Annotated in this window: 98 protein-coding genes, 2 rRNA genes, 1 pseudogene and 1 riboswitch (1 of these 102 running past the window's edge); of the genes and pseudogenes, 63 read left to right on the top strand and 38 right to left on the bottom strand. The window is 54.2% G+C overall.

Translation table 11 applies throughout. The annotated features are described in order from the left end of the window. Both BTJ39_RS00005 and rrf read left to right on the top strand, forming a co-directional pair. A 23S ribosomal RNA gene (locus tag BTJ39_RS00005) occupies nucleotides 1-88 on the top strand; the annotation flags it as partial. Nucleotides 89-311: 223 nt separating this feature from the next. After that, a 5S ribosomal RNA gene (rrf, locus tag BTJ39_RS00010) occupies nucleotides 312-427 on the top strand. Nucleotides 428-536: 109 nt separating this feature from the next. Here the strand turns inward: rrf and BTJ39_RS00015 are convergent. The 3 genes from BTJ39_RS00015 to BTJ39_RS00025 are packed head-to-tail and all read right to left on the bottom strand — an operon-like array spanning nucleotide 537 to nucleotide 4,181. Then, complete coding sequence (locus BTJ39_RS00015) at nucleotides 537-2,189, bottom strand: M28 family peptidase (RefSeq protein ID WP_078000615.1); 1,653 nt, start codon at nucleotides 2,187-2,189, stop codon at nucleotides 537-539. Further along, nucleotides 2,176-2,979, bottom strand: a complete 804-nt coding sequence (locus BTJ39_RS00020) for a transporter substrate-binding domain-containing protein (RefSeq protein WP_078000616.1) — start codon at nucleotides 2,977-2,979, stop codon at nucleotides 2,176-2,178. Before BTJ39_RS00020 ends, BTJ39_RS00015 begins: the two co-directional genes overlap by 14 nt. Continuing rightward, entirely contained in the window at nucleotides 2,979-4,181 is a 1,203-nt protein-coding gene (locus BTJ39_RS00025; protein WP_078000617.1) for a M20 family metallopeptidase, read from the bottom strand. The genes BTJ39_RS00020 and BTJ39_RS00025 overlap by 1 nt, the downstream gene beginning before the upstream one ends. Nucleotides 4,182-4,332: 151 nt before the next feature. Here BTJ39_RS00025 and BTJ39_RS00030 point away from each other — a divergent pair, with 151 nt between their 5' ends. The 5 genes from BTJ39_RS00030 to aceK all read left to right on the top strand — a co-directional run bounded on the left by BTJ39_RS00030 (nucleotide 4,333) and on the right by aceK (nucleotide 11,210). Next, complete coding sequence (locus tag BTJ39_RS00030; protein WP_078000618.1) at nucleotides 4,333-5,208, top strand: LysR family transcriptional regulator; 876 nt, start codon at nucleotides 4,333-4,335, stop codon at nucleotides 5,206-5,208. 85 nt (nucleotides 5,209-5,293) lie between these two features. Then, the gene (gene metA / locus BTJ39_RS00035; RefSeq protein ID WP_078000619.1) at nucleotides 5,294-6,223 is read left to right on the top strand and encodes a homoserine O-acetyltransferase MetA; all 930 of its coding nucleotides are present in this window, start codon (nucleotides 5,294-5,296) and stop codon (nucleotides 6,221-6,223) included. A gap of 273 nt (nucleotides 6,224-6,496) precedes the next feature. Then, nucleotides 6,497-8,098 (top strand): malate synthase A, encoded by a 1,602-nt coding sequence (aceB, locus tag BTJ39_RS00040; RefSeq protein ID WP_078000620.1) that lies wholly within the window; start codon nucleotides 6,497-6,499, stop codon nucleotides 8,096-8,098. Between the two features lie 15 nt (nucleotides 8,099-8,113). Next, on the top strand, nucleotides 8,114-9,418 hold the full coding sequence (gene aceA, locus BTJ39_RS00045; protein WP_078000621.1) for an isocitrate lyase: 1,305 nt from the start codon (nucleotides 8,114-8,116) through the stop codon (nucleotides 9,416-9,418). A gap of 58 nt (nucleotides 9,419-9,476) precedes the next feature. After that, a complete protein-coding gene (gene aceK, locus BTJ39_RS00050) occupies nucleotides 9,477-11,210 on the top strand; it encodes a bifunctional isocitrate dehydrogenase kinase/phosphatase (RefSeq protein WP_078000622.1) in 1,734 nt (577 codons plus the stop codon). 393 nt (nucleotides 11,211-11,603) lie between these two features. On the opposite strand, the gene BTJ39_RS00055 is transcribed toward aceK, so the two are convergent. The 3 genes from BTJ39_RS00055 to iclR all read right to left on the bottom strand — a co-directional run bounded on the left by BTJ39_RS00055 (nucleotide 11,604) and on the right by iclR (nucleotide 14,589). Next, entirely contained in the window at nucleotides 11,604-12,959 is a 1,356-nt protein-coding gene (locus BTJ39_RS00055; RefSeq protein ID WP_078000623.1) for a hypothetical protein, read from the bottom strand. A 90-nt stretch (nucleotides 12,960-13,049) separates the two neighbouring features. Further along, nucleotides 13,050-13,577, bottom strand: coding sequence for a cytosine permease (locus BTJ39_RS00060; RefSeq protein WP_078000624.1), 528 nt, complete (start codon nucleotides 13,575-13,577; stop codon nucleotides 13,050-13,052). Nucleotides 13,578-13,767: 190 nt separating this feature from the next. Continuing rightward, nucleotides 13,768-14,589, bottom strand: a complete 822-nt coding sequence (gene iclR, locus BTJ39_RS00065; RefSeq protein ID WP_078000625.1) for a glyoxylate bypass operon transcriptional repressor IclR — start codon at nucleotides 14,587-14,589, stop codon at nucleotides 13,768-13,770. 209 nt (nucleotides 14,590-14,798) lie between these two features. Here iclR and metH point away from each other — a divergent pair, with 209 nt between their 5' ends. Continuing rightward, nucleotides 14,799-18,470 (top strand): methionine synthase, encoded by a 3,672-nt coding sequence (gene metH / locus BTJ39_RS00070; RefSeq protein WP_422385997.1) that lies wholly within the window; start codon nucleotides 14,799-14,801, stop codon nucleotides 18,468-18,470. A gap of 210 nt (nucleotides 18,471-18,680) precedes the next feature. On the opposite strand, the gene BTJ39_RS00075 is transcribed toward metH, so the two are convergent. The 3 genes from BTJ39_RS00075 to lysC form a co-directional block, all read right to left on the bottom strand. Then, a complete protein-coding gene (locus tag BTJ39_RS00075) occupies nucleotides 18,681-19,142 on the bottom strand; it encodes an acyltransferase (protein WP_078000627.1) in 462 nt (153 codons plus the stop codon). A 111-nt stretch (nucleotides 19,143-19,253) separates the two neighbouring features. Then, nucleotides 19,254-20,171 carry a ketopantoate/pantoate/pantothenate transporter PanS gene (panS, locus tag BTJ39_RS00080; RefSeq protein ID WP_078000628.1) on the bottom strand — a complete coding sequence of 306 codons (918 nt, stop codon included), beginning with the start codon at nucleotides 20,169-20,171 and terminating at the stop codon, nucleotides 19,254-19,256. Between the two features lie 264 nt (nucleotides 20,172-20,435). Continuing rightward, nucleotides 20,436-21,788, bottom strand: a complete 1,353-nt coding sequence (gene lysC, locus BTJ39_RS00085) for a lysine-sensitive aspartokinase 3 (RefSeq protein WP_078000629.1) — start codon at nucleotides 21,786-21,788, stop codon at nucleotides 20,436-20,438. 82 nt (nucleotides 21,789-21,870) lie between these two features. After that, a riboswitch (Lysine riboswitch) is annotated at nucleotides 21,871-22,064 on the bottom strand. 586 nt (nucleotides 22,065-22,650) lie between these two features. On the opposite strand from lysC, the gene pgi reads away from it, so the two are divergent. The 5 genes from pgi to BTJ39_RS00110 all read left to right on the top strand — a co-directional run bounded on the left by pgi (nucleotide 22,651) and on the right by BTJ39_RS00110 (nucleotide 27,368). Further along, nucleotides 22,651-24,297, top strand: a complete 1,647-nt coding sequence (gene pgi, locus BTJ39_RS00090) for a glucose-6-phosphate isomerase (RefSeq protein WP_078000630.1) — start codon at nucleotides 22,651-22,653, stop codon at nucleotides 24,295-24,297. A 145-nt stretch (nucleotides 24,298-24,442) separates the two neighbouring features. Continuing rightward, entirely contained in the window at nucleotides 24,443-24,850 is a 408-nt protein-coding gene (gene psiE, locus BTJ39_RS00095) for a phosphate-starvation-inducible protein PsiE (RefSeq protein ID WP_078000631.1), read from the top strand. A gap of 81 nt (nucleotides 24,851-24,931) precedes the next feature. Next, complete coding sequence (ubiC, locus tag BTJ39_RS00100) at nucleotides 24,932-25,447, top strand: chorismate lyase (RefSeq protein ID WP_078000632.1); 516 nt, start codon at nucleotides 24,932-24,934, stop codon at nucleotides 25,445-25,447. Between the two features lie 14 nt (nucleotides 25,448-25,461). Continuing rightward, nucleotides 25,462-26,337 carry a 4-hydroxybenzoate octaprenyltransferase gene (gene ubiA / locus BTJ39_RS00105; RefSeq protein ID WP_078000633.1) on the top strand — a complete coding sequence of 292 codons (876 nt, stop codon included), beginning with the start codon at nucleotides 25,462-25,464 and terminating at the stop codon, nucleotides 26,335-26,337. Nucleotides 26,338-26,504: 167 nt separating this feature from the next. Beyond that, complete coding sequence (locus BTJ39_RS00110; protein ID WP_078000634.1) at nucleotides 26,505-27,368, top strand: MurR/RpiR family transcriptional regulator; 864 nt, start codon at nucleotides 26,505-26,507, stop codon at nucleotides 27,366-27,368. 36 nt (nucleotides 27,369-27,404) lie between these two features. On the opposite strand, the gene BTJ39_RS00115 is transcribed toward BTJ39_RS00110, so the two are convergent. The 3 genes from BTJ39_RS00115 to BTJ39_RS00125 all read right to left on the bottom strand — a co-directional run bounded on the left by BTJ39_RS00115 (nucleotide 27,405) and on the right by BTJ39_RS00125 (nucleotide 30,932). After that, nucleotides 27,405-28,895: a sodium:solute symporter family protein gene (locus tag BTJ39_RS00115; protein ID WP_078000635.1), complete on the bottom strand. Its 1,491-nt coding sequence runs from the start codon at nucleotides 28,893-28,895 to the stop codon at nucleotides 27,405-27,407. Nucleotides 28,896-29,085: 190 nt separating this feature from the next. Further along, a complete protein-coding gene (locus BTJ39_RS00120) occupies nucleotides 29,086-29,481 on the bottom strand; it encodes a RidA family protein (protein WP_078000636.1) in 396 nt (131 codons plus the stop codon). After that, complete coding sequence (locus tag BTJ39_RS00125; protein WP_078000637.1) at nucleotides 29,478-30,932, bottom strand: N-acyl-D-amino-acid deacylase family protein; 1,455 nt, start codon at nucleotides 30,930-30,932, stop codon at nucleotides 29,478-29,480. Before BTJ39_RS00125 ends, BTJ39_RS00120 begins: the two co-directional genes overlap by 4 nt. 204 nt (nucleotides 30,933-31,136) lie before the next feature. Here BTJ39_RS00125 and BTJ39_RS00130 point away from each other — a divergent pair, with 204 nt between their 5' ends. Further along, nucleotides 31,137-32,357: an amino acid deaminase gene (locus BTJ39_RS00130; protein WP_078000638.1), complete on the top strand. Its 1,221-nt coding sequence runs from the start codon at nucleotides 31,137-31,139 to the stop codon at nucleotides 32,355-32,357. A 145-nt stretch (nucleotides 32,358-32,502) separates the two neighbouring features. Here the strand turns inward: BTJ39_RS00130 and plsB are convergent, their stop codons facing one another. Continuing rightward, nucleotides 32,503-34,977, bottom strand: a complete 2,475-nt coding sequence (plsB, locus tag BTJ39_RS00135) for a glycerol-3-phosphate 1-O-acyltransferase PlsB (RefSeq protein WP_078000639.1) — start codon at nucleotides 34,975-34,977, stop codon at nucleotides 32,503-32,505. Nucleotides 34,978-35,104: 127 nt separating this feature from the next. Between plsB and BTJ39_RS00140 the strand changes: the two genes are divergently transcribed. From BTJ39_RS00140 to BTJ39_RS00155, 4 genes are all read left to right on the top strand, one after another. Further along, entirely contained in the window at nucleotides 35,105-35,464 is a 360-nt protein-coding gene (locus BTJ39_RS00140; protein WP_078000640.1) for a diacylglycerol kinase, read from the top strand. 116 nt (nucleotides 35,465-35,580) lie between these two features. Further along, nucleotides 35,581-36,195 (top strand): transcriptional repressor LexA, encoded by a 615-nt coding sequence (lexA, locus tag BTJ39_RS00145; RefSeq protein ID WP_078000641.1) that lies wholly within the window; start codon nucleotides 35,581-35,583, stop codon nucleotides 36,193-36,195. Between the two features lie 90 nt (nucleotides 36,196-36,285). Next, nucleotides 36,286-37,611: an MATE family efflux transporter DinF gene (dinF, locus tag BTJ39_RS00150; RefSeq protein WP_078000642.1), complete on the top strand. Its 1,326-nt coding sequence runs from the start codon at nucleotides 36,286-36,288 to the stop codon at nucleotides 37,609-37,611. A gap of 147 nt (nucleotides 37,612-37,758) precedes the next feature. Beyond that, on the top strand, nucleotides 37,759-37,968 hold the full coding sequence (locus tag BTJ39_RS00155; RefSeq protein WP_078000643.1) for a CsbD family protein: 210 nt from the start codon (nucleotides 37,759-37,761) through the stop codon (nucleotides 37,966-37,968). A gap of 66 nt (nucleotides 37,969-38,034) precedes the next feature. Here BTJ39_RS00155 and zur read toward each other — a convergent pair whose 3' ends face one another. Then, the gene (gene zur / locus BTJ39_RS00160; protein WP_078000644.1) at nucleotides 38,035-38,550 is read right to left on the bottom strand and encodes a zinc uptake transcriptional repressor Zur; all 516 of its coding nucleotides are present in this window, start codon (nucleotides 38,548-38,550) and stop codon (nucleotides 38,035-38,037) included. 459 nt (nucleotides 38,551-39,009) lie between these two features. On the opposite strand from zur, the gene BTJ39_RS00165 reads away from it, so the two are divergent. Beyond that, on the top strand, nucleotides 39,010-40,257 hold the full coding sequence (locus BTJ39_RS00165) for a conjugal transfer protein TraF (RefSeq protein ID WP_078001225.1): 1,248 nt from the start codon (nucleotides 39,010-39,012) through the stop codon (nucleotides 40,255-40,257). A gap of 152 nt (nucleotides 40,258-40,409) precedes the next feature. On the opposite strand, the gene BTJ39_RS00170 is transcribed toward BTJ39_RS00165, so the two are convergent. The 4 genes from BTJ39_RS00170 to betI all read right to left on the bottom strand — a co-directional run bounded on the left by BTJ39_RS00170 (nucleotide 40,410) and on the right by betI (nucleotide 45,045). Next, entirely contained in the window at nucleotides 40,410-41,051 is a 642-nt protein-coding gene (locus BTJ39_RS00170; protein WP_078000645.1) for a ZinT/AdcA family metal-binding protein, read from the bottom strand. Between the two features lie 215 nt (nucleotides 41,052-41,266). Then, the gene (gene betA / locus BTJ39_RS00175; RefSeq protein WP_078000646.1) at nucleotides 41,267-42,940 is read right to left on the bottom strand and encodes a choline dehydrogenase; all 1,674 of its coding nucleotides are present in this window, start codon (nucleotides 42,938-42,940) and stop codon (nucleotides 41,267-41,269) included. Nucleotides 42,941-42,955: 15 nt separating this feature from the next. Next, nucleotides 42,956-44,428, bottom strand: coding sequence for a betaine-aldehyde dehydrogenase (gene betB, locus BTJ39_RS00180; RefSeq protein ID WP_078000647.1), 1,473 nt, complete (start codon nucleotides 44,426-44,428; stop codon nucleotides 42,956-42,958). A gap of 17 nt (nucleotides 44,429-44,445) precedes the next feature. Beyond that, nucleotides 44,446-45,045 carry a transcriptional regulator BetI gene (gene betI, locus BTJ39_RS00185; RefSeq protein ID WP_078000648.1) on the bottom strand — a complete coding sequence of 200 codons (600 nt, stop codon included), beginning with the start codon at nucleotides 45,043-45,045 and terminating at the stop codon, nucleotides 44,446-44,448. Between the two features lie 161 nt (nucleotides 45,046-45,206). Between betI and BTJ39_RS00190 the strand changes: the two are divergent. Together BTJ39_RS00190 and BTJ39_RS00195 are read left to right on the top strand one after the other, a co-directional pair. Further along, nucleotides 45,207-46,388 (top strand): annotated as a pseudogene (locus tag BTJ39_RS00190) (BCCT family transporter); the annotation flags it as partial. A 1,104-nt stretch (nucleotides 46,389-47,492) separates the two neighbouring features. Next, nucleotides 47,493-49,229, top strand: coding sequence for a tail fiber domain-containing protein (locus tag BTJ39_RS00195; RefSeq protein ID WP_078000649.1), 1,737 nt, complete (start codon nucleotides 47,493-47,495; stop codon nucleotides 49,227-49,229). A 20-nt stretch (nucleotides 49,230-49,249) separates the two neighbouring features. Here the strand turns inward: BTJ39_RS00195 and BTJ39_RS00200 are convergent, their stop codons facing one another. Beyond that, entirely contained in the window at nucleotides 49,250-50,338 is a 1,089-nt protein-coding gene (locus BTJ39_RS00200) for a tyrosine-type recombinase/integrase (protein ID WP_078000650.1), read from the bottom strand. Nucleotides 50,339-50,427: 89 nt separating this feature from the next. Here BTJ39_RS00200 and dusA point away from each other — a divergent pair, with 89 nt between their 5' ends. Next, nucleotides 50,428-51,483, top strand: coding sequence for a tRNA dihydrouridine(20/20a) synthase DusA (gene dusA, locus BTJ39_RS00205; RefSeq protein ID WP_078000651.1), 1,056 nt, complete (start codon nucleotides 50,428-50,430; stop codon nucleotides 51,481-51,483). A 141-nt stretch (nucleotides 51,484-51,624) separates the two neighbouring features. Then, on the top strand, nucleotides 51,625-51,858 hold the full coding sequence (gene pspG / locus BTJ39_RS00210; RefSeq protein WP_078000652.1) for an envelope stress response protein PspG: 234 nt from the start codon (nucleotides 51,625-51,627) through the stop codon (nucleotides 51,856-51,858). A gap of 215 nt (nucleotides 51,859-52,073) precedes the next feature. Here the strand turns inward: pspG and BTJ39_RS00215 are convergent, their stop codons facing one another. Next, nucleotides 52,074-53,054 carry a quinone oxidoreductase gene (locus BTJ39_RS00215; protein ID WP_078000653.1) on the bottom strand — a complete coding sequence of 327 codons (981 nt, stop codon included), beginning with the start codon at nucleotides 53,052-53,054 and terminating at the stop codon, nucleotides 52,074-52,076. A 100-nt stretch (nucleotides 53,055-53,154) separates the two neighbouring features. Between BTJ39_RS00215 and dnaB the strand changes: the two genes are divergently transcribed. The 8 genes from dnaB to BTJ39_RS00255 all read left to right on the top strand — a co-directional run bounded on the left by dnaB (nucleotide 53,155) and on the right by BTJ39_RS00255 (nucleotide 62,814). After that, complete coding sequence (gene dnaB, locus BTJ39_RS00220) at nucleotides 53,155-54,564, top strand: replicative DNA helicase (RefSeq protein ID WP_078000654.1); 1,410 nt, start codon at nucleotides 53,155-53,157, stop codon at nucleotides 54,562-54,564. Between the two features lie 329 nt (nucleotides 54,565-54,893). Then, nucleotides 54,894-56,087 carry an amino acid aminotransferase gene (locus BTJ39_RS00225; RefSeq protein WP_176110153.1) on the top strand — a complete coding sequence of 398 codons (1,194 nt, stop codon included), beginning with the start codon at nucleotides 54,894-54,896 and terminating at the stop codon, nucleotides 56,085-56,087. 101 nt (nucleotides 56,088-56,188) lie between these two features. Further along, nucleotides 56,189-56,605: a secondary thiamine-phosphate synthase enzyme YjbQ gene (locus BTJ39_RS00230; protein WP_078000656.1), complete on the top strand. Its 417-nt coding sequence runs from the start codon at nucleotides 56,189-56,191 to the stop codon at nucleotides 56,603-56,605. Nucleotides 56,606-56,780: 175 nt separating this feature from the next. Next, complete coding sequence (locus BTJ39_RS00235; protein ID WP_078000657.1) at nucleotides 56,781-57,800, top strand: iron-containing redox enzyme family protein; 1,020 nt, start codon at nucleotides 56,781-56,783, stop codon at nucleotides 57,798-57,800. Between the two features lie 43 nt (nucleotides 57,801-57,843). Further along, entirely contained in the window at nucleotides 57,844-58,746 is a 903-nt protein-coding gene (locus BTJ39_RS00240) for a DMT family transporter (RefSeq protein ID WP_078000658.1), read from the top strand. A 298-nt stretch (nucleotides 58,747-59,044) separates the two neighbouring features. Then, on the top strand, nucleotides 59,045-60,355 hold the full coding sequence (locus tag BTJ39_RS00245) for an MFS transporter (protein ID WP_078000659.1): 1,311 nt from the start codon (nucleotides 59,045-59,047) through the stop codon (nucleotides 60,353-60,355). Nucleotides 60,356-60,425: 70 nt separating this feature from the next. After that, entirely contained in the window at nucleotides 60,426-61,415 is a 990-nt protein-coding gene (locus BTJ39_RS00250) for a LysR family transcriptional regulator (RefSeq protein WP_078000660.1), read from the top strand. After that, nucleotides 61,402-62,814 (top strand): aspartate ammonia-lyase, encoded by a 1,413-nt coding sequence (locus BTJ39_RS00255; RefSeq protein WP_078000661.1) that lies wholly within the window; start codon nucleotides 61,402-61,404, stop codon nucleotides 62,812-62,814. The genes BTJ39_RS00250 and BTJ39_RS00255 overlap by 14 nt, the downstream gene beginning before the upstream one ends. 143 nt (nucleotides 62,815-62,957) lie before the next feature. Here the strand turns inward: BTJ39_RS00255 and BTJ39_RS00260 are convergent, their stop codons facing one another. Beyond that, nucleotides 62,958-64,262: an MFS transporter gene (locus BTJ39_RS00260; RefSeq protein ID WP_078000662.1), complete on the bottom strand. Its 1,305-nt coding sequence runs from the start codon at nucleotides 64,260-64,262 to the stop codon at nucleotides 62,958-62,960. A 125-nt stretch (nucleotides 64,263-64,387) separates the two neighbouring features. On the opposite strand from BTJ39_RS00260, the gene BTJ39_RS00265 reads away from it, so the two are divergent. From BTJ39_RS00265 to BTJ39_RS00300, 9 genes are all read left to right on the top strand, one after another. Next, nucleotides 64,388-65,044 (top strand): GntR family transcriptional regulator, encoded by a 657-nt coding sequence (locus tag BTJ39_RS00265; protein WP_078000663.1) that lies wholly within the window; start codon nucleotides 64,388-64,390, stop codon nucleotides 65,042-65,044. After that, nucleotides 65,045-66,181 carry a mandelate racemase/muconate lactonizing enzyme family protein gene (locus tag BTJ39_RS00270; protein WP_078000664.1) on the top strand — a complete coding sequence of 379 codons (1,137 nt, stop codon included), beginning with the start codon at nucleotides 65,045-65,047 and terminating at the stop codon, nucleotides 66,179-66,181. It abuts the gene before it with no gap. A gap of 300 nt (nucleotides 66,182-66,481) precedes the next feature. After that, a complete protein-coding gene (locus BTJ39_RS00275; RefSeq protein WP_078000665.1) occupies nucleotides 66,482-66,817 on the top strand; it encodes an MmcQ/YjbR family DNA-binding protein in 336 nt (111 codons plus the stop codon). Nucleotides 66,818-67,100: 283 nt separating this feature from the next. Then, entirely contained in the window at nucleotides 67,101-67,634 is a 534-nt protein-coding gene (locus BTJ39_RS25335; RefSeq protein ID WP_338418152.1) for a FimD/PapC N-terminal domain-containing protein, read from the top strand. Then, a complete protein-coding gene (locus tag BTJ39_RS00280; protein ID WP_338418153.1) occupies nucleotides 67,635-69,629 on the top strand; it encodes a fimbria/pilus outer membrane usher protein in 1,995 nt (664 codons plus the stop codon). It abuts the gene before it with no gap. Nucleotides 69,630-69,631: 2 nt separating this feature from the next. Beyond that, nucleotides 69,632-70,384 (top strand): fimbria/pilus periplasmic chaperone, encoded by a 753-nt coding sequence (locus tag BTJ39_RS00285; RefSeq protein WP_078000666.1) that lies wholly within the window; start codon nucleotides 69,632-69,634, stop codon nucleotides 70,382-70,384. 16 nt (nucleotides 70,385-70,400) lie between these two features. Then, nucleotides 70,401-71,060, top strand: a complete 660-nt coding sequence (locus BTJ39_RS00290; protein ID WP_241825841.1) for a fimbrial protein — start codon at nucleotides 70,401-70,403, stop codon at nucleotides 71,058-71,060. A gap of 54 nt (nucleotides 71,061-71,114) precedes the next feature. Further along, complete coding sequence (locus BTJ39_RS00295; RefSeq protein WP_176110156.1) at nucleotides 71,115-71,642, top strand: fimbrial protein; 528 nt, start codon at nucleotides 71,115-71,117, stop codon at nucleotides 71,640-71,642. Further along, entirely contained in the window at nucleotides 71,545-72,054 is a 510-nt protein-coding gene (locus BTJ39_RS00300) for a fimbrial protein (RefSeq protein WP_078000668.1), read from the top strand. The genes BTJ39_RS00295 and BTJ39_RS00300 overlap by 98 nt, the downstream gene beginning before the upstream one ends. 94 nt (nucleotides 72,055-72,148) lie before the next feature. Here the strand turns inward: BTJ39_RS00300 and BTJ39_RS00305 are convergent, their stop codons facing one another. The 6 genes from BTJ39_RS00305 to BTJ39_RS00330 all read right to left on the bottom strand — a co-directional run bounded on the left by BTJ39_RS00305 (nucleotide 72,149) and on the right by BTJ39_RS00330 (nucleotide 78,319). Continuing rightward, the gene (locus tag BTJ39_RS00305) at nucleotides 72,149-73,279 is read right to left on the bottom strand and encodes a M20 family metallopeptidase (protein WP_078000669.1); all 1,131 of its coding nucleotides are present in this window, start codon (nucleotides 73,277-73,279) and stop codon (nucleotides 72,149-72,151) included. Then, nucleotides 73,279-74,034, bottom strand: a complete 756-nt coding sequence (locus BTJ39_RS00310) for a glutamine amidotransferase (RefSeq protein WP_078000670.1) — start codon at nucleotides 74,032-74,034, stop codon at nucleotides 73,279-73,281. The genes BTJ39_RS00305 and BTJ39_RS00310 overlap by 1 nt, the downstream gene beginning before the upstream one ends. A 13-nt stretch (nucleotides 74,035-74,047) precedes the next feature. Beyond that, nucleotides 74,048-75,127, bottom strand: a complete 1,080-nt coding sequence (locus tag BTJ39_RS00315; RefSeq protein ID WP_078000671.1) for a phosphotriesterase family protein — start codon at nucleotides 75,125-75,127, stop codon at nucleotides 74,048-74,050. Nucleotides 75,128-75,130: 3 nt separating this feature from the next. Further along, nucleotides 75,131-76,132 (bottom strand): ABC transporter permease, encoded by a 1,002-nt coding sequence (locus BTJ39_RS00320; RefSeq protein WP_176110187.1) that lies wholly within the window; start codon nucleotides 76,130-76,132, stop codon nucleotides 75,131-75,133. A gap of 27 nt (nucleotides 76,133-76,159) precedes the next feature. Next, on the bottom strand, nucleotides 76,160-76,906 hold the full coding sequence (locus tag BTJ39_RS00325; protein WP_176110188.1) for an ATP-binding cassette domain-containing protein: 747 nt from the start codon (nucleotides 76,904-76,906) through the stop codon (nucleotides 76,160-76,162). A 384-nt stretch (nucleotides 76,907-77,290) separates the two neighbouring features. Continuing rightward, complete coding sequence (locus tag BTJ39_RS00330) at nucleotides 77,291-78,319, bottom strand: LacI family DNA-binding transcriptional regulator (protein WP_078001227.1); 1,029 nt, start codon at nucleotides 78,317-78,319, stop codon at nucleotides 77,291-77,293. A gap of 340 nt (nucleotides 78,320-78,659) precedes the next feature. Between BTJ39_RS00330 and BTJ39_RS00335 the strand changes: the two genes are divergently transcribed. Then, nucleotides 78,660-79,610: an ABC transporter substrate-binding protein gene (locus BTJ39_RS00335; protein WP_078000674.1), complete on the top strand. Its 951-nt coding sequence runs from the start codon at nucleotides 78,660-78,662 to the stop codon at nucleotides 79,608-79,610. Nucleotides 79,611-79,616: 6 nt separating this feature from the next. Here the strand turns inward: BTJ39_RS00335 and BTJ39_RS00340 are convergent, their stop codons facing one another. Beyond that, entirely contained in the window at nucleotides 79,617-80,486 is an 870-nt protein-coding gene (locus BTJ39_RS00340) for a ribokinase (RefSeq protein WP_078000675.1), read from the bottom strand. 25 nt (nucleotides 80,487-80,511) lie between these two features. Between BTJ39_RS00340 and BTJ39_RS00345 the strand changes: the two genes are divergently transcribed. Beyond that, complete coding sequence (locus BTJ39_RS00345) at nucleotides 80,512-81,357, top strand: BtpA family protein (protein WP_078000676.1); 846 nt, start codon at nucleotides 80,512-80,514, stop codon at nucleotides 81,355-81,357. Continuing rightward, the gene (locus BTJ39_RS00350; protein ID WP_078000677.1) at nucleotides 81,357-81,998 is read left to right on the top strand and encodes a TenA family protein; all 642 of its coding nucleotides are present in this window, start codon (nucleotides 81,357-81,359) and stop codon (nucleotides 81,996-81,998) included. The genes BTJ39_RS00345 and BTJ39_RS00350 overlap by 1 nt, the downstream gene beginning before the upstream one ends. A gap of 36 nt (nucleotides 81,999-82,034) precedes the next feature. On the opposite strand, the gene BTJ39_RS00355 is transcribed toward BTJ39_RS00350, so the two are convergent. Both BTJ39_RS00355 and uvrA read right to left on the bottom strand, forming a co-directional pair. Then, on the bottom strand, nucleotides 82,035-83,096 hold the full coding sequence (locus BTJ39_RS00355) for an NAD(P)-dependent alcohol dehydrogenase (RefSeq protein WP_078000678.1): 1,062 nt from the start codon (nucleotides 83,094-83,096) through the stop codon (nucleotides 82,035-82,037). A gap of 340 nt (nucleotides 83,097-83,436) precedes the next feature. Beyond that, a complete protein-coding gene (gene uvrA, locus BTJ39_RS00360; protein ID WP_078000679.1) occupies nucleotides 83,437-86,262 on the bottom strand; it encodes an excinuclease ABC subunit UvrA in 2,826 nt (941 codons plus the stop codon). 253 nt (nucleotides 86,263-86,515) lie between these two features. Here uvrA and ssb1 point away from each other — a divergent pair, with 253 nt between their 5' ends. Next, nucleotides 86,516-87,049 carry a single-stranded DNA-binding protein SSB1 gene (gene ssb1 / locus BTJ39_RS00365; RefSeq protein WP_078000680.1) on the top strand — a complete coding sequence of 178 codons (534 nt, stop codon included), beginning with the start codon at nucleotides 86,516-86,518 and terminating at the stop codon, nucleotides 87,047-87,049. Between the two features lie 193 nt (nucleotides 87,050-87,242). Here the strand turns inward: ssb1 and BTJ39_RS00370 are convergent, their stop codons facing one another. Next, nucleotides 87,243-87,704: a MarR family winged helix-turn-helix transcriptional regulator gene (locus tag BTJ39_RS00370; protein WP_078000681.1), complete on the bottom strand. Its 462-nt coding sequence runs from the start codon at nucleotides 87,702-87,704 to the stop codon at nucleotides 87,243-87,245. A 54-nt stretch (nucleotides 87,705-87,758) separates the two neighbouring features. Here BTJ39_RS00370 and BTJ39_RS00375 point away from each other — a divergent pair, with 54 nt between their 5' ends. Then, nucleotides 87,759-88,130, top strand: coding sequence for a VOC family protein (locus tag BTJ39_RS00375; RefSeq protein ID WP_078000682.1), 372 nt, complete (start codon nucleotides 87,759-87,761; stop codon nucleotides 88,128-88,130). A gap of 144 nt (nucleotides 88,131-88,274) precedes the next feature. Here BTJ39_RS00375 and BTJ39_RS00380 read toward each other — a convergent pair whose 3' ends face one another. From BTJ39_RS00380 to BTJ39_RS00390, 3 genes are read right to left on the bottom strand one after another with little or no spacing between them, the layout of a single operon-like run. Continuing rightward, nucleotides 88,275-89,654 (bottom strand): PTS ascorbate transporter subunit IIC, encoded by a 1,380-nt coding sequence (locus BTJ39_RS00380; protein WP_078000683.1) that lies wholly within the window; start codon nucleotides 89,652-89,654, stop codon nucleotides 88,275-88,277. A gap of 39 nt (nucleotides 89,655-89,693) precedes the next feature. Next, entirely contained in the window at nucleotides 89,694-89,966 is a 273-nt protein-coding gene (locus BTJ39_RS00385) for a PTS sugar transporter subunit IIB (RefSeq protein ID WP_078000684.1), read from the bottom strand. Between the two features lie 39 nt (nucleotides 89,967-90,005). Continuing rightward, nucleotides 90,006-90,467 (bottom strand): PTS sugar transporter subunit IIA, encoded by a 462-nt coding sequence (locus tag BTJ39_RS00390; RefSeq protein WP_078001228.1) that lies wholly within the window; start codon nucleotides 90,465-90,467, stop codon nucleotides 90,006-90,008. 499 nt (nucleotides 90,468-90,966) lie between these two features. Here BTJ39_RS00390 and BTJ39_RS00395 point away from each other — a divergent pair, with 499 nt between their 5' ends. The 12 genes from BTJ39_RS00395 to BTJ39_RS00450 all read left to right on the top strand — a co-directional run bounded on the left by BTJ39_RS00395 (nucleotide 90,967) and on the right by BTJ39_RS00450 (nucleotide 104,231). Then, nucleotides 90,967-91,701 carry a GntR family transcriptional regulator gene (locus BTJ39_RS00395; RefSeq protein WP_078000685.1) on the top strand — a complete coding sequence of 245 codons (735 nt, stop codon included), beginning with the start codon at nucleotides 90,967-90,969 and terminating at the stop codon, nucleotides 91,699-91,701. A 264-nt stretch (nucleotides 91,702-91,965) separates the two neighbouring features. After that, nucleotides 91,966-93,465: a PTS transporter subunit EIIC gene (locus tag BTJ39_RS00400; protein WP_078000686.1), complete on the top strand. Its 1,500-nt coding sequence runs from the start codon at nucleotides 91,966-91,968 to the stop codon at nucleotides 93,463-93,465. 78 nt (nucleotides 93,466-93,543) lie between these two features. After that, nucleotides 93,544-94,560, top strand: coding sequence for a substrate-binding domain-containing protein (locus tag BTJ39_RS00405; RefSeq protein ID WP_078000687.1), 1,017 nt, complete (start codon nucleotides 93,544-93,546; stop codon nucleotides 94,558-94,560). 267 nt (nucleotides 94,561-94,827) lie between these two features. Next, on the top strand, nucleotides 94,828-95,550 hold the full coding sequence (locus BTJ39_RS00410) for a GntR family transcriptional regulator (protein WP_198412923.1): 723 nt from the start codon (nucleotides 94,828-94,830) through the stop codon (nucleotides 95,548-95,550). A 268-nt stretch (nucleotides 95,551-95,818) separates the two neighbouring features. Further along, a complete protein-coding gene (locus BTJ39_RS00415; protein ID WP_078000688.1) occupies nucleotides 95,819-97,096 on the top strand; it encodes an MFS transporter in 1,278 nt (425 codons plus the stop codon). 151 nt (nucleotides 97,097-97,247) lie between these two features. After that, nucleotides 97,248-97,544 (top strand): putative quinol monooxygenase, encoded by a 297-nt coding sequence (locus BTJ39_RS00420; protein WP_078000689.1) that lies wholly within the window; start codon nucleotides 97,248-97,250, stop codon nucleotides 97,542-97,544. A gap of 14 nt (nucleotides 97,545-97,558) precedes the next feature. Next, complete coding sequence (locus tag BTJ39_RS00425) at nucleotides 97,559-98,641, top strand: isocitrate/isopropylmalate dehydrogenase family protein (RefSeq protein WP_078000690.1); 1,083 nt, start codon at nucleotides 97,559-97,561, stop codon at nucleotides 98,639-98,641. A 271-nt stretch (nucleotides 98,642-98,912) separates the two neighbouring features. Continuing rightward, entirely contained in the window at nucleotides 98,913-99,833 is a 921-nt protein-coding gene (locus tag BTJ39_RS00430) for a LysR family transcriptional regulator (RefSeq protein WP_078000691.1), read from the top strand. Nucleotides 99,834-99,987: 154 nt separating this feature from the next. Next, complete coding sequence (locus BTJ39_RS00435; protein WP_078000692.1) at nucleotides 99,988-101,280, top strand: flavin-containing monooxygenase; 1,293 nt, start codon at nucleotides 99,988-99,990, stop codon at nucleotides 101,278-101,280. A gap of 15 nt (nucleotides 101,281-101,295) precedes the next feature. Then, a complete protein-coding gene (locus tag BTJ39_RS00440; RefSeq protein WP_078000693.1) occupies nucleotides 101,296-101,997 on the top strand; it encodes an SDR family NAD(P)-dependent oxidoreductase in 702 nt (233 codons plus the stop codon). A 49-nt stretch (nucleotides 101,998-102,046) separates the two neighbouring features. Next, a complete protein-coding gene (locus BTJ39_RS00445) occupies nucleotides 102,047-103,414 on the top strand; it encodes an MFS transporter (RefSeq protein ID WP_078000694.1) in 1,368 nt (455 codons plus the stop codon). A 379-nt stretch (nucleotides 103,415-103,793) separates the two neighbouring features. After that, entirely contained in the window at nucleotides 103,794-104,231 is a 438-nt protein-coding gene (locus tag BTJ39_RS00450) for a DUF3828 domain-containing protein (RefSeq protein ID WP_078000695.1), read from the top strand. A 20-nt stretch (nucleotides 104,232-104,251) separates the two neighbouring features. On the opposite strand, the gene BTJ39_RS00455 is transcribed toward BTJ39_RS00450, so the two are convergent. Together BTJ39_RS00455 and BTJ39_RS00465 are read right to left on the bottom strand one after the other, a co-directional pair. Beyond that, the gene (locus BTJ39_RS00455) at nucleotides 104,252-105,190 is read right to left on the bottom strand and encodes a VirK/YbjX family protein (RefSeq protein WP_078000696.1); all 939 of its coding nucleotides are present in this window, start codon (nucleotides 105,188-105,190) and stop codon (nucleotides 104,252-104,254) included. 1,131 nt (nucleotides 105,191-106,321) lie between these two features. Beyond that, a complete protein-coding gene (locus BTJ39_RS00465; protein ID WP_078000698.1) occupies nucleotides 106,322-106,720 on the bottom strand; it encodes a transposase in 399 nt (132 codons plus the stop codon). A 542-nt stretch (nucleotides 106,721-107,262) separates the two neighbouring features. On the opposite strand from BTJ39_RS00465, the gene BTJ39_RS00470 reads away from it, so the two are divergent. Beyond that, nucleotides 107,263-108,519 (top strand): MATE family efflux transporter, encoded by a 1,257-nt coding sequence (locus BTJ39_RS00470; protein ID WP_078000699.1) that lies wholly within the window; start codon nucleotides 107,263-107,265, stop codon nucleotides 108,517-108,519. Between the two features lie 8 nt (nucleotides 108,520-108,527). Beyond that, complete coding sequence (locus BTJ39_RS00475; protein WP_078000700.1) at nucleotides 108,528-109,475, top strand: ATP-grasp fold amidoligase family protein; 948 nt, start codon at nucleotides 108,528-108,530, stop codon at nucleotides 109,473-109,475. Nucleotides 109,476-109,521: 46 nt separating this feature from the next. On the opposite strand, the gene BTJ39_RS00480 is transcribed toward BTJ39_RS00475, so the two are convergent. Both BTJ39_RS00480 and soxS read right to left on the bottom strand, forming a co-directional pair. Next, nucleotides 109,522-109,803 (bottom strand): YjcB family protein, encoded by a 282-nt coding sequence (locus BTJ39_RS00480; RefSeq protein ID WP_078000701.1) that lies wholly within the window; start codon nucleotides 109,801-109,803, stop codon nucleotides 109,522-109,524. A 416-nt stretch (nucleotides 109,804-110,219) separates the two neighbouring features. After that, entirely contained in the window at nucleotides 110,220-110,645 is a 426-nt protein-coding gene (gene soxS, locus BTJ39_RS00490) for a superoxide response transcriptional regulator SoxS (protein ID WP_078000703.1), read from the bottom strand. A gap of 155 nt (nucleotides 110,646-110,800) precedes the next feature. On the opposite strand from soxS, the gene soxR reads away from it, so the two are divergent. From soxR to BTJ39_RS00510, 4 genes are all read left to right on the top strand, one after another. Then, entirely contained in the window at nucleotides 110,801-111,268 is a 468-nt protein-coding gene (gene soxR / locus BTJ39_RS00495) for a redox-sensitive transcriptional activator SoxR (RefSeq protein ID WP_078000704.1), read from the top strand. 45 nt (nucleotides 111,269-111,313) lie between these two features. Continuing rightward, nucleotides 111,314-111,970 (top strand): glutathione S-transferase family protein, encoded by a 657-nt coding sequence (locus tag BTJ39_RS00500; RefSeq protein ID WP_078000705.1) that lies wholly within the window; start codon nucleotides 111,314-111,316, stop codon nucleotides 111,968-111,970. Nucleotides 111,971-112,180: 210 nt separating this feature from the next. Then, nucleotides 112,181-113,530, top strand: coding sequence for an NCS2 family permease (locus BTJ39_RS00505; protein ID WP_078000706.1), 1,350 nt, complete (start codon nucleotides 112,181-112,183; stop codon nucleotides 113,528-113,530). A gap of 163 nt (nucleotides 113,531-113,693) precedes the next feature. After that, nucleotides 113,694-115,343 carry the 5' portion of a Na+/H+ antiporter gene (locus BTJ39_RS00510; protein ID WP_078000707.1) on the top strand. It continues 6 nt past the right edge of the window, so the window shows 1,650 of its 1,656 coding nt (coding positions 1-1,650); the start codon lies at nucleotides 113,694-113,696; its stop codon lies off the right edge, out of view.

Below are 115,343 nucleotides of genomic sequence, written 5' to 3' on the forward strand. Positions count from 1 at the left end.
TTGAAGACGACGACGTTGATAGGCCGGATGTGTAAGCGCAGCGATGCGTTGAGCTGACCGGTACTAATGACCCGTGAGGCTTAACCTTACAACGCCAGAGGCGTTCTGCGAAAGCGGATGAGAGAATTTCAGCTTGTTAACGGATAAGTGCGGCCGGCGGGAGGAATCCTGCGGGCCGGAGTCCGGAGAGCTTTTGTGCTGAGGCAAGGCGGCACGTGAGAAGGAGCATACAGCGGTATGTGACTGAGCGACGCGCATGCAGCCAACGCAGCCGCAGTGCAAAAGGGACCGGACGGAGCACAAAGAATTTGCCTGGCGGCACTAGCGCGGTGGTCCCACCTGACCCCATGCCGAACTCAGAAGTGAAACGCCGTAGCGCCGATGGTAGTGTGGGGTCTCCCCATGCGAGAGTAGGGAACTGCCAGGCATCATATAAAGAAGAAGCCCCGTGCGAAAGCGCGGGGCTTTTTTGCGTCTGCGGCGGAGCCTCCCCGGCGCCGGCTGCGCCGGCTTTAAACCGGCGTCCCGCCGGAGCCTCAGCCGGCGTCCAGCGCCCGCAGCGCGGCGTTGAGCAGCGAAAGCGTTCTGTCACGCTGGCGATAAAACCGGGTCGTCAGCGCCAGAAAGAAAACCCGGGAGGTGGTAGCCCGCCGGTGACCTGCCAGCTGCCGTAATCCGGGAAATGCGCCGCCGTGCCAGCTGAGATCGTAGTGAAAATCATCGCAGGCGCTATAGCGGGCACGGTGCCAGAGTCCGGTTGCAGTTCGCAGCGCTTTTTCCTCCACGTCGCCCTGCTCAATGCGCTGCTGAGTCCGGGTTAACTTCGCGGCTATCGCCGTTAAATCAAATTCGCTATCGAGATCGTCCTGCAGCTGACTCAGCTCATTCTGTAACTGAGCCAGATAAGCCTGCGGCGCTAACGGCAGGCGCTCATCTTGCAGCAAGCGCGATAGCCAGCCCATATGAATACGCGTATCGCGCCAGAGGATCTCAGCATCTACTTTATCAAGCGTATCCTCCTCGGTATGCCACCACCAGCCGCCACCGCTGCCCGGAGATTGCGAGGTTTTCATTTCAGGCTGTTCACGAAAGGCAAAATGCAGGGGAATACCGCATCCCCAGAAGGATTGGTCCGCTCCCTTACCGGGAGGAATGACGCGGCTGATCGGCGATCCACTAATTTCCTGTACCGCCTGATTAAGAAAGTCGACCGACTCGGCGCCGCTGGCATTGACCAGGATCTGAATCGCATCGCGACAGCCGGGAGAGTCAACGTTGATATGCGCCACGCAGTGCTGCTGCAGCTCTTCCCGGTAACGGTCGGCATACCAGGTTGATCCGCCATAGCGAGCGTTAGAATGTCCTGGCCACCATGCAATGCGCAGCCCGCGGCGGAGTACTCCCTGTTGTGATGCTGCCCACAGAGCAATAGCCAGACAAAGCGCATTGCCGGTTGCGTTATCCGTGACGCCTTCATGCCAGGAGTCATAATGTGAAGATAACAACACAAACTCATCCTCGCTACCCGGAATATCGACCACCGGCAGTGAGCAAGGCGCAACGTGGTTGTGCAGCTGGGTGCTGAGATGGGCCTGCAGTTCAGGCTGCTGCTGATAGTACTTCAGCAGTTTTTGCCCGTCGGCCTGATTAACCGATACCACGGGTAATCGGGGATAGCGAATGAGATCGTCGGGCAGCGGCGAGCCCCAAATCGGGCCTACTGTCTCCTCATGCAGGGATAATTCTGCCGATCCCCAGATATGTATCAGGCCAGCTGCGCCAGCAGCATCCAACTGCTGGACGTAATCTTCAAAAGCCTGATCTGCGATGACAATACGTCCACGCACGCTTTCCCGCCAGAGAAAGCGCTCGTTTTCACTCAGGCGTTGCAGCGATCGGGTATCATGATACAGCGGCGCCAGAATGCCCTGCGGGCAATTTCCGGCAAAAGAGCGAGTTTTGACCGTCGGCTGCCATTCAGGAAAGTCACTCAGCCCCAGTGATGCGCGCCCTGGATCGCTTAAAAAAAGCTCACAGGTTAAGCGTTGTGGTTGCAGTCCGGCCTGCTGTAATTGTTCAATCAGCCAGTCGGCAGCCTGTTCCGCATCCCGGGAGCCGGAAAGGCGGTGAAGATGCTGATAGTGCGTCAGCATCCTCTGCATCTGGTTGCGTAACTCAGTGTGCTGCATTTGCAGGCTCCTGCGTTGCAACTTTCATTTCCAGATCGCCAAAGTAATGCTCCTTGATTTTTTGCCAGGTTCCATCGGCTATAATTTTTGCCAGGCCATCGTTCAGGCGCTTCTGTAATGCCGTATCACCTTTACGGACACCGTAAGCCGAGCCGATACTGAACAATTTATCATCGTGCACTTCCGGGCCGACCAGCGCAAAATCTTTGCCCTCAGGCTTACTAAGAAAGCCGAAGGTAACGGCAACGCCCGGGCTGAGTGCACCATCGAGACGCCCGGCTGCGAGGTCCTGGTAAATGGCATCGGCATCAGCGTAATGCATCACGTTAATGCCTTTCGGCGACCAGTACTGATTGGCGTACATTTCCTGTATAGAGCCCTGCTGCACGGCAATTTGCTTACCACGCAGCGATTCCACCGTTGGCAACAATCCACTTCCTTTGCGTGCTACCAGCTTGGTTGGAATGTGATAAATGAAGTCGGAGAAATCGATAGATTTCCGGCGCTTATCGGTGACACCCAGCGGAGAGATAAAGTCAACTTTGCGCGCCAGCAATGAAGGGACCTCGGCGTCGAAGCTGCTGACGATAAATTCACATTTTGCGTTAATCGCCTTACAAACGGCCTTGGTGATATCAATTTCAAAGCCGCCAGGCTGACCGCTGCTATCGCGTAGCTGAAAAGGTGGATAGGAGAGATCGGCGGCTACGCGCAGCGTATCTTCGGCCAGTGCCTGGGCGCTTCCTGCCATCAGCAGGGAGGCAAATAATAGGCGGGAAAGTTTCAACATCAGGCATCTCCAGATTTAGCGTGGGATTTCCACCGGGTAAATTCCTGCCGTACAGCCTCAAGCGCGCTGGCATCGTGGCAGAGATCAAAGGCGCTCATTGCCAACGCTTTCGCGGCAATCAGCATGGTATTAAGGCCATTTTCCGACCCGGCAGCGGCGGCGAACTCCGGGGTATGCGGATAAACATCGCCGATGCGCAAATAGGGATGAATCGCTGCGGTAATCTGGCTGACATTGCCAATATCGGATGAACCGACGCCGCCTTTCTCCGGTGGGGCCTCTACTTCTTCACCCAGCAGAAGCAGGTTCTGAGCAAAGATATCCGCCAGCGCCAGGTTATTGTTGCGCTCAGCGTAGGTCAGGCCTTCCTCTATTTCCAGCCGGGCGCCGCTCATATCGGCCGCCGCCTGCGTCGCCGCCAGTACCTTGCGGCGAACCTCCTGCAACCCGTTTACCGTCGCTGAGCGTAATAGAAACTTCGCTTCGGCGTAGGCCGGGACGATATTGGTTGCCTGGCCGCCGTTGGTGATGATGCCATGCACCCGAACATCGTCAGTAAAGAACTGACGCAGTGCGTTGACGCCGATAAACGTCTGGATGACGGCATCCAGCGCGCTGATACCCAGATGTGGGGCGGACGCTGCGTGTGCGGCCTTACCGTAAAATTTAAACAGCAAATCGACGCAAGCCAGTGCGCCGCGGGTCACCATATTTCGCTCTCGCGGATGAAACATCATCACCGCATCAACCCCGGTGAAAACGCCCTGTTCGGCCATAATTATTTTACCGCCGCCTTCTTCTTCCGCCGGCGTGCCTATCACCTCAATGGTGCCGTTAAAATCCGTCCCGGCCTGCTTTAGCGCGAGCGCGGCGGCCACTGACGCGGTGCCGATAAGATTATGCCCACAAGCGTGTCCCAGTTCAGCCAGCGCATCATACTCGGCTAAGAATGCGATAGTCGGGCCGCCGCTTCCCTGCTGCCAGCGCGCGCGAAAAGCTGTATCCAGTCCGGCTACCGATCTTTCAATGCTAAAACCAGCGGCTTCCAGCGGAGCAATCAATGCGGCGGCAGAGTGATGCTCCGCAAAGCTCAGCTCCGGCGCGGCGTGAATCTGCAATGCCAGAGTGCGCATTTCGGCGCTGAGATCTTCGGTGGCATAAATGATTTTTTGCTTCTGCTCGTTGATGGTGCGAACGGCCATGGATACTCCCCGTTGTAGTGCAAATAACTATCTGTTAATAAATATATTTATACAGGTATAGGCTTTTTCTTAATCAATGTTAAATTAAGCTTTTTTATGACCTACCCATGCAGCGCAAAAAAGATTTTATGAAGAAGCGGAGGGCGTTGTTATGAATGAAAAAGACTGGCTGATTATTCGCGCCGTCTGGCAGTACCAGAATATTACCCGGGCGGCGGAGCAGCTGTTTACCTCACAGCCCGCGCTTAGCTATCGGCTAAAACAAATTGAGCGCAAGCTGGGCGTACGCTTGTTTGAAGAGGGAGGGCGACCACTCATTTTCAGCGCCCAGGGGCGCTACCTGGCGCAGCAGGCGGAAAAGGTTCTGAATGATGCCCGTCAGCTACGGGAAACGCTCCAGCGTCTGAGCGGGCCGCAGCAGGGCGAATTACGGTTAGGGGTTTCCAGTAATTATGCTGCCTATCGCCTGCCTGATCTGCTGCTGCGTTTTAACGCACAAAACCCGGGTATAAGCCTGAATCTGGTAAGCGGATTAAGTGAAGAGATGTTCCTTAAGCTACAGCGCGATGAGGTGCATATTGCAGTGGTTAAAGACAGCTACAGCTGGAAAGAGGGAAGTGCGCTGATTGAAGAGGATGATTATTACCTGATAAGCCATCAGCCGGTAGATCTTAATTTGCTGCCGTGGCTGCCGCAAATTCGCCTCAACCACGGTGGTCACGTGACTCAGCTTATCGATCGGTGGTGGAACGTTAATTACACCCTGCCGCCACGTATTGCTATGAGCGTGGATAAGCTGGAAGTTTGTCTGGCAATGGTGGCGCGCGGGCTGGGGTATGCGATTGTTTCCAGCTATCAATCGCTGCCAGCGCAGCTGGTCAGAACCCCGGTTCGCGTGGGCGGCGAGACCATCAAAAGCCGCACCTGGCTGCTATGGCATCACGGCGGTAACGCGCTCACCCTGCCATTTATTGACCTGTTTACCTCGCAGTCTTTGTCAGGTGAAACATTTTCAACCAGCGAATGAACCCTCGACAATGAATAACGAAGTGGGTATCTTTGGCTGTCTGGATGTCTAAACGTATAAACGGTTGTAGTGAGGTCACCCTGAGATGCCGATAAGAGTCCCTGATGAATTACCCGCAGTAAACTTTTTGCGTAATGAGAATGTCTTCGTCATGACCTCCTCACGCGCGAGGATGCAGGAAATTCGTCCGCTAAAGGTGCTCTTGCTCAACCTGATGCCCAAAAAAATTGAAACGGAAAACCAGTTTCTACGCCTGCTATCAAACTCGCCGCTGCAGCTCGATATTCAGCTGCTGCGGATTGATAATCGTGAAACGCGTAATACGCCCGTTGAGCATCTGAATACCTTTTACTGTAACTTTGAAGACATTCAGGAAGAGAATTATGATGGCCTGATCGTTACCGGCGCGCCGCTTGGGCTGGTTGATTTTAGCGATGTTGCCTACTGGCCGCAGATTGCCAGGGTAATAAACTGGGCGAAACAGCACGTCACCTCAACGCTGTTTGTCTGTTGGGCGGTACAGGCGGCGCTAAATATTCTTTATGGCATTCCCAAACAAACTCGCCAGGACAAGCTTGCCGGAGTTTTCGAGCATCAGATTCTCCACCCGCATGCGCTGCTGACGCGCGGCTTTGATGATACTTTCCTTGCTCCGCATTCCCGCTATGCTGATTTTCCCACTCAGTTAATCCGCGATTATACTGACCTGGAGATCTTTGCCGAAGCGGAGCAGGTAGGAAGCTATCTGATGGGGACGAAAGATAAGCGCATGGCATTTGTTACCGGTCATCCGGAATACGATGCGCTGACGCTTTCCGGCGAATTCTATCGCGACTGCGAGGCCGGCCTCAATCCGCAGATTCCACATAATTATTTTCCGCAGAACAATCCGCAGCTTCCCCCCCGCGCCAGCTGGCGAAGCCATGGTAATTTGCTGTTCTCAAACTGGCTGAACTATTACGTCTACCAAATCACGCCTTATGATCTGCGCCGCATGAATCCCACGCTGGAGTAAACGGCGACCTGCTTATCTGACCCGGCCCCGGCCGGGTTTTTTTATGTTTAAAGATCCTGAGTCTATGTTTATAGAAACTTGTTATTGATGCTAGTAGAAAAAATAAATTCATATTTATCATTAAGATATTGTGTTTATAAAATAAAAATGGAAATAGTTTTTGATTTTAATATTTTGATCGTTATGCTTGAGATCCCGAAGGCCAGATGCCCGCTGCATCTGATCCTGAGACGAATCAGCACTTTTTCTTCCTGACTGGCAGAGGAGCGGGAGATGACGCAACAAGCAATCAGCAACGATGAACTGGTATTTCTGCAGGCCGCAGGGCGTGACGAGCGGCAAATTCTTACCGATAACGCCGTCCAGTTTTTACGTGAACTGGTCGAGCGTTTTGCTCCCGAACGCGAGGCGTTGCTGGCCTCGCGCCAGCAAACTCAACGGCGAATTGATGCCGGCGAGCTACCAAGTTTCAGTAAGGAAACCGCTTCCATAAGGATGGAAAACTGGCGCATCCGCGGTATCCCTGACGATCTACAAAAGCGTCGGGTAGAGATTACCGGCCCGGTGGAACGCAAGATGATTATCAATGCCCTGAATGCGGATGTTGACGTATTTATGGCGGACTTTGAGGATTCGCTGGCGCCCAGCTGGCAGAAAGTCATTGAAGGCCAGATTAACCTGCGTGATGCGGTTAACGGCACCATCAGCTATACCAGCGATGGCGGTAAGATCTACCAGCTTAAACCCGATCCGGCGGTGTTGATCTGCCGTGTGCGCGGGCTTCACCTGCCGGAAAAACACGTACTGTGGCGTGATAAGCCGGTGCCTGGCAGCCTGTTCGATTTTGCCCTCTACTTTTTCCACAACGTTGACCGCCTGCTGGAAAAAGGCAGCGGCCCTTACTTCTATCTGCCAAAAACCGAGTCATGGCAGGAGGCGGCCTGGTGGAGCAAAGTATTCAGCTATGCCGAAGATCGCTTTGCGTTGCTGCGCGGGACGATCAAAGCCACGTTGCTGATCGAAACGCTGCCTGCCGTCTTTCAGATGGATGAGATCCTGTGGAATCTACGCGATCACATTGTCGGCCTTAACTGCGGTCGCTGGGATTATATCTTCAGCTATATCAAAACACTGAAAAATCATCCCGATCGCATACTGCCCGATCGCCAGTCGGTGACTATGGATAAAGGCTTTCTGGATGCCTATTCGCGCTTGCTGATCCGCACCTGTCACCGGCGCGGCGCTTTTGCGATGGGCGGCATGTCGGCGCTGATCCCCAGCAAAGATTCTGAACATAACCGCGTGGTGCTGGAGCGTGTTACCGCTGATAAACAGCGCGAGGCGGATAACGGTCATGATGGTACCTGGGTCGCTCACCCGGGGCTGGCGCAAACCGCCATGGCGGTATTCGATCGCGCGCTTGGCGACAGGCAAAACCAGCTGGATATCAGCCGTGCGGACGATGCCACAATCACCGCTTCGATGCTGCTGGAGCCTTGTGAAGGAGAGCGCACGGAAGAAGGGATGCGCGCGAATATCCGCGTCGCCTTGCAGTACATTGAGGCCTGGCTCAACGGTAACGGCTGCGTGCCGATCTATGGCCTGATGGAGGACGCCGCTACGGCGGAGATCTCGCGGACTTCAATCTGGCAGTGGATCCATCACCGTAAGACGTTATCTAACGGCAAAACGGTAACCAGCGATCTTTTCCGCCAGATGCTGGCAGAAGAGCTGCAGGTGTTACAGCAGGAGCTTGGCGAATGTCGCTTCAGTCAGGGACGTTTTGAAGAAGCATCACGTTTGATGGAAACCATTACCACTGCGCCAGATCTGGTAAGTTTCTTAACCCTTCCTGGCTATCGCTTACTTGCCTGATAAAGGAGAACGTCCATGACTCCACGTACTCAACAAATCGCACAGCTTAACAATGAGTGGCAGCAGGCACGCTGGCAGGGGATCACCCGCCCTTACAGCGCTGAACAGGTTATCTCGCTGCGCGGCTCGTTAAATCCGGCCTGTACTTTGGCAGAACAGGGGGCGAACCGGCTCTGGCGACTGCTCAACGGCGGCGCCAGTAAGGGCTATATCAATAGCCTGGGCGCGTTAACGGGTGGTCAGGCTTTACAACAGGCAAAAGCGGGCATTGAAGCGATTTATCTTTCCGGCTGGCAGGTCGCGGCTGATGCTAATCTGGCGGGCAGCATGTATCCGGATCAGTCACTTTATCCGGCAAACTCCGTACCGGACGTGGTGGCGAGGATCAACAACAGCTTTCAGCGCGCCGATCAGATCCAGTGGGCAAATCAGATAGAGCCGGGCGATCCGCGCTACGTTGATTACTTTCTGCCGATCGTTGCGGATGCTGAAGCCGGCTTCGGCGGCGTGCTGAACGCCTTCGAACTGATGAAGGGGATGATCCGCGCCGGTGCGTCGGCGGTGCATTTTGAGGATCAGCTGGCCGCCGTTAAAAAATGCGGCCATATGGGGGGCAAGGTTCTGGTGCCGACTCAGGAAGCCATTCAGAAGCTGGTATCTGCCCGGCTGGCGGCGGATGTGATGGCGGTGCCGACGGTGCTGATTGCTCGTACCGATGCCGATGCCGCCGATCTGCTGACTTCAGATTGCGACCCGTGGGATGAAGAGTTTCTGACCGGAGAGCGCACCGCGGAAGGATTCTTCCGTACGCACGCAGGCATTGAGCAGGCGATCAGCCGCGGACTGGCCTACGCTCCCTATGCCGACGTGCTGTGGTGCGAAACCTCTAAACCCGACTTAGCTCAGGCGAAGCGCTTCGCTGACGCTATCCACGCGCGCTATCCTGGCAAGCTGCTGGCCTATAACTGCTCGCCTTCTTTTAACTGGAAGAAAAACCTGGACGATGCCGCTATCGCCAGTTTTCAGCAGAGCCTGGCGGACATGGGCTATGTTTTCCAGTTCATTACGCTGGCCGGTATCCACAGTATGTGGTTCAACATGTTCGACCTGGCCCACGCCTACGCCCAGGGCGAAGGCATGAAGCACTACGTCGAGAAGGTCCAGCAGCCGGAGTTCTCGGCGATCTCACAGGGATACACTTTCTCCTCCCATCAGCAGGAAGTCGGCACCGGCTATTTTGACCGCGTTACCAACATCATTCAGGGAGGACGCTCGTCGGTCACTGCATTAACCGGTTCAACAGAAGAGCAGCAGTTCTGAGTCGCCGTGCCTCCCCGCCCGCGTGGGAGGCTATTTTACCGCGTGATGAGGATTCCGGATGCCACCTTTTGATCTCCTTATCGCCCAAACTATCCTGCAAGGGTTTGATGCTCAGTATGGACGCTTTCTGGAAATAACCGCAGGCGCTCAGCAGCGCTTTGAGCAGGCAGACTGGCAGGGCATCCAGCAGGCGATGAAAGCCCGTATTCATTTGTATGACCATCACGTTGGGTTGGTTACGGCACAGCTACGCTGCATCGCCCGACAGCACGAATTAGATCAGGTCGTTATGCAGCGGGTAAAGCGCATTTACACCGACCTGCTGCCTGATTATCCGCGCTTTGAAATTGCCGAAAGCTTTTACAATTCGGTGTACTGCCGCCTGTTTGGCCATCAGGCTATGACCGACGATCGCCTGTTTATTTTTAGCTCTCAGCCGGAGCAGCGTTTTCACAGCCAGTCGAGACCATTGAGCAAATGCTGGCAGGTGCGAGACGACCTGCCCGCCATGTTAAGCCGTATGCTGGATGATTTACCGCTGCGCCTGCCCTGGCAAAATAAGACCCGGGATATTGCCAGCGTGAATGCCCATCTGCGGGAAAACTTTCCCGCCAGTGAGCTTCAGCAGGCGGAACTTGAAGTGTTCAACGAACTGTTTTACCGCAACAAGGCCGCCTGGCTGGTCGCGAAGCTGCACCTTGCCTCTGGCAGCTTCGTTTTCTTATTGCCGATCCATCGTACCGACCAGGGAGAGCTGTTTATTGATACCTGCCTGACGCGTCGCCGTGAGGCCAGTATCGTATTCGGCTTTGCCCGTGCCTATTTCATGGTATACGCCCCCGAACCCGCAGCGCTGGTAGACTGGCTGCGCGATATCCTGCCGGGTAAAACCACCGCTGAACTCTATATGGCGATTGGCTGCCAGAAACACGGTAAAACCGAAAGCTATCGCGAATACTTGCGCCATCTGACCGCCAGCGACGACGCTTTTATCCTCGCACCCGGCGTGCCGGGTATGGTGATGCTGGTATTTACCTTGCCAGGATTCGACCGGGTATTTAAGGTGATCAAAGACCGCTTCGCCCCGCAAAAAGAGGTCACCGAGGCGCAGGTGCGCCAATGCTATATGCGGGTCAAAGAGCACGATCGCGTCGGACGGATGGCCGATACCCAGGAGTTTGAATTTTTCGCTCTGGAGCGCGAGCGAATCAGCCCACAACTGATGGCCGCGATGCAGCGGGATATTGCCGACAAGCTAAGCGTTAGCGGCCGCTGGCTTATCATCCGCCATCTGTATATTGAACGTAAAATGATTCCGCTGAACCTGTGGCTGGAACAGGCCAACGACCAGCAGCGCCACGATGCCATTGAAGAGTACGGCAACGCGATTAAGCAACTGGCCGCCGCCGATATTTTCCCCGGAGATATGCTATTTAAAAACTTCGGCGTCACCCGCCATGGTCGGGTGGTGTTCTACGATTATGACGAAATCAGCACCATGACTGAGCTGCATTTTCGCCAGGTTCCCGCCGCTCGCTACCCGGAAGATGAGCTCAGTGCCGAACCCTGGTACAGCGTGGCGCCGGAAGATGTGTTCCCGGAAACGTTTCGCCACTACCTCTGTGCGGATAAGCGGCTGGGAAGTCTTTTAGAAAACCAGCATCCGGAGCTTTTCGACCCCGGCTGGTGGCAGCATATCCAGCAGCGGCTGCGTGACGGGCATATTGAGGATGTTTTTGCTTACCGGCGCCGTCAGCGGTTTTGCAACCGTTCTTCATCTAACGCACGCTGACGGCGCCCGTTCTTCATCTTTCGCGCGCTGACGGCGTTGGCAGCGTCAGGCCACCCCGGTCACATACTGGTGTATGCTCGCGGGGATGACCTTCCTTGCCGCCTTGTCAGCGCACGAAAGCTATTGAACGGGTTCTGCATCATTCACTGGTTGATTGCAGTCGCCGGGTCAGGCTACTCCGGTCTCATACGGGTGTATGCTCGCGGGGATGACCTTCCTTGCCGCCTTGCCAGCGCACGAAAGCGATTGAACGGGTTCTGCATCTTTCGCGCGCTGACAGCGTTGGCGGCGTCAGGCCACCCCGGTCACATACGGGTGTATGCTCGCGGGGATGGCCTTTCTTGCCGCCTTGCCAGCCCACGAAAGCGATTGAACGGGTTCTGCAGCTTTGATTCACGGGGTTGGTGAGGTATTCAAGGGTAATTGTTTAATGTACGCATTGATAAATTTCTCTCCTCGTACTCTGACGGTCGCTATTGTCTGGTCAAAGTCGGGGATATGATCGCTGAAAATGGTTCTCAATTTTTCGATAAAAAGAGAGTCCGTTGCTAAATGTTGCTGATAAATCTGCTGGCACGTTGCTGCTTCTGCGGAGAAATCATCATTGATGAGAGGAATAATCGCGCCAAACGGGAAAACCTTGCTTATATCAGTATTAAAGTTTTTGCTGTAGAAGTTTATAAAATGAGAGGAGTCGGTATTTTCCGGTAAATCGTGTTGAAATCCGGTAAATTTACGCATGGCTAAAAAACTCTCCGGTTGGGCAGCGATAGCCATTTGTGGAACCAGGCCGAGAGTTGAGCCATTATCAATGGTTATTATATGGGGCGTATCTTCTGTATCAAAAACAACCCCCAGATTTTCTGCCGCATAATTCCAGGGATCTACGTTTCCAACAATTGCGGAGACCAACAAATTCATTTTTATTTCGGACTGAAGTCGTTTTTTTAGCAGGGGACAGATCGCTTTCATCAGTCCGGTATAGTCTGCATCCAATGATTTGTAGGTCTCTTTATCCTCTTTATTAAGAAAAAAGGGATGGGGATATTTAAGGTTTTTTGTCGGGCAGAGGACGAGGTCGTTTTGCTTTTGTATTACGTCTTTGATTTTTCTTTGTAATGTTAAGAAATCCAAGGTCTTATCGCTTTGGATAAAATTTATAACACTATGCTGCTTTTTGATTTCTTCTCCGGTGAGAAAAGCTTTATCGTTATCGCATATAAAAACGCCCATATCCTGGTAGTTAACTATTTCTGAAGCGAATCGCGCTGAAGTGACTTTATCATCAATTTTTTCTGCGGGTGTAAAAAGCGTGTCAGGCGAATGGCTGAAAAATAACTTATATATGTAAGACGCCATGCACTCTTTAGCCGCCGCCGCAGTATTGGCGCACTTTTGGGTTTGGTTAATGGCTATCGGATCTACTGAGGCAATGATCTTCTTCACCCTGAAATCCCTCCCGCATATATTTGATCTGAATGCCGGAAAGCTGCCGCCGGCCAGACCTTCCTGACAGACTAAATCCTCTCTTTTTAATTGGACTTTTTCGGGGAAATTGATGTTGTATTCAACACTCCAGTTATCTTTTGCTAATTTTTCTCTACGTTTTTGGCTGGAACCCTGCTCATATTTACTGAGGCTTTCAGACGTGTTTCTGACTTTCTGAATATTGACTTCAGTCGGTGATACGGTAGATAAGGTCGTTGCTGACGCCGCAGCGTCAGACTTTGAGGGGATTGCCGTAATCATTTACTTATTCCTGTCACTCAAAATCATAAGTTATAAGTTAACGATGGCCGCTTCTTTCAATTTATGACTTTAAACAGGAAAATCATCAGGTTATAGTCGCTGGTATTTGGTCGTGCATTTCAATATGCCATAGAACAGGCTGCCGGTTAGTAACGAGGTTAACGCCGGCACGCCCTGAGTAATAATGTAACCGGCTACGCCGCCAGCGACAGATGCCGCAATAGCGCAGAGGCCAATTAGCGGCGTATCGGCGGGTAGTTCGCCTTGCTGACGCGATTTTTCCAGCACGGCGCGATGACTGCGAATAATAAAATAATCCGTCAGCATAACGCCAATAACCGGCGGAAAAAAGATGCCTAAAAGCGTCAAAAAATCGACGAATCGATCGAGAATGCCAAAAACCGACAGCAGCGTACTGAACAGGCCGATTATCAGCGTCAGAATAAGCCAGGACGATTTTTTACCACTGACGATTTCGATAAAGTTTGCCACGCCAAGCGAGGAGGAATAGAGGTTAAGGTCGTTAACCCGTAGTGAAGAAAAGACAACGACCAGCAGGCCAACGCCTGCGGAGGCCTGTGACATAATGGTGACAACATCGGGCGTATTCAGCTTCATTGCCAGAAATACCGCCAGGCCGTTTATGAGGCCGGAAGCACAGGGAATGAAGAGGGTAGATTATAAAGTCTGATTAAACCTAAAGGTTCGCAGATAAAGGCTCTTTCGGCGCTTTACCTGCGAGATTTTTAGCGCGCAATGCGCGTTTTCTTGATGCCGGTACTGTTTCATTCTGACCGGCTTTTCTTTATTAATGCGTCCCGCCATATTCTTTCGTAATTTCTTTCGCCGCCTTGATCACCAGCGCGCCAAGTTCGGTAATGCGGTCATCGGTAATGCGTGAAACCGGCCCGGAAATGGAAATCGCCGCATAGGGTTCGCTATGTTCATCATAGATACAAGCCGCCACGCAGCGCAGACCGAGGGCGTGCTCTTCATCATCCAGAGCGTAGCCGCTGCGGCGTGCCTGCGCCAGGTCGGCCTTCAGGTTCTGCGGCGAGGTCAGCGTGCGCGGCGTGTAGTGATGCAGCCCGCGCTTATGAAGCAGGGCGGAAACCTTCTCTTCGCTCAGATTAGCCAGAAAAGCTTTACCTGCGCCAGAGGCATGCATCGGCAATTTACCGCCAATCGGCGCCGACATGCGCATCAGCTGCGTACACTGGACCTGATCGATAATCACTGCCTGATGATCGCTGAAATCCAGCACCGCCAGATTGACCGTTTCGCCCGAGTCCTCCATCAGCTTACGCAGCATCGGATGCACCATTGCCAGCAGATTGCGGCTTTGTAAAAAGCTGCTGCCGATGACAAAAGCGTGGGCGCCGATGGTCCACAGGCCGAGGTCGCCAACCTGTCGGACAAACCCCATCTGCTGCATAGTCATCAGCAGGCGGTGTGTGGTCGAATTCGGCAGACCGGCCTGCTGCGCCAGTTCAGTCAGCGCGATGCTGCTCTGGGCTTCAGCAATATACTCCAGCAGCATCAAACCACGGGTCAGGGACTGAACCTGACCCGTCGGCTGCTGCGCAGAGCGTGGTTTTTTGCCGCGTTTGGCGGGAGTGGGTGATGCCATAACACACCTCCTGAATTTCATTACGTGGAAATCATTTTCGTTTAGTGGGAGGGAATTGCAATCAATGCGTAACTGGTCAGATGAGAATGCCGGAGTTAATGCCTTTATCAGCACTGTTTTCTTTGCCGCCGTATAAAGTTATGACAGTATGGACGGCTGGAAGTCTTTTAGATGAAAGCAGTGCAAGGGGCGTGGCAGTGAGTGACAAAATGCAGGCGTTAACGCAGCAGTTGACAAAGCGCATTATGGTGCTGGATGGCGGCATGGGAACCATGATCCAGAGCTATAAACTGGAGGAGCACGATTTCCGCGGCGAACGCTTCGCCGACTGGCAAAGTGACCTGAAGGGGAACAACGATCTGCTGGTATTGACCCGACCGGATATTATTAGCGCGATCCACAATGCTTATCTGGAAGCGGGGGCGGATATTCTCGAAACCAACACCTTCAACTCCACCACTATCGCCATGGCGGACTATCACATGGAGTCGCTGTCGGCGGAGATAAATTTTGCCGCGGCCAGGCTGGCGCGCGCCTGTGCCGATGAGTGGACGGCGCGCACGCCGGATCGCCCGCGCTTTGTTGCCGGCGTGCTGGGGCCGACCAACCGCACCTGCTCTATTTCACCAGACGTTAACGATCCTGCGTTTCGTAATGTTACTTTTAATCAGCTGGTTAGCGCCTATCGTGAATCAACCCGCGCGCTGATTGAAGGCGGCGCGGATATCATCCTGATTGAGACTATTTTCGATACCCTCAACGCCAAAGCGGCGATTTTTGCCGTAGAGAGTGAATTCGATGAGCTGGGCATCCGGCTGCCGCTGATGATCTCCGGGACCATTACCGATGCTTCCGGCCGCACGCTTTCCGGCCAGACCACCGAAGCATTTTACAATGCGCTACGCCACGCCGAACCGCTCTCCTTTGGCCTTAACTGCGCGCTTGGCCCGGACGAGCTGCGCCAGTACGTGGCAGAAATGTCGCGCATTGCCGAATGCTACGTTACCGCCCATCCCAACGCCGGCCTGCCGAACGCTTTCGGCGAGTACGATCTGGATGCGGATATCATGGCAGAGCAGATTGGCGAGTGGGCGCGCTCAGGCTTTCTCAATATCGTCGGCGGCTGCTGCGGTACCACGCCGGAGCATATCGCGGCGATGGTGAACGCTGTCGCCGGCGTCGCACCGCGCGCGCTGCCGGAAGTGCCGGTGGCCTGTCGTCTTTCCGGACTGGAGCCGCTTAATATTACTGCGGACTCGCTGTTTGTTAATATCGGCGAACGTACCAACGTTACCGGGTCGGCAAAGTTTAAACGGCTGATTAAAGAAGAAAAATATAACGAAGCGCTGGATGTGGCGCGTCAGCAGGTAGAAAGTGGTGCGCAGATCATCGACATCAACATGGATGAAGGAATGCTGGATGCGGAAGCGGCAATGGTGCGTTTCCTGAATCTGGTGGCCAGCGAACCGGATATCGCGCGCGTTCCGATAATGATCGACTCGTCAAAATGGGAAGTCATCGAGAAAGGGCTGCAGTGCATTCAGGGCAAAGGTATTGTTAACTCCATCTCGATGAAAGAAGGCGTGGACATCTTCCTGCATCATGCCCGGCTGGTCCGCCGCTATGGCGCTGCGGTGGTGGTGATGGCCTTTGATGAGGTCGGGCAGGCCGACACCCGCGAGCGCAAAATCGAGATTTGCCGTCGCGCCTATAACATTTTGACCGAAGAGGTCGGCTTTCCACCAGAAGATATTATCTTCGATCCGAATATCTTTGCCGTGGCGACCGGCATTGAAGAGCATAATAACTATGCGATGGACTTTATCGGCGCCTGCGAGGATATCAAGCGTGAACTGCCCCATGCGATGATTTCCGGCGGGGTTTCCAATGTCTCCTTCTCCTTTCGCGGCAACGATCCGGTCCGCGAAGCAATCCATGCGGTCTTCCTTTATTACGCCATCCGTAACGGTATGGATATGGGCATCGTCAATGCCGGTCAGCTGGCGATTTATGACGATTTATCCGCCGAGTTACGTGACGCGGTTGAGGATGTGATCCTTAATCGCCGCGATGACGCCACCGAGCGCATGCTGGAGCTGGCGGAGAAATATCGCGGCGCGAAAGGTGACGAGCAGGCGAGCCCTGCGCTGGCGGAGTGGCGCAGTTGGTCGGTGGAAAAGCGACTGGAATATTCGCTGGTGAAAGGTATTACCGAATTTATCGAGCAGGATACCGAAGCTGCCCGCCAGCAGGCCAGCCGCCCGATTGAAGTTATCGAAGGGCCGCTGATGGCGGGTATGAACGTGGTGGGCGATCTGTTTGGCGAAGGAAAAATGTTTTTGCCGCAGGTGGTGAAGTCAGCGCGCGTAATGAAGCAGGCGGTTGCCTGGCTGGAGCCTTACATTGAGGCCAGCAAGGAGAAGGGCAGTAGCAACGGTAAAATCGTGCTGGCGACGGTCAAGGGCGATGTTCACGATATCGGTAAGAACATCGTTGGCGTGGTGTTGCAATGTAACAATTACGAAATTATCGATCTCGGCGTGATGGTGCCCGGCGATAAAATTCTGCAAACGGCGATTGACGAAAAAGTCGATATTATCGGGCTTTCCGGGCTGATTACCCCTTCGCTGGATGAGATGGTTAACGTGGCGAAAGAGATGGAGCGACGTGGCTTCAGCCTGCCGCTGCTGATTGGCGGCGCTACCACCTCTAAGGCGCACACGGCGGTGAAAATCGAACAGAACTACAGCGGGCCGACGGTATACGTGCAGAACGCCTCACGTACCGTTGGCGTTGTTTCTGCGCTGCTCTCATCGACTCAGAAAGAGGACTTTGTGGCGCGCACCCGTAAGGAGTATGAAACGGTGCGCGTTCAGCACGCCCGCAAAAAGCCGCGCACGCCGCCGGTGACCTTGCAGGCAGCGCGTGACAATTGCCTGGATTTTGACTGGGATAGCTATACTCCTCCGCCAGCAAAATCAATCGGCGTGAGCGAAGTAAGTGCTAACATCGATATTTTGCGGCACTACATCGACTGGACGCCATTCTTTATGACCTGGTCGCTGGCCGGCAAGTATCCGCGCATTCTTGAAGATGAGGTTGTGGGTGAAGAAGCCCTGCGCCTGTTTCACGACGCGAATGCCATGCTGGATAAGCTGAGCGCGGAAAAAAGCCTTAATCCGCGTGGCGTAGTGGGTATATTCCCGGCAAACCGCGTGGGTGACGACATTGAAATATACCGCGATGAGTCTCGCAGTGACGTTATTGAAGTGAGTCATCACTTACGTCAGCAGACGGAGAAAAAGGGCTTTGCTAATTACTGTATGGCAGATTTCATTGCACCGAAATCCAGCGGCAAAGCTGATTATCTCGGCGCCTTTGCGGTGACCGGCGGGCTGGAAGAGGATGCGTTGGCCGAGGCCTATGATCGTCAGCATGATGATTATAATAAAATCATGGTGAAAGCCGTTGCCGACCGCCTGGCGGAGGCTTTTGCCGAATACCTGCATGAGCGCGTGCGCAGAGATATCTGGGGCTACGCCGCCGATGAGAACCTCAGTAACGAGGAGCTGATTCGGGAAAATTATCAGGGTATTCGTCCGGCTCCCGGCTATCCTGCCTGCCCGGAGCATACCGAAAAAGGCGCTATCTGGAGGCTGCTGGATGCGGAAAAACACACCGGTATGCAGCTAACCGAATCCTATGCAATGTGGCCTGGCGCTTCAGTTTCCGGCTGGTATTTCAGTCATCCGGAAAGCCGCTATTTTGCCGTGGCGCAGCTGCAACGCGATCAGATTGAAGACTATGCCACCCGTAAAAAGATGACCGTAAGCGAGGTGGAACGCTGGCTGGCGCCTAACCTGGGCTACGATGCCGATTAAAATGCGACAGGTGGCTTATTTCAGCGCCGGGCGGGCATCTCCTGCAGCTGTTTCCAGTGAAAGTAAGTGGGTACTCACTTTTATTTCTGCGGAAGAGGATGCTGCCTGAAAGGACTTAGTCTGGCCTGTCAGCTCATAAAGCCAGTCAGGCTGCCTGACGAGAATTCTGCGGCTGACTGCCGGGCTGGCGGATATGGTCGGGCTTTTTGCTCAGAGACGGCGCAGCTGCCGCGCCGGATTGCCGGCGTAAATACCTTTTTCCCGAATCGACCGGGTCACTACGCTGCCAGCGCCGATGACCGCGCCGGAGCAGATAAATTCCGCCAGAATAGTCGCGCCGCTGCCAACGGTGACGTTATCACCCAGGGTAATACGCCGCCAGTTAGCAGGGTCAGGGTCGGGCGCTCCCTGCTGAAACAGATCGTTGGCAAAGTTGACGCCGTGCCCGATAAAACAGCCGTTTCCCAGCACCACGTATTCACAAATAAAGCTGTGTGACTGCACCTTGCAGTCACTGCCAATCTGGCAGTTACGCTGTATCTCAACAAAAGGTCCGATAAAAACCCGATCGCCCAACGTGCAGCCATAAATATTGACAGGCTGGTAGATCACCACCTTTTCGCCGGCGATCACGTCACGTACGCCAGATTCACGCAACTCGATTTTATGCATGCCGCGCTCCCGGTTAAGCAAACAGGTTTTAAGGTAACCACAGATCGCGCGTTGCGAGCAATATCCGCGAGGAAGGCCCCGCTGCGCATTACCGCACAGCGGGGTGGAGGGCTATTTTTTTGCCGTCGGTTTGCCGGACCAATAGCCTGCCAGCAGCGAACCGGACAGGTTGTGCCAGACTGAGAAGAGCGCGCCGGGTAGTGCGGCCAGCGGCGAGAAGTAAATTTTGCCCAGCGTTGCCGCCAGTCCGGAATTTTGCATGCCGACTTCCAGCGCCAGGGTGCGGCAGGTTGATTCGTCGAAGCCGAATAGCTTGCCGCCCCAGTAGCCACCCAGCAGGCCGATGGCGTTATGCAGAATAACCGCGGCGATAACCATCAGTCCCACCGAGCCGATAAACTTCTGGCTACCGGCGACTACCGCACTGATAATCAGCAGAATACAGACCATGGAGAACGCCGGCAGGTAGGGCTCAACGCGTTTTACCAGGCGATTAAGGCTGTGATGAATGATCAGGCCGAGTCCGATAGGGATCACCACAATTTGCACGATGCTTAGCAGCATACCAACCACATCAACCTGGATATGGGTGTCAACATACAGCCGTGTAAGTAGCGGCGTAGCAAATACGCCGACCAGCGCGGAAACTGAAGAGATGGTTACCGACAGCGCAACGTCACCTTTCGCCAGGTAGATCATTACGTTGGAAGCGGTGCCGCTGGCAACGCTGCCGACCAGAATCATACCGGCGGCCAGGTCGGCGGGCATGCCAAACAGCTTTGCCAGCGCCCAGGCTGCTAAAGGCATTACCAGATAATGTAGAAAGGTGCCGGCAATGACCGGCGCCGGGCGCACCATAACCCGCTTGAAATCGTCCAGGCTCAGCGTGACGCCCATGCCAAACATAATTAGCATTAGCAGCCAGGTCACGTATGAACCGATTGGCGTGAAAGTGCCTGGTGAATAATATGCAGCAACGGAGAGTAAGACTGCCCACAGCGGGAACAGTCGGGTGATATTGGCGAGCATAGCCTGTCCTGTTTTCACTTTTGTTTATTGGTTTTTTATTGGCACCTTTCCGGAACGGGGAAAAGCGCGCGGGAAATCATAGCACTATTAGGTTTCATCACGCGCGGTGGCGTACGGCCAGAGGGTGATGACGGTCACAATAATCACCTGGCCTGACGGACAGGAAATGCGGGTTGAACAGGCGAGTAATCCTTTACCGGCGCAGAAAGAAATAGCGCTTTGCCCGCCAGATGCGATGACTGGCGGGCAAAAAGGGTCGTTATATTACTCGAAAAGGTGGCTGTGTAGCGCCTGTACCACCTGCTCGGCATCGTTGCCGGGAACCAGAAAGCAGAGGTTATAGCTGCTGGCGCCATAGCAGATTAGCCGCAGATTAAAAGGCTCCAGCGCGCCAAAAACCTGTTTACCGACGCCGCGTGCTTGCGACAGGTTATTGCCAATCAGGGCCACCAGCGCCAGATTATCTTCAACTTCCACCCGGCACAGCGATGACAGCTCGGTCAGCAGCGCCTGAGTTAGCAGATTGTCTTCCGTGGAGGTCGAGCCGGTGGTATCCAGCGTCAACGCAATGCTGACTTCAGAGGTGGTGATCAGATCCACTGAAATGTTATGTCGCGCGAGTATGCTGAATACCTCGGCGAGGAAGCCGCGTGCGTGCAGCATATTCAGACTGTGCAGCGTCAGCAGCGTCTGTTTACGACGCAGCGCCAGCGCGCGAAATAGCGGCGGGTTAGCGCTCTCCAGACAGACGCGGGTACCGCCAGCCTGCGGGTTTTTGCTGGAGCCAACAAAAACCGGGATGCCGTTGCGTACTGCCGGCAACAGGGTTGCCGGGTGCAGCACCTTGGCGCCGAAGGTTGCCATCTCCGCCGCCTCTTCAAAGGTGATTTCATCAATGCGCCTGGCGGCGGGCACGATGCGCGGATCGGTGGTGTAAATACCCGGCACGTCGGTCCAGATATCAATGCGGCTGGCGTGCAGCGCTTCGCCTAGCAGGGCGGCGGTATAATCGCTGCCGCCGCGCCCAAGGGTCGTCGTACGGCCTTTAGCTTCGCTGCCGATAAAGCCCTGAGTCACCACCAGCGCTTCTTCAAGGCGCGGTTTGAGCTGATTGCCTGCAAGTTCCGCCAGGGCGAGGGGATCCGGTTCGGCGCGGCCGAAGAGATCGTCGGTACGCATGATTTTGCGAACGTCAAACCACTGGGCGTTAACGCCCCGCTGGCGCAGAATTTCCACAAACAGCAGGGTAGACATCAGCTCGCCGTGGCTGACCAGCTCATCGGTCAGCGCGTTGGAGGTCGCTAAAGCCGCCGCTTCGGACAGCATGGTGATATTTTCCAGCATGCGGTCAATTTCATCACGAATAACCAGCGGCTGCGCCAGCCTGTCGATGATGGCATGATGAATGCGGCGCACTTCATCCAGCATAAAGACGCGCTGCGCCTGTTCAGGTCCCTTAGCCAGTGAAACCAACAAGTTAGTGACGCCAGCCGCAGCGGAAAGCACCACTAAACGAGAAGAAGGATCGGAAAGTACCACATCAGCACTGCGGTTCATGGCATCAAAATCAGCCACGCTGGTGCCGCCAAACTTGGCGACGGTTAAAGACTGGGACATAAACAAACTACCTCGTGTCAGATAAGCCTTGGCACAAGGGAAGAGCAGAAACGGGGTAGACAGTAGAACGGAGAACTACGAGTCTCCCAGAAGCGCCCCACCTTGTAGCGTATTCCGCCTGGAATACACCGGGTGACAACTCAGGGGATTCAGCCCCTGTAGCCGATACGAGCCACTCCGCGTGGCGCATATCTCGGCGTCGCATCCCCCTCAGATGTATTCACAGGTTGCGGAACCTCCGACATCCTACCTGGGCGACGCGCCTCTTCTGGCTTGCGCAGCTGCGCAAGTAATGATCTAGATTTATCGGGTAATCGCTTCGCTGTCAATCACGTCAGGGTGACTAATTTTCATTAATCGTTACGATTAGACACGAATGGCGCAGCGCACCAGAAAGAAAAACGACCAGCTGAACTGAGGCTAAGCTGTGTAGCTCAGCGATTGTGGTCAACAAACGCTGGTCGCCCCAGAAACACCTACAGCTATAGCTGGTAGATGGGACTATGCCGAAAAGGAATGGAACGCTGCGTGTGAGAAAAGCAGCCGATGCCGCATTGCTACAGGCTTTTCGGCTATTTTGGCGCATATCATGCAGCGTGACCTGGCGCAGATTTTTTTCCTTTCGTCATCAGGAGTCGTCATACTGAGGCAATATCGCGTCATGGTGTTTGCCTGCGGGCAATGGCGCAGCATCGACTTCGCGTGAGGATTATTGTCCCGCGAACAGGATTAGGTCAGAGGGGGGCTGAAGTCATCCAGCCCGACTTACTTCATCGCTTACGGTAAAGGGATTTTTCACTTCGCCCGGCGGAAACAGCCAGCTGACCAGTTTTCACGGTTTCTTAATAAGAAGAGTATCGTTATGAAGAATATCAACCCGACTAAAACCGCTGCCTGGCAGGCGCTGCAGCAGCATTATGAACAAATCAAAGATGTGCAAATTGCTGACCTTTTCGCCGAGGATAGCCAGCGCTTTGCCGATTTTTCCGCCACCTTCGACGATCAGATGCTGGTGGATTATTCAAAAAACCGCATCACCCGCGAGACGCTAACCAGGCTGCATGCACTGGCGCGGGAGACCGATTTGCAAGGTGCCATTAAGGCAATGTTCTCCGGCGAAAAAATTAACCGCACTGAAGATCGCGCCGTGCTGCACGTTGCGTTGCGTAACCGCAGCAATAAGCCGATCCTGGTGGATGGCAAAGACGTGATGCCGGAAGTTAACGCGGTGCTGGAAAAAATGAAAGCCTTTTCCGAAAGCATTATCAGCGGTGAATGGAAGGGCTATACCGGCAAGGCCATTACCGATGTGGTGAATATCGGCATTGGCGGCTCCGACCTTGGCCCGTTCATGGTGACCGAAGCGCTGCGTCCTTTTAAAAATCACCTGACGATGCATTTTGTTTCCAACGTTGACGGCACCCATATTGCTGAAACGCTGAAGAAAACCGATCCCGAAACAACGCTGTTCCTCGTTGCTTCCAAAACCTTCACCACCCAGGAAACGATGACCAACGCCCACAGCGCGCGTGACTGGTTCCTGAAAACCGCCGCTGATGAGAAACACGTGGCGAAACATTTTGCCGCGCTGTCTACTAACGCTAAAGCGGTGGGTGATTTTGGCATCGACACCAATAACATGTTCGAATTCTGGGACTGGGTTGGCGGGCGCTATTCGCTGTGGTCGGCGATCGGCCTGTCTATTATTCTGTCGATCGGCTTTGATAACTTTGCCAAACTGCTGTCAGGCGCCCACGCCATGGACAAGCACTTTTCAGAAACCGAACTGGAAAAGAACCTGCCGGTACAGCTGGCGCTGATCGGCATCTGGTACAACAATTTCTTTGGCGCTGAGACCGAAGCAATCCTGCCTTACGACCAGTATATGCACCGCTTTGCCGCTTATTTCCAGCAGGGCAACATGGAGTCGAACGGCAAACATGTTGATCGCGACGGCAACCTGGTCTCCTGGCAGACCGGTCCGATCATCTGGGGTGAACCTGGCACTAATGGCCAGCATGCTTTCTATCAGCTGATTCATCAGGGCACTAAGCTTATCCCCTGTGATTTTATCGCCCCGGCGATTACCCACAATAAGCTCGGCGACCACCATGAAAAGCTGCTGTCGAACTTCTTTGCCCAGACCGAGGCGCTGGCCTTTGGTAAGTCAAAGGATGCAGTAGAGAAAGAGTTTGCTGATGCCGGCAAAGATCCGGCGACGCTGACGCACGTGGTGCCGTTTAAAGTGTTCGAGGGTAACCGGCCAACCAACTCTATTTTGCTGCGGGAAATCACGCCTTACAGTCTGGGGGCGCTGATTGCGCTCTATGAGCATAAAATTTTCACCCAGGGGGCAATTCTCGATATCTTCAGCTTTGATCAGTGGGGCGTTGAATTAGGCAAGCAGTTGGCAAATCGCATCCTGCCGGAGCTGAAAGGCAGTGAGCAGGTCGGCAGCCATGATGGATCAACGAATGGGCTGATTAATCGCTTTAAATCCTGGCGCTAAGCTGGCGCCGGCTATAATGATTAAGGCTAATTTAAAGCCAGCATTGATTTGCTGGCTTTTTTTTGCCGTTTTAGTTGTGTTGTGAACAATCAGGCATAATGCAGCTTGAATTTAGTGAGAATAATTCTTGTGTGGAGTTGCATTTATGCATATTGGAAAGGCAGGCCTGAGGATTGCGTTTGCCGGCCAGATGATATTGAACCTTGGTCTGATCGTGCTTGCGCTGATTTTAATCGTTTTTCTGGGGAAAGAGACCCTTTCCCTGGGCAACGTATTATTTCGCGCCCCGGAAGACAGCTCTTCATATCTGCTGGTTGAAGGGATCGTCACCTATTTTCTTTATTTTGAATTTATTGCGCTGATTGTGAAGTATTTCCAGTCTGGCTATCATTTCCCGCTGCGCTATTTTGTCTATATCAGCATTACCGCTATTATCAGATTAATTATTGTCGATCATGATAGCCCGGCCGATACGCTGTGTTATTCCGTTGCCATTCTGATTCTGATTGTTGCGCTGTGGCTGCTCAACAGTTCGCGGCTGCAACGTGAATAATTAGCGCGCCCAGGCGCGCGGCGGCGTTACACCGCCCGGCGCTTCAGTTACACTATGGCTCCGTTTTGACCGGAGAGAACTATGTCTCATCCCGCCCTGAACCAACTTTATGCGCTGTGCTGGTCAGATGCCGATAGCGCCGCGCCGCCAGAGGCGATAAGCAGCTGGCTGATGGAAGAGGACTCGATGACCCGCCGCTTTGAGCGCCACTGCCAGCGGGTTAGCGTCCGTATTTTGCGCGAAGAGTTTATCACTGCGCTCCAGGCCGGTGAGGAGCGTGCGCTGCTGCCTGAAGCGGAGCAGCGCTACTGGCTGCGTGAGATTTTACTCTGTGGTGACGACCAACCCTGGCTGGTCGGGCGAACGTTGGTGCCAGAGTCGACCTTAAACGGGCCGGAAAAAATGTTGCAGAATCTCGGCACCCGGCCCCTTGGACGCTATCTGTTTGCCAGTTCGACGCTGACGCGTGATTTCATCGACATCGGCCGCAGTGATGAACTATGGGGGCGGCGTTCGCGGCTCCGGCTTTCGGGCAAACCGCTGTTATTAACTGAGCTTTTTCTTCCCGCGTCACCGCTTTATTCTGAAGCGCTTTAACGGAGTTGCAGGCAATGGAAAACAGTTTACAAATGAGCAAATGGCAAGCGTACTGCCGCCTGATGCGCATTGATAAACCGATCGGCACCCTGCTGTTATTATGGCCTACCGGCTGGGCGCTATGGCTCTCCGGCCGATCGCTGCCGCCGCTGGATGTACTGGTGGTTTTCGTACTGGGCGTTTTTGTTATGCGTGCCGCGGGCTGCGTCATTAATGATTTTGCCGACCGTCATATTGACGGCCACGTAAAGCGCACCCGCGAGCGCCCGCTGGCGAGCGGCGCGGTCAGCGTCAAAGAGGCCAAAATTCTGTTTGCCGCGCTGGTCATTAGCGCTTTCCTGCTGGTCCTGACGATGAATAGCCTGACCATCTGGCTCTCTTTTGGCGGGCTGGCGCTGGCATCGCTCTATCCTTTTATGAAGCGCTATACCCATTTGCCACAGGTGGTATTGGGGGCGGCTTTCGGTTGGGCGATCCCAATGGCCTGGGCGGCGGTGAGCGACACTTTGCCGCTGGTCTGCTGGCTGCTATTTTTTGCCAATATCTGCTGGACCGTGGCTTACGACACGCTGTATGCCATGGTAGACCGGGACGACGATTTAAAGATCGGGGTAAAATCCACCGCCATTCTCTTCGGACGCTATGACAAACTGATCGTCTGTTTGTTGCAAATCGCGACCCTGCTGCTGCTGGTTACGGTCGGCGTTAAAATGCAGCTTAATGCTTTTTATTATACCGGCCTGCTGGTTGCCGCCGCGCTGTTTATTTATCAGCAAAAGTGCATTGCCGGGCGCGATCGTCAGGCCTGCTTCCTGGCTTTTCTCAATAATAACTACGTTGGGTTGGCTATCTTTGCTGGCATCGTCGCGGCGCTCATCCCCTGGGCATGATCGTATGTGATGGCGATGGGCGGCCGGCGGCTTAGCTCACCGCTGCCGGCACCTGACCGGGCTATCAGCCTGGGCGACCATTCCTTAACCATCACCGTATTGTTACCTTAATGCTGGCGCGTGTGGTACAAAGTACCATTCATTTTATCTCCTTCAGGGGCCGCACCGTGGGCTATTCCATCGATATCATCTCCTGTATTACCGATCGCTTTGTCGAGCTGACCGTGACCGAAAAGCGCATCGCGCAGTTTATCCTGGATGACGTGCAGTCTGCCTCGACGCTGCCTATCGCTGAAATGGCGCGGCTGACTGCAACCAGTCAGGCGTCTGTAACCCGATTTGCCCGCGCTATCGGCTGTAAAGATGTGCGTGAACTGAAGGTCAAGCTGGCGCAGTCGCTGGCGGTAGGTCAGCGCTTTATTCTCGATGTGCCCGATCTGGAAGGGGTTCAGGGCATTTATGAAACCATTATTAACGTACTGGACATCAACCGGCGAGCGCTGGAGCCGGAGGCGCTGAAAAAGGCGGTTGGGTGGCTAAGCGGCGCGCGGCAGATTCTGGCTATTGGTATGGGGGGCGGTTCAACCATCTGCGCCCAGGAGTTGCAGTTTCGCCTGTTTCGCCTTGGCCTGCCGGTAGTCAGCCAGAGCGACGGCCTGCTGGTCAGGATGATGTCAGCGTCGGTGGCGGCAAATGATATTGTCGTTGCCCTGTCTCTCGGCGGTTACTCGCCGGAGGTGGTAGAAAGCGTGTCTATCGCCCGACAGTATGGCGCAAAGGTGATTGCTATTACCCCGGAAGGGACGCCGCTGGCGCAGCAGTCGGATATGGTATTGCCGCTTATCGTACGGGAAAACGACTACATCTTTAAGCCAACGACCTCACGCTATGCGATGCTGGCGATGGTGGATGTACTGGCAACCGAGCTGGCAATGGCGAATAAAAGCCAGGCGAAAGACCGCCTGCGGCGAATTAAACTGGCGCTCGATAGCCACCGCGGCGGCGTTGATCGCCAGCCGCTGGGGGATTAGCGTTTATTCCCAGCGGCTAATGGACCTAATGTTATCTTAGCGGACGCTATCGGTGGTGCTTTTACCCAGCGCAACCGGCACCGCTTCCGGGCGGCTCTCACGCTCGCGGGTGATCATTTCCAGCGCTTCCTCGCGGCTCATCCTGCTGGCCGGCGTCACCAGGGTGATTAACACCGCACATATCAGGCTGGCCAACACTGACGGCACGCAGGGGTTGCCCCAGTAGCTCATCCAGCTGTCATTCGCCAGCATGACCATTGAGGTCCCGGCGCCGCCGAGCAGCGCGGCCAAAGCGCCCTGCCAGTTAAAACGCGTCCAGAAGCGACCAAGCATTGAGCAGATAAACAAGCCGGACATGATCATTGAGATCATCTTGGTGATGTAGCTGATGATGTCGTTAGAGGTCAGGGCGAACAGCAGCGCCAGGCCGATGACCAGTACCAGAAACAGGCGCGACAGGCGGATTGCTTTCTCCGGCGCGGGCATGTGGCCGGTGATCAAGGTATAGAGATCGCGCAGCATAATTGAAACCGCCGCAATAGCATCTGAACTACCGGATGACATGTTCGCCGACATCCCGGCAATAAGCACGGCCATTGCCAGCACTGGCGGCAGTACCTGGGTTGCAAACAGGAAAGCGAAGCCGCTATTTTCCAGATGCGGGTCCATCGTCCAGGCGGCCATGCCGATAATTGCCGGCAGGAATGAGAAGCCGAGATAGAGCAGGCCGGTAACGGTAAACGATTTGCGCACCGTGGCAACGGATTTGGCTGAGTAAATACGCTGACGATACGACGGCGTCGCCAGCACTCCGACGCCAATCACCATCGCCAGTGAAAGGGCGGGCAGAACGCCAAGTTTATCTACCGCAAACAGGCTACGGGCGGCAGGGTCAACCGCCTGCTGAATATGGCTCCAGCCGCCGACGTGATGGACTGCCAGCACCGCCATCAGGATAAAGCCAACGAACAAAATTAACGATTGTACGGTGTCGATCCAGACCACGGCTGAATAGCCACCGATGCCGACATACACAATAAACGCTGCGGCGATAATGATTTTTGCCATATTAATATCGATACCGCTGGCCCAGGCAAGGTATAAGCCGCCGCCTAAAATATGGGCGCCGAGCCAGCCAATAGAGGCGATGAAAATTAATATCGCCACGATATTCTTAATTATTTTGCTGCCGCCGGTGTAATAGGATATTTCCTCGCTCATGGTCATAAAGCGCAGTTTACGTACCGGCGCGAAAAGCCAGGCTACCAGTAAAATACCAGCCGCGCCGCCCAGACCGTAAAGCATTCCCGCCCAGCCGTTGGTGTAACCGAAGCCAACCGCGCCGACGCTTGAGCCGGTGCCGACCATGGTGCCAACGGTGGAGCCCAGGGTTAGTATCAGCGGCAGAGAGCGGCCACCCAATAAAAAGTCATCACCGTTTTTTTGATGGCGCGAAACATACCAGCCGAGAAAAATCATCGCGCAAGCATATATTCCAAACCAGATAAGAAAAGAAATATTATTCATGGCTCGCTTCCAGACAATAATCAGTTAATTGAACGGCTCCTGAAAAATGGCACAGGAAGCCCACTGGCACGCGCAAATATCAGTGCCGAATTTTATGCCATCTATTCTGTTTAGTTATTGGCTGGAGCGTCGTCGGTTCGCTCCACCCTTGCGACAGGCGGGTTATGCTTTGTTAACCCGCCCGAAGCGCTTACTTGGTTCGCTCTGCGTTATAGCAGGTTACATCCACTTCTACTTTACAATCGACAACCAGGTCCGCCACGCAGCAAACCCGGGCCGGAGGATGCTCTCCGAAGAACTCGCGAAAAACCTTATTAAAAGATTGAAAGTAGCGGGCGTCGGTGAGGAAAACCTTCACGTGCACCACGTCTGCCAGGCCGTAACCTGCTGCGGTCATGATGTCCAGACAGTTCTGAATGGCGAGGCGGGACTGCTCAATAATACCGCCCTCTACCACCTCACCCTCTTTCATTGGCGTCTGGCCGGAAACATACAGCCAGCCGGCAGCTTCCACTGCTTTAGCGAACGGCAAATGTTGGCCCCCGGTGCCGGTGCTGCCATCGACGCCATAACGTTTAATGCTCATTTTTGCTCCTTATGTGTTTTCACCCGGCGTAAAAAACGTCCGGCGCGGCCAGTTACCGTCTGGCCCTGACCGTAACTTAATACGCCGTTTACCATCACCGCTTCAATGCCAGCCGCCGGCTGTTTCGGATCGCTGAAGCTTGCTACATCGCGCACGGTTGCCGGATCGAACAGAACCAAATCCGCATAGTAGCCGCATTTAAGCAGGCCGCGTTCGGGCAGCTGGAATCGCGCTGCCGACATGCCGGTCATTTTATGGATTGCCGTGGTCAACGGAAACAGCTTCTCATCTCGGCTGTAATGACCCAGTACCCGGGGAAAGGCGCCCCAAAGGCGGGGATGCGGCATCGGATCGTTCGGCAGGCCGTCGGAACCAATCATCGTCACCGGGTAGCGCATTACGCGCCTCACATCCTGCTCGTCCATGTTGTAGTAAATCGCCCCGGCGGGCATCAGTAATTCGCCGGCCTGGTGAAGTGACATCGACCAGCTTTGCGCAATTTGCTTCAGCGACTGGCCCGCCACCTCCGGATGCGGCTGCGACCAGGTGATGATGATGTCGAATTCATCGGTAATTTGCTTCATATCCAGCGTTGAGGAGCTGGCTGAATAGGGATAGCAGTCGCAGGATACATCCTGCTGCTCGCGCACTTTATCGAACAGCTTCAGCGTTTCTACGGTGCGGCCCCAGTTTTTTGCACCGGCGCACTTATGGTGCGAAACCACCACCGGCACTTTGCCGTGTCGGCCAATACGAAATGCCTCGTCCAGCGCATCGAGAATAGGCTCAAATTCGGAGCGCAGGTGCGTGGTATAAACGCCATTTTCCTCTGCCAGCTCTTCAGCCAGCGCCATCACCTCTTCGGTGGTTGACTGGAAGGCGCTGGCGTAGGCCAGACCGGTACTGAGTCCCAACGCGCCCTGCTGCAGCGCCAGCTTTAACTGCGCGCGCATCGCGCTGATTTCCTGTGGGCTGGCGGCACGAAACAGATCGTCCATATGATTGTTACGCAGCGCCGTGTGGCCGATCAGCGTGCCAACGTTGATTGCCGGACGGGCCTGCGCGACCGCATGGGCATAGTCTTCCACCGTCGGATAAGCAAAATGCTGCGCTTCGCCGAGCAGGTTCATCGGGTCCGGTACCTGGCCTTTAATGGTGGCGCACGCGGCACTGATGCCGCAGTTGCCGACGATCACCGTGGTTACGCCCTGACTGATTTTCGGCAGATACTCCGGTATGCGGATAACGTTAATGTCGTCATGGGTATGTACGTCGATAAAACCCGGCGCCAGTACGCGACCGCTGCCGTCGATTTCATGCTGTGCTTCACTGCTGATGGAGGGTGCGATTTGCGCAATACGATCGTCTTGTATCGCGACATCGGCACGGTACTCCGGGCCACCGGAACCGTCGATAACAGTGACGTTCCTGAACAGATAGTCAAACTTCATGTATCCGATACCCCCCATTGTGGTCTGGGTTAAAGTTAACCATTTACAGGAGGTGAAAACAGTGGAAAACTACACAAAGTTCATATGAAATTATGATACTTTTATTCATTGATATAATAATTTATAAATTAATGTTTTTATTTTCATGTTGTTATAAAAGATACTTGTTTTATTGTGTGGATAAAACTGTGGAGTAAATGTGTTATGAAATATCATGAAGATAACCTCGTACCCCATAAAGCCGCCCTGATTAATCCCGCTGCGAACGTGGTTAATGAAGACGTCTGCCTGCCGGCGGCGCTGATTAAAAAATCTGCGCTGGAGAATAATATTCGCTGGATGCAGCACTATGCGGATACGCGCGGCGTTTCTCTTGCGCCGCACGGCAAAACCACCATGACGCCCTGGATTTTCCAGCAGCAGCAGCAGGCGGGTGCCTGGGCGATCGGCGTCGGTAGCGCCTGGCAGGCCAGTATTGCGATGGCCAGCGGGATTAAGCGGGTGCTGATGGTGAATCAGCTGGTTGGCAAGGCGAACCTGACGCTTATCGCACGACTGAAACAAAAATATCCCGATATCGATTATCTCTGCTGCGTGGATAGTATCGCCAACGCCCAGGCGCTCTCGGCGTTTTTTAACGCGCAGGGACAAACGCTGGACGTGCTGATTGAGCTGGGCGTGACGGGCGGTCGTTGTGGCTGTCGCTCCGCTGCCCAGGCGCTGGAACTGGCGGAGAGCATTTCCGGACTGCCGGGTCTGCGGCTGCGCGGTCTGGAATTGTATGAAGGGGTGCTTCACGGCGACAATCCGCAACCGGCGGTAGAAGCATTGCTGCGCGATGCCGCGGCGCTGGCTTGCCAGCTTGAGCGGTTTGTTGACGGGGAGTTTTTGCTCACCGGTGCGGGTTCGGTATGGTACGACGTGGTATGTAACGTCTGGCTGGCGGCGCCGAAGCCGGCTAACTGCCGCATAGCGATTCGGCCTGGCTGCTACATCACGCACGACAAAGGTATTTATCAGCAAGCGCAGGACGCGCTGATGGCAAGAGATAGCAGTGCCTGTGATGCTGGCGGTGATTTGGTTTCTGCGCTGGAGCTGGCCGCGCTGGTGCAATCGGTGCCGGAAGCCGATCGCGCTATCGTTAATTTCGGTAAACGAGACAGCGCCTTTGATGCCGGCCTGCCACAGCCGATTGCTCACTATCGCCAGGGCAAAGCGTTGCCTGCGCCCACGGCGTTGATGGAAACCGTGGGTATTATGGACCAGCACGCGATGCTGAAGTTAAAACCCGGCGCGCAGCTGCAGGTAGGCGATGTTTTGCTGTTCAGTACCTCGCATCCCTGCCTGACCTTCGACAAGTGGCAGGCGCTGCTGCTGGTGGATGATAATTATAACGTGCTGGCTGAGTTAGCAACGGCGTTTTAACGGCCAGGCTGGCGCATGTAAGGCGAGGGTGGGCGCCGGTTTTTTCATCTCACTGGCAGCGGTGGGCGTGAGCGCAGAGATAACGTTTCCGCTCCGGCGCGCCCCGCTGCGGGGCGCGCCGGATTAGTCGGTTTCAACTGGCGCTTTACTCGTTCGGCTCGGCTGGCGGCTGTGACATATCGGTCAGTTGTAGCGGTTCGCCAGTGGAGGCGGCGCTTTCAATCGTCATACGCACATCCTGCAATATCAGGTCGGCCAGCATCAGATAAACCTGCTGGGTTTGATTGACCTGCGCATCACCCGAGTCGCTGATATAGCCTTCATCGCGCAGCTTCAGCACTAAAGAGCTGAACACTGCTTTATCAAAAAATTCCGGCGCGTTGATGCCATGTAGCACCGACAGGCGCTGCGCCAGCGTGCGACTCTCTTTTTCCAGCGTGCCACGATTAATGGCGGGGTTATCGCTGAGGATGGCGAAGGTGATGGCATAGCGCTGCAGCGTTTCACGCACTCCGGCGGCCAGCAGCTGAAGGGTACGCAGGCGCGCATTGCTGATTCGCACCTTGTCGCCTTCAATTCGCAGTAGCTCCTGGCGGCCCATTTCGTCGATTAACGCCGCCAGCAGCTCAGGCAGCGCCTCTTTTTCCCAGCGCAGGAACAGTTCGCTTTTCAGCATCGGATAAAGCACGCTGACCTGGCGCAACAATTCCTCGCGGCTGATCTGGCGATGCTGCATGACGATGGCTGCCAGCAGCGACGGAATGACCAGCATATGGTGAATATTGTTGCGGTAATAGGTCATCAACACCGCTTGCTCGCGCGGCAGAACAATAATCTCGCCGAAATTGTCCTGTTCGATGTCGAATTTATTCATGCCGATGGCGTGTTCCAGCATGGCTTCCGGCGTGGCATCCGGCACCGTGGAGTGCTCGGAGTAGGGCACGTTACGCAGTAATTCCTGGTAACAAGCAAGCTGCTCGGTAAGCTGTTCACGGGTTAGTGAACGCTGGCGTGAAGCCAGCAGCGCGGTCACGCAGAGGTTCATCGCGTTTGCGGCGCCGGCATTATTAATCCGCACCATGACTTTTTGCGCAATGTCATTCACCGCTGGCATCAGCCAGGCCGGTCGCTGCGCTTCTATCGGATCGATGGCTTCGCGCCATTCCGGTACCTGTTTGTTCAGGTAACTCACCAAAGGCAGAGGCTCGCCAAAGTTAACGTAGCCCTGGCCGAGGTTACGCAGCTTGCGCAAACCGCGCAGCATCTGCATAAAGCCTTCTTTCTCTTTGGCCGCACCGCGTAGCTCTTTGGCGTAGGTGCCTACTTCCATTACGTGCTCATAACCAATGAATATTGGCACCAGAGTAATCGGGCGATTGCCGCCGCGCAGCATCGCCTGAATAGTCATCGACAGCGTGCCGGTTTTAGGATCGAGCAGCCGTCCGGTGCGCGAGCGGCCGCCTTCCATAAAATATTCCACCGAGTAGCCGCGATTAAACAGCTCGCCTAAATATTCACGAAAGACCGTGGAGTAAAGCTTATTGCCTTTGAAGGTCCGGCGGATAAAAAAGGCGCCCAGATGGCGGAAAATGGGCCCGGCAGGCCAGAAGTTCAGGTTGATACCGGCAGCGATATGCGGGGGAACCAGTCCCTGATGATAAATAACGTATGAGAGCAGCAGGTAGTCCATATGGCTGCGGTGGCAGGGAACGTAGACCAGCTCATGGCCATCCTGCGCCAGCTGACGGATGCGCTCTGCGCCGCTGACGTTGATTCCTTTATAAAGGCGGCTCCAGGTCCAGCCCATGACCCGATCGGTGATGCGAATCGCTTCATAGGTAAAATCGGCGGCAATTTCTTCCATCATCTCGACGGCAGCCTGCTGCGCTTTATCGTGAGAGATTTTTTTACTGCGCGCCTCATCTTCCACCGCTTTGGCGATGGCTTTTGATTGCAGCAATCTGACAAATAGATCGTGGCGAACCGGCAGGCGCGGTCCTACCGCAGCCAGGCGCTGACGGGCAAAGTGCATGCGCGCTACGCGAGCCAGCTTTTGTGCGATGGTTTTGTCGGTGCCGTGCTCGGTCGCCATGTAGCGCAGCGAAACGATGGCGGAAAAGCGAACGAAGCTGTCGCGGCCAAGCCATAATACGGCGAAGAATTTTTGCACGCCGTTGAGCACGCGCAGGTGCGGCTGCGGCTGGCCCTGAATTTCCCGGCCTGGCGCACGGCCAAACATCACCGAAACCGGTATCATCTGGACATCCAGCTCGGGATTACTGCGGTGCAGGTCGAGATAATCGTGGAATAGCTTCACCGATTCCAGATTAGGGACGAAATAGGGAAAAACCCGCGGACCATCGTGAATAAAAACGTAGCGCGGCAGCTCGGCGCCGTCGGTTTCCAGCGGTTCCAGCGGATCGGGTAAATCGTGTTTGCGGCATTCGGCGCGCAGCGTCAGCAAATCGACCTTGGAATCGTACGGCAGTACGTACATGATGGGGCGAGAACGATCCAGCCCCAGTTCAGCAAGCGGATCTGCCGGAATCGCTTTACTTTTTACCAGGAATTTTAACGGAATATTCAGTAAGTTATAATATAGTTTACGCCAACCTGACATAGACAAAATAAAGCCTCTTGTTAGCAAAGCGTCGCAAGCATACCAGAAAGCGGCGAGTAAATCTGTTGGTGTGCATGATGTGCATCATCGAACATGGACGCTAAATTCTTCAAAGGGTTCCCTATTTATGGCAAATAACACGACAGGTCTGAGGCGCATTGTTAAAGCCGCAGGCTATTCATGGCAGGGTCTGCGGGCCGCGTGGCGCAACGAAGCGGCATTTCGCCAGGAGGCCATCGTCGCGGCCGCTGCAATCATCATCGCTTGCTGGCTGAACGTTGATGCGCTAACCCGGGTACTGCTGATAGGCTCGGTGGTGCTGATTATCATCGTTGAGATCCTCAATAGCGCGCTTGAAGCGGTAGTGGACCGCATTGGCAGCGAGATTCACCCGCTGGCCGGCAGAGCGAAAGATCTTGGCTCGGCTGCCGTACTGCTGACCATCTTACTCGCGCTTTTCGTCTGGCTGACATTACTCTGGCCATAGCTGAGAACCCGCTTCCAGATATTGAGGTCGCTCGACGATTAGTGCAATTTTAAGTTTTCATCCGCTAAATAGCTGTATATACTCACAGTCAACTGTATAAACAACCAGGGGGCAGGATGAAAGCGTTAACCGCAAGGCAGCAGCAGGTCTTTGACCTGATACGGGAACATATTAATCAGACAGGAATGCCCCCAACCCGCGCTGAAATTGCCCGGCAGCTGGGTTTCCGCTCGCCGAATGCGGCCGAAGAGCATCTCAAGGCGCTGGCCCGTAAAGGCGTCATCGAGATTGTATCCGGCGCGTCACGTGGCATCCGTCTGCTGCAAGAGGAAGAAGAAGATCCGGGCCTGCCGCTGATTGGCCGCGTCGCCGCTGGCGAACCTCTGCTGGCCGAGCAGCACATCGAAGGGCATTACCAGGTTGATGCCAGCCTGTTTAAACCCCACGCGGACTTTTTACTGCGCGTTAGCGGCATGTCGATGAAAGACATTGGCATTATGGATGGCGACCTGCTGGCGGTGCATAAAACCCAGGACGTGCGTAACGGTCAGGTGGTTGTGGCGCGTATTGATGATGAAGTCACGGTGAAGCGTTTGCAAAAGCAGGGGAATACCGTGCAGCTTCTGCCGGAAAACAGTGAGTTCAAACCGATTGTGGTTGACGTTCGCCAACAGGATTTAACCATCGAAGGGCTGGCCGTTGGCGTGATCCGTAACGGCAACTGGCTGTAGCGCATTGCCGACGCAGCGTCGCTTTTCTCTTCTTAATCTCACCACCACCCGTTCGGGCGGTGGTGGCTTTATTTAGCCAACTCTGCGCTCATGGGTTTTTTCTCTTCGGCGGATAAGCAGCTGTGGCTGCTGGCGCTGCCAATGATCCTCTCTAATATCACGGTACCCGTGCTGGGACTGGTGGATACGGCAGTCATCGGCCATCTCGACAGCGCTGTCTATCTTGGTGGCGTTGCGGTGGGAACAACGGCGACTAATCTGCTGTTTATGCTGCTGTTATTTTTACGCATGAGCACCACCGGGCTGACCGCGCAGGCATATGGCGCTGGCAACAAACCAGCTCTGGCGCGGGCGCTGGTGCAGCCGCTGTTAATGGCGATGATTGCCGGCACCGTTTTACTGGCGCTGAAAACGCCGCTGACGTGGCTGGCGGTTAACGTAGTCGGGGGTAACGATCAGGTATTACATCAGGCTGCCGCCTTCATGCATATTCGTTGGATAAGCGCCCCGGCGACGCTGGCAAATATGGTGCTATTAGGCTGGTTGCTCGGCGTACAGTATGCACGCGCGCCGGTGATTTTGCTGGTGATCGGCAACCTGGTTAATATTTTGCTCGACCTGTGGTTTGTTCCGGTACTCGGCTGGGGCGTGAGAGGCGCGGCGGCGGCTACGGTGATTGCTGAATACAGCACGCTCGGCATAGGGCTGGTGATGGTGTGGCATGTCCTGCGGCTGCGCGGCGTAGCCCGCCAGCTGCTGCGCCGGGCCTGGCGCGGCAGCTATGGCTATCTGCTACGGCTGAACCGCGACATTATGCTGCGTTCGCTGATGCTGCAGCTCTGTATGGCATCGTTGACGGTAATCGGCGCCCGGCTCGGCAGCGACATTGTGGCGGCCAACGCGGTGCTGCTGATGTTTCTGACGTTTACCGCTTATGCCCTCGACGGATTTGCCTATGCCGTCGAGGCCTGCTCCGGCGAGGCCGTGGGCGCCAGGGACCCCAGCAGGCTGTTGCATGTCTGGCACGCCGCCTGTCGCCAGGCCGGGCTGCTGGCCCTGCTTTTTTCGCTATTATACTTTGCCGCCGGATCTCACATCGTCGCATTGCTTACCTCGCTGCCAGCCGTCCAGCTACAGGCCGGGCACTTTCTCGGCTGGCAGGCTATTTTACCGCTGGCGGGCGTCTGGTGTTTTCTGCTGGATGGTATGTTTATTGGTGCGACCCGCGCCAGAGATATGCGTAATAGCATGGCGATCGCGATGCTGGGTTTTGCTTTGACGCTGCTGACCATTCCTCTGTGGGGCAATCACGGCCTTTGGCTGGCTGTTACGGTGTTTTTATTGCTCAGGGGCGCTGCGCTCTGGTGGGTCTGGCGCCGGGAATGGCACCACGGTCGCTGGTTTAACTACGCCTGACTGATGAGCGTCTTTCACCGGCGCGATCCTTATCCTCTGCTATAATTAACTTATTCCAGAAATTGGATTAGTGAATCGTATCATTTATTGGTTCATTACAAGACGATAGCACCATGATGTTCCCCTTAATAGCAAAGGAGATACGGAATGAATAAGGATGAAGCTCGCGGTAACTGGAAAGAATTCAAAGGTAAAGTGAAAGAGAAATGGGGCAAGCTAACCGATGATGATATGCAGGTCATCGAAGGTAAGCGCGATCAGCTGGTTGGTAAAATCCAATCGCGCTACGGTTATGAAAAAGATCGGGCCGAAAAAGAAGTCAGTGACTGGGAACGTAGCAACGGTCACCACTGGTAAATCTTACCCCGGCAATTCAGGACAACGCTCCTACCCCTGGCACAAGGAACGTGCCGCCCCAACTCGCTATTTACCGCGTTTTTTGGCCACTACGCTGTGATCGTGCTGGCAGCTGTCCTGCTGCACGCAGGCTTCAATCTCTGAGCAGTTGGCACACAGCCCGTGCGCCTCAATGACCATATGGCGTAAAGCAAATCCCTCTTTCAACGCCAGCGCGGCGATAATTGCTTCAAGGCCTTCCGCATGCTGCTCGGCGACGGTGCCGCAACGCTGGCAAATCAACATGGCTGAGGTGTGGGCTGGCCCTTCAAAGTGATGGCAGACCATATAGCTATTGGTGGATTCCACGCGATGGATGAAGCCCTGCTCCAGCAGAAAATCCAGCGCGCGGTAGATAGTCGGGGGTTTAGCCTGAGGTTCTGAGGCGCGAAGCAGATCCAGTAAATCATAGGCGCTGATAGCGCCGTTCTGCTGCGTCATTAAGCGGAGAACCTCCATACGCTGCGGCGTCATGCGTACGTTACGCTGCTGACAAAGCTTTTCCGCCTGTCCAAGAATGTGTTCAGCACTTAACGTAGCCATCATTTCTCCTGCCTTACGCTGATTACAGACGTTATTTTATCACAATTTTTCGCTAAGCACTGGGTAAAGCGCGGGCGCTGCTTTGAGCTTACATCTGGCGCTTTTTTACAGTTATAACTGGCATTATTGTGGATCGCATATGTTCAGATTAAATAACCTTAATAGTGATCTGCTCAGCGTTATAAAAATAATTTGTGAAGCATTGCTAATGCAATTTGCCGGAATGTGCCCCTGAGTCTAGGGTTAATTGGGGTTTAATGGTTTATGGCTTCTGATGTTTATTGTGAGCCTGTGATTTATTAGCCCGTGAATAAATTAATGAAATTATCAATCAATCGAATAACCGCTTTCTTACCCGCTTAATCAGAACAACGATCTGCCGCTTTTATGTTCAGATAGCGCATGGCTGACCAGGCCACCACATTGATGATAGCAACATATAAAACGGGTTCAGGTAAAATGGCTAAACACTTCAGGAAGTTAATCAAGACATCGCATCCGGTATTGCTTCCCGCGCTGCTTATGGCGCCGCTTAGCGCGCTGGCGGCGGGTAACTATTTTGATGCTCGTAATGACGCAATGGGTGGGACCGGTGTAGCCACCTCGACATACGGTACGGCACCGCTGGCTAACCCGGCTTTGCTTACTAAAGCGCAGCCTGACGATGATGTCAGCATTACGCTGCCCTCGGTAGGGGCTCAGCTCTCCGATGGCGATCATATGATTGATAAAATCGATCATCTGACTGACTCTGTCGACCGCTACCGCGATTTGGCCAACCAGAATCCGCTGGCATTGCTACGCGATCGGGCGCAAATTCAGTCTGCGGCAGGCGATCTTGCTAACCAGCTGGAAAATCTGCGGGGCAATAAAGCGTGGGGAAGTGCCGGCGCAGCGGTGGTTGTCGCGGTGCCGAATAAAGTATTGCCCTTTGCCTTTGTCACCAAAGCGTATGGTACAGCCCACGTTGCGACTGAGGTAGCGCAGAGTGATATTGATTACCTGCGCGGCATTGAAAAAGGCACCCGGATTCCGGTGTCGGGCGATCAAAATACCCTGCGTTCGGCCGGTTTAGGTCGCGGGGCCATTGTGTATGATTACGGCATTGCGGTGGCGCACGAGTTCTCCATCGGTGGTCATCCGGTCTCCGTCGGCGTCACGCCAAAAATCCAGCAGGTTTATCTGTATAACTACAGCGCCTCGATCTACAACTACGACAAATCAGACTTTAAACAGGGTCGTTATAAAAATCATGACAATGGTTTCAACCTTGATGCGGGCTTATCAACTGACGTCAATGATAACTGGACGCTAGGTCTGAGCGCGCAAAACCTGTTTTCCCGCGATATCGACACCCGCGAGATTAGCGGCTATAAAGATACCTATCAGATTCGCCCGTTAGTGACCGGCGGCGTGGCCTGGCATAATGAACGCCTGACCGTAGGCTTGGATGCCGATGCGACCTCAACCAAAAGATTTAAAACTCAGCAGGAAAGTCAGTATGCCGGCGTCGGTGCTGAATTCCGCGCCTTCAGCTGGCTACAGCTGCGCGCTGGCTATCGTGCTGATATGAAATCGAATGATGCCAACGTCGCCACCCTGGGTTTTGGCCTGTCGCCGTGGGGCAAAGTTCATCTTGACCTGGCCGGTATGGCCGGTGACGACCGAACGTATGGCGCGGTTGCTCAGCTCGGCTTCACGTTCTGATGCAACAAAGGGCGGCCAGCCGGTCGCCCTCCTACTACGCTGAAAGATGCCGTTCGCTCACCGTCGGCGAATGGCAATCAACCGTGCGGCATCAGGGTTCCTCAAACCCTGATGCTAACGCTCCTTTATCACTCAGCCTTCCTTTGTCGCACTTATTCCAGCATTAAATCCGCCGCGATCTGTTCGTTATTCATTTTCGCCGGGAAGAAGGTCGGCCAGTTCGTCAGCTCCTTCTCCAGCTGCCCGTGGCTATCGTTGCCAAAGAAAATGTGAAAGTGGGCGGCTTTAGTCGGTTCAATATCATGATCGCTGAATTGGACAAACTTTGCGGCCTGCGCATCGCCGCCGGTGCGGGTGAACAGATAGCGCACGCCTTTTTTACCGGAGGGGTAGTTTAAGATCTTGAATCCGCTGTAGGCATAGATGCCTTTCCAGGTTTTTCCTTGCTGGGTGAAGCTGATGCTATCAGGCGTAATGGCGATTGCCGTTACGTCGCTGGCGTAGCCTTTAGCGTAATAAGCTTGGTACTGCGCGGCGGTTTTGTCTTTTTTTATCGCCGCCTTGTGCTCAAAGACCTCATCCAGGCTGCCGTTTTGCAGCAGAGGATAGAGTGATTTCCAGCTACCTTGCCAATCCGTCAATGTGCGATCCCGCACGTCAGCATCATCAAATACGCCCTGGTGTATCTGCTTATGATCGTGGTGATGATCGTGCGCCTGCGTCGGGGTTATCAGGGCGGCATACGCCAGTCCGAGGGTAAGTGCCACGCATTTGAAAGGGGTAAAGATTGTCATTACAGCTCCCGGAGATAGATAAAATTAAAGGAAAAAAGCTGTGATAAGATATGTTATAACGTAACAATTAACAACCCTGACATTGCCATGTGAACCGGCAACGCAGTAAATCAAACCCACCAGCAGCAAGCTTACGGGCCACGGCTTAAACGGTGGAATAGCAACAGGATTGAGGTGGCAGAAAAGCTGGCAGGGCCGCTACGGCCCTGCGAAGATTAGCCTGGCTGGCGGCGTACCGGCGCGCCGTTGGCGATAAAATAAGGTATTTCATCCCGCGCTAGCGCTGGTCGACCACGGATCATATCGGCAATCTTTTCGGCAATCATGATGGTCGGCGCATTCAGGTTGCCGGTGGTAATCTGCGGCATTATGGAAGCGTCAACCACCCGTAGCCCCTCCATGCCGTGTACCCGGCCGTCGCTTCCCACCACTGCCATATTGTGATAGCCCATGGCGTTAGTACAGGAGGGATGGTAGGCCGTTTCAGCGTGCTGGCGCACAAATTCATCCAGCTCGGCATCGCTTTGTACGCTGGCGCCGGGGGAAATTTCCCGGCCGCGATAGGCATCCAGCGCCGGCTGCTGCATGATTTCACGCGTAATGCGGATCCCGGCGCGGAATTCGCGCCAGTCCTGATCGTGCGACATATAGTTAAACAGAATGCTCGGATGCTGGTGCGGATCTTTTGAGCGCAGATGCACCCGGCCGCGGCTGGGCGATCGCATTGAACCGACATGCGCCTGAAAACTATGGGATTTGATCGGATTACTGCCATTGTAGTTAATCGCCACCGGCAGAAAGTGGTACTGAATATTTGGCCATTCAAATTCGGCGTCGGAACGAATAAACCCACCGGCTTCAAATTGGTTGCTGGCACCGACGCCGCTGCCATTAAACAGCCATTCGGCGCCGATAGCCGGCTGATTATGCAGCTTCAGCGCCGGAGACAGGGAAACCGGCTGCTTGCATTCATACTGCAAATACATTTCCAGATGATCCTGCAAATTGGCACCTACGCCCGGCAGTTCCTGCACAATGTCGATATCCAGCTGGCGCAGCAGTTCGCCCGGTCCGACGCCGGAGCGTTGCAGGATCTGCGGCGACGCGATAGCACCGGCGCAGAGTAACACTTCACGACGCGCGTGGGCCTGGTGCGATTTATCATGCTGTAGCCAGCTAACGCCGCAGGCCCGCTTATTATCAAATAATATGCGATCGGTGGTGGCATGTATTTCAATGGTCAGGTTCGGTCGCGAACGCGCCTGATCCAGGTAGCCACGGGCGGTGCTGGCGCGGCGGCCCTTCGGCGTGACGGTACGATCCATCGGGCCGAAGCCTTCCTGCTGATAGCCGTTGAGATCGTCGGTGCGCGGGTAGCCCGCCTGTACGCCTGCTTCAACCATTGCGTGGAACAGCACATTGTTGTCCGCCCTGGGCGTGGCAACGCTGACCGGGCCGCTATCGCCGTGATAGTCATTGCCGCCAATATCGCGCGACTCGGCAAACTTAAAGTAGGGCAGGCAGTCAAGATAGCTCCAGTTTTCCAGTCCCTGCTGCCTTGCCCAGTTGTCGTAGTCCATCGCGTTACCACGGATGTAGCACATGCCGTTAATCAGCGATGAACCGCCCAGCCCCTTACCGCGCCCGCACTCCATGCGGCGGTTGTTCATCCAGGGTTCGGGATCGGTCAGATAGGCCCAGTTATAGCGGCGGCCCTGCAAGGGGTAGGCCAGCGCTGCGGGCATCTGGGTGCGAAAATCCAGCCGGTAATCCGGGCCGCCGGCCTCCAGCAGCAGCACGCTAACGTCCTTATCTTCGGTCAGACGGGTCGCCAGAACGTTGCCTGCCGAGCCCGCGCCGATAATGATGTAATCATATTCGGTACTCATAACGGATTCCTTCTTTTAAAACACAGAGGCGAAGGGCATCAGTTCTACCTGAACTGATTTGATACGGGTGTAGTGGGCCAGAGTTGAAAGGCCATTTTCCCGACCAACGCCGGACTGCTTATAGCCGCCAACCGGCATCTGGGCGGGTGATTCTCCCCAGCTGTTTATCCAGCAAATACCGGCTTCAAGTTGATGAATGATGCGATGAGCCCGAACCAGGTCCGGCGTCACTACGCCGGCCGCCAGGCCAAAGTGCGTGTCGTTGGCGCGACGGATAACCTCTTCCTCATCGTCCCAGGTCAGAATGCTCATTACCGGGCCGAAGATCTCCTCTTTGACGATGGTGTGATGATCCTCGCAGTCAGTGAAGATAGTCGGCTGGACAAATGCGCCGTCCGCGTATGCGCCTGCGCTTTCCCGCGCCCCACCGGTTAGCAGCGTGGCGCCTTCCTGTTTACCCAGCCCGATGTAGCGCAGTACGTTTTCCATATGAGCGAAGCTAACCAGCGGGCCGAAGTTGGTCGCGGCATCGGCCGGCTGGCCGAGGCGAATGCGCTTAGTACGCAGCAGCAGCGCCTGTTCGAAGGCGGCTTTTTGGCTGCGATGGACAAAAACGCGCGTACCGTTGGTGCATACCTGACCTGAGCTGTAAAAGTTGGCCATCATGGCGATGTCCGCCGCCTGGTCGATATCGGCATCCGGCAGGATGATCAGCGGTGATTTGCCGCCCAGCTCCATGGTGACCTCTTTCAGCGTGGAGCCGGCGGCGCTGGCCATGACTTTTTTGCCGGTATCGACGCCGCCGGTAAACGAAATTTTTTCAATACACGGATGCTCCGTCAGCCACTGTCCAACCTGGCGCCCGGCGCCCTGCACCACGTTAAATACGCCATCTGGCAGCCCCGCCTCGGTGTAAATCTCCGCCAGCTTCAGCGCTGAGAGCGGCGTGACTTCACTGGGTTTGAAAATCATGGCATTACCTGCGGCGAGCGCCGGCGCCGATTTCCACAAGGCAATCTGAATCGGGTAGTTCCAGGCGCCAATGCCTGCGGTAACGCCAAGCGGTTCGCGGCGGGTATAAAAGAAGCTGGTATCACGCAGCGGATACTGTTCACCTTCAATGGCGGTGGCCAAGCCGGCATAGTATTCCAGCACGTCGGTGCCGGTGACGATATCCACAGCTGAGGTTTCTGAGATGGGTTTGCCGGTATCCAGAGTTTCCAGCTGCGCCAGTTCGTCATTGCGTTCGCGCAAAATGGCGACGGCGCGCAGCAGAATGCGCGAACGTTCGGTGGCGGTCATTGCTGCCCAGACGCGCTGTCCTTGCTCAGCGCTGGATACGGCTCGTTCGACATCGGCCTCGCTGGCGCGCTGTACGTCGGCCAGCACCTCGCCGTTCGCCGGGTTAATGCTCTGGAAAGTCTCATTGCTGCTGGCATCGCTTAGCTTGCCGTGGATGTAGAGTTTTTGTAGAGGGAATCTAGTCATTATCTAATGTCCTTGCGTTAAGGCTTGGTCTGAGAAAGGGAGGACGACAGCTTCTGAACCACGTAGTCACGGGCGATCAGGCTGGCTTGCTGAGCATCAAAATCCTGACCGGTCAGGCTACCGCGCAGCCAGAGGCCGTCGATCAGCGCCGCCAGCCCCTGAGCGGCGGTGCGTGCGTCCTGCCTGGCCAATACGCGTTGAAATTGATGGCTGATGTTGGAATAGAGCCGACGATCGTTAGCACGCTGCAGGCGACGCAGGTAGGTGCTATGCATGCTGGCGGCCCAGAAGGCCAGCCAGGCACGCATCGAGTTCTGGCTGGTCTGACTGAGGTGAAAGTTACCTTCAACGATGGCAAGCAGCTGGGATTGGGTATCATCAGCGGCCTGCGCGCGCCGTTCGGCGACCGCATCGCGCAGATCGCGCAGGATCTTGCGCATCGTTGCATCTAATAAACCATCTTTATCGCCAAAGTAATGGCTGACAATGCCGGTCGACATGCCCGCTTGTTTGGCGACCTGCGACAGGGTAATGCCTGCCAGGCCTGCTTTGCCGATGGTTTCGAACGCGGCGTTAATCAACTGCTCTTTACGCCGTTCAGGAATATCTTTGCGCACCGTTTTGCTTCCCCAGTTTCGTTTTTACTTATTATTTTATTCATTGATTGAACGTTCAATCAATAGCGCATATGCTATAAAAATGTCAAATAAATGTGGCCTTGCGTTAACTAATTGTTATCGCTACGAGCCGCAGTCACCTGTACCGTGGAAAAAACGTCATGACCGTTATCAGTCAGCAATCTGAAGAAACGAATCTAGCCGTACGGGTTAACTACCCGGTGTTTATTGGTTCCGCCGCCGTGATCCTACTCCTCAGCTTACTCATTGTTTTCTACCCGCAAACCAGCCAACACTGGCTCAGCAGCGCCCAGGTCTGGGTCGCGAATGCTTTCGGCTGGTATTACATGTTGCTGATGGTGGTTTGCATGCTGTTCGTTTTCTGGCTGGCGCTGTCGCGCTTTGGTCAGCTAAAGCTTGGACGCGATGATGAACAGCCGACCTTCTCTTATGTTTCCTGGGTGGCAATGCTGTTTTCAGCCGGAATCGGCATTGCACTGGTTTATTACGGTGCCTATGAGCCGCTCGATCACTTCCTGCAGCCGCCCGAAGGGCAGGGAGGAACGGTTCAGGCTGCGCGCCAGGCAATGGCGATCACCTTCTTGCACTGGGGGCTGCACGGCTGGGCGCTGTATGCGCTAATTGCGACTGCGCTGTGCTGGTTTGCTTATCGTCGCGGCCAGCCGCTGGCGTTGCGCTCGGCGCTTTATCCGCTGTTTGGCGAGCGAATTCATGGCTGGCGCGGCCATCTGGTAGACAGCTTCGGCATTCTGGTGACGGTTATCTCGATGGTCACTAATTTGGGTATCGGCGCGCTGTTGGTTAATTCCGGCCTGCATTATCTGTTTAACGTTCCACAAAATACCTTCGTGCTGATGGTGCTGCTGGTGGTGATGATGATCGTGGCAACCCTTGCGGCGGTAACCGGGATTGAGAAAGGCATCGCCATGCTTTCTAACGTTAACGTCGGCTTGCTCTGCCTGATGCTGCTGTTTATCTTCGTGACCGGCCCGACCGTGAATATGCTCAATGGCCTGCTGCAGAATACCGGCGACTATCTGACCTCGCTGGTTGGCAAGAGCTTTGACGTTTATTTGTATGGTAAAGCTCGCCAGTGGCAGGGGACCTGGACGCTGTTTTACTGGGCGTGGTGGGTAGCCTGGGCGCCGTTCGTTGGCCTGTTCATCGCGCGTATTTCCCGCGGGCGCACGATTCGGGAGCTTATTTTCGGCGTACTGCTTATTCCTCTCGGTTTCACCCTTGCCTGGCTGTCGCTGTTTGGTAATACCGCGATCAGCCTGGTGCTGCAAAACGGCGATGCCATCCTCGGTAAAATCGCGGTACCCGGTGCCAAAAAGCTTTTCATCGGCACGCCGCACGCGTTTGATTCTATCTACGACGAAGAAGAGGCGAACGGCGCCGACTGCCTGACGATACCGCTGTTTACGGCAGATTACCGCATTGAGGAACCTAAAGGTAATACGGATTTCCCGATTGCCTTTGAGCCGGTCTACGTGTTCAGCGGCGTGGGGCGTGGGGCTAAGCTGCTGCGCGCCGGCGTTGATTACCGCTACGACAGCGGCGCTATTCGCTTTGCCAGCGTGCCGAAAACAGTCATCGACTGCTATGGCGAATCAAGCTGGCCGGAGCGTTTCGACCGTGACGAGCTGCTTAAACGTCGTAAGCAGACGCGCACGCTCAATGAGTGGGATTCGCAGTATCTGCTGCGTTCACGTCCGGTTCACAAGCTGCGTCTCGACCCTGAACGGCTGCGCGAATATAACTGCGAGCTGGTATTTAAGCGTGCTAACGGGGTTACTACTGCCTTTTTGGGCGGCGTGCAGATCACCGGATGTTCGTGCTACTGGGACGTCGCTACCGGTAAAAAAGACGGCGACGCCTCGCCGGTTACCCTGATGCTGCAGGATACGCGCGGGCATTACTACTGGCACGTCGGGCAGGCGCTTGACGGTGACCTTGCAGAGTTTGACGACAACGGGCAGATCAGCGGCGGGCAGGTGTGGCAGCTGCGTAAGCTGGTGGTTGATTTCAACATTCCCCGTGTCACCGTTGAAGTGAACGGCCCCGGCAGTTTCGCCGGTAAGTTATTGCGTCAGGCGCTGCGCGGTCTTAACTGCGCTGTCGTCGAGTACACAGTAAGTGGCAACAAACAAAAACGCATCCTTGACGGTCTGGAAGGCCCGTTAACGTCAGGTTTTCTCTGGGCGCATACGCGCGTACTTGATGGCCCGTTATATGAGCAGATGCGCGAATTTAACCCGGCGTTGACTGACCAGGACGATGACTTTCTCGACAGCGGCACCGGCGCGATCCTCGAACAACCCGTAAAAATCGGCAACGTACAGCGCGAAAACCCGGTTACCGGGCGTGATGACGGCTGGCGACAGATGCACGGCACCTATGAAATTGAAACGGAGTATTGATAAATGAGCGTACCAGAACAGACCCCGATTAGCGGGCCGTACATCGCTAACGGCAGCACCACGCAGTTTTCATATACGTTCTACCTGCTGTACGAAACAGATTTAAATGTTTACGTCGGTGGTGCGCTGAAAACGCTGGGCACCGACTATACAGTAACTGGTGTAGGCAACAGCCAGGGCGGCAACGTTGTATTCACGGTTGCGCCCGCCGCCGGTCTTGAGGTTATCATCCGGCGCGACACGCCGTATACGCGTCAGACTGATTACGCGGACAACGGCGACCTGCTGGCTGACGTTGTGAATGATGATTTTGACCGGCTGTGGCTGGCGTTGCAGGAAATCTTTGCAAACTTTTCCAGTTCTATCAGCAAACCGGTGGGGGGTAACTGGGATGCACAAGGGCTGCGTATAACTTCTGTGGCCGACGGCACACAGCCGCAGGATGCAGTAACCCTGAAGCAGCTGACGACCGTTAACGGCTCCGCCGGGCAGAGTGCGGCAGCAGCAGCTGCGAGTGCAGCAGCCAGCGCAGTCAGCGCAGCGGCGGCTAAGATCAGTGAAAACAACGCTAAAACCTCTGAGACTAATGCTAAAACTTCTGAGACTAACGCGGCGGTGAGCGCGACAAACGCCGGGGTTAGTGAGACCAACGCAGCGGCCAGCGCAGCAGCGGCTAAGACCAGCGAGACTAACGCTAAGACGTCAGAGACAAACGCGGCCAACAGCGCAGCAGCGGCTAAAACAGATGCGGACAGGGCAAAAACCGAAGCGGATAAACTGGCTGACGTAAACGCTTTTGCCACCACGATTAAAAGCGTGGATGTTGCTAACTCTGTCACTACGTTCAAAGGCGCTCAGTTGTTCGAAGCGGCGACAGCCGGCGCTGGGTCATCCAGCATTACAACCCCTAACGGCGCGCAGATAATCAGTATGACAGTGCCTGACGGTGCCCTGGCATCCGGCGGTACAATTACCGGCCCGTCATATAACACCCGAGTTTATGCGACCAACGGCGATTTCTGGCAGACATATGAAGGTTTCGTTTATACGCAAGCCGGGGATATCGGGGCACATCGGTGGAGTATCTCAAGAAAGACCGGCGCCGCTGTAGCTACCCCGGCATCAATGCAGCTTCAGTCAGACCACACGCTCAGAATCGACGCCGACGTAGTAACAAACGGGCAGCATCAGTCATGGGCGCAGGCACCAGTTAATCCCCCTGACGGGGCTTTTATTAACACGCCTATGATTTCTTCACAGTTGCGCGGCCGGGGGGCTACAGCAGATCCTCGCGGTGCGTACTGTGGTTTTTACTTGCAAGAATACGTAGGCCACATCCCCGCCGTCATAATTAATATTAACGGTTACGGCTCGGACCAGAATTGGGCATTCAGGTCTGACGGCGCGTTAACCGGGGCGCTGGGCGCCGCACAGTGGTCCGGCTCCGATGTACGTATTAAGGATGATATTGAACCTGCAGCAAATGGCGCAGGTGAACGCGTCGACAAAATCGGCGTTGTTGAGTACACGGAGATATCAACCGGGCGTCGCAGGCGGGGGTGGATAGCGCAGCAGGTTGACGAAATCGACCCGCACTATACGTTTCAGGCCGGGTATGCCATTGACGTTAATGGCGAGAAAATCGATATTCTTAACACCGATGACAGGGCGATGATTGCCGACCTGATAGCGGAAGTGCAAAGCCTGCGCCAGCGGGTGGCAGCGCTCGAAGCAAAATGAAAACAGCCCGGTTCGCCGGGCTAAACTTTTTTGCGTTGCAGTTCGTCGAATCGGGAGTGCAGCGCCCCGGGGTATAGCTCGGTGTAAACCTGCCATAAAACGTTCAGTGAACGATGCCCGGTGACCTGGGCTACTTCTTCAATACTGAACCCCGCCTCGAACAGACGGCTGGCTCCTTCACGGCGTAGATCGTGATAACGTAAGTCTTTAATGCCCAGGGCGTTTCTCACTCTCTGAAAGCCCACGCTGACAGAACGTGAGTTGTAAGGGAAAATTAGATCGCTGGTTTTTGGCTGGCGCTGCACTATGTCCCAGGCTTCGCCGAGCAGCGGCACAAACATATGGTTGCCCTCTTTTTTACGCGGGTCTTTCCGGTCTCTTACAAGCACGACCCTTTGCGTTTCCTCTATATCCTCCCATCGAATTTTGCACACTTCACCTATACGCATACAGCTGAGAATGGAAAAATTCAGGATATCAACAAAAGGGATTATGGATGACGCATGTCCGCTTCGTGCCTTCAGCCCTTCGATTAGCCTGTCGAGTTCGTCACTGACAGGGCGCCGATTTCGGCGCCGGGACTTACCGATCAGCCCCATACGGAGCAGTAACGGCCGTGCGTCGGTTGCAGGATTACTTGTGTAGTTAATGCCATAAATGGGTTTGGCGGACGCCAGAACGGACGACAGGTAACTCACGTCGTGGTTAACTGTGGAAGGGCCTGCACCTGCGCCGTTTCGCTGGCGGCAGTGCTCGATAACGTGGCTGGTTGAAAGGTCTGAAAGGAGCACTTCGGATATGTCGCAGTCCAGTAACATATCCAGTACGTAGCGTTTTGTACGCCCGGCTTTGCCGCCGAGATTGGGGTCATTGATGTAGCGTTTTAGCAAGTCGCCAACGGCCATATTGCCTACATCGTTGGGAGTCGGCACCCCCAGGGTTTCGAGTTCGGCAACCCTGGCGGCACCCCACGTTTTAGCATGGGCTTGTTTCCCGAAGGTTCTGTTCTCCCGGTAGACGTATTTACCGCCTTCTTTAACGCCCACGGTACAGCGGTAGCGTAAAGTTCCATCGGCGCGTTGACGTTTTTCTATGCTATAGTATGCCATGCTTTTCCCTTACCTTCGTTCAGCACCCCATGAATAAGGGGTGCTGTTGGGGGTGCTGATAAAGAAAAAATACGACATAAAGACCAAAAATGCACGAAAATAAAGAAACCGCCAACCCGCACCAATTCAGCGCTGGCAGCGACCTAACGCCAAAGTACAGCCCTTCACGGTTCAGCGTTGCCCCCATGTTGGACTGGACTGACCGCCACTGCCGCTATTTTCATCGTCAGCTGACGCGTCAGGCCTTGCTGTACACCGAAATGGTGACGACCGGCGCGATCATTCACGGAAAAGGCGACTATCTGGCGTGGAATGAGCAGGAGCAGCCGGTTGCTTTGCAGCTGGGCGGCAGCGATCCCGCCGCGCTGGCGCAGTGCGCCCAGCTTGCTGAGCAGCGTGGTTATAATCACATTAACCTTAACGTCGGCTGCCCTTCCGACCGCGTGCAAAACGGCCGCTTTGGCGCCTGCCTGATGGCGGAGGCCGCGCTGGTCGCCGACTGCATTAAAGCGATGCGCGATCGGGTATCGATTCCGGTAACGGTAAAAACCCGTATCGGCATTGATGAGCAGGACAGCTATGGGTTTCTCTGTGATTTTATCGGCACCGTCGCCGGGCGTGGCGAGTGCGATACGTTTATTATTCACGCGCGTAAAGCCTGGCTTTCCGGCCTTAGCCCAAAAGAAAATCGCGAGATCCCGCCGCTGGATTATCCGCGAGTATATCAACTTAAACGCGACTTCCCGCAGCTGACTATCGCCATCAACGGCGGGATCAAAACCTTGCAGGAAGCGCAGCTTCATCTGCAACATCTTGATGGCGTGATGATTGGACGCGAGGCCTACCAGAATCCGGGGTTATTGGCCGGCGTTGATAGCGCGCTGTTTGGCGCGGATTCTGCGCAGGCTAATCCGGTGGATGTGGTACGCGCAATGTATCCTTACATTGAGCGCGAGCTGAGTCAGGGCACCTGGCTTGGCCATATTACTCGCCATATGCTGGGCCTGTTTCAGGGGATCCCCGGCGCGCGTCAGTGGCGTCGGCACCTGAGTGAAAATGCGCATAAGCCCGGCGCCGATGTTGCCGTAGTGGAAAAGGCGCTGTCGCTGGTGGCCGATCGTCAGCCTCAGATGGATGTGGTGTGAAACTAACGATTATTGCGTTATTTTCACCATGCATTGCGATCGGCGCGTTGGCTTGTTAGTTTAAAAATCAGCGAGTTAACTGAATTACAGGTTGGCACGAATTATGTAATACCCTTTTCAGACCTACTCCGGAGAACTGAAATGGAAATACTCTTTGTGCTGGCCTTTTTTGGCGTGCTGCTGCTGACCGGCATATCACTGGCCGCCGTATTGTTCGCGCTGCTGGCAGCCACTTTTCTGATGTTTTTTAGCGGACTGCTGGCATTTGTTATCAAACTGTTGCCGTGGCTGCTGCTGGCGCTGGTCGCCGCCTGGCTATGGCGCGCCGTTAATAAACCCCAATCCAGAAAAGATTACCGAAGCTATCGTCGTTAAATCAATGAGTTATTAATAACTGACTGTGGTGGCATGCGCGCTGGATCACATCGTGGCAATTTGATTTCTGTTTTATTCATATAAACATATTTTTTACTTATGAAATCTGTCAGGATGTTTTTCGCCGCAGAATTAAGCTATTCATCGCGCTGTACCCTACATACGGCACGAACGATAAAAAAGAAGCAGGGCCTCCGTCAGGAGGCCCTTATTTTTTATGGGATAAGCAGGCAGGAACCCTGCGTCGCCCGGCTTTCCAGCGCGGTATGCGCTTTTTGTACGTCGCTGAGCGCAAACTTCTGATTCTCCGGCACGTCCACCTTGATGGCGCCGCTGGCGATCAGCGAAAATAGCTCGTTGCTGGCGGCAACCAGCTCATCATGGCGGGTGATATAGCCATTCAGCGAGGGCCGGGTAACGTACAGCGAGCCTTTTTGATTCAGGATTGCCAGGTTCACGCCGGTGACAGGGCCGGAACTGTTGCCGAAGCTGACCATTAACCCACGCGGCTGCAGGCAGTCCAGCGACGCCTCCCAGGTATCTTTGCCCACCGAGTCATAAACTACGCGTACCTTTTTATTGTCGGTGAGTTCGGCAAGCCGTTGCGCCACGTTCTGCTGGCGATAATTAATTGTTGCCCACGCGCCGGCTTGTTTCGCCCGCTGCGCTTTTTCTTCCGAACCGACGGTGCCGATTAAATGAGCGCCCAGCGCTTTTGCCCACTGGCAGGCAATCAGCCCCACGCCACCGGATGCCGCGTGGAACAGGAAGGTTTCATCGGGCTGGATTTCATAGGTCTGACGCAGCAAATAATGCACGGTCAGGCCTTTGAGGAAAGAGGCCGCAGCCTGTTCAAAGCTAATGGCGGCAGGCAGCTGCGCTACTTTTTCCGCCGCAACGTTATGTAGCGAGCTGTAGGCCCCCAGCGCGGACTGGGCGTATACCACCCGATCGCCGGGTTTGAATCCGCTAACGCCGGGGCCGGTCTTGACCACCACGCCGGCGGCTTCTGTTCCCAAGCCGGAGGGAAGCGGGGCAGGATAAAGTCCGCTGCGCACGTAGGTATCGATATAGTTAATACCAATTGCTTTGTTCTCGACCTGCAGTTCGCCGGCGCCAGGATCCTGCGGGGTAAATTCCTGTACGTCTAACACTTCCGGTCCGCCATTGCGGGAAAACTGAATACGTTTTGCCATGGTCACTCCTTTCGATTAGTCCGGTCTGGGGGGAGACGCCAGCCTGCTTACAGGGTAAACTTGCGCGTCACTCACCCGATTTTTTGGTAATGCATTCACTATGGCAGGAAATAAACCCACCAACAAATTCAACGACCAGCCGCGCGATCGGCAGGTTGAAGGACTAAAGCTGCCACCCCATTCGCTGGAGGCGGAGCAGTCGGTGCTCGGTGGGTTAATGCTCGATAATGAACGCTGGGACAGCGTGTCAGAGCGGGTAGTGACGGATGACTTTTTCAGCCGCCCGCACCGCTTGATTTTCAGTGAAATGCAGCGCCTGCTGGAAGCCAGCCAGCCTATCGATTTGATTACGCTTTCTGAATCCCTTGAAACCCGTGGCGATCTGGATATGGTTGGCGGCTTCGCTTATCTGGCCGAGCTGTCGAAAAACACCCCCAGCGCGGCGAACATTAACGCCTATGCCGACATTGTGCGCGAGCGCGCGGTGGTCCGGGAGATGATTTCGGTCGCTAATGAGATAGCCGATGCGGGGTACGATCCCCAGGGGCGCTCCAGCGAAGACCTGCTCGACTTCGCCGAATCCAACGTTTTCAAAATCGCTGAAAAGCGCGCCAATAAAGATGACGGTCCGAAAAGCGTCGATCAAATCCTCGAAGCCACCATCTCGCGCATAGAATCGCTGTACCAGACGCCCCATGACGGCGTAACCGGCGTGGATACCGGCTATCAGGATTTAAATAAAAAGACGGCGGGCTTGCAGGGTTCCGATTTGATTATCGTTGCGGCGCGTCCTTCAATGGGCAAAACCACCTTCGCGATGAACCTGTGCGAAAACGCCGCGATGCTGCAGGAAAAGCCGGTGCTTATTTTCAGCCTTGAGATGCCCGGCGAGCAGCTTATGATGCGTATGCTGGCCTCGCTATCGCGCGTCGACCAGACGCGTATTCGTACCGGTCAGCTCGACGACGAGGACTGGGCGCGCATCTCCAGCACCATGGGTATTCTGCTGGAAAAGAAAAATATGTACATCGATGACTCCTCCGGCCTGACGCCGACCGAGGTGCGTTCGCGCGCGCGCCGCATCTATCGCGAATGCGGCGGCCTGAGCATGATAATGATCGACTACCTGCAGCTAATGCGCGTCCCTTCGCTCTCCGATAACCGGACGCTGGAAATCGCGGAGATTTCACGTTCGCTGAAGGCGCTGGCGAAAGAGCTGAATATTCCGGTTGTCGCCCTGTCGCAGCTGAACCGATCGCTTGAGCAGCGCGCCGATAAACGTCCGGTCAACTCAGATTTGCGTGAATCGGGTTCTATCGAGCAGGATGCTGACCTTATCATGTTTATCTACCGCGATGAGGTGTACCACGAAAACAGCGATCTGAAGGGCATTGCTGAGATCATTATCGGTAAGCAGCGTAACGGGCCGATCGGCAGCGTGCGGCTCACCTTTAACGGTCAGTGGTCGCGGTTTGATAACTACGCCGGACCGGCCTACGACGAAGAATAATTTCCGTCTGCGGCAGGCCTGTCTCTGATGGCCTGCGGCGCTGCATCGCCAGTCCGCCTGCTCATCGCCGGTATCCTCCCCTGGCAGCATCAGAACATGGTGTTGGACGAGCAGATAACCAACAGGGCTATTCGGCCAGCAATGGCATCCCTCATTTGCGCTAGCTGACGGTTAAATTTTTCTCAGCCTGTCGATCTCTGCGCGTTTTATGCGACACTGTTTGCCTGCCGGTTTATTGTGCTCCCGTTTGCTGACGGGATATATATGCGCCGCTTTCTCTCTGCCTGCCCGACAGAGCCTGCAAACTGCTAAATATGGAGATCTGCACCGTGTTTCAAAACGTTGATGCCTACGCTGGCGATCCGATTCTCTCTTTAATGGAAACATTTACTCAGGATGCGCGCGCGCACAAGGTCAATTTGAGCATCGGTTTGTATTACAACGAGCAGGGCGTCATTCCCCAGCTGGAAGCGGTGGCAAAGGCGGAAGCGCGTCTTAACGCCCGCCCGCAAAGCGCCAGCGTTTACCTGCCGATGGAAGGTCTGGCCGCTTACCGCAGCGGGCTGGCGCCGCTGCTATTCGGCACTGACAGCAGCGCTTTAGCCGACGGGCGCATTGCTACCGTGCAGACGTTGGGCGGCTCCGGCGCGCTGAAAGTGGGTGCTGATTTTATCAAACGCTATTTCCCGGACTCACAGGTCTGGGTCAGCGATCCGACCTGGGAAAACCACGTGGCAATTTTTGCCGGGGCAGGTTTCCAGGTAAATACCTATCCCTGGTACGATGCTGAAACCAATGGCGTTAAATTTACCGCTTTTATTGAAACATTAAGCGCGCTGCCGGCGAAAAGCGTCGTGCTGCTACATCCATGCTGCCATAACCCGACCGGTGCTGATTTAAGCGACCAGCAATGGGATAAAACGGTTGCGGTGCTGAAAGAGCGCGATCTGATCCCGTTTCTGGATATCGCCTATCAGGGCTTTGGCGCCGGTATGGAGCAGGACGCCTATGCTATTCGGGCTATCACCGCCGCAGGCCTGCCGGCGCTGGTCAGCAACTCATTTTCTAAAATTTTCTCACTGTACGGTGAACGCGTTGGCGGGCTGTCTGTGGTATGCGAAAGCGCAGAAGAAGCGACGCGGGTACTGGGACAGCTCAAGGCAACGGTACGCCGTAATTACTCCAGCCCGCCGAACTTCGGCGCACAGGTGGTTTCCTGCGTGCTGAACGACGCTGAACTGAAAGCCAGCTGGCTGGCCGAGGTTGAGTCAATGCGTCTGCGTATCCTGGAAATGCGTCAGGCGCTGGTTTCGGTGCTGACGGCTGCCGTACCGGGCAAAAACTTTGACTATCTGCTCAAACAGCGCGGCATGTTCAGCTACACCGGCCTGAGCGCGCAGCAGGTTGCGCGTCTGCGCGAAGAGTTTGGCGTCTACCTTATCGCCAGCGGCAGAATTTGCGTCGCCGGTCTTAACAGCAAAAACGTCCATCAGGTAGCGGAAGCCTTTGCAGCCGTTATGTAATCGGTAGTGACGGAAACGTTTAACGGGGCGAACTGACGCCCCGTTTTTACTTTGTCGACGGCGGTGGCGTGCTTAACCAACATTCACGGGAGATATTGACTATGTGGCATCAGCAAACGTTCGCCCTGACGGAGAAATCACGCGGTTTTCATCTGGTAACCGATGAAATCGTCAGCCAGATTAGCCACCTGTCAAAGGTGAACACCGGCTTGCTTCATCTGCTGCTGCAACACACCTCGGCCTCGCTGACGCTCAATGAAAATTGCGACCCGACGGTGCGTAGCGATATGGAGCAGCATTTCATGCGCACGGTGCCGGAAAATGCGCCCTGGCAGCATGATTATGAGGGCGAGGATGACATGCCCGCCCACGTAAAATCCTCCACCCTTGGCGTATCGCTGCTGCTGCCGGTAAGCAAAGGGCGCCTGCTGCTGGGGACCTGGCAAGGCATCTGGCTGGGCGAACATCGCATTCACGGCGGCGCACGGCGCATTGTTGCTACGCTACAGGGCGAATGATATGTCAGCCGTTCTGGCGATCTCACCTCTTTGAACGCAACTAGCTGTCGGTAAAATAATTCACAGGCGTATCATTTGCGTGGCTATTTTATAATCTAAAATTTTTTTGAAGTTCGTCGCAAAAAGTACTGTGATAAAGGCCTAGCATTACTGTGGTTTATAGGGAGGTAGCATCATGTTTAACATAATGGAAATTAAACCCGCGTTTGCTGATGATATTTATGGTTTTACTGACAGCCTGCTGGCGTGGCTCAATGATAAACAACAGAAAGCCCCGGATGGTGAGATACTCAAAATCTTATTAAATAAGGCTTGGGAAAAAAACTTAGCTGAAGAGCAGAAAATAGTGCAGCATGCGCTTTTTATGATATACCAAATTAATCTTTCTCATCCACTTTCTGCACCAGCTCAGAGGCAATATGATCCTGATGTTTTGGCGCTAAAAAATAGACTTGAGCAAGCCTGGATTGAACATGAGTTCAATCATGTCGAAATACCAGATGAAGTTTTCTCTTCTGAGCATTTTGGCGACTATTTAAAAAAAGTATGGAAATCGCATAATGCATCACATCATTCTCTCTTCGATTTTTTAGAAAGACAGGCTACAAAACAACAGGTTGATATTTTTCTGAAAAGCGACAGCGCATTAAATCTCATTTTTTTTGATTTGGTTGCATGGACATTAATTGGCTCTCAGCCTGAAACCAGAGGAACCATTAGCGAAAATTTGTGGGATGAAATAGGAGAGGGTGATAATGTGTTTACGCATGTAAACCTTTATAAGGAGGTACTTAAGAAACAAAAAATAGAGTTAAAAGATAATCATTATATTGATATGTATGACAGCGCTGCATTAGCTGGACATAACGCCTTTATGCTGGGGGCAATTAACAGGGAACACTATTATAAATTGCTCGGAGTGATGGCAATGACTGAGGTGCTCGACCCTCCGCAATATGAAAAGCTGGTAAATGGCTGTTTGCGTCTTGGTTTGTCTGAGAGTGAAGTTAAATACTATACCGAACATATTACCATTGATATCAGGCATGGTGACGACTGGTTGTATAAAGTGATAGACGTAATTGCAGATAAATACCCTTTGTCACGGCAGGAATTTTATCTCGGTAGCCTGCTAAGGTTACAAACCGCAGAGCGCTATTATGATAGTTTGCTGGAAAGAATAAAAATATCCTGAGTATAAATATATTTATCGACAAGCCAAAATTAAGGAAGATCGAATGGCCTATATTCTGCTAGCTATGGCGGCAATCTTCTGGGGTGGGAATTATGTGGTCGGTCATATTCTGGTTATGTATGTCGACCCTTACAGCCTGAGCCTGATACGCTGGGCGGGAACCACGATTCTAATGTTTTCCGTGTACTGGAACATGGTGCGCCAACAGTTCAGCTTATATCGTGAGAATTTGCTAACTAATGTATTACTGGCGTTTTTTGGCCAGGTCTGTTTCCCGCTAACGTTATACATCGGCCTGCAATATACCAGCCCGCTTAATGCGGCTATTTATATCTCCAGTACTCCCTGCCTGGTGTTAGCGATTAACTATTTTTTCTTTCGTGAGCACATCACCGCCAGGAATATTTTCGGCGTACTGGCAAGCACCGCGGGCGTTCTGTATCTTGCCTTCGCTTCCGCCAGTGGCAACGATAAAATTGAAGCTTTTGGAAAGGGCGATATTCTGACGATTATCTCCGCTTTGAGCTGGGCATTTTACTGCGCGTTTCTGCGGATTAAAAATAAACAGATTAAGCATACTTCGTTTGTTGCCTTCAGTTCGCTGGTCGGCACTCTCATTATAATCCCGATAGTGCTTTTGCATGCCGGATTCAGCGATGGCGTTGCTACCCATCTTCATTTTCCCGGCTGGGGCGTTATTAGCGGCCTGCTCTATCTGATTGTCTTCCCGTCGTGGCTGTCTTACGTTTTCTGGAATAAAGGTGTGTCGCTGATCGGCACCACGCGCAGCGAGATATTTACTCACCTTATTCCCCTATCCGGCGGCATCATAGGTATTGTTTTTCTGCACAATCAGCTGCGTTATTACCACATCATTACGCTGGTGCTGATCGTGTTCGGCATTGCCTGCTGCTCCGGCGGTAAAAGCGGGGTGGTGAAGAAATAAGTCGAAAACTAACGCCTGAATTTTCCCTCAAAGTCGTCCGGTTTATTTTCGTGCGGCTTTGAATATCTGTCGGTCAATGCCGCAAGCGTGCGGCGCGCCTTTGTACGATGCTTGCCCGGATTACGTGATCCCGTTCGCATAACTGCCTGAGTAATCAGTGAATACGGGCATGACTATCATGAAAACTGATAGTAGAGGTCCATTTGCTGAATTAAGCAAACTATCACCCTAGACTGAATGCTCCCTACGGCATCACCTGCCGCTGTACTACTACAACTACAAAAGTCCGGAGCAGCACATGAACAGACAGGTACAATTCGAAGATCTTCCTCTGCAGCGCTTCCATATCCGTACCGTATTCAGCGGCACGGGCGGACAATTCAGCGATGGTTTTTTACTTGGCATTATCGGTATTGCCGTCAGCATGGCGGCGGTGCCGTTGCAGCTTGATGCTGTCTGGCTTGGTTTGCTCGGCGCCGCCTCGCTGGCCGGTTTATTTATCGGCAGTATTGTCGCCGGTCCCATCGCCGATAAATACGGACGCAGCAAAATATTCAACTATGACATGCTGATTTTCGCTGTCATCTCGGCGCTGCAATATTTCGTCACCGGGCCTGAACAGCTGCTGGCGCTGCGCTTACTGCTTGGCATCGTGCTGGGGTTTGATTACGTCGTCAGTAAATCGCTGGTAACCGAGTTTGCGCCGAAACGCTATCGTGGTCGCCTGTTGAGCATTCTTGCTGCTGCATGGGCGGCGGGCTACGTGGTGGCTTATCTTGCAGGGTTCCTGCTGCGTGATCTTGGTCCTGACTCGTGGCGCATTATGCTGGCTGTAAGCGGCTTGCCCGCCCTGCTTATCTTCCCTTTGCGTATCGGGGTTCCTGAATCACCCATCTGGCTGATTGCACGCGGCCATCACCAGCAGGCGCAGCGCATCGTTGAGGATAAGTTTGGTCCGGGCGTCGTGCTGCCTGCGGTTGACGCTACGGCCAGCAAAACGCGCGGGACGCTGAGCGACTTGTTCGCCCCGGCATGGCGTAAGAACACCTGGGTGGGCTGCGTATTTTATACCTGTCAGGTGATCCCTTTTTTCGCCTTAGGCACCTTTTCACCGCGGGTACTTGAGGCGCTAAACGTGCAGGATAAGTTTACCGGCGGTCTGGTCTATAACCTTTTACTGTTGGTTGGGGCGATTATTGGCCTGATGATCGTCGACAGAATATCGCGGCGTAAATTCCTTATCGGCTCCTTCTATCTCAGCGCCATTGGCCTGGCGGTTCTGGCCTTCGCCAGTCTTGGAACCACCGGCACCGTCCTGGCGTTCGGCTTTTTCGCCTGCGTTCTTGCCGCTGCAGTGAACCTTGAGTTTGTCTATCCGCCGGAGCTTTTTCCTACCCACCTGCGGGCATCCGGTATTGGCGTGGCGGTGGCCTGCAGCCGCTTTGGTTCAGCGTTTGGCACCTTCATGCTGCCAATAACCATGCAAAGTATGGGAATTCATACGGCGCTTGGCGTGTGCGTATTTTTTCTGTTGGTCGGCGGCGCGTTCTGTCATCGATTTGCGCCGGAAACCCGTTCACAGGCGCTGGCCGAGATTAAGTCGCTTTAGCCGCCGTTCGGTATCGTCCGGCCGCTATGGGATAGTGTGGTGATGATGTCGCCAGCCAACAGGAACCGCTATGCCTTTATCAAAACTGATTGATATGAACGCCGTTCAGATTTTTATCGTGGTCGCCGAAGAGGGCAGCATGTCGGGCGCAGCGGCCAGACTGGGGCTATCCCAGTCTGGCGTATCCCAGACCGTCCGGCAGCTGGAGGAGAAGCTGGGCGTGGTGCTGATTAATCGTACGACCCGACCAATGATGCTGACTCCCTTTGGCATCGCGCTGAAAAACCGCGGTGGCCTGCTTAATGAAGCCATTCTCAACTTAAAAGCGCAGGTTGTTGAGGCGGGAAACGGCATTAAGCCCGATTTGCGCATGGGGCTGGTGGACTCCTTTGCTGCCACCTGCGGCTCGCTATTTGCCCGGCAAATGCTCAGCCGCGTCTCTCAGCTTTCGGTCAGGGCTGGATTGAGCCCCTTGCAGGGCGAGCGCTTACTCAGGCGGGAACTGGACCTGATCATCACCAGCGATCCGCTTACCGATACCAATGAGGTGATGCGATATCAGCTGCTGTCGGAAAAGTATTTTGTTATCACGCCCGCCGAGAGACGCAGTGCGCCGCAGAATATCGCCGATCTGCGTACGCTCGCCAATATCCTGCCTATAGTGCGCTTTAACCGCTACTCGCAGGTTGGCATGCAAATCGATCGTCAGCTACGCGCGCTGGAAGTCAGGATGTCGAATCGGCTGGAGCTGGATACGGCGGATGCGCTGACGTCTATGGTCGCCGAGGGCATTGGCTGGGCCGTAACGACGCCGATGTGTTTTTTGCAGGCTGCGGCGACGGCGAAAAACGTCTCTGTTCACTTTATTCCTGAACTTGGACTGGAGCGATCGCTGTATCTGGTATGCCGGCGTGATGAATACGGTGCGCTGTTTCGCGATGCCTGTGCTATGGCGCGTTCTGTAATAAGTGATTCCCTGCTTCCGCGGCTAAAAGCCATGGGGGAAGGCGTTGAAAACATGGTGACTCTGAATAAGGAAAACCTCAGTGAATACAGATAAAACAGCGGGCTGCCGCTCAGAAGTGGACTATGTCGGTGAAGTGAATATCCCCGTCGACAAGCTGTATGGCGTTAACAGCGTGCGCGGGCAGGAGAATTTAACCGTCTCGCCGCTCACGCTGGCGCACTATCCCGCCTTCCGTGATGCCTTCGCCTGGATTAAGTGGGCGGCGGCGCTGGCAAACGCTGAAAATAAGGTTATTGAGCAGCAAAAGGCCGATGCGATAGCTGAAGCCTGCCGGCAGCTGCTGGCTGGCAATCTTGATGCGTCGCTGATTGTTGACCTAATGGAAGGTTCGGGCGGAACCTCCAGCAATATGAACGTCAATGAGGTGATCGCTAACCGGGCGCAGCAGGTACTTGGCTATGCTGCCGGGTCGTATCAGATCGTTCATCCTAACGACCATGTTAACTGCTCTCAGTCGACCAACGATGTTTATCCCGCTGCGCTGAAGATTGCCACCCACACCATGCTGGCAGCGCTTATCGAAGAGGTTACAGCCCTGGCGCGGGCGTTTGACGACAAGGCATTGGCCTTTGCCGATATTCTGCATCTTGGGCGCACCTGCTTGCAGGATGCGCAGCCGATGCGTCTTGGTCAGCTATTTTCCGGCTATGCCGCGTTGGCCTGGCGTCTGGCGGATTCGCTCGGCGAAGTTCAGAGCAAGCTCTGTACTCTGCCGCTTGGCGGTACGGCGATTGGTACTGGCTTTGGCTCGCCGGCCGGCTATCGGGCGGCGGTTTACCGACAGCTGTCTGCGCTGACGGGTATCGACTGGCAGGCACCGGCAAATCCCTTTGACGCCATGCAGAATATGGATGTGTTTTCACGGGTCTCTGGTGAGCTGAGAACCTGCTCGGCTTCGCTGGCTAAAATTGCCTCCGACCTCACCGTTCTGGCATCCGGCCCGGTTGGCGGTCTGGGTGAGTTAACGCTGCCGGAAGCCCAGGCCGGATCGTCAATCATGCCGGGTAAAGTGAATCCGGTTTTACCTATGTCAATGATTCAAATCAGCTTTGCCATTATTGGCAACGATGTCACCGTGGCGCAGGCCGTGCAGTATGGTGAGCTCGAAATCAACCACTTTGAGCCGGTAGTGGCATCCCGCGTTTTTGACAGCATTACGCTGCTGGTGAAGGGGATTAATCGCTTCCGAATCAAATGCGTTGAGGGCATTAGCGCCGATAGCGAGATGAATGAAACGCATCTTAAAGCGTCTATGGCGGTGGCGACTGCGTTGGTACCCAAACTCGGCTATGCCCAGGTCAGTAAACTGGCGCGCCAGTCGGTAATAGAAGGGCGCTCACTGCTGACAATTCTTGAGGAGTCCGGCATCCTTTCTCAGGATGAGGCGATGCAGGCTATCAATAAAGCGTCGCATCCGGTGTTTGATCAATAAACCCTTTGCCGGGGCTGGCCGCCCTGGCCCACGGCAACAGGCTTCAGCGGTTGAACTGTTTTTTATCGCAACGCGAGCGGCCCTGGGTTTTCAGTAAACTCAAGGGCCGAACGCTTGCTTTGTTCAATCGGCTGTGACGCTTTTTATTGCACCCTTTCGATTTTCCCCATAATCACTGTCCACGAAAAAATGCTCAGCAGCGCCATGCAGCCCACAAAGATCAATGCCGGGGAAAAATTGCCGTCCGATACCAGAAAACCGATCAGAATTGGCACCAGTATGCCCATGCTGGTGCCGACGAAGTTAAATATCCCGCCGGTGATCCCGGTCAGGTTTACCGGGGCGATAGAAGAAACCACTGACCATGAGATGGCCGCCAGACCGCTGCCAAAGAACGCAACGCTCATAAAGACGACGATAAGCGTCGGTGAGTCAACGTAGTTAGCGCCAATAATTGTTGTTGCCAGCAGCAGGCCGGTGATAATCGGCGCTTTGCGCGAGAAGGTGAGTGAGAATCCTTTTTTCAACAGTTTGTCGGAGATATAGCCGGAAAGCAGTACCCCGCACCAGGCTGCGGCAAAGGGCAGGGTTGCCATAAAGCCGACTTTAATAAACTCGATATGACGATATTTCACCAGATAAATCGGAAACCAAGTGAGAAAAAACCAGTTCGCGCAGGTCTCTCCCATGTGTGCGATGACCAGGCCCCATAGCTTTCTGCTTTTCGCCAGGCGCGAGAACGGCACGACGTCCGTTTGTGCTGACTGCGGGTCATGCTGTTTTTTAAGCCACTCCGGCCGGCCGCCGCCTTGACGTATATAGTCAATTTCTTCCGCGTTCGCGCGTGATTTCATCGGGTCTTTATACAAGATCCAAAAGCCCAGCGCCCAGAGTATGCTAATGCCGCCGGTGGTATAAAACATAAAGCGCCAGCCAAACTCTGACTGAAGCCACACCAGCACCGGGGCAAGGAAGGCCAGGCCAACATACTGGCCGGAGATATAAATCCCCACTGCCGTCGCCCGCTCCTTTTCCGGCAGCCAGGTGGTAATAATACGGTTATTCATCGGGTAAGAGGGCACTTCACTGGCCCCGACGCCAAGCCTGAATATGATAAGTTGCCACATGCTGCCAGCCGTGCCTTGCATAAAGGTAAACAGTGACCAGGCGCCGATAATAATCGGGTAAAGCACCTTTGGGGCGACCTTATCTACCAGAAACGAGCCGGGAATTTGCAGCGGGGAATAGGCCCAGGCAAAGGCCGAAAAAATAAATCCCATTTGCACTGAGCTAAGCCCCAGCTCGTCGACAATGTGCGGCGCCGCAATCGAAAGACTGCTTCTGTCGACGTAGTTAATCACCACGGTGATAAACAGCATAAAGACAATAAAGCGCCTGACGTTTGATTTTGCGCCGGCGGCAGATGAAGACGGCTTTGATTCGGCCATGGCATACCTCAGTAGTTGTAGTTTTCTGCGATGGAAATGATATTTGATCAAATTGAATGGAAAAAGAATATTTTTTATTATATTTTTTGCTTTAGTTATATAAAATTGTGAAGAAGGTAACACCGATGAAAGCGAACAGGCCGAGCCTGAAACAGCAGATCGTGCAGGATATGGTGCAGGGGTACTGGAATCCGGGAGACCGGCTGACGCTTAATGAAATGGCATTGCGCTATCAGTCAAGCCATACACCGGTACGTGAGGCGCTGCGCGAACTGTATGGCGAAGGTTTTCTGGTGATGGGCGCAGGAAAGACCTTTCAGCTACGTACCCTTGATAGCGACTTCATTGAAAACATCTTCGACATCCGCAGCAACCTTGAGGTGATGCTGGTAAGGAAAGCGGCCAGCAACTGCCGGGCGGCGGATTTGATCAAACTCGAAACCCTAAACCAGCAGCTGGCGGATGACGTCGAAGGGCGGGATTTTGCCGCCGCCATCCAGAAAAACGGTGAGTTTCACGACCACATCAACCATCTTGCCGGCAATCCTGAAGCTGTCAGGATCCTGCGAATGCACTGGATATTTATCGCTTCTCTGTGGAAAAAAATTGGCTACGGCGAAGAGCGTTATCGCGGTGTTATTCACGATCATCAGGCAATTATTCTAGCGTTCAGATTTAACGACAGCGAAGCGGCAGCTACGCTGATGGGCGCGCACGTTACCAAAGCAAAATATGAACTGCTGGCAAAGCTTCTGAAAAATAACAATCACGAGGAGATGTAGATGGCTGGTTTTGCGCTGCAAAAGGCGGAAATTCACGTCTGCCGGATAACTGAAAAAACCAAGTGGATCTTCATTAGCCTGCAGGATGAAGACGGGGTTACGGGCTATGGCGAAGCGACGCTAAGCGGTAAAGAGCAACAGGTCTGCGCGTTGTTTACCCGGCATGCCCGCGATTATCTGCAAGCCGGGGGAGCCACCCCCGAAGCCTGCTTTCCCCATCTGAACGACCTTGCCACAGCCGCGCTGGCATCGGGTCTCGATCAGGCGCTATGGGATCTGAAGGCTAAACGTCAGCAAAAGCCACTGTACGCGCTGATAGCTGAAAACTGCTCAGCGGAGATTAGCGTTTATGCCAACATCAACCGTAAAACGGCGGGACGCACTGCGCAGGAGTTCGCCTCTAACGCCGTCAGGGCGTTGAATGACGGCCACCGGGCGATAAAAATTGCGCCGTTCGATGAGGTCAACTGCCACGATGCAAACGGCCAACACTTTCGGCAAAGCGTCGCTGCGGGCCTGGATCGCATAGCCTGCGTGCGCGATGCCATCGGCCCGGATACCCGGCTGATGGTCGATTGCCACTGGCGCTTCGACTTTGCTGCTGCGGCTGAGCTGCTGCAGCTTACGCAAAAGTATCAGCTTTACTGGCTGGAATGCCCGATACCTGAAACGGCACAAAACAGCGCCGCGATTAACCGGCTGAGAACCCAGGCAAATGAGCAGGGCGTACTGCTGGCAGGGTGTGAGGAATATATCCGCCTGGAGAGTTTCCAACCCTACCTACAGGCTGATTGCTACGATATTTATATGCCGGATGCCAAATACGTTGGCGGTATTCAGGAAATGCTGAGGGTCGCCGCTGCCGTATCCGACGCCGGGGCTGTTTTTTCGCCTCATAATCCCTCTGGTCCGATATGCGACGCCGTCAGCAGTCATCTTTGTGCCGCGCAGCAAAACGCGGGCATGCTGGAAATGCAATATGATGAATCGCCCCTGTTCACTGCGTTAACTGACGCGCCGCCGAAAAAGATATTTAATGGCGTGATGGCACTGCCGACGCTGCCCGGACATGGCGTCAACCTCAATGATAGTCAGCTTAAACGCTACGCCATTCACGCCGATATTCAGCGCATTTAACCCGGAATCCTGGCTGATAGCCTTGTTGCAGGCAGCGGCGTTTGCTGCTGCTTTTAACCGAGTGACTGACGATAATATCGCCAGCGATAACCTATACTCAGCGTTAAGCTTACAGAAAATCAGTTTGAATCTGACCGGATAACGCGACTAACGTCAGGATTAGCGCCGTTCTGGCAGCAATGCTCAGTGCTGTGCTGCTTACCGGCAAAACAGGACGACACTGCGCAACGTGCCGCAAGAATGTAACCATTCAGGTGCCGTCCATCACATCGTCGCCACGACAGAAGGGGGAGTGACAACATGAAAGTTTCCGAGCTTCTTGCCTATTGTATGGATAAAGCGGGAGCGGAACAGTCGGAGCATAGTGACTGGAAAGCGACGCAGATCAAACGCGATGGCGTACTGTTTGCTATGTTCCACGAGGTTGACGGGCATCCGGCGGTGTCACTGAAAAGCAGTGAAGCGCTGGCTGAACTTCTGCGCGATGCTCATCAGGACGTGCGGCCAAGTGCGCACCTTAATAAAGCGCACTGGAATACCGTGCTGCTGGATGGCGCGCTAAAAGACTCGCAGCTGTATTATCTGGTTGATGCTTCCTGGCAGCAGGCGCTTGGCAGCCATGCTACGCAGCATTAGTGCTATGAGTGCAGGTCGATGATTTGAGCATAAAGTGCTCTTTTTCTGACGCCTCCTCAGGCGCTTGTAAACAGGCGCCTGAGGAGGCGTTAAATCAGCACTAAGATAATCCTTTTGCCGACAGTCGCGGCAACATCGCGCTCTCCGGTCAGAAAATGCCGGCCGGCATGCTGCAACCTTCTGATATGAGAATTGATTTCAATCTGCGGCTGGTGAAAAACCATCAGCCGCTGCGCGCTGGGTCATTCCGGGCAGCGATACGATTCAAATTAGATTATTACTGATGAACATACGTCCTGGATATGTTGCGCGCTGGTCGCTGATATTGCTGCTTCTGGCTCTGTGGCTACCGCAAAAAAATGCACAGGCCATTGAGTTCAATACGGATGTGCTGGACGTCAGCGATCGCAGCCGCGTTGATCTTAGTGAATTTTCGCAGGCGGGTTACCTGATGCCGGGAACCTATCTGATGACGATTAAAATTAATGACAGAAATGAGCTGCCGGAACAGAAGGTTACTTTTCTACCGCCTGCTGGCGAATCGCGCGGCAGCATTGCCTGTATTACGCCCGACATCGTGGCGCAAATGGGGCTGAAGGGATCAGTACGGCGCGGCCTGCGTTACTGGCAGCAAGGCAAGTGCCTTGATTTGCATTCTCTCAAAGGTGTAACCGCCCGTGGCGACCTTGGCAACGCATCGCTTTATCTCAGCATACCGCAAGCATGGCTTGAATATACCTCAGTGGATTGGGAGCCTCCCTCCGCCTGGGATAATGGTATTCCGGGTATTTTGCTGGATTATAACCTCAATGCTTAGATGTCGAAGCCGGCCAAAAGCAATAGCGCCCGTTCATTGAGCGGTAACGGCACCGGCGGCATCAATCTTGGCCCCTGGCGGCTGCGGGCAGACTGGCAGGGTAGCTATAACGTTAATGCCGGCTATGCCTCACGCGCCGAACGGCGCTTTGACTGGAGCCGTTTTTATGCTTTTCGCGCAATAGCCGCCCTGCATGCGCAGCTAATGCGAGGTGAAAACTTCTTTAGCGCCGACATTTTCGACAGCTTTCGTTATCTGGGCGCCCGCCTGCTATCTGATGACAATATGCTGCCGCCCAATCTGCGTGGCTATGCGCCTGAGGTTACCGGCGTTGCTAAAACCAATGCCAAAGTCACGATCAGCCAGCAGGGGCGGGTGCTATATCAGACCACCGTCGCCGCCGGGCCTTTTCGTATTCAGGATCTGAGTTCGGCTACCAACGGTACGCTGGATGTGAAAATTGAAGAGCAGGATGGTTCAGTGCGTACTTTCCAGGTGACCACGGCCAGCATTCCCTACCTGACACGTCCCGGCCAGGTGCGCTACAAGGTGGCGTTGGGAAAACCCACCGATTTTCAGCGCCGCAGCCAGGGGCCAGCGTTTGCGTCCGCTGAATTTTCATGGGGAGTGAATAACGGCTGGTCGTTGTATGGTGGTTCTATCCTGACAGGAGGCGATTATTACGCCCTGGCGTTAGGAATCGGCCGCGATCTACTGGCGCTCGGTGCATTGTCATTTGATATCACTCAGTCACGAGCCCAACTGCCGGGGCCAGGGTTCCTGATCCTTAACGGTCGCTCCTACCGGCTGAGTTATTCCAAGCGGTTTGATGAGTATAACAGCCAGGTAACTTTTGCTGGCTATCGCTTCTCGGAGCGTAACTTTATGAGCACGGCGCAGTATCTTGATGCGCGTTATGGCAGCGGCAATATCGGTAACAGTAAAGAGCTGTATACCATTTCACTTACCCGTCAGTTTATCAGTCTTGGGCTGTCAGCCTATCTGAACTACAGCCATCAGACCTGGTGGAACCGTCCGTCGAATGATAATTACAGCCTGTCGCTGTCGCGCTACTTCGACTTATGGCGCTTTAAAAATGCCAGCGTCAGCCTGTCGGCTTATCGCACCTTGAGCAATGGTTATCGTGATGATGGCTTCTATTTAAGCATGAGTATTCCCTGGGGTAACGGCATCACGCTGACTTACGATAATCAGACCAGCCGAACGGGTACCAGCAATATGGTGGGGTACTTTGACCGCCTTAGCGATGGCGACAGCTACAACCTGAAAGTTGGCAATGACGAGCACGGCCAGGCTAGCGGCAGTGCCTATTACACCCATGACGGCTCTCTGGCTCAGATGACGGCGAATGCCAGCTATCAGGATGCCACTTACCGCTCGATCGGTATGAGCCTGCAAGGCGGAATGACCGCGACCGCTCAGGGGGCCGCACTGCATCGAATCAATCTCCCCGGCGGCACGCGCATGATGGTGGATACCGACGGCGTGGGCGGCATCCCCATTCGCGGCTACGGCACCACCGTACGCACGAATTTATTTGGTAAGGCTGTGATAAGTGACGTCAACAGTTATTACCGCAACGCGATAAGCGTGGATGTCAATGATTTAGCTGACAATGTTGATGCTACCCGCTCGGTGGTGCAGGGCACGCTGACCGAGGGGGCCATCGGCTATCGGCGCTTTGGCATTATCGCCGGGGAAAAGGCGATGGCGACGATCCAGCTTACCGACGGGGGAACGCCGCCGTTTGGCGCGATTGTCAGCAATGACGCGGGAAATCAGACCGGGATTATCAGCGATAACGGCAGCGTCTGGCTAACCGGGATCGCTCCAGGCGCGCTGATGAACGTGCGCTGGGATGGTAAAACGCGCTGCGCTATCAGGTTGCCAGAGCCGCTTCCTGATTTAACCCATCCTTTGCCGTTGCAATGTCGCCCGCATCATGATCAAACCAACCATGAGGTTAAGCATTAACCATGAAGTACACCACTTTCCTGACAACAGCCGCCGTGGTACTGGCGGGCGCGTTAACGACTTATCAGGCTACGGCGGCGATAGCGTTGGACAGAACCCGCGTTATCTTTGATGGCGGTAGCAGATCGATGAGCCTTAACATCACGAATGAGAATCGGGAGCTGCCCTATCTGGCTCAGGGATGGATCGAAGATCAGCACGGTAAAAAGATTGATTCGCCGCTGGTGGTTTTGCCGCCGTTACAGCGCATTGAACCCGGCGCCCGCAGCCAGGTTCGCATCCAGGCGACCCCGGCTGTCAGCCAACTGCCGCAGGACCGGGAAACACTCTATTACTTCAACCTGCGTGAGATCCCCCCTAAAAGCAATAAGCCAAATACCCTGCAAATCGCGCTTCAGACCAGGGTAAAGCTGTTTTACCGCCCGGCAGCTTTAATGGCGAACGCCGATGACTATGCCCGGCCGTGGCAGAAAAAGCTGACCTTAACCCGTCAGGGCGCCAGCTATCGGGTCAGTAACCCAACGCCTTACTACGTCACTCTGGCCGGGGCGGCGCCGTCGGTGAAAGCACAGGACGTGGCCGGCTTTGAGCCTGTGATGATAGCGCCGCAGGAAACGGCACTGCTTAAGGTTAGCGCTACTGCGCTCGGCAGCCATCCGGTCATCACCTATATCAATGACTTCGGCGGGCGGCCAAAACTGGTATTGAGCTGCAATGACGGGCAGTGCCGGGTAACCGACCACATTGCGGGCTGAATGGTGCTCAGCGTGGATGAAAAATCGATGGCCGGTTAAGGAGAACACCGTGCGGTTGGGAATAACTCAGCGAAAGAGCCACTGCGGCCTGCAATACCGGCGGCGTGGAAAATGGCTTGCCGTCTGGCTGGTACTGATGCTGCCTGCGGCGGGCGTGCAGGCCAGTCCGGATGGCTGGATGATTGAAGGAGAGCATGGGGTGCTGCAGGTCAGTGGTCAGCTCACTGAAGGCGCCTGCCGGCTGGATATGCGTTCAGCCATGCAGCAGATCGCGCTGGGCAACAGTGATACCCGGCCATTAAGACGTGCTGGCGATCGGGGTACGCCGGTGCAGTTTCGCCTCTATCTGCGTGATTGCTTACAGCGCAGCGAGGTAAGCGATGACGACAATGCAAACTTACTGCAGCCGACCGTCTCAGTGATATTTGCCGGAGAAGCTGACAGCAATAATCCGCAGCTGCTGGCGCTAAAAGGCGCATCAGGTGTCGGACTACGGCTGCTGGATGCTGACAAAAATGATTTGCGTATTGGTACATCCGGCGGTTCGGCATCGCCAGCGTTTCTGACGCCGGATAGCAGCCAGCTTACCTACTACGTAGTGCTGGAGCGAACCCAGGCACAGCTTGTCGCCGGTGTCTGGCAGGCGGTAGTCAATTTCAGGTTGAGCTATGACTGACCATAATGATTTCAACAGGAGTGCAGGGTGAGGCGATATAACGTTTCCGGACTATTGATAGTCGCTTTATTTTTAGCGCTTTTTTCAACTCATGCCGCCGCCTATTTGTGCCGGAACAAGCAAACCGGTCAGGAACTACGCAACGGCAGTTCTCCGGTGACGGTGCCTCTGTCCCGGGAAATTACCGCTGGCGAAGAGGTTTTTATCAATATGACAAACTATTACGAATGTAAAAATGAAAACCCGGAGTTTTATGATGACTTTATGTATTTGCAAAGTGATGGTATCAGCACGGTACTTAGCCGCGATTTTGAGGTAGGGGTTTATCTTAACGGTGGGCGCTATCTCATTCCGGCACCCTATAGCCAAATATTTCATCTTCCCAGAGGGGCGGACGGCAACTGGCACGATCTGCCAATGGTCATATTTTATAAGGTGTCAGAAAGACCTGGCATTTTGACTCGTATCACGCGCGGACAGAAAATTGCGACCATCCGGCTATATAAATACGCCCATTACAAGGGGGGGGAGCGCACCCGACGATCCGCGTTACTTTACGTGGGATATTATCGCCGGCAATGACTCGATTTTTACTTCCGGAACCTGCGCCATTAATGACGGTAAAAATATTGATATTGACTTCGGGCAAATACCCGAGTGGCATCTGAGCGCTTCGGCAGCGGCAAGCCGCTATCAGCGGCGGGTAAACGTGCCCTATCGCTGTAAAAGTCCGGTTAGTATGCCGATCAAAATTACCTTATCTGCGGATGCTTCGCCTTTTTCTGACTCGGCGATTATGACTTCCAATCAAAATCTCGGCGTTGAGATGTACTATGAGAATCAGCAAATCAAGCCCGGTGACAGTATCCGGACGGAGTTGCAAAGCGGATTAGGCTCCAGCGATCTTAACTTTGTGCTGGTTAAAAAGAGCAGCGTGGCGGTAAGCAAAGGTCCGTTCAACGGCTCAGCGGTGCTGGTCATGAGCGCGGATTAAGCGCTAAAGCGAACGGGATTTTGGCATACTGACGGGCAACAGCTTTACGGCCCGGGCGCTATTTTCTTTATTGCTCTTTGCCGCAGCGCCATGCTCAAGAAACAGGTTGCTGCATCCAGTCGTTTAGCAGGGTGCCATATAGCTGCTGAGCCTGTGACAGCTTGCCCAGCTCGCAATACTCATCGGTTTGGTGCGCCATCGTCGGCTCTCCCGGACCCAGGATTACCGTTGGTGGCGATGCCAGCGCGTCGGTCAGCAGTGATGCATCAGTAAAATAAGGTACTACGCGCAGCTGTAGCGCCTCGTCGTGTAGCGGCTGGCAATAATGAAATACCCGTTGAATCCAGGCGTGGCCATCGTCAGTCAGGACGGCAGGCAAATCTATCAGGGTATCAATGCTCACGGTATCCCCCAGATAGCTGGCAAGATTATGGCGGATAGTGCCATGGTTGAGATTGGGGGCGGTGCGGATATCAACATCAAACCAGCTGCGGTCCGGCACCGAGTTGATATTTAGTCCGCCTTCAATACGTCCCACGTTAAGCGTTGGCTGTTTCATCAGCGGATGCGGCGCGCCGGGAATAAACTGGCGGATGCGGCCAATAGCATCCGCCGCCAGGTAGATGGCATTTACACCCAGCTCCGGCATCGCGCCATGTGCAGTTTTCCCTTGGGTTGCACAGCGTAGCCACAGTGCGCCTTTATGTCCTACCACCGGATAGTTGGCGGTGGATTCGCCGACGATAAGTGCCCCGATCTCGGGTAAATCAACGTTATCGATTAGCGCCCTGGCGCCGTCACAGCCGGTTTCCTCGCCGCCGGTAATCAGCATAACCGCGCCAGACCCGGCGCGGATACTTTCTTGCTGCGCCAGACAAGCGCAGGCAAACGCCGCCACTGCCGCTTTCATATCGCTGGCGCCCCGGCCATACAAGCGCCCATCGACAATCTGACTGCCAAAGGGATCATAGCGCCATGGCTGAGCGCCCAGTGGCACGGTGTCCAGATGGCCGGTAAACGCCAGCGGCTTGCCCGCGCCGGAGCCGGGGAGGCGGGCGATTAAGTTCAGCCGGCGCGGGCCAAACCGCTGTAGCTGAACGTCAAAACCGCGCGCCTGCAGCCAGTCGGCCAGATAGCGGGTGCAGGCCTCTTCATCGCCGGGCGGATTAATGGTATTAAACGCCAGCAGCCGCTGCGCCAGCGTCAGGGCAGCGCTTTGCGTCATCAGCGCGCTCCGGTTAGCCAGTCGAGGCAGTTAAGCCACAGCTGGCGATAGCCCGCCCAGCGGCTGAACTCTGGCGGCAGCCAGTGAGCGGACATATCGCTGGTCCATACCAGTGAGCGCCCGCGTTGATAGTTACGTACCGCCAGCAGCGGATGAGAGGTGCCAGAAACCGTGGCGATAAGCTGGCCTTCCGGGTGCATTTCCACTTCGTTATAACCGAGCAGCCACGGCATGCCCGCCGGCAGATTACTTAACAGCGGATGGTCGATTTCCTGTTGCAGTTCACAGCCTTCCGGACACTCAATGCGATCATCCCAGGCCAGGCAGCGAACCGGCAGTACCTGTTCCACCGCCGTATTGCGATAGCGTGCTGCGCCGTTAATCCCCTGGAAGCTGAAATAACCGCCAATCATCATCAGGCTGCCGCCGCCGGCGACGTAGTCATGCAGCAGGGTCAGTCGGTTAGCCGTTCGCTGGCTTTTAAGCCAGGTGTCAGGATGCAGCAGCAGAGTATTGGCGCCAATATCGGACAGGATAATGGCATCCCACGCCTGCAAACCCTCAGCCGTCAGAGGAAATTGCTCCGGCGCCTCGTGAACCGGCATATGGGTAATGGCGTAATCGCTGTCGCGTAGCGCCGCGAGAAAATCTACCGCGCCGTTATGCCAGGTGGCGGTAGCAAACTGATCGAAACCTTTAATATGGTTGGCGGTGCTGGTCCAGGATTCACCAACCAGGAGAATTTTTTTCGGCACGTGTTGCTCCTTTTTAGCTGCCAAATACCCGCTGTGGGTTGGCGATCATCAGGGTTTCCAGCTGCTCGCCGTTAAGGCCGTGGCGACGCAGTCGGGGAATAAAGTGTTTAAGGATGTAGCCATAGCCGTGGCCGCCATAGCGGGTCAGCATGGTTTTCAGAAAAACGTCCTGCGACAGCAGGATTTGATTGATATAGCCATCGTCAATCAGGCTGCAAATGGCGCTGGCATTCTCTTCATCTGATGGCGACTGGGCTGACTCATCGGCATAGTAGTAATGCATGCCGATCATGTCGTATTCGAGAAAGGCGCCACGATCTGCCAGCTCGCGCTGGTAGCGTTTATCGCTAAAGCTCGGGTTCATGTGGCAAAGCACCACGTGGCGCAGATTGGCCCCTTCCGATTGCAGGATATCCAGCACCTTATGACCGAGCCGTTCCCAGCCGGGGAGGTGAACTTCAATCGGCACGCCGGTTGCCGCACTCGCCTGACCGGCGGCGCGCAGCGACTTCTCTTCATCGGCGGTAAACTGACTGGAGATGCCGATTTCGCCGATTAGCCCGGCGAGCACTTCCGGCTTATCTTCCGCCGCGCCGAGATCGTAGATCAGCTTCTGTGTCAGCTGCTCAACGCTAATGGTTTTGACCCATTCCGGATGAGAAGGCTGCAGATAGAGCCCGGTTCCCATCACGATATTCAGCCCGGTAAGCCGTGAAATACGCTGTAGCGCTTTGGGGTCGCGCCCGATGCCGAGATTGGTGGGATCAACCACAGTCTCGCCGCCAAGCGCTTTGAATTTCATCAGCTCTTCAATCGCCAAATCGGCATCGAACAGCTGGCAGTTATCGCGACTCATCAGCGGATTAAGCGCCAGCTCGCCCAGGTTTTCCATTCGCACTGGCATTTCAGCTATATGACGATCGCTGCAGCAGCAGGGGGCGACCCATTTACCGGAGGCATCCAGCAGAATATGCTCATGCATCAGCGTAACGCCCATTTTTTCCAGAGCCATCGGTCCGAGTACGGTCATAATCTGGCCGCTTTCAACCCCGACCGGCAGCGGTTCGGGATGACGAAATATCGATCCTTTCATCGGCTATCCTTTGCCCCTTGGGCGCATAGGGTTGAGAATGCGGGTATTCAGCCAGATGGCCAGCAGAATGATGGTGCCGGTGGCGATTTGGGTATAAAACGGCGAGATATGAGACAAAATCAGGCCATTCTGGATAATGGCGATCGATAGCGCACCCAGCAGGGTACCGATAATAGTGCCAAACCCGCCGAACAGGCTGGTACCCCCCAGCACCACCGCCGCAATAACCTGTAATTCAAAACCCTCGCCCTGATTCGACGAACCGCTGCCAAGGCGGGCGGTAATGATCATGCCGGCCAGTGCCGCGGCCATGCCGCTGATAATATACACTTTCATGGTGACCGCTTTGGTGTTGATGCCGCTGCGACGCGCGCCCTCGCTGTTGGCGCCGATAGCGGTGACATAGCGGCCAAAACGCATATGATTCAGCACGATGTGACCGGCAATCAGAATAATGACGCCAATGAGCGCCGGCATGGGAACGCCCAGTACCCAGGCCCGTCCCATAAAGCTGAACAGGCTGTCGGCGGGGATCGGAATGGAGTACCCCTGGGTTATCAGCAGCGCGATACCGCGTACCACCGCCAGCGTCGCCAGGGTGACGATAAACGCCGGTATCCCTTCATAGGCGATAAAAAAGCCGTTAATCGCGCCGACCAGTCCCCCCAGCAGCAGGCCGCCTAATAAAACCACCGGCCACGGCAAGCCCCAGCTGTTGAGCGCCACGGCGGACAGCGCGCCAACCAGTGCCAGCGTTGAACCTACCGAGAGATCGATACCGCCAGTGGTAATCACCAGCGTCATCGCCGTCGCGACGATCAGCAGCGGCGCACTTTGGCGGATAATATTCATCCAGTTGGCGCTGCTGAGAAAATTACCGGTAATTGAGGAAAAAACTACGCAGCAGAGGATAAAAAACAGCGCGATACTGACCACCCCGGAGTGGTTATGCAGCAGGCGACGCGGCAGCGAGTGCCGAATCAAACGGGTTTGACTAAGATTAATCATGCTCATAGACCATTTCTCGCGAAGCTAGTGGGCGGCGGCGGATGGCGCAGAAAACTTATCACCGACAATGAGATTGACGATCTCGCCGAGGCTGGTTTCCGCAACCAGGCGGTCCGCCACGTTAGTGCCTTCAAACATCACCATGATGCGATCGCAGACCTGAAAAAGATCCTGTAAGCGGTGGGTGATCAGAATCACGCTAACGCCGCGCGCGCTAACCCGTCTGATGAGCTCCAGCACCGCCTCGACTTCGGCAACGGCAAGCGCCGCGGTGGGTTCGTCCATAATCAGAACTTTAGGTTCAAAGGCGGCGGCGCGGGCAATGGCGATCGCCTGTCGCTGGCCGCCGGATAAATTACGGACCAGCAGGTGGGTATCGGGGATGGAAATACCGAGTCCTTTCAGCATCTCACGCGCATCGGCGTGCATTTTCGTCTGGTCGAGAAATGGCACTCCCAGCACCGGCTTCATCGGCTCGCGTCCCATAAACAGATTGCCGGCGACGTCGACGGTGTCGCACAGCGACAGATCCTGATAGACCATTTCGATATGGCAACGGCGGGCATCTGCCGGGTTAGCAAAGTGCTGCCTCTCGCCGTCGATACGGATATCGCCGCTGGTGGGCACTACCGCACCGGATAGCACTTTGGTCAGGGTTGATTTTCCGGCGCCGTTATCGCCAACCAGCCCCAGAACTTCTCCGGGCGCCAGGCTGAGATTGACCCCGCAGAGAGAACGAATCGAACCGTAGGTCTTGGTGATATTCACCATTTCTACCCGGGACGGGGCAGTATGTTGCTGTTGCATCTGGTACTCCCATTTCGCTGGAACGGGTTTCACAGTCTGTTCTTAACGGGTTAACGATTCTGGCGTCACGATTTACAGCCTTGTAAACCGGTTTACCTGACGGAGACAGAGCGTCTTACCCACAAAGAACAGCACTCAACAGAGATATTTGTTCGCCACGGTTACTTTAGCAGCATTCGTGCCCGGTAAAAGATGGTGATTTATTGTTCAATGTTAACTAATTGAATTAAATGTTAAAAAAAATTAACTTTTTAGTAAATCGGTTTACTGGATCACAAAATTGCGTGCGGTAATCACCGTGATTTGCGCTAAAAAAGGGCAATTTGCACCCGCGGGGGGCACAGCTACTCAGCGCGAATATTGGCTATCCGGAGGACGGATTGAATCGCGGCCAATCCAGGTGACCGGTAAACGGGTCTCCGGCTGCGCCGGCGCCTTGCCATCCAGCAGATCTAACAGAATATTCACCGCGCGGTGGCCCATCTCGCGCGCTGGCTGGCGGATGGTGGAAATGCGCGGTTTGGTAAAATCGGCGTAGCTGGCATCGTCAAAGCCGACCAGCGACATCGCCTGCGGCGCTTCAAGTCCGCGTTCGCGCAGTCCGTCCAGCAGGCCCAGAACCAGATAATCGCTGGCGGCGAAAATAGCGGTAGGACGCGGCGTGGTGCTAAATAGCTGGTGCAGCGCGCGCTGGCCGAATTCGCGCTGATAGGCGCCGTACATTACCCATTCTGGCGGGCAGTGCAATCCAGCTTCCTGTAGCGCCTGGGAAAAACCCTGATAGCGTTCGCGCACGCTCATCAGCGCGTCCGGGCCGCCGACAAAGGCGATGTGGCGATGGCCGGCCTCAATCAGCTGGCGGGTGGCGATTCTGCCGCCCTGCACGTTATCGGCAAACACTTTCGGCACCTCGCTACCGGGAATATCCTCATCCAGCAGGACGATGCGCTGTTGGCGGACGATTTCCCGGCGCAGCAGGCCGTTATCCGGGCGGTTGGTGGTGAACAGCAGGCCGTCTACCTGGCAGGTATCCAGCCAGCGAATAAACTGGCACTCTTTGCCGGGGTCGTTGCGGGTAATGCACAATACCAGGCTGAAGCCGCGCGAAGAGGCGGCCTCTTCAGCGGCATCGGCCAGTTCGGCAAAGAAGGGGTTGGTAATATCGGGCAGCACCAGCCCAAGGGTTTCGCTGCCGCCTTTGCTTAAGCGACGCGCAAGGCTGTTGCCGCGATAATCCAGCGTAATAATCGCCTGCTCGATGCGTGCCACCGTTTCTTGCGGCAGCACGATGCTATGGTTGAGATAGCGCGATACCGTCGCTTTCGACAGCCCGGCATGGGCGGCAACATCGGACAGCAGCACGCGTTTTTTTATCATCTCTGGGTTAAATCCATCGCCGGTAGCAAAACAGCTTGCCTGGGAGTTATAGCACTTTCCGCTATCGGGCGTGAAAATAAAATTCCTGCTTGAAAAATTCTCATCAAAGGCCAATGGTAATAATCAGTTTACCCGTACCCTAAATCGGGATCTCTTCCCGTCACGTAAAATTCCGCTTCAGTTGCCGCGATCGGATTCGCTGCAGAACCGGATATCTTCGTGCAAGCCACGACGTATTTTCGTCGGGTTTGTTTATATCACAGATATTTGCCTCGCCGGACATCTGCTGCCCGTGGTTTTCATGGGTTACAGGCTCTATTTTTTGACGAGGACACCTGCAATGTTATTCAACACCAGACCATCATCGGTAGTGACAGCGGCTGCGCTGTTAATTTCCTCTCTGTTTACCTTTTCCGCCCTGGCAGAAAAGGCGCCCACTTATGCATTGGTGCAAATTAATCAACAGGCACTGTTTTTTAACCAGATGAATAAAGGTGCGCAGAGCGAGGCGAAGAAAACCAATAAAAACCTGGTGATATTCAACGCGAATGATAATCCCGTATCGCAAACCGATGCGATTGAAAACTATATTCAGCAAGGGGTAAAAGGCATTCTGGTTGATGCTATTGACGTTAATGGCATTATGCCTGCCGTTAAAGAAGCTGCGGCGGCGAAAATACCGGTTATCGCCATTGATTCAGTATTGCCAGATGGCCCGCAAGCCGCTCAGGTCGGGGTGGATAACGTTGAGGGCGGGAAAATAATCGGGAAATATTTCCTTGAATATGTGAATAAAAACATGGGAGGTAAAGTGCGGGTTGGCATTGTTGGCGCGCTCAATTCGGCGATTCAAAACGCCCGTCAGAAAGGTTTCGAAGATACCATTAAGACTAACGGCAAAATCAGCGTGGCTGATATCGTCGACGGCCGCAACATTCAGGACAGTGCGATGACGGCGGCGGAAAATCTGATCACCGGTAACCCTGACCTGACCGCCATCTACGCGACCGGTGAACCGGCGATGCTCGGGGCGATCGCCGCGGTAGAAAACCAGGGACGTCAGGGCGATATCAAAGTATTTGGCTGGGATCTGACGGGTCGCGCCATTAGCGGCATTGACCAGGGTTACGTGGCGGCCGTACTGCAACAGGATCCGGAGAAAATGGGCGCTGAGGCGCTGAAAGCGTTAAATGACATTAACGCCGGTAAAACCGTGCAGAAACACATTATGGTTCCCGCGACGGTGGTCACCAAAGCGAACGTCGATTCCTATCGTTCGCTGTTTAAATAAGGCGAATCAGGCGTTCTGCATCAGCAGCGATTGCAGAACGTCGGCATTGGGAAAAGCGTTCCACGTGCCGCGCTCTGTGATGGTGATCGCCGCGGCCCGGCTGGCGTGCTGTAGCGCCAGCAGGTCAGGATTGCCGCCCCGGCGCAGGGCGGAAGCGAGAGCGACGGCGAGAAAGGTATCGCCAGCGCCGGTTGTATCAACCACCTGGGCCATCACGGCCGGGCAGAAGTAATCCCGGCCGAAGCTGGTCATCTGAGTGCCGGCGGCGCCCTGCGTGGTGATCACGCAGGGAAGCTCAGCCGGCGGCTGCAACAGCTCGGCTTCCAGATGGTTGAGCACCACGATATCGACCAGCGGCCAGAGCGTGGTGAATTCGCGCCGCACCGGCGAAGGATTAAAGGCGGTGATTAGCCCTTTTTCACGGGCCAGTCTGAAAATAGCAGCGGTTTTTTCCAGCGAGAAATTACCCTGCTGCACCAGCAGATCGCCGGGTTTTGCCAACGTCAGCTGTTGGCTGATGACTTCCAGCGTCAGCGCGCTGGCCGCGTCGGTAGCGGTAATGATGGTGTTGTCACCATCCTGGCTATTTAAAATAATTGAGGTGTCAGTATGGCAGGGTTGTTGTAATAAAGGAAAGTACAAGTCTGGCTGTGAATTTAATAAGCGATGCAGCCATTCACCATAATGATCGTTTCCCGTGGCGGCAATTAATGTTGTGGGGATTTTACAGCGGGAGAAAATAACCGCCTGGTTTGCGCCTTTGCCGCCAGGCTGCTGAGAGGTTTTATTGCCGAATATCGAACTGCCTTTTTCTGGCAGGTCGTCAATGGTCCATGTTTCATCAACGGCGATATTACCAACGACAAATATGTGCATGGTTATTCCTCTAAGGAGAAAGAAGATGGCTCTTATATCAGCAGAAAAAGATAACGCAATACAAGCAATTTTTAATCGTACTAAGTCAGTGATCGGTGTTATTCATTGTGACGCCTTTCCCGGCGCGCCAAAATATAAAGATCGTCCAATAAAAGAAATTATCGAGAATGCCATTCGCGATGCGGATAATTATTTATCCGGTGGCGTTCATGGGCTTATTATTGAAAATCATGGTGACATTCCTTTTGCCAAGCCGGAAGATATCGGCCCGGAAACTTCTGCGATTATGGCGGTTATTACTGATAATATTCGCGCCCGTTTTGGCGCGCCGCTGGGAATTAATATTCTGGCGAATGCGGCGATCCCGGCGCTGGCTACCGCGCTGGCCAGCGGTGCAGACTTTGTACGCGTTAATCAATGGGCTAATGCCTACATCGCTAACGAAGGCTTTATTGAAGGTGCGGCGGCCAAAGCATTACGCTATCGCAATCAGCTGCGGGCTAACCATATTCGGGTATTTGCCGACAGCCACGTCAAACACGGCAGCCACGCTATCGTGGCCGATCGCTCGATTAAGGAGCTGACGCGCGACGTCGATTTCTTTGAAGCTGACGCGGTCATCGCTACCGGTCAGCGTACCGGCGACAGCGCCACCCTTGAGGAGATCGATGAAATCCGCAGCGCAACCACCCTGCCGCTGTTGGTGGGGTCGGGCGTCACGCCGGATAACGTCTGCGCTATCCTTGGGCGTACGCAAGGGGTTATCGTCGCCAGTACGCTAAAGCGCGACGGTGTGTGGTGGAATGAGGTTGAGCTGGCGCGGGTTAAACACTTTATCGCGGCGGCGCGTCCGGTGCTGGAGGAGAAATAATGCCATCTTTTAGCGAGCGATTACTGCAGGAGCATCAGGCAGCCTGGCAGGAGATGCAGCAGCATCGCTTTGTTTGCGATATTGAGCAGGATTGTCTGCCAGCGGATGTGTTTAACCGCTACCTGGTTTTCGAAGGTGATTTTGTCGAGACGGCCATCGCCATTTTTGCCTTCGGCGTGGCCAAAGCGCCGGGCATCCGCCAGCAGCGCTGGCTGATTGGCGTACTTAATGCGCTGGTTGATACCCAGATTGCCTGGTTTGATGAAGTTATCGCCAGGCGCAAGATTGACGTCAGTGCGACGCCCGGTGATTTACCCGGCGTGAAACGCTTTCGTGATGGCATGCTAAGCGTGGCGAAGCAGGGCAGCTACGATGACATCATCACGCTGATGTTCGGCGCGGAGTGGATGTATTACCACTGGTGCAAGCGCGTCAGCGCGCAAACTCAGCGCGATGGCGACGTGCGTCGCTGGGTGGATCTCCATGCGGAAGAGGCGTTTTATCAGCAGGCTAACTGGCTGAAAGAGGAGCTGGATAGCTGCGCGGCGCAGCTGAATGAGCAGCAAAAAAGCGAACTATCAGCGCTTTACGGTAAGGTTCTGCGCTGGGAAATCGACTTTCACAGCGCGGCTTATCCCTGAGGATACGGCGGACCGGTTGCCCGGTCCGCCTGGCTATCAGGCAACCTGCTTACGCAGCGACTTGATATCAATAACAAAGCGATACTTTACGTCGCTTTTCAGCATGCGTTCATAGGCTTCGTTAATGTAGTCCATATCGATCATCTCGATGTCCGAGGTGATGCCATGCTTACCGCAGAAGTCGAGCATTTCCTGGGTTTCGGCAATGCCGCCAATCAGCGAACCGGCGATGGAACGGCGCTTAAAGATCAGGTTGAATACCGCCGGTGATGGATGGCTGTGCTCCGGCACGCCGACCAGCGTCATCGTACCGTCTCGCTTCAGCAGGGTGGTGAACTGATCCAGGTCGTGCTGGGCGGCAACCGTATTCAGGATGAAGTCGAAGCTATTGGCATGCTGCGCCATCTGATCGGCATCTTTCGAAATCACCACTTCGTCAGCGCCAAGGCGCTTCCCATCTTCGATTTTCGACGGTGAAGTGGTAAACAGCACCACTTTTGCACCCATGGCGTGGGCCAGCTTGACGCCCATATGGCCAAGTCCGCCCAGGCCTACGATCCCGACTTTATGACCGGGGCCGACGTTCCAGTGGCGCAGCGGTGAGTAGGTGGTGATGCCGGCGCACAGTAGTGGCGCCACGCCGGCCAGCTCCAGATTTTCCGGTACGCGCAGGACAAAGTCTTCATGTACGACTATCTGGCTGGAATAGCCGCCGTAGGTATTGCTGCCGTCGAAGCGGTCGGTGCCGTTGTAAGTGCCGACGAAGCCGTTTTCACAGTACTGTTCCAGCCCTTCCTGACAGCTGGGACAGCTGCGGCAGGAGTCAACCAGGCAGCCAACGCCGACAATGTCGCCTTGCTTATATTTGCTGGCTTGTGTGCCAACGGCCGTAACGCGACCAACAATTTCATGGCCCGGCACCACCGGATAGATGGTATTACGCCATTCATTGCGTGCCTGGTGAAGATCGGAATGGCAGACGCCGCAGAACAAGATTTCGATCTGTACATCTTTCTCGCGCAGCTCACGCGGCTGAAACTCAAAGGGTGCCAGTTTGGCTTTTGCGTCCTGAGCGGCATAAGCATGGGTTATCTTCATGATTTCTCCAGATTAAACGATAAGAAGTGACGTTCAGAGATACCTCGCCAGTCGCAGATGTTGCCCTGGCGGCGGCGAGCGTGATGGGAAGCGGTGCAAAACGCACCTGAAAACACAGCGCCCATCGAAGAGCAATAAGCTTAGTCGTCAAAGCGCGAAGGGGGTATACCAGAATCTGTTTAAATCTTGCCTGATTCTGCAAGAATTTACCGAATTGCAATAATATGAGGGGTAAACGGCTTATTTTTCATGGCATTGGATAGTGCGAAAATCGCACATTTGTCCAAAGCTGTTTACTGCGGGCGGTGTCGCTACCACCGCCCGCAGTCGGTGCTTAATGCTATTTCAGCATCGCTTTCAAAAAGCGTGCGGTGTGTGACTTCTCGCAATCTGCTACCGTTTCCGGCGTACCAGAGATCAGAACTTCACCGCCGCCGCTGCCGCCTTCCGGACCAAGATCCACGATCCAGTCAGCGGTCTTAATTACGTCCAGATTGTGTTCAATCACCACGATGGTATTGCCCTGATCGCGCAGCTGGTGCAACACCGTCAGCAGCTGTTGAATATCGGCAAAATGCAGGCCGGTAGTCGGTTCATCGAGAATATACAGCGTTTGACCGGTACCGCGCTTCGACAGTTCACGCGCCAGCTTAACGCGCTGCGCCTCACCGCCGGAAAGGGTGGTGGCAGACTGCCCAAGGCGAATATAAGACAGGCCGACGTCCATCAGCGTTTGCAGCTTACGCGCCAGCGCCGGTACGGCATCAAAGAACTCACGCGCTTCTTCGATCGTCATTTCCAGCACCTGGTGAATGCTCTTACCTTTGTATTTGATCTCCAGGGTTTCGCGATTATAGCGTTTGCCCTTGCAGTGATCGCAGGGGACGTAGATATCCGGCAGAAAGTGCATTTCCACTTTAATCACCCCGTCGCCCTGGCAGGCTTCGCAGCGGCCGCCGCGGACGTTAAAGCTGAAGCGTCCCGGCGTATAGCCGCGCGAACGCGACTCGGGCACGCCAGCAAACAGCTCGCGCACCGGAGTGAAAATACCGGTATAGGTTGCCGGATTAGAACGGGGCGTACGGCCAATCGGACTCTGGTCGATATCGATCACTTTATCGAAGTGGTCGAGACCGCTGATTTCGCGATAGGGGGCCGACTCCGCCATCGTTGCGCCATTCAGCACGCGCTGGGCAACCGGAAACAGCGTGTCGTTAATCAGCGTCGATTTACCTGAGCCTGAAACCCCGGTAATGCAGGTAAACAGGCCAACCGGCAGCGTCAGCGTTACGTCTTTCAGGTTGTTGCCGCTGGCGCCGGTCAGTTTCAGCACCTTGCCCGGGTCGGCTTTTACGCGTTCTTTTGGCACCTCAATCGCCCGCTTGCCGCTCAGGTACTGCCCGGTCAGCGAATCTTCGACCGCCATGATATCGTCTACCGTGCCTTCTGCGACGATCTCGCCGCCGTGAACGCCGGCGCCCGGACCGATATCGATAACGTGGTCCGCCGCGCGGATTGCATCTTCATCGTGTTCGACCACGATCACCGTATTACCGAGGTTGCGCAGGTGAACCAGGGTATCAAGCAGCCGCTCATTGTCCCGCTGGTGCAGGCCGATGGAGGGTTCATCCAGCACGTACATTACGCCGACCAGGCCGGCGCCGATCTGGCTGGCGAGGCGAATACGCTGCGCCTCGCCGCCGGAGAGGGTTTCCGCCGAGCGTGACATCGACAGGTAATTCAGGCCGACGTTGACCAGAAAGCGCAGGCGATCGCCGATCTCCTTGAGCACCTTCTCTGCAATTTTTGCCCGCTGTCCGCTGAGCTTAATATTCTGAAAAAACGCCATCGCATGGCCGATGCTCATATCTGAGATTGTCGGTAGGGTGGTGTTTTCCACGAAAACGTGGCGCGCTTCACGCCGCAGGCGGGTGCCATGGCAGCTGGTGCAGGAGCGGTTGCTGATAAATTTCGCCAGCTCTTCGCGCACCGCAGTGGATTCGGTTTCTTTATAGCGGCGTTCCATGTTGTGCAGCACGCCTTCAAAGGCGTGGCGACGCACCGAGGTATCACCGCGATCGTTGATGTACTTAAACTCGATAGACTCTTTAGCGGAACCGTAAAGAATCACTTTTTTCACGTTCTCTTTCAGCGACTCGAACGGCGCTTCGACGTCAAAATGATAGTGGTCCGCCAGCGAGCGCAGCATCTGAAAATAGTAAAAGTTGCGGCGATCCCAGCCGCGAATGGCGCCGCCGGCCAGCGACAGCTCCTGGTTTTGCACGACGCGATCGGGATCGAAATATTGCTGTACGCCGAGGCCGTCACAGGTGGGGCAGGCGCCCGCCGGATTGTTAAATGAGAACAGGCGCGGCTCCAGCTCGTTCATACTGTAGCCGCAAACCGGGCAGGCGAAGTTTGCCGAAAACAGCAGCTCTTCCGCCTTTGGGTTGTCCATATCGGCCACCATGGCGGTGCCGCCGGAAAGCTCAAGGGCGGTTTCAAACGATTCCGCCAGCCGCTGCGCCAGATCGGCACGTACTTTAAAACGATCGACCACCACCTCGATGGTATGCTTTTTTTGCAGCTCCAGCTTCGGCGGATCGGACAGATCGCAGACTTCGCCATCGATGCGGGCGCGGATATAGCCCTGGGTTGCCAGGTTTTCCAGCGTCTTAGTGTGCTCACCCTTACGGTCGCGCACCACCGGCGCCAGCAGCATCAGGCGGGTGCCTTCCGGCTGGGAAAGCACGTTGTCCACCATCTGGCTGACGGTCTGCGCGGTCAGGGGGACATCGTGATCCGGGCAGCGCGGCTCGCCGACGCGGGCAAACAGCAGGCGCAGGTAGTCATGGATTTCGGTGATGGTGCCGACCGTCGAACGCGGGTTATGCGACGTAGACTTCTGTTCAATTGAAATCGCCGGGGATAGCCCTTCAATATGATCGACATCCGGCTTTTCCATCAGCGAAAGAAACTGGCGCGCATAGGCGGACAGCGATTCGACATAGCGGCGCTGGCCTTCAGCGTACAGGGTATCAAACGCCAGAGAGGATTTGCCTGAGCCGGAAAGGCCGGTTACGACAATGAGTTTATCCCGCGGGATGATCAGGTTGATATTCTTAAGGTTATGGGTGCGGGCACCACGAACTTCTATCTTATCCATTCACTTTTCCCGGTTAGCACAAATGCCGCCATGCCCCCCGGCACGGCCAGAACGAAACAGGTTATTATGGCATAAAAATAACTGGCTGAATATACAGTATAGCCGCCAATTGTTGCGGTTTTGTGCGGCGGAAAATTTTGCAGCCGGGGTCGTATAACCTGAAAGCATGTCGTTAACTCCGTATGCAGAGTTGCAATGTAATGGTAGACTTTCCTGGTAGAAAGTTGACTCAATTTCATCGGGAGAAACAAACATGGCCAGCAGAGGCATAAACAAAGTCATTCTGGTGGGGAATCTTGGCCAGGATCCGGAAGTACGCTATATGCCGAGCGGTGGCGCTGTTGCCAATATTACCGTCGCGACTTCTGAGAGCTGGCGTGATAAGCAGACCGGTGAACAAAAAGAAATTACCGAATGGCATCGCGTGGTGCTGTTCGGTAAGGTTGCTGAAGTCGCGGGCGAATACCTGCGCAAAGGCTCCCAGGTTTACATTGAAGGTCAGCTGCGCACCCGCAAATGGCAGGATCAGGGCGGTCAGGATCGCTACACCACCGAAATCGTGGTTAACGTTGGCGGCACCATGCAGATGCTGGGTGGACGTCAGGGTGGCGGCGCGCCGATGGGCGGCGGCGCTTCATCGGGCAACAACAACAACGGTTGGGGCCAGCCGCAGCAGCCGCAGGGTGGTAATCAGTTCAGCGGCGGCGGGCAGTCCCAGCCGCAGCAGAACAGCGCGCCGTCTAACAATGAGCCGCCGATGGATTTCGACGACGATATCCCTTTTTAAGCGCGCCGTTTTTTTATAATCTTTAGACTTAAAGCCCCTCTCCGGGGCTTTAAATTTAAATAAACTATCTTTTCATCAGGCATGAGCTGACGCATGCCAGCTCCGGTTCCGGCATACTCAAAAGACGTTAAGGCAATTCAGCTACGCCAGCCGCAGGGAATCGCTCAGAATCCCGAATTAGCAGATATATGCCTCAGCTAGCGGACGATTTATCATCAAGGGCAGCCGCACAGCGTTTGAGTAATTCGCAAAGGAGTCGGGCTTCTTCAGATGACAGCGAAGAAAGCATCTGCTTCTCTACGGCATCAGCGGCCTTCGCACCATCGGTAACGGCCTTCAGGCCCGCCTCCGTCAATTCAGTCATTATCACCCGTCCATGATCCGGGTGCGATTTGCGCGCAATCAGGCCGCTGCGTTGCAAATTGACAAGGATCGCTTGCATGGTCTGCGGCGTAACGAAAGCGGCGCGAGCCAACTCGGCATTAGAAATACGTGGATTACCAGCAACGGCGAGCAAAACCGCGTTCTGTGGGGCGGTAATGCCAAGCTGCGCCAATTCAGCATTCAGGCGCAGCCTCAATCTGTGTTGCGTTATTTTCAAGTTATAGCCTATCCAGTCAGCCGCATTTCGTGGCGCTGGTTTGCCTGTTGACATATCAGTGTCCTTATATTAATGTCAGTACCCTTATATGCATTTACAGGCGCTAACATGACAACTTTAATTGGCCCCGACTTCATTGCCTTACAAGTACGCGACCTTGCTGCATCCCGCAAATTTTACCTCGAAACTTACGGATTTACCGCTGCGACGCATTGCCCTCCAGGAGCGGTTATTTTTGACACTGAGCCGACTCCTCTGGCGTTGCGAGAGCCTCTGCATGTGCTTCCCGAGGCGGGACCGCTCGGTATCGGCATGGTGCTATGGGTTGCCTGCGCCGACGCCGATGCGCTGCACGATCTTATCATCAGTCGGGGCGGCGTTATCCTCAGCCCGCCAGCCGACGGCCCCTTTGGCCGCTTCTTCGTCGCCGCTGACCCTGATGGTTACCAGATAACCTTCCATACGGCGCAAAGTCGATAGTCGCCTTTGCTTTTTAAGTCAAAAGGTTTCTATCTGTGTGATGATCGGGACTATTGCAAAAGCGTAAGCTTTTATAGATAAGCCCCTGTCAGACAGGGGTTTTTTAAAGAGGCGTGCTTTTTTGCAAGAGACGTACTGACTATATCACCCTTCACTTTCCTCAGCCGCAGCCTTGTTCTTGCTGCCGGTCGCGAAGTTATAAATAACCAGCAGGGCAAAAATACCGGTAATAATGGCGGTAATGGTGCCTTTATCCATAAAGCGCGCCATGTTGCCGAGAATAATTCCCGCTACGCCAAAATCGGTATCTGAGAACATGGTATTGGTCAGCCCCAGCGCACCAAGCACTGGCAGCAAGGCAACGGGCAGGAAGGTAATTAATATCCCATGGGCGAAGGCCCCCAGGATTGCGCCGCGCTTGCCGCCGGTGGCGTTACCAAATACGCCTGCCGTGGCGCCGCAGAAAAAGTGCGGCACTACGCCGGGCAGAATCAGCACCCATTTCAGCTGCCCGAGGAAGAACAGGCCCACTAAGCCGCCGACAAAGCTGGAGATAAAGCCAACCAGCACCGCATTAGGCGCATAGGGAAAAACGATGGGGCAATCCAGCGCCGGGCGCGCGTTAGGCACCAGCTTTTCCGAAAAGCCGGTGAAGGCCGGGACGATTTCGGCCAGTATCAGCCTCACGCCTTGCAGGATGATAAACACGCCGGCAGCAAAGGTGATGGCCTGAACGAAAGAGTAAACCAGGTAATTTTGCCCCTGGCTGAAATGGCTTTCCACATACTGCTGGCCAGCGGATATCGACAGGATTAAATAAATTATCATCATCGTCAGGGAAATAGAGATGGTGCTGTCGCGCAAAAAACTGAGGTTTTTTGGCATATTCATCTCTTCAGTAGACTTAGATCCTTTGCCGACCAGCGATCCAATCCAGCCGGAAAGGATGTAGCCGATAGTGCCCGTATGGGCCAGCGCGACCTGATCGTTGCCGATGATTTTGCGCATATGCGGCTGAGCGAGGGCAGGGAACAGCGCCATCATTATGCCCAGCGCCAGAGAGCCGGTATAAATCATCTGAACGCCGGTAAAGCCCGCCACTGACAGGATGATCGCCACCATACATGCCATATAAAAGGTGACATGGCCTGATAAGTAGATGTATTTCAGCCGGGTGAAACGGGCGACGATGATATTCGCCACCATACCGAATGCCATGATCAGCGTGGTCGGCGCGCCGTATTTCGCCAGGGCGATCGAAACCATGGCCTCATTGTTGGGGATGATCCCCTGTACGTTAAACGCGTGTTTGAAAATATCGCCCAGCGGCGTGAGGGAACTAACCAGCACCGAGGCGCCGCCCGCCAGAACTAAAAAGCCAAGGATGGTTTTGACCGTTCCTTTAACGACGTCCGGGAACGGTTTTTTTTGTGCTATCAGGCCGAATAACGCAACCAGCCCTACCAGAATGGAAGGGACTTTCATCACGTCTACAACGAACTGTAAAAGGTTTTGGATAAACATATTAACCTCAGCGGTAAATGTTTCTGAGCAGTCTGGCGATCACGCTTTATCAAAGTAATCGCGAATTTTCTGCTCTAACTCTTTGATATCAATGATGCTGTTAACAATGATCATCTTGTTTTCTGGCAGGTTAGCGCTGTAGGCGATATCCCTCCCCATAACAAAAACATCGGCAATCTCCGGGGTTACAGAGCCTAAATCGGAGTGCTCAACCTCGGCGGAGATATCAAGGTTCTTCAGAACCTTTTTAATATTCATTTCCATCATGAAGCTGCTACCAAGACCTGCACCACATACCGCCATGATTTTCATGTCATACCTCGTTAGTTGCTATTCAGCGTTCGTCGGGGGTTAACCCGCACCATTTTCCGTCAGTAAAAGAGCAGCCAGCTGCTGCTGGCTGCGGGTATTAAAGATCTGGTTCATTTTCTCATCGTCAGAAAGCACTTCCGCCAGCTGCGAAATCATCTCAATGTGGCTGTTGCTGTCCGGAGCGGAGAACATAAAAATGATATCAACGGGATCGTTTTCGCCGGCATTAAAGCTGATGCCGCAGCCCAGCTTAACCACCGATAATCCGAGCTTTTTAGCGCCCTGTTCGGGCCTGGCATGGGGCATGGCAATGCGCGGCGCGATAACAAAGTAGGGACCGATTTGCTGCTTTTGCTCAATAATCGTCTCAATGTAACGCTGAGAAATGGCTTCCGTTTGTAACAGCGGTCGGCCCGCCAGCACGATGGCTTCCTGCCAGTCCGCTACGCTATCAATGTATTGAATAGTGTTTTTGTTCAACCAGTTAGACAGATTTGCCATGGTATTTTTCCCGCATAAGTCAGAGTAAAACAGGTTATGACGCTTAGCGCTTTCCACCGCCGGGGCGTTAACAGGCTTTATCGCTAAGCTATCCAGTCATGTTGTGTCTTTTAAACCTCTGCACCCATCGTGCTTTATGCGGTTTGTCACGGTTTTTTCGCGATGGCAACGTCGGTTTTTAAACTATTAATGTATTAAAATCAGAAAATTAATCCATATTTTCAGTATGGGTAGTCGCTTTGTGCATCAATTTTAATCCGCTGGTATCACCAGAGAATACCCTCAAGATGTCTAGTCATCTTGATAATGAACCTGGACGTGTACAGATACAATATGTAGGATTAGAATCTATACGGACATGTTGTTATCGAGTGCAAATTCGTTAACTCGATCACATTCTGATACGTCAGGCAAATTTGAAATAATTATCTTCTGACATATAAGGTTAGCGCCCGGCCGCGCCCGATATGTCCTTCTACACTGAGCAGGAAACATGCAGATGATCGATGGCATCACCGAAAAGCAAAAAGAAGTTGTCGATTACCTGCTGGGCAAAATTAAGCGGGAAGGGCTGCTGCCCGGCGACAGGCTTGATACTGAAATTGCCATTGCCAAAAACATCGGTATTACCCGCGCTACCGTGCGTGAAGCCACGAGGATCCTGATTGAACAGCAGCGAATTTATCGGGTAAAAGGGTCCGGACTTTTTGTCGGTTCGATCGGCAAGAGTAATCATGCAGGCCGCTTCCACGCGCTGTCACCGTTTGATTTTCAGGCGCAGAAGAAGGGCTATAAAGGCGTAAGAAAGGTGATTACCGCCAGCGTAATCAAGGTGCCTTCTGCGGAAATGGCACAGGCGCTGAGGATTAAAAACAGCGATAAGATCTACAAGATATTGCGCCTGATGTGCTTTAACGATATCCCGGTGGCGCTGGAGTACATCCATTTGCCGGTCAATATGTTCGAAAGTATGGAATTCAGTAAGCTGGAAATTTCCAAATATTCGTATATTGAGCAGATTACCGCAAAGAAGGTGCAGCGACGTGAGCAGAATCTTAACGCAATAAACGTCAGCGATCCGCAGCAGCTGACTTTGCTCAAATTGCAGCACAATGCCGCCGCTCTGGAAATTAATGAGACGGTTTATCTGGATGATGGAACGCCTTGTGAAGTGAATATCGCCATTATTAACACCCATCTGCTGCAGCTCAGGCAAAACACCGAAAGAACCTAGATTCTGCTGGTGGCTGGCGCCTTCGGCACCGACGTCCCTTCCAACTTATCGTCCGGTTAAGCCTCCCTCTCTGTTGCCATTAAGCCGCGTCCGGCGGTCAATTGTCGATCAACTTCAAAAATTCAACATTTCTGCTACGGCAATTTGATATTTCAATTGCGCCGGATTCCGGCGGGTTTCATTATAAGTAGAACGTTATACTAGAACGTTCTACTTAACGGCAAAAAACCAATACCTATAAAAAGTCGCACCGGGGGAATCAGCATGAGTCTGATATCAGGTTTTACTAAGTCATTGTCTAAACTATCAATGATTGGCCGCGCGCTGATGCTGCCAATCTCACTGCTGCCAGCCGCAGGCCTGCTGCTGGCATTTGGCAATAAATTTGATCTACCGCTAATGATGAATGCGGGCGGCGTTATCTTCGATAACCTGCCGATGCTGTTCGCCATTGGTTCGGCCGTCGGGTTGGCGTCAGAATCCGGCATCGCGGCGCTTTCTGCTGCCGTTTCGGTGTTTGTCACCAATATCACCATCGGTACGATGTTGCACATTACCCCGGAAATGGCCGCGCAGGGTGGTAAATACGCCATGGTTGTCGGCATTCCGACGCTGCAAATGGGGGTCTTTGGCGGACTGATTTGCGGTATTCTCGCCGCCTGGTGCTATAACCGTTTTCACGCCATGCAGCTGCCGGAATTTCTTGGCTTCTTTTCCGGCAAGCGTTTTGTCGCGATTGCCACCGCCTTCCTGTCATTTTTACTGGGCCTGGCGCTCCCCTATATCTGGCAGCATATTCAGGCCGGAATCGATGCGTTATCGGTGGTGGTGAATGGCGATAATCAGGCGGCCTCAACCTTTATATTCGGGCTGGTTGAGCGTGCGCTAATTCCGCTTGGGCTGCACCATATCTGGTATCCCTCATTCTGGTACTCATTTGGTGATTACACCACGCAAAGCGGCCAGGTTATTCACGGCGACCAGACGATATGGTTCAAAATGCTGGAAGAGGGCGTGAAGTCGTTTAGCAGCAATAGCTATCAAAATGCCGGTAAATTTATGCAGGGTGAATTCCCTCTGATGCTGTTTGCGCTGCCCGCAGCCTGCCTGGCGATGTATCATGAAGCTCACAGCAAAAATAAAAAGATCGCCTTCGGGATTCTGTTTTCTGCTGCCTTAACCTGCTTTCTGACCGGGATTACCGAGCCGGTTGAATTCACCTTTATCTTTGTCGCACCCATTTTGTACGTTTTCAACGCCATCATGGCCGGCCTGGCGTATATGACCATGTACCTGCTACATGCCCATATCGCAAAATCGTTCTCGGCAGGTTTTATCGACTATCTGTCGTTTGGCATCGTGCCGTCATTTAACGGCTTTGAAACTAACTACCTCAATGCGGTTATTGTTGGCGTGCCAATGGCGCTGATTTACTATTTCACCTTCCGCTTTGTTATCCGCCGTCTGGATGTCAAAACGCCGGGGCGCACCGAGGTGACCGCCGATGCCCGTGATAAAACCGACAGCGAGCTGGCAAAAGAGATCATCAGCCTGCTTGGCGGCGCGCAAAACATCGATTCCGTTGGCGCCTGTATTACCCGCCTGCGGCTGGAGGTGGTGAAGCGTGAGCTGGTCGACAAAGAGGGACTGGATGATTTGGGCGCCCGTGGCGTGGTGTTCGTCGGCGACAGAGGCATTCAGATTATTTTTGGCGCGCGAGCGCAATTTATTGCGCAAACCATGTCGACAATGATCGGTAAATAAACAGAAAATATTGCTGTTGCGTCTCCCGCCCCTTGCGGGAGACGCCCTTTATTGGCTTGCATTTTTCAGGGAGTGGATTTGAAAAAAGTCAGTATCATTGATGTCGCGAAACAGGCGGGCGTATCGGTGTCTACCGTCTCGCTGGTGCTACGCCAGAAAGGCAAAATTTCCGATGCGACTATTGCGAAAGTTCACTCCGTCATCAATGAGTTAGGCTACGTTCATAACGTTGCGGCCGCCAATTTACGCGCTAACACCTCCAATCTGATCGGCTTAATTCTGCGGGATTTCAGCGACAGCTTCTCTATCAAGGTCATGGCAAGCGTAGTACAGGAACTGGAAAAACAAGGGTATATGGTTTTTCTCGGCCAGCCGCTTGATGAGGGCGAGACGCTTGAACGCTGTCTGCTGTCGTTTAAACAGCAGGGCGTTGCCGGCGTTATCTATCTTTCTTCGGACGTTTCGCGCGCGACGTTACCGACGCGCATCCGTCAGTGCCTTCTACCGCTGGTGGTGGTGTCACAGCTGCAAATGGAACCGGGATGTAATCTGGTGATGCGCGATAACCGCCAGGCTGCCAGCCTTGCTACCCGCTATTTAATCGGTCGCGGCCATCGCAGCATCGGCTATATCGGTGGTCAGGAGAGCGATCTGATCCGCCAGCAGCGCCTGCTGGGTTTTCGCAGTGTGCTGAAGCAAAACGGCATGATTTATCGGGAGGAGTCTGCGCCTGCCTGCAGTGATAATACGCATGCGGTCAGCATCGCAACCCGCCAGCTGCTGGAAAAGAACAACACCATCACGGCATTACTGTGCCACTCGCCGGATGCGATGATTGGCTGCATCAGCGGCATTCATCAGGTGGGTCGAACTATCGGCAAAGACGTGTTTCTCACGCAGCAGGTCGCGCTGGTCGGGTTTGAGGACATGCTGCACGTTAACCTGACCTCGCCATCATTTACCTATATCTCTTCCGCCAGCGAGGAAGCCGGACGTCAGGCTGCCGCGCTGATGATCCGCAAGTTAAAACAGCCGGAGCTTGAAACCCAGACGGTTACCCTCTCCGGGCAGCTGATAGCCCGTGAATCTGCCTGATTAACCTTCGTGCTGACCGACGCTACCGGCAGCGCGACGAACGAAATGAGGGGCAGCCTGACGCCCATGATGACAAAATGATTTGAAGTAGCGTTAACTATCCCTTATTGATTGGCAGAGGATAACGCCTACCTTCCCGCCGCGTCGTGATGATAAAGTGATTAGCAGCGCGGCCCGGTTTTGGGCGCTATTTTGATCGCTGCCCGGCTAACGTTCTGCGGACAGCTTACTAATTTTTAACCTTCCAGGGGGCGAGAAGCCGTATTCATGAGCAAAAATGCCGGTATGTTCGTCACGCCATTCGCCAGCGGCTATTCCACTTCTGCCAACGGGAAAGAAACGCAGTCGGCGGTCGCCTATCGTCGGCTTAAAAAGCAGATCCTTGATGGCGCGCTGCCAGCGGGTACCCAACTGCTGGAACATGAGGCAGCGGATCTGCTGGGGATGAGCAGAACGCCGGTCAGAGAAGCGATGATCCGCCTGCATCAGGATGGCATGGTAGATATTCGTCCTCGCCATGGTATGCGCGTCCTGCCTATCTCCGCTGACGATATGCAGGAGATTTACGACGTTCTGACTGCCCTTGAGGGTAGCGCTTCCGCGATGCTGGCGGAAAGGGGCCTGACGGCAGAGCAGCTGCAAGAGTTGCACGCGGCGACCGCCGCGATGGACAACGCGCTGGAGCAGGATGACCTGCAGGCCTGGGCCGACGCTGACGAGCTGTTTCACGCCAAACTTATCCAGTTCAGCCAGAATAAGCGCATGATTAATATGGTGGCCCAGCTGTGGGAGCAATCCCACCGGGCGCGGATGCTGACGCTGAAAATGCGCCCACGGCCGACCAAATCTAACCGGGAACACCAGGCGCTGATTGAGGCTATTGCCGCCGGCAACGTCAGACAGGCCCGGCAAATACACGAATCTCACCGTAAAAAAGCCAGTCAGATGCTGGTGGCATTGCTGCGTGAACTCGGTGCAACCCAGATCTGAGATCCCCGACATTTCATCAGGCTGCAGCGGCTAAGGCCCGGACTGACTGCCCGTGGCGCTTTCCCTTGCGGCGTCATTTTACTGCTGTTGACCAGGATCACATATCCGTAATTTAGCGAATAATGGCGGATTGACTTAAAACAATGCGCTAATTAACGTATACGTTAACGAGTTTGTTACGTGCTTTTAATGTAACAGCTACAGGAAACAACAATTAACAACATCATGTTTCAAGCGCTTCTCGCTGACATAAACGGGAATAATTATTATGACTAAAGCACGCTATGTACTCGTCGGTGTAGCTTTCACCCTTACCGCCCTGCTGTTTGTCGATCGCATCGCTATATCCGTGGCTAAAGGCCATATTGAGTCGGATTTTGGCCTGACGGATACCCAGTTTGGCTGGATCCTTTCCATGTTCTCGCTGGGCTACGCCCTGTTCCAGTCTCCCACCGGCGCAATGGCCGATAAATGGGGTCCGCGCTCAATGCTGGCGCTGTTTGTTATTGCATGGTCTGCGCTAACCGGTCTGACCGGCCTGGCCATTGGCTTTACGTCTCTTCTGGTTGCCCGTTTTCTGTTTGGCATCGCCGAGGCGGGCGCATTTCCGACCTTTGCCCGCGCGATGTACAGCTGGCTACCGGCTGGCGAGCGCGCGCTTGCCCAGGGGATTAATCTCTCCGGCGCCCGCATTGGCGCCGCTTTCGCGCTGCCTTTCGTTGCCTGGATGCTGGATGCGGCGGGCTGGCGTGAATCTTTTTATATTCTCTGCGTTGCTGGCATTCTGTGGGCGCTGTGCTGGTATCTCTGGTTCCGCAACGATCCTGCCGACCATCGCTCAATCTCGAAAGAAGAGCTGAAGTTTATCGAAGAGGGACGTGAAACCAGGCTTGCCAGCGCCGATGAGCGCGTGGTTAACGCTGAACCGGTGGATATGTCGTTTCGTTCAAAAACCATGTGGCTGCTGATGCTGCAGTACTTTGCCCACAGCTTTACGTTCTATTTTGCGCTGACCTGGCTGTTCCCCTATTTGCAAAAGACCTATGGTCTGAGCGCGGTGACTACCGGCTTTCTGGCCGGCGCTCCGCTGATCGCCAGCGCGATCGGTAACTGGGTCGGCGGCGCGGTGGTCGATATGCTGTATCGTCGCGGCTACGGCCTGTGGTCGCGGCGTTTGCCTGCCATCATTGGTTTTATTCTCTCGGCTGGCGGCCTGGTGGGGGCGCTGATGAGCGACTCGGCCTATATGGCGGTCGCCTGGCTCTGCCTTGCCATGTTTGGCACCGACGTGACCGTACCGCCATCATGGGCGTACTGCATTGACGTTGGGGGTAAAAAGTCCGGTGCCGTTTCCGGGCGGATGAACATGTGCGGCAACCTGGGCGCATTTCTGACCAGCCTGGCGTTCCCCTACATGCTGGCGGTTTTTGGCAGCACGATGCCGTTTTTCGCCGCGGCTATCGTGCTCAACCTGATTGCCGCCTATTTCTGGTTCCTGATCGGCAGCAAGCGCAACAGCCAGAGCGTGCTGGTCAAAGCCAGCTAGCAGCGAAGCAGATTCAATACCGGCGATCGGACGGTCTGGTGCAGGGATTCTGTTCAGGGTAACAACAGGGTTTGACGCTGCATTTTTACCTCTGAAAGTCGGTATTTTTGTATACGTTAATATATTCATTAAGGTGGTTCAGGGTGGCAATATGCTGATGGTGGTAGTGAAAATGAAGGTTAGCAGCGCGGACTATGCTCGCTTTAAGCCGCTGCTGGTGGATAACGCCGCCGCGTCGCTGATGGAAGAAGGCTGTTTTTGCTTTGATATCGGCGAGTTGCAGGAGGCATCGCCGGGTAGCCACGCGTTTCTGCTCTATGAGGTCTATCAGGACAGAGAGGCGTTTGAGCGGCATCTGACTAGCGCGCATTTCCTCAGTTTCGATCGGCAAACGGCAGCGATGTTACAGCATAAAGCGATCGCATTTTACCAGCAGATTGGCAAATAACGGCGGGATATCCGATGAAAAAATTCAATATTGCAGTGATGCCGGGAGATGGCATCGGACGCGAAATTATGCAGCCAACCCTGGAGATTCTCGACCAGGCGACCCGTCATCTGGGAATTGAGCTTCATTACGATCATATCGATGCCGGCGCGCAATTTTACGCAGAAACCGGCGATGCTTTCCCGGAAAGCCATTTCCAGCGAGCAAAAAGCGCCCACGCTATATTGCTGGGCGCCATGGGCCACCCTGATATTCGCTATCCTGACGGAACGGAAATCGGCCCGCAGCACGACCTGAGAAAGCGCCTCGGCCTGTATGCGGGCGTGCGGCCCTGTAAGACCATCCCCTCATTACCGCTGCCGTTGGCCGATGAGCGCAGCCGTCATCTCGACTTTGTTATCGTGCGTGAATCCACGGAGGGACTGTTCGCTTTCCCGCGCGGATACACCACCGATGATGAAGAATATGTGCATAACCTGATGCGTATTTCGCGCACCGTGTCGAAAAAACTGTTTAATTTTTCCTTCAACCTGGCGCGTCGCCGTCAGGCGCAGGGGCGCGGTAAAAATCTGGTTACCCATATTGATAAAGCCAATGTGCTCTCTTCTCAGCACCGCGCGCGAGAATGGTTTTATCAGGTGGCGCAGCAAAATACGGATGTTAATGCCGGCCATAAATACGTCGATTTTGCCGCGCTGGATATGGTCAGACGCCCGTGGGAGTTCGACGTTATGCCGACGGAAAATCAGTATGGCGATATTCTGTCGGATCTGGCGGCGGCATTAATGGGCGGAATGGGGATGGCGCCAAGCGGTGAGATCGGCGATCAGCACGGGCTTTTCCAGCCCTGCCACGGTTCAGCGCCTGACATTGCCGGTATGGGGAAAGCCAATCCGACGGCGATGATCCTGTCGGCGGCGATGATGCTGGATTATCTGGCCGAAAAGCATCAGTGCGATGAGGCGGCGACAGCGGCGCAGAGCATTGAAGAGGCGGTTCTTCAGGCCTATGAAGCGGAAAAGCTGTTACCTTACGAGCTGAACGGAACCTCTGGACTGCATGAGATTTCCGGGGCGGTGAAAAAGCATCTCAGCTAAAGATATGACCCGACTGCGCTGAGGGGAATGTTCTGAAAACAACGTGGCCGTCTTCGGTTATAGAGCGACGGCTCGCTCCGACGGTTTCCGCTATTGAGGCGGTTACCGTCAGGTTACGCACTGCTGCCTGCCGTTTATACTTATACTCATTACCGCTGCCTTAAGGCAGCCGTCGATAATTAACCAGCCTGTTAACCCTGTTCAGCGCCCGTTTGCCGGCGCGCGGTGGTCACTGCCCGTTGGCAGGCGGTTTTCTGACCCGGAGCCTCCTATGACCTTGCAGCAGTTGCATTATTTTCTCACCGCGCTGGAATACGGCACCTTATCCAGAGCGGCGGAATATCTGCAAATTTCCCAGCCAAGCCTCTCTGAACAGATCCTGCGGCTGGAACAGTCGGTGGGTACGCATTTGTTTATCCGTACCAACCGACGCCTGCTGCTGACCGAGGCGGGGCTGCGACTGCTGCCCCACGCCAAAGCCACCACCATGGCGGCACAAAAGGGGCACGAAGCGGTACAGTCGGTGCGTGAACTGCGCGGCGGGGTGGCAAGTTTTGGTACTTTCGGCAGCGCCCATCACTATTTTCTGCCAGACCTTATTGAGGAGTGTCGCTACCTGCATCCTGAACTGCGCTTACGTATTGCTGGCACCAACTCTTCAGAGGTGGCTCAGGCGGTGATCGACGGTGAAATAGAAGCCGGGCTGGTGATGCTGCCGGTCAATGACAAAAATCTGCTGGTTAGCGAACCGGTCTGGTCAGCACAGGTCGGCTATATCAGCGCCGATCCGCAGCGCCTGATTGGCCGAAAAGATATTAATGCGCTGATGGAAGCGCCGCTGATCCTGACGGAGGCGCGCTGGTGCAATGGTGATCCGATTCGCAAAATTCTCAATCAGCTGGCGCAGCAGCTCGGCACGACCCTGGAGCCAGTGATTGAGGTTGAACACCAGAGCACCGGTTTTGAACTCGCGGCGCGCGGCCTCGGCGACGTGATTGCCACAAGGCCTATTTTGCATCATCTCGGCTATCAGGATCGGCTGGGCTGGGTAGCGCTGGAGCCACCGCTACTGGAGGTTTTCGCCTTTATTCATCGTGCCGACACCGCCCTTTCCGCCGCCGCCCGCGAGCTGATGCAACTGATGCGCAAACATCTCACTTTGATCCAGCAGCGATACAGCCATCTGGATTAGGTGAGCGATAAGAAAAAAGTTTGCTATAGGCTAAGCCTATATGACCTATTTTGCTTTGCTTATTCATCCCGCTTCTCAGGCCGACTATTAATGTAACGGTAAGGTTGCCGTTAGGTTTCTTATATGTTTCAGTTCGGATGGAGAGGGAAGTGTGATGAGCAAACGCTTTCGTTACTGCATTATAGGCGCCGGAGCTGCGGGTCTGGCTGCGCTGAAAACGCTGCGCGATCTTGGCATCGCCGCTGAATGCTTCGAAAAGGCTGCTAAGCCCGGCGGCCACTGGCACCATGATTATGATGCGCTGCACCTGATTACGCCGAAGAACAGCTCGTTTTTTGATGATTTCCCCATGCCGGCGGATTATCCCCTTTACCCCAGCCGTCAGCAGGTATGCGATTACATTCAGTCCTACGTCGATGCTTTCCAGCTGCATGAGCATATTCATTATCACTCAGCCATTGAGCAGATTGTCCCGCAGGGAGAACAGGGGGAGGGCGGATGGCAGGTATGGGTTAACGGCGAGGCGCGTCATTTCGATGGCGTGCTGGTAGCAAATGGTCATCTGTGGGATCCGGCGCTACCGCCGCAGGCCGCCGACTTTCAGGGCATCTCGCTGCACTCCGCGGCTTACCGTAATACCCGGCAAATCAAAGGCAAGGTTCTGGTGGTCGGTTTCGGTAACTCCGGCTGCGACCTGGCGGTAGACGCCGCCCAGCAGCGCTTTGATACCACCATCGTGATGCGACGCGGCCAGGTTTTCCAGCCCAAGGCGCTGTTTGGCATGCCGCGCGCCGAGCTGCCTTTTATTAACGAACTGCCGGCCGAGTTGCAAAACAGCCTGATGCAGGTGCTGATTATGGCGTCGCTGGGCAACTGGAAAAATTATCCGGGCATGCCGCAGCCGGACAGTTTTAACCTCGATGAGCAGCCGCCGGTGGTCAATAACCTGCTGCTTTACTGGATCCAACACGGGCGCATCGCCATTAAGCCCGCCATTACTGCCATTGAAAATAAAACCGTTACCTTCAGCGATGGCAGCCAGCAGCAATATGACACGATTCTGTGGGCTACCGGCTTTCATACCCGATTGCCTTTTCTTGCCGATGAGCTGCTGGAATGGCAGCTGGGGGTGCCGCTGCGAACCGCGGGTATGACGCTGCCAACGCGTCTGGAAAATCTGTGGTTTGTCGGCCTGGCGGCGCCGCGCGGCGCGCAGTGGCCGGTTTACTGCGCCCAGACCCGGCTGATTGCCCGCATGATTGAGCTTAAGCAGCAGGGAATGCGCAACCTCGCCGGGTTGTTCGCTCGTCAGCAGGTGGCGGAAACGCGTATTGATATCGTGCGTCGCATCTGGCAGCTGAACATGGATGAAACCCACCGTACCCTCGACATGCTGACCAGCCTGTCGCGGGATGATTATCAGCCCGTTGTCGCGCATTCATACTGACGCTGGAGCCTGCTTATGCAAACGCAAATCCCCCCCATTGCATTGGTTACCGGAGCCGCTTCCGGCATGGGCAAAGCGGTGGCTGATCGCATGCTGGCTGAAGGCTGGCAGGTTATCGCGCTAGATATTGTCCCTTGCCCGCCCCAGCCGGGGCTGCAAAGCGTGCAGGCCGATATTTGCAATCTGGAACAGCTGGAAGAAGGCGTTCGCGGCGCGCTGGCCGGGCGCACGTTGCAGGCCGCCGTTAACGCGGCGGGTATTTTTCCGGTCTCTTCGCTGGAAACCTACAGCGAGGCGCTTTATCGCCGCATTTTTGATGTCAACGTGCTGGGCACGCTGAACATCGCCAGGGTAGCGGCGGAGAATATGTCCCCAGCCGGCGGGGCGCTGCTGTTCTTCGCGTCGGTTGATGCGTTTGCCGTATCGCAGAACCAGCTGATTTACAGCGCTTCAAAGGCGGCCGTGGTCTCGCTGGCAAAATCACTGGCTCTTGAATTAGTCGATCGCGGCATTGTGGTTAACGCCATTGCGCCGGGCTGGGTGGAGACTGAGGGCACGCGACGCGGCGGCCGACTGGAAGAGGGGGTCAAAGCGGTGCCGATGAAGCGGGCCGCGAGCCTGACGGAAATTGCCGACTGGGTATGGATGCTAAGCCATCGCCCCTCCTATATCACCGGGGAAACGTTAGTTATCAGTGGAGGCGTCTATATGCGATGAACAGTGACAGCACGTGTTTTACCTAATCAATAACAGACAGGATAATACAATGAAAAACTCTACCTTTTCAGATGTGAGCAGACCTGCCGATTATCTGATGCAACGCCAACGTTCCGGGGAAAAACGCGTCAGTCATTACAAAGATTTAAACCGGGCGGTCAGCGGCGTTACCCTCGGCAATATGGTTGAATGGTTTGATTTCGCCATTTACTCCTCAATGGCGACGATCATGGCGCAGGTATTTTTTCCGCAAACCAGCGCTTACAGCCAGCTGATCGCCATCTACGCGGCCTTTGCCGCCGGATTCATTATCCGTCCGCTGGGCGGATTTGTATTTGGTCCGATAGGCGACCGTTTTGGCCGTCGTACGGCGCTGATCAGCAGCATCAGCCTGATGTCCGGCGCCACCCTGATTATCGCGCTTATTCCCTCCTATCAATCCATCGGCATTGCTGCGCCGTGCCTGCTGGTGTTGATGAGGATGCTGCAGGGGTTATCTACCGGCGGAGAATATGGCGGTTCATGCATTTTTATCGCCGAGCACTGCCCTGATAAGCGCCGTTCCTTTTTTACCAGCTGGCTGGAGTTCGGCAATATTTCCGGCTTTCTGATTGGTGGGCTGGTGGTAAGCCTGGTCAGTCATCTGGTCGGTGAAACCCAGATGGCGTCATGGGGCTGGCGTATTCCTTTCGCGCTGGCGGGGCTGATGGGGGTGGTCGCGATATTTATCCGCCTGAATCTGGATGAAACGCCGGTCTTTCGTCAAATGCAGAAAGAGAGCCGCGCGCGCGAGGCGAATACGTCGCAAAAAAGCCTGTGGCAAAACATGCTGGCTGAATGGCCGCAGATGCTGCGCGCCGCCGGACTGGTGGCAACGTTTAATGTTAGCTATTACATCATCCTGGGCTACGTTCCGGGCTATCTGACCAACGTACTGGGCTATAGCCAGAGCTTCAGCAGCAATCTGTCGCTGGTGGCCACGCTAGGCTTGTTGCTGTTTATCCCCCTGTTCGGCGCGCTGGGCGATCGCTTTGGACGTAAACGCATGCTGGTTGTCGGCTGCCTGTTAATGGTTGTTTTTGCGCTGCCGGCATTTCACTTGCTGCGCCATCATCACGCCGGCGTTATGGCGGCGGCGTTGGCGGTGCTGATTTTCGCCATGCTGTTTTTTGAAGGCACCATGCCCGGTACGCTGACCTCGCTGTTTCGTGCGCCGGTGCGCTACAGCTGCTTTGCCATTAGTTACAATATCTCGGTTTCTTTATTAGGCGGCACCGCACCGCTGATAAACACCTGGCTGATTGAGAAAACCGGCAACGTTATGATCCCGGCCTGGTACCTGATAGGCGGCGCTTTGCTTGGCCTGATGGCGCTGTGGGGCCTGCGCGATCGTACCGGCAAGCCGCTGCCCGGGTAATCCTCACTGCGGGAACATGGGATGCTGGCGGCCTTGCTGGCAATCGGTAATGCTGATGTCCCATGTTCCCGCGCCTTCCGCTGCTTCTCGCTGGTATTGCTTCCCGCCATGACGCTCTGTCATGCGCTGTAGCTGCGTCTGTTGCCGCAGCTATCCCTCAAGCCCGGTTAGTGGTAATTGACCCCCCCTGCAACAGCCCGTGGCGCTTTTCGGGTTGATTCGCGACGGGCTTAGCGCGCAGAAAATCAGATGAAAGCGGGTCAGCCGTCTGATGCGTGATTTGTCGGCTGAATTTTGCGCCGGTTTACCCTACAATCGGTGACGATAACGGTAGCTCGCAAACACAGGAAGTCGTTTCCGCTTTACAGAGATAGTATTAATGAAAACATGGTTAACAGGACTGCTGCTTGCGCTGGCAGCTTTTCATGTCGTTGCGCGGGAACCGGCATTATCACCGGAGATGGCCGGTCGGGCGTTTTACAGCTGGTATCTTGGCGCAATGAATAAAGATGAAAGTCCTATTGATGAGCACGATCCTAAGTTAAACCAGTACGTGACCCAGCGGCTGATTAACCGTATTCATGTGCTAATTAAGAATCCGAAAGAGATGGATAATGACTACTTTCTACAGAGCGCGGATTATGGCGACAGCTGGATAGACCATATTTCAATGCTACCGTTTGAAGTGCGTGGCGATAAGGCTCACGGCGAAGTGGTGCTGGGACTGCCCGATGACCAGCAGCGGCTTTTGCTGATGATGGAAGATGAAGGCGGCGTCTGGAAGATCGATGACGTGACGACCCTGACGCCGCATTGATAGCGGCGTCGGTCAACAAACTAAATCAGATGCTGGCGGAAACTCTCCTGCATACTGTCAAGTAGCGCGTAACGTTTGCGATATTCCGAACGCTTCTTACTGGCAATCTCCTCCATCGGCTTACGCGGGAAGCTCAGCGGCAGCGAGAACAGATCGCCGGAAATCCGCTCAGCATTGATGGAGGTCCAGAACTCGTCATAGCTGGCATGAAACAAACTTTTTTTGCTAAGACGATAGCGCAGGCTGCGAAAGACGTGGCCGCGATCGCTTACTGCCTCGATGCGCGCCACGCCGGTGGCGTTAGCGAACATCTGCACCGCCTCCAGTAATAATCTCTTCGGAAAAAGTCCGTAACAGGCTTTGGTGGCGTCACGAATAACGTCATGCGCGATGTCACGGTGAGCACCCTGCATTCCGCCAATCATTAATACTCGCTGCTGCTGTTGATTAATCACCGCGAAGGTCAGCATGGCGAGGCAGGTATTATCACAATCGATAAACATGTTTACCTCGCCTTCGCGCTCGCAGCGGCCGGTGCAAACCAGCTTAACGACAAAATGTTCGCCGTTCTTACCGATAAACTCAGTCAGAACCAGCGGCGTGCTGGATAGCAGTGCGGTGCGCAGCGTTGGCAACGCTAACCGACTGGCGAAATCATAATGGCTGATGATGGCCTCGGAACGCGCCAGCATCGGCATGGAGAGGTAGAGATAGGGACGATGAATTTTACTTGGCAGCGTGTCCTGCAGCGCCAGCATATCCCTCATCACCGAATCAGCGGCAATAGCGGACAGCAGCCGGGCGGTGGCGCGGGAGTAAATTAAGGAGCGAAAAAAGTACTTCACGCGATAGCGCGGCTTCTGCCACAGGCGGCCGGGCTGGAGTTTGCCTGAAATCAGTGCGTAAAAAAGCGCCAGTCCATTTTCCTGGTGAGATACGAGTGACGTATTTTCCGACATAAAACTTGTCCCTTTTTTAACTGGAAGCTATTTAACCATTTCAACTGGAGGCTATTTAACAAGCAGAAATTTAAACGATTGCTCAACGGGGGTTTGAGAATTTACCTAAATTTAAATCTCGTTTTTGTTTTGTTTAATATTGATGTGATTCATCATGCCCGGGCGGCGTTTTCAGGCTGCTGCAAACTTGCTCAGGCTGGACTTATCTTCTGTTACTTATTGATTAATATTGTTATTTTTACATTGGACGGCTGGCGGGATAAGATCCGGGGCCCCAGTGCGCTAACCGCGGGTTTGCCGGATAAGGCGATCGGCCATTTTGGGGCCGGACCGGGGTAATTTCTGCACTGAATCACGACGACTTAGGTCGCCGATGACCATCATGCTACTTAGCGCGTGACATTTTCAGATTTGTGAAAGAACTCTCATTAACCGCGACGGTGGGTAGGACTCATGTCGTGGTTTTTTTTACCCTTGGCTGATTTTTAAGAAAGCAAATGGACGTTTTTACCGTCAGAAAAAGTAACCGGATGCGCTAATTTTCCTCTGTTGTAAAGTTTCTACCGGCGCACAAATCGTCACAAAGTGAACCAGTAAAAATTAAAGCTACGCGGGTAAACTTTTTGTAATGCGAACTGGAAGCGCACTTAAAGGTTAAGGCAATAGACATAATACATTAACGTGACAGACGGTTAGTTGACCGCTTGTTAAGTAAGAATTTAGCTTAATTAATCATTCTGAATGGGTTAACCGCTGGCTGGCTGAAGCGAGGTTGAGGCTATGTGGCGATTAAATAAGGATATTTACTAAGATGCTCCGGTAATTAAATGCTGTTCAGTAAGATTTAAATGTAAGCTGCCGACGCAAGGGGTAATATTAAGCGGGTTAAACTAAAATTGGCCGCTGTAATACAAGGCTGGGAATTTACTTAAGTATTAAATGGCGCATTTCTCAGCGCTGAGCTGAGAAATGCCCGGGAAAGCTATTGAATACTAATGATTTTACTGGCGGTGTGTAATTGCAGAACAAGCGAAGCATACTAAAGATAGCGGCTACCAATCAGTTTATTGTCGTGTACGAGCCGTTGGTTGTTAAAACATCATAATGTAAAATGTTCCCCGTAACCGCTGACTAATGCTGGCTGTCCTGGCTGGCGGGGTAATGATAAACGCTGCGGCTTATATCCAGCAGGCGGCAGCTGCGGCGGGTGCCGATTTCAAACCTGGCCTGCAGGAAGTTGACTGCCTGCCGTTTGTCGCTGGTGGTAAAGAAGTTTTTAAGTACGCTTTGTAGCATTTCTTTGTCAGAACTTAGCGCTTGTAGCTCACGTTCCATGTTATGCACCAGATCTTCCAATTCTTTGATTTTTCTTCCTTCCTCGGAAGATAAACCGCCAAACTTCTTCTTCCAGCTGTAGAAGGTTGCTTCTGAAATCCCCAGCTCATTGCAAATCTCCCTCACTTTAACGCCACTTTCTGAAGCTTTAATAGCGCTGGTGATTTGCTCCTCAGTGAAACGTGACTTTCTCATAAATGCTATTACCTTTCTTAACTATATTATGACCAGCTGAACTAAGTTTATAAGTGGATCTACGCGATCGCATTATTAGCTTAGATGCCGGCAGCAATTATTCGTAATTACACGGATTAAGTTAAGTGATTATCAAAAAATAGTATCATGGGATTACTCTTATTTTATTTCAAAAGTCTGGTGACGGCTTTCGATAAAGCGTGATTTGTTATAGATTCTTAGCATCACTTGATGGCCGGATAACTGTTTAATAACTGGTTGCTCAATCTGGTTGATTGATAAGTGATTAGAGAGTTACGAGAGGGAATTTTTTTGAGACGGTTAGTGGCACTTTGATACCACATTTAAATATATTCCTAAATTCCTAAAACCCTCTCATTGATTAGTATTTAAGACTTTTCTCTAATTATAAATATCAAATATGGCGCTTTAATCCTTTAGTGCCACTCCTGCCTTTGGTTTCAGACCCTGAGCGGCGGGTTTAAGTTGTGGACATGGAAGTGATTTTTGTCCGTTGGTTTGAGGAGTTATAGGACACCTAGATGAAATACAGCGAAATGTCAAACGCAGCCTGGATGATGTCCGAGAAGCTGGTGTCAGTGTTCGGCGTGATATTTGTCACATCGTATGTGGCTAAATCGTTTGGGCCTTCTATTTTCGGACAAATGGCATTTTCAACTTCGCTATTTTCTATTATTCAAACAATAGCGATATTTGGAACGGAAACCATTCTTTTCAAAAGTATTAGTAAAAGCGAGCAAAAAGGAACGCGGTTGATGGCAGTTGCCCGCCGTTTTCGTCTGGCTTTATTACTCCTTTTGTCCGCCCCGACTTTAATTTACGTCTGGCTGACAATGCGTGAAAACTTTGCTGTTTTTGCCTTCGCTTCGTTTTTGTCGGCAATCTTTGTCACTCAGGACATTTTTAGCGTTTATAACAATGCGCGTTTGAAATCGCGTATGAATACTATCGCCAACGGCGCCGGAATGTTGCTGAGCTTTGCCATTAGCTTCACGGTTGCCTGGCTGAAGCTCAGCCCCTTGCTGCTGTCATTATCAATTGTGGCCGTAACGCTGGTGCCTTACCTGATTAAACGCGGGCAGTTTTTTCGCTCCAGCGAAATGAGTGCGCCGCCGCGCCGCCGGCAGCGCAACTATACGCGTTATCTGATGTATGCCGGACTGCCGCTGGCGATTTCCAGCGTGTTTATCTCTATTCAGGTCAAGATGGCGCAGTTTTTTCTGGTTGGCGTTGGCTCCGAACATGAGCTGGGCGTCTTTGCTGCGGCAAATACCATTTCCGCCTCGTGGATATTTATCCCGGTGGCGATCATTACATCCTGCTTTTCGGCGATCTTCCGGGAGCGCGATGAAGTGGCAGTCAGGCTGGCTGCCCGGCTGTATGGCTACGTAATGGCTGTTTCGATTTTGATGTTGCTTATCGTCTCGCTGTTTGGCGACAAGCTAATCATCACTTTGTATGGGAACGATTACACACAGGCGGGAAGTATCATCACGCTGTTGTCATGGGCAACCTGTTTTTCAGCAATGGGAACAGTGGCTTATCGCTTTATGGTGAAAGAGGGCGGATTCAACTATCTGCTGGTAAAAATCCTCTTCCAAATGCTGGTAAGCCTGGTAACTTCGTGGCTTTTCATTCGCACCTGGGGCCTGACCGGCGCAGCGTGGAGTGTATTTGTTACAGAGTTATTGTCACTGACGGTGATGAATTACTTCTTCAAAAACGGGGTCATTCTGAGAATTCAACTCTCCTCACTCAAAATCAAAACCTACAAATGAGGTTGAAAATGATAAAGCTGAAAAAAGGATTGCGCAGAGGTATGTCCTGGCTAATACGCAAAATGCCGTGGTCGTACCAGGATCGCATTTACTATTTCAACACCTTCAGGAAGTTACCAAACATCCGGGAGCCCCGGTTGTTCAACGAAAAAATCCTGTATCGTAAAATCATCATGGGGGATTACGTGCGCTATGGACACCTGTCGGATAAGCTTCTGGTCAGGGATTACATTGCCCAACAAATCGGCAGTGACTACCTGATTCCTTTACTGCATGAAACTGACGATCCGACCACGCTTTTAGGCCTGAAATCGCTAAAAAACACCGTTATCAAACCGAATCACGGTTCGGGGATGGTCGAGGTTATACTGCAGGAGCCGGACTGTATCCAGAAGCAGCAGCTGATTGAGCGCTGTAAAGACTGGCTTAAACGCGATTTTTCCATTCATTCGCGAGAAATTCATTATCGCTTTATCAAGCCGCGTATTCTGGTTGAACAGTATATCGGCGACGGCAAGTTCGGTGCTATCGACTATAAATTCCACATGTTCAATAAAAAAGACGGCAAATTTGAATATGTCCTCCAGGTTATCTATAACCGCTCGGAGCAGGGACCGCTGTCGATGAAATTTTACGTCAATAATCTACAGCACTGCTTCCATAAAATTCGCGATACCGGCCTTGATATCAGTCAGGACCTGCCCTCGCTGGAGAAAGCGCTGCAGCTAAGTAAGGTGCTGGCAAGCGACTTTGATTATGTCCGGGTTGACTGGTATATCCACGAAGGGGTGATTTACTTCGGCGAGCTGACGTTTACGCCGGGCGCCGGTCTGGTAACGGGGCTCGATCGCGGTCTGGATCAGATGATGGGAGATATGTGGCAGCAGGATCGCAAGCAGCTTGCCCTCGCGCCGCAGCAGGATATAGGGATACCTGTCGTACTAAAAAAGGTGTAAAAAAAGCGGGCCGTTGAGGCCCGTTTTCATCTCTGGCGCCGCCAGATTACGGCATTGGCCAGTCAGACGGCGTGCGGCTCATCACCTCAACAAAGGCATCTTTAGTCATATGCCAGAAGTTGAGCAGATTAACGGTGCTGATGGTGATACCCAACAGGCCGGTGACAAACCAGCAGGACATTCCGATGCCGATGCCGGTGAATACGAAGGCCAGCGCGTTATGGCTGGTCTGCCGGCACCTCACGTTGAAGGTACTGGCAAAAAACATCATTACCGCGCTTAACAATTCCCATCTCATTAACGCCAAACTTGCGGTCAGGGTGCCCATGATTTTTCAACTCCGGATGATTCTGCCCTGACAATGACCAAGGATGCACGACGAGCGAGGCTTGTCAGGGAGGCCACGCCAATCGCCAGCGCTAAGGCTTAAATGTGATATGCGTCACATTATATCATTGGATTTTAAATTTTGAACAAATTTTAGCCCCGGCATGGCCGCTTTTTGCCCGGTTAATCGATAACTTTTTTTCATGTGAGAAATAGCTTTTTGGCATAGCTGAGGATATTCAATAGCTTTTGCCGCAGAGGCGTTTTTAACGCAAATCGCGGCGAGCAGGGCGTTAGCGCGATGAGTGATGTCATGGCTGGTTACATACAAAGAGGGGGAATCGTCATTGCGCCAGCCTGGCGGCTGCGCAGGGGGGGATAAAAGCCCGGATCGTTTCCGATCCAGACTTCACGAACTTAGCAGGCCTGCTGCAAGCCTGAAGCGCTATCCACACGGCAATAAGGCGCGCGATAGTCACCGTAATCATAGGTGGATTCACGCTGAGTTTGCTGCGGCTGACGGCGCATCGCATGACGATAGGCGGTCGGCGTCTGAGAGAACTGGCGACGGAACACGCGCGAGAACGTCTGCTGAGAGTCATAACCATACTGCATGGCAATATCAAATACCGGACGCTGAGTCTGGCACAGCGCCTGAGCCGCCAGCGTCAGACGGCGCTCGCGTATGTAATTGCCCAGCGTCTGGCTGGTGACGTTGCGGAACATGCGTTGGAGGTGCCACTTTGAGTAGCCTGATTTCGCGGCCACTTCATCAATGGACAGCGTTTTATCAAGGTTTCTTTCAATCCATGCGGTCAGCGTCTGAATGATGTCATCATGCATAAAGTTGGTCTCCCTGGTGGTCAAACCGGAGTCACGGCCCGCTGCAATCTATGCCTGACAGCCGTCACCTCGTCGAAGTAGTGAGTAAATTTGATATCGATCATCTGATGGTGGGGAAGTATAATTCCTCAAGTTAACTTGAGGTAAAGCGCTAAATGAAAAAAAATGTGAATCTTTCAAATAAAAGGGAGCTGACCCCAGGCGAGGTGGCTAAACGCTGCGGCGTGGCGGTTTCTGCGCTGCACTTTTATGAAGAAAAAGGGCTTATCAGCAGTACCCGCAATGGGGGAAATCAGCGCCGCTACCATCGGGACGTCTTGCGGCGGGTCGCGGTGATTAAGGTTGCTCAGCGCATCGGCATTCCTCTGGCGACGATCGGCGAAAGCCTGATGCAAATTCCGGCGGGAAAGCGCATGTCGGCGAAAGAATGGCGCCAGCTGACCACCCAGTGGCGGGCTGAGCTCGATCGCCGTATCGGCACCTTAATCCGCCTGCGTGACGAGCTGGATGGCTGCATTGGCTGCGGCTGCCTGTCAATGGCCCAGTGCCCGCTGCGTAACCCTGACGATCGGCTCAGCACCCAGGGCACCGGTGCGGTATTGCTGCTGGGCGATGCCGATTGACTTGTGCGGCTATACTGAAAGGTCTCAGATTAGCGAAGGCCTGCCATGATAACTGTTCATCACCTCAATCAGTCCCGCTCACAGCGTATCCTCTGGATGCTGGAGGAGCTGGAGATTCCCTATCAGATAGTGCATTACCAGCGCGAAGCAACCATGTTAGCGCCCGCGTCGCTGAAAAAAGTACATCCGCTCGGCAAATCGCCGGTGATAACCGACGGCGACCTCACCCTGGCGGAATCTGGCGCCATTCTGGAATATCTGGTTGAACAATATGATACGCAGCAGCGTTTCATGTCGCTTCAGCCCCATGAACGCCAGCAGGCGCGCTACTGGCTCCACTATGCCGAAGGGTCATTAATGCCGCTGCTGGTAATGCGCCTGGTGTTCAGCCGCCTTGGCAAGGCGCCGGTCCCCTGGCTGTTTCGGCCATTTGGTCGGCTGGTGGAGCAGGGCGTGCGGCGAAACTACCTCGATCGACAGCTGACCACGCATCATCAGTTTATTGAACATCATCTTGGCAGGCATCCCTGGTTTGCCGGCGATAGTTTTAGCATTGCCGATGTCCAGATGAGTTTTCCGCTGCAGGCGCTTATGGCACGCGGTGATAAATCGGCGAATATTCAGGCCTGGCTGGATAAAATTGCCAGCCGGGAGGCCTGGCAGCGCGCGACCCGGCAGGGGGGAGAAATCGACTTCAGTTAATAAATTTTCGCCGGGTGTTGAAAAGCGCGTAAGCACGCCTGATAATCGCCGCGCTAACAATAAGTCTTAACGACAGCCGTGCTGTACCCAGAGACGTAAACGTTTGCTGTTATCGATTGCGTCCTTGTGGTTTTAGGCCGCGAAATGCGAGAGAAGGCGATTTATCGCCGTTGCCTTGCTGCACACAACTCATTCAGGGGAAATCTTTATATGTCATCGCCTTCTTCTCAGTCCGGCAGCAAGCTGGACGCCTGGTTTAAAATTTCCACGCGCGGCAGCAGCGTTCGTCAGGAGCTGATTGCCGGTGTGACCACCTTTCTGGCGATGGTTTATTCCGTCATTGTGGTGCCGGGAATGCTCGGTAAAGCAGGCTTTCCGCCGTCGGCGGTTTTTGTTGCTACCTGTCTGGTGGCCGGCGTTGGTTCGCTGGTGATGGGACTGTGGGCCAATCTGCCGCTGGCAATTGGTTGCGCTATCTCGCTGACCGCTTTTACCGCTTTCAGCCTGGTACTGGGCCAGCACATCAGCGTTCCGGTTGCGCTGGGTGCGGTATTCCTGATGGGCGTGCTGTTCACCATTATTTCGGCAACCGGCATTCGCACCTGGATATTGCGTAATTTGCCGCAGGGCGTCGCGCACGGCACCGGTATTGGTATCGGCCTCTTTTTGCTGCTGATCGCCGCCGATGGCGTCAATCTGGTGGTGAAAAATCCTGGTCCCGGCCTGCCGGTGTTACTCGGCCAGTTCACCAGTTTCCCGGTCATCATGTCGCTACTGGGTCTGGCGGCGATTATCGGCCTGGAAAAGCTGCGCGTGCCGGGCGGTATCCTGCTGACGATTGTCGTTATCTCGGTGCTGGGCCTGATTTTCGATCCGGCGGTTCACTATCAGGGGCTGTTTGCCATGCCCAGCTTAAGTGATGCTCATGGCAACTCTTTGTTATTCAGCCTCGATATTAAAGGCGCGCTGAATGCGGCGGTGCTGCCAAGCGTACTGGCGCTGGTGATGACGGCGGTTTTTGATGCCACCGGCACCATTCGCGCGGTGGCGGGTCATGCAAACCTGCTGGATAAAGATGGTCAGATTATTAACGGCGGCAAGGCGCTGACTTCTGACTCGCTGAGCAGCGTGCTGTCAGCCCTGGTCGGCGCCTCGCCGGCCGCAGTGTATATCGAATCCGCAGCGGGTACTGCCGCTGGCGGTAAAACCGGCCTGACGGCGATAACCGTCGGCGTGCTGTTTTTACTGATCCTGTTTTTATCGCCGCTGGCTTATCTGGTGCCCAGCTATGCGACGGCTCCGGCGCTGATGTATGTTGGCCTGCTAATGCTGAGCAATGTCACCAAGCTGGATTTTGATGACTTTGTCGATGCGATGGCAGGTCTGGTAACCGCCGTATTTATCGTGCTGACCAGCAATATTGTGACCGGCATTATGCTGGGCTTTGGCGTGCTGGTTATCGGGCGTATCATTTCTGGTGAATGGCGTAAGCTCAATCTGGGCACGGTGATCATCGCACTTGCGCTGGTGGCCTTTTACGCCGGTGGCTGGGCTATCTGACGGCGCGGGTTTTAACTGCGGGAGGCCGTACGCTCCCGCAGCTGACGATGGATGTTTTCAGCACAGTTTACGGTTTTTTATTACTATGCTTTTGTTTTACTATCCGAACAGGGCAGCGCAGGACGCTGTATTCACGCCTGTCGGAAGAGGCTAAACGCAACGCATGGAAATCTTTTTTACCATACTGATTATGACGCTCGCCGTGTCGCTGTCTGGCGTCGCAGCGCGAATTATCCCTTTTCAAATCCCTTTGCCGCTGGTTCAGATTGCACTTGGCGCGCTGCTGGCCTGGCCCACCTTCGGTCTGCATGTTGATTTCGATCCGGCCTTATTTCTGGTGCTGTTTATTCCGCCACTGCTGTTTGCCGATGGCTGGAAAACCCCAACCAGCGAATTTTTCCACCACGGGCGCGAAATTATAGGGCTGGCGCTGGTTCTGGTGCTTATCACGGTGGTGGGCATTGGCTATCTGATTTACTGGGCGGTGCCCGGTATTCCGCTGATCCCCGCCTTCGCGCTGGCCGCCGTGCTGTCTCCTACTGACGCTGTCGCGCTTTCCGGCATTGTTGGCGAAGGGCGCATTCCGAAAAAAATCATGTCGATACTGCAAGGCGAAGCGCTGATGAATGACGCTTCCGGTCTGGTATCTCTGAAGTTTGCCGTTGCGGTCGCGCTGGGAACCATGGTTTTTACCGTTTCTGGTGCCACCATCGAATTTTTGAAGGTCGCGCTGGGTGGCCTGCTGGCCGGTATCGTCATCAGTTTGCTATACGGACGTTCGCTGCGCCTGTTCAGCCGCTGGAGCGGTGACGATCCGGCAACCCAGACGGTGCTGCTGCTGCTGCTGCCGTTTGCCTCTTATCTGATAGCAGAACACCTCGGCGTTTCTGGCATCCTTGCTTCAGTGGCGTCGGGGATGACCGTTACCCGTTCCGGCATCATGCGCCAGGCGCCGTTGGCAATGCGCCTGCGCGCCAACAGCGTCTGGCAGATGCTGGAGTTTGTTTTTAACGGCATGGTGTTTTTGATGCTGGGGCTACAGCTGCCCGGCATTCTGGAAATCTCCTTACAGCAGGCGGACGCTGACCCGAACGTTGATATCTGGATGCTGATTGCCAGCATCGCAATGGTGTACGTCGCGCTAATGGTTGTGCGTTTTGGCTGGCTGTGGATCATGCAGCGCATCAGCCAGCGGCTATTGAAAAAGAAGCCGATGGAGTTTGGCAACTATACGCTACGTGAATTGCTGATCGCCTCTTTCGCCGGCGTGCGCGGCGCTATCACCCTGGCCGGCGTCCTCTCGGTCCCGCTGTACCTGGCCGATGGCGAGCCTTTCCCGGCGCGCTATGAGCTGGTGTTTATCGCCACCGGCGTCATTCTGTTTTCGCTGCTGGTCGGCGTGGTGGTGTTGCCGCTGCTGCTGCGCAGCGTCGAAACCATCGATAAGTCGAAGCAGCGACGGGAAATGCAGGAAGCGCGGGCGATTATGGCCGGAACCGCCATTGACAGTCTGTACAAAATGGAAGCGCGTCTGGCGGAAGACACCACGGAGAATCTCGACCCTGAGCTGGTAAAAGAGGTTAGCTCCCGGGTAATCGGTCTGATGCGGCGACGAGTAGATGGCAAGAACGATCTGGAGGCGGCGCTGCTGGCCGAGAATCTGGAACGGCGCTTTCGGCTTACCGCGCTGCGCGCCGAGCGCGGCGAGGTTTACCACCTGCGGGCCACTCAGCAGATCAGCAGCGAAACCATGAATATGCTGCTGCGCGATCTCGACCTGCTGGAAACGCTGCTGATGGAAAAAGAGGGCGCC

Origin of the sequence: Izhakiella australiensis, assembly GCF_002006995.1 — a bacterium.
Classification (GTDB): Bacteria; Pseudomonadota; Gammaproteobacteria; order Enterobacterales; family Enterobacteriaceae; genus Izhakiella; species Izhakiella australiensis.

Coding starts and splice junctions, on each gene's coding strand:
- BTJ39_RS00450 (WP_078000695.1), top strand. CDS start 103,794: ATGAAAACATGGTTAACAGGACTGCTGCTTGCGCTGGCAGCTTTTCAT.
- pgi (WP_078000630.1), top strand. CDS start 22,651: ATGAAGAATATCAACCCGACTAAAACCGCTGCCTGGCAGGCGCTGCAG.
- BTJ39_RS00335 (WP_078000674.1), top strand. CDS start 78,660: ATGTTATTCAACACCAGACCATCATCGGTAGTGACAGCGGCTGCGCTG.
- BTJ39_RS00305 (WP_078000669.1), bottom strand. CDS start 73,279: ATGACGCAAAGCGCTGCCCTGACGCTGGCGCAGCGGCTGCTGGCGTTT.
- aceB (WP_078000620.1), top strand. CDS start 6,497: ATGACGCAACAAGCAATCAGCAACGATGAACTGGTATTTCTGCAGGCC.
- BTJ39_RS00280 (WP_338418153.1), top strand. CDS start 67,635: ATGTCGAAGCCGGCCAAAAGCAATAGCGCCCGTTCATTGAGCGGTAAC.
- BTJ39_RS00415 (WP_078000688.1), top strand. CDS start 95,819: ATGACTAAAGCACGCTATGTACTCGTCGGTGTAGCTTTCACCCTTACC.
- BTJ39_RS00165 (WP_078001225.1), top strand. CDS start 39,010: ATGGCTAAACACTTCAGGAAGTTAATCAAGACATCGCATCCGGTATTG.
- betB (WP_078000647.1), bottom strand. CDS start 44,428: ATGACTAGATTCCCTCTACAAAAACTCTACATCCACGGCAAGCTAAGC.
- BTJ39_RS00060 (WP_078000624.1), bottom strand. CDS start 13,577: ATGAAGCTGAATACGCCCGATGTTGTCACCATTATGTCACAGGCCTCC.
- dnaB (WP_078000654.1), top strand. CDS start 53,155: ATGGCAGGAAATAAACCCACCAACAAATTCAACGACCAGCCGCGCGAT.
- BTJ39_RS00115 (WP_078000635.1), bottom strand. CDS start 28,895: ATGAATAATATTTCTTTTCTTATCTGGTTTGGAATATATGCTTGCGCG.
- BTJ39_RS00140 (WP_078000640.1), top strand. CDS start 35,105: ATGGCAAATAACACGACAGGTCTGAGGCGCATTGTTAAAGCCGCAGGC.
- dinF (WP_078000642.1), top strand. CDS start 36,286: ATGGGTTTTTTCTCTTCGGCGGATAAGCAGCTGTGGCTGCTGGCGCTG.
- BTJ39_RS00215 (WP_078000653.1), bottom strand. CDS start 53,054: ATGGCAAAACGTATTCAGTTTTCCCGCAATGGCGGACCGGAAGTGTTA.
- BTJ39_RS00275 (WP_078000665.1), top strand. CDS start 66,482: ATGAAAGTTTCCGAGCTTCTTGCCTATTGTATGGATAAAGCGGGAGCG.
- betA (WP_078000646.1), bottom strand. CDS start 42,940: ATGAGTACCGAATATGATTACATCATTATCGGCGCGGGCTCGGCAGGC.
- BTJ39_RS00130 (WP_078000638.1), top strand. CDS start 31,137: ATGAAATATCATGAAGATAACCTCGTACCCCATAAAGCCGCCCTGATT.
- BTJ39_RS00350 (WP_078000677.1), top strand. CDS start 81,357: ATGCCATCTTTTAGCGAGCGATTACTGCAGGAGCATCAGGCAGCCTGG.
- BTJ39_RS00030 (WP_078000618.1), top strand. CDS start 4,333: ATGAATGAAAAAGACTGGCTGATTATTCGCGCCGTCTGGCAGTACCAG.
- BTJ39_RS25335 (WP_338418152.1), top strand. CDS start 67,101: ATGAACATACGTCCTGGATATGTTGCGCGCTGGTCGCTGATATTGCTG.
- uvrA (WP_078000679.1), bottom strand. CDS start 86,262: ATGGATAAGATAGAAGTTCGTGGTGCCCGCACCCATAACCTTAAGAAT.
- BTJ39_RS00315 (WP_078000671.1), bottom strand. CDS start 75,127: ATGAAAGGATCGATATTTCGTCATCCCGAACCGCTGCCGGTCGGGGTT.
- BTJ39_RS00120 (WP_078000636.1), bottom strand. CDS start 29,481: ATGAGCATTAAACGTTATGGCGTCGATGGCAGCACCGGCACCGGGGGC.
- BTJ39_RS00390 (WP_078001228.1), bottom strand. CDS start 90,467: ATGGCAAATCTGTCTAACTGGTTGAACAAAAACACTATTCAATACATT.
- metA (WP_078000619.1), top strand. CDS start 5,294: ATGCCGATAAGAGTCCCTGATGAATTACCCGCAGTAAACTTTTTGCGT.
- BTJ39_RS00345 (WP_078000676.1), top strand. CDS start 80,512: ATGGCTCTTATATCAGCAGAAAAAGATAACGCAATACAAGCAATTTTT.
- BTJ39_RS00285 (WP_078000666.1), top strand. CDS start 69,632: ATGAAGTACACCACTTTCCTGACAACAGCCGCCGTGGTACTGGCGGGC.
- BTJ39_RS00250 (WP_078000660.1), top strand. CDS start 60,426: ATGCCTTTATCAAAACTGATTGATATGAACGCCGTTCAGATTTTTATC.
- soxR (WP_078000704.1), top strand. CDS start 110,801: ATGAAAAAAAATGTGAATCTTTCAAATAAAAGGGAGCTGACCCCAGGC.
- BTJ39_RS00240 (WP_078000658.1), top strand. CDS start 57,844: ATGGCCTATATTCTGCTAGCTATGGCGGCAATCTTCTGGGGTGGGAAT.
- BTJ39_RS00330 (WP_078001227.1), bottom strand. CDS start 78,319: ATGATAAAAAAACGCGTGCTGCTGTCCGATGTTGCCGCCCATGCCGGG.
- BTJ39_RS00155 (WP_078000643.1), top strand. CDS start 37,759: ATGAATAAGGATGAAGCTCGCGGTAACTGGAAAGAATTCAAAGGTAAA.
- BTJ39_RS00420 (WP_078000689.1), top strand. CDS start 97,248: ATGCTGATGGTGGTAGTGAAAATGAAGGTTAGCAGCGCGGACTATGCT.
- BTJ39_RS00125 (WP_078000637.1), bottom strand. CDS start 30,932: ATGAAGTTTGACTATCTGTTCAGGAACGTCACTGTTATCGACGGTTCC.
- plsB (WP_078000639.1), bottom strand. CDS start 34,977: ATGTCAGGTTGGCGTAAACTATATTATAACTTACTGAATATTCCGTTA.
- BTJ39_RS00470 (WP_078000699.1), top strand. CDS start 107,263: ATGAAATACAGCGAAATGTCAAACGCAGCCTGGATGATGTCCGAGAAG.
- BTJ39_RS00425 (WP_078000690.1), top strand. CDS start 97,559: ATGAAAAAATTCAATATTGCAGTGATGCCGGGAGATGGCATCGGACGC.
- BTJ39_RS00445 (WP_078000694.1), top strand. CDS start 102,047: ATGAAAAACTCTACCTTTTCAGATGTGAGCAGACCTGCCGATTATCTG.
- BTJ39_RS00075 (WP_078000627.1), bottom strand. CDS start 19,142: ATGCATAAAATCGAGTTGCGTGAATCTGGCGTACGTGACGTGATCGCC.
- panS (WP_078000628.1), bottom strand. CDS start 20,171: ATGCTCGCCAATATCACCCGACTGTTCCCGCTGTGGGCAGTCTTACTC.
- BTJ39_RS00465 (WP_078000698.1), bottom strand. CDS start 106,720: ATGAGAAAGTCACGTTTCACTGAGGAGCAAATCACCAGCGCTATTAAA.
- BTJ39_RS00370 (WP_078000681.1), bottom strand. CDS start 87,704: ATGTCAACAGGCAAACCAGCGCCACGAAATGCGGCTGACTGGATAGGC.
- BTJ39_RS00025 (WP_078000617.1), bottom strand. CDS start 4,181: ATGGCCGTTCGCACCATCAACGAGCAGAAGCAAAAAATCATTTATGCC.
- lysC (WP_078000629.1), bottom strand. CDS start 21,788: ATGTCCCAGTCTTTAACCGTCGCCAAGTTTGGCGGCACCAGCGTGGCT.
- ubiA (WP_078000633.1), top strand. CDS start 25,462: ATGGAAAACAGTTTACAAATGAGCAAATGGCAAGCGTACTGCCGCCTG.
- BTJ39_RS00195 (WP_078000649.1), top strand. CDS start 47,493: ATGAGCGTACCAGAACAGACCCCGATTAGCGGGCCGTACATCGCTAAC.
- BTJ39_RS00230 (WP_078000656.1), top strand. CDS start 56,189: ATGTGGCATCAGCAAACGTTCGCCCTGACGGAGAAATCACGCGGTTTT.
- BTJ39_RS00410 (WP_198412923.1), top strand. CDS start 94,828: ATGAGCAAAAATGCCGGTATGTTCGTCACGCCATTCGCCAGCGGCTAT.
- BTJ39_RS00440 (WP_078000693.1), top strand. CDS start 101,296: ATGCAAACGCAAATCCCCCCCATTGCATTGGTTACCGGAGCCGCTTCC.
- BTJ39_RS00455 (WP_078000696.1), bottom strand. CDS start 105,190: ATGTCGGAAAATACGTCACTCGTATCTCACCAGGAAAATGGACTGGCG.
- BTJ39_RS00325 (WP_176110188.1), bottom strand. CDS start 76,906: ATGGTGAATATCACCAAGACCTACGGTTCGATTCGTTCTCTCTGCGGG.
- BTJ39_RS00400 (WP_078000686.1), top strand. CDS start 91,966: ATGAGTCTGATATCAGGTTTTACTAAGTCATTGTCTAAACTATCAATG.
- ssb1 (WP_078000680.1), top strand. CDS start 86,516: ATGGCCAGCAGAGGCATAAACAAAGTCATTCTGGTGGGGAATCTTGGC.
- dusA (WP_078000651.1), top strand. CDS start 50,428: ATGCACGAAAATAAAGAAACCGCCAACCCGCACCAATTCAGCGCTGGC.
- BTJ39_RS00200 (WP_078000650.1), bottom strand. CDS start 50,338: ATGGCATACTATAGCATAGAAAAACGTCAACGCGCCGATGGAACTTTA.
- BTJ39_RS00500 (WP_078000705.1), top strand. CDS start 111,314: ATGATAACTGTTCATCACCTCAATCAGTCCCGCTCACAGCGTATCCTC.
- BTJ39_RS00290 (WP_241825841.1), top strand. CDS start 70,401: ATGAAAAATCGATGGCCGGTTAAGGAGAACACCGTGCGGTTGGGAATA.
- BTJ39_RS00265 (WP_078000663.1), top strand. CDS start 64,388: ATGAAAGCGAACAGGCCGAGCCTGAAACAGCAGATCGTGCAGGATATG.
- aceK (WP_078000622.1), top strand. CDS start 9,477: ATGCCACCTTTTGATCTCCTTATCGCCCAAACTATCCTGCAAGGGTTT.
- BTJ39_RS00270 (WP_078000664.1), top strand. CDS start 65,045: ATGGCTGGTTTTGCGCTGCAAAAGGCGGAAATTCACGTCTGCCGGATA.
- BTJ39_RS00340 (WP_078000675.1), bottom strand. CDS start 80,486: ATGCACATATTTGTCGTTGGTAATATCGCCGTTGATGAAACATGGACC.
- BTJ39_RS00480 (WP_078000701.1), bottom strand. CDS start 109,803: ATGGGCACCCTGACCGCAAGTTTGGCGTTAATGAGATGGGAATTGTTA.
- BTJ39_RS00355 (WP_078000678.1), bottom strand. CDS start 83,096: ATGAAGATAACCCATGCTTATGCCGCTCAGGACGCAAAAGCCAAACTG.
- aceA (WP_078000621.1), top strand. CDS start 8,114: ATGACTCCACGTACTCAACAAATCGCACAGCTTAACAATGAGTGGCAG.
- iclR (WP_078000625.1), bottom strand. CDS start 14,589: ATGGCATCACCCACTCCCGCCAAACGCGGCAAAAAACCACGCTCTGCG.
- BTJ39_RS00375 (WP_078000682.1), top strand. CDS start 87,759: ATGACAACTTTAATTGGCCCCGACTTCATTGCCTTACAAGTACGCGAC.
- pspG (WP_078000652.1), top strand. CDS start 51,625: ATGGAAATACTCTTTGTGCTGGCCTTTTTTGGCGTGCTGCTGCTGACC.
- zur (WP_078000644.1), bottom strand. CDS start 38,550: ATGGCTACGTTAAGTGCTGAACACATTCTTGGACAGGCGGAAAAGCTT.
- BTJ39_RS00260 (WP_078000662.1), bottom strand. CDS start 64,262: ATGGCCGAATCAAAGCCGTCTTCATCTGCCGCCGGCGCAAAATCAAAC.
- BTJ39_RS00015 (WP_078000615.1), bottom strand. CDS start 2,189: ATGCAGCACACTGAGTTACGCAACCAGATGCAGAGGATGCTGACGCAC.
- BTJ39_RS00385 (WP_078000684.1), bottom strand. CDS start 89,966: ATGAAAATCATGGCGGTATGTGGTGCAGGTCTTGGTAGCAGCTTCATG.
- BTJ39_RS00435 (WP_078000692.1), top strand. CDS start 99,988: ATGAGCAAACGCTTTCGTTACTGCATTATAGGCGCCGGAGCTGCGGGT.
- lexA (WP_078000641.1), top strand. CDS start 35,581: ATGAAAGCGTTAACCGCAAGGCAGCAGCAGGTCTTTGACCTGATACGG.
- BTJ39_RS00055 (WP_078000623.1), bottom strand. CDS start 12,959: ATGATTACGGCAATCCCCTCAAAGTCTGACGCTGCGGCGTCAGCAACG.
- ubiC (WP_078000632.1), top strand. CDS start 24,932: ATGTCTCATCCCGCCCTGAACCAACTTTATGCGCTGTGCTGGTCAGAT.
- BTJ39_RS00235 (WP_078000657.1), top strand. CDS start 56,781: ATGTTTAACATAATGGAAATTAAACCCGCGTTTGCTGATGATATTTAT.
- BTJ39_RS00505 (WP_078000706.1), top strand. CDS start 112,181: ATGTCATCGCCTTCTTCTCAGTCCGGCAGCAAGCTGGACGCCTGGTTT.
- psiE (WP_078000631.1), top strand. CDS start 24,443: ATGCATATTGGAAAGGCAGGCCTGAGGATTGCGTTTGCCGGCCAGATG.
- BTJ39_RS00170 (WP_078000645.1), bottom strand. CDS start 41,051: ATGACAATCTTTACCCCTTTCAAATGCGTGGCACTTACCCTCGGACTG.
- BTJ39_RS00395 (WP_078000685.1), top strand. CDS start 90,967: ATGATCGATGGCATCACCGAAAAGCAAAAAGAAGTTGTCGATTACCTG.
- BTJ39_RS00475 (WP_078000700.1), top strand. CDS start 108,528: ATGATAAAGCTGAAAAAAGGATTGCGCAGAGGTATGTCCTGGCTAATA.
- BTJ39_RS00245 (WP_078000659.1), top strand. CDS start 59,045: ATGAACAGACAGGTACAATTCGAAGATCTTCCTCTGCAGCGCTTCCAT.
- BTJ39_RS00380 (WP_078000683.1), bottom strand. CDS start 89,654: ATGTTTATCCAAAACCTTTTACAGTTCGTTGTAGACGTGATGAAAGTC.
- BTJ39_RS00020 (WP_078000616.1), bottom strand. CDS start 2,979: ATGTTGAAACTTTCCCGCCTATTATTTGCCTCCCTGCTGATGGCAGGA.
- soxS (WP_078000703.1), bottom strand. CDS start 110,645: ATGCATGATGACATCATTCAGACGCTGACCGCATGGATTGAAAGAAAC.
- metH (WP_422385997.1), top strand. CDS start 14,799: ATGCAGGCGTTAACGCAGCAGTTGACAAAGCGCATTATGGTGCTGGAT.
- BTJ39_RS00430 (WP_078000691.1), top strand. CDS start 98,913: ATGACCTTGCAGCAGTTGCATTATTTTCTCACCGCGCTGGAATACGGC.